This window comes from Nocardia sp. NPDC047038, assembly GCF_040644075.1.
GTDB lineage: Bacteria > Actinomycetota > Actinomycetes > Mycobacteriales > Mycobacteriaceae > Nocardia > Nocardia sichangensis.
In genome coordinates, this window is the sequence record NZ_JBEYVQ010000024.1 from 1 (window position 1) to 86,663 (window position 86,663).

91 protein-coding genes and 8 pseudogenes are annotated in these 86,663 nt (G+C 64.8%); 41 read left to right on the plus strand and 58 right to left on the minus strand.

What is annotated here, in order from left to right; all coding sequences use genetic code 11:
• Positions 1 to 262 precede the first annotated feature (262 nt).
• On the minus strand, positions 263 to 1,579 hold the full coding sequence (locus tag ABZ824_RS36490) for a site-specific integrase (RefSeq protein ID WP_356969075.1): 1,317 nt from the start codon (positions 1,577 to 1,579) through the stop codon (positions 263 to 265).
• 1,234 nt (positions 1,580 to 2,813) lie between these two features.
• On the opposite strand from ABZ824_RS36490, the gene ABZ824_RS36495 reads away from it, so the two are divergent.
• Positions 2,814 to 3,607 (plus strand): IS5 family transposase gene (locus ABZ824_RS36495; protein ID WP_356969230.1). Its coding sequence is split into 2 segments (ribosomal slippage): positions 2,814 to 3,174 and positions 3,174 to 3,607, totalling 795 coding nucleotides; the frame shifts between segments, so codons are not numbered across the junction.
• Positions 3,608 to 3,809: 202 nt separating this feature from the next.
• Here the strand turns inward: ABZ824_RS36495 and ABZ824_RS36500 are convergent.
• From ABZ824_RS36500 to ABZ824_RS36515, 4 genes and pseudogenes are all read right to left on the minus strand, one after another.
• Complete coding sequence (locus tag ABZ824_RS36500; protein ID WP_356969077.1) at positions 3,810 to 4,277, minus strand: hypothetical protein; 468 nt, start codon at positions 4,275 to 4,277, stop codon at positions 3,810 to 3,812.
• Between the two features lie 137 nt (positions 4,278 to 4,414).
• Positions 4,415 to 4,603: a hypothetical protein gene (locus ABZ824_RS36505; RefSeq protein WP_356969078.1), complete on the minus strand. Its 189-nt coding sequence runs from the start codon at positions 4,601 to 4,603 to the stop codon at positions 4,415 to 4,417.
• Positions 4,600 to 4,794, minus strand: a complete 195-nt coding sequence (locus ABZ824_RS36510; protein ID WP_356969242.1) for a hypothetical protein — start codon at positions 4,792 to 4,794, stop codon at positions 4,600 to 4,602. Before ABZ824_RS36510 ends, ABZ824_RS36505 begins: the two co-directional genes overlap by 4 nt.
• Positions 4,795 to 4,902 (minus strand): annotated as a pseudogene (locus ABZ824_RS36515) (site-specific integrase); the annotation flags it as partial.
• Between the two features lie 771 nt (positions 4,903 to 5,673).
• Here ABZ824_RS36515 and ABZ824_RS36520 point away from each other — a divergent pair.
• Positions 5,674 to 6,036: a transposase family protein gene (locus ABZ824_RS36520; RefSeq protein WP_356969080.1), complete on the plus strand. Its 363-nt coding sequence runs from the start codon at positions 5,674 to 5,676 to the stop codon at positions 6,034 to 6,036.
• An 81-nt stretch (positions 6,037 to 6,117) separates the two neighbouring features.
• Here ABZ824_RS36520 and ABZ824_RS36525 read toward each other — a convergent pair whose 3' ends face one another.
• A complete protein-coding gene (locus tag ABZ824_RS36525) occupies positions 6,118 to 9,417 on the minus strand; it encodes a protein kinase (RefSeq protein WP_356969081.1) in 3,300 nt (1,099 codons plus the stop codon).
• 841 nt (positions 9,418 to 10,258) lie between these two features.
• Positions 10,259 to 10,363 (minus strand): annotated as a pseudogene (locus ABZ824_RS36530) (IS5/IS1182 family transposase); the annotation flags it as partial.
• A 1,100-nt stretch (positions 10,364 to 11,463) separates the two neighbouring features.
• Between ABZ824_RS36530 and ABZ824_RS36535 the strand changes: the two are divergent.
• The 8 genes from ABZ824_RS36535 (at position 11,464) to ABZ824_RS36570 (ending at position 18,799) form a co-directional block, all read left to right on the plus strand.
• Positions 11,464 to 12,156: a hypothetical protein gene (locus ABZ824_RS36535; protein ID WP_356969083.1), complete on the plus strand. Its 693-nt coding sequence runs from the start codon at positions 11,464 to 11,466 to the stop codon at positions 12,154 to 12,156.
• 979 nt (positions 12,157 to 13,135) lie between these two features.
• Positions 13,136 to 14,212: an alpha/beta hydrolase gene (locus ABZ824_RS36540; protein WP_356969085.1), complete on the plus strand. Its 1,077-nt coding sequence runs from the start codon at positions 13,136 to 13,138 to the stop codon at positions 14,210 to 14,212.
• Positions 14,213 to 14,551: 339 nt separating this feature from the next.
• On the plus strand, positions 14,552 to 15,361 hold the full coding sequence (locus tag ABZ824_RS36545) for a hypothetical protein (RefSeq protein WP_356969087.1): 810 nt from the start codon (positions 14,552 to 14,554) through the stop codon (positions 15,359 to 15,361).
• Positions 15,362 to 16,037: 676 nt separating this feature from the next.
• Positions 16,038 to 16,448 (plus strand): transposase family protein, encoded by a 411-nt coding sequence (locus tag ABZ824_RS36550; RefSeq protein WP_356969089.1) that lies wholly within the window; start codon positions 16,038 to 16,040, stop codon positions 16,446 to 16,448.
• Positions 16,449 to 16,494: 46 nt separating this feature from the next.
• On the plus strand, positions 16,495 to 17,007 hold the full coding sequence (locus ABZ824_RS36555; protein ID WP_356969232.1) for a transposase: 513 nt from the start codon (positions 16,495 to 16,497) through the stop codon (positions 17,005 to 17,007).
• 395 nt (positions 17,008 to 17,402) lie between these two features.
• Entirely contained in the window at positions 17,403 to 17,873 is a 471-nt protein-coding gene (locus ABZ824_RS36560) for a reverse transcriptase N-terminal domain-containing protein (protein WP_356969091.1), read from the plus strand.
• Positions 17,870 to 18,493, plus strand: a complete 624-nt coding sequence (locus tag ABZ824_RS36565) for a group II intron maturase-specific domain-containing protein (RefSeq protein ID WP_356969093.1) — start codon at positions 17,870 to 17,872, stop codon at positions 18,491 to 18,493. The genes ABZ824_RS36560 and ABZ824_RS36565 overlap by 4 nt, the downstream gene beginning before the upstream one ends.
• A gap of 33 nt (positions 18,494 to 18,526) precedes the next feature.
• Positions 18,527 to 18,799 (plus strand): hypothetical protein, encoded by a 273-nt coding sequence (locus ABZ824_RS36570; RefSeq protein WP_356969095.1) that lies wholly within the window; start codon positions 18,527 to 18,529, stop codon positions 18,797 to 18,799.
• Positions 18,800 to 19,156: 357 nt separating this feature from the next.
• Here the strand turns inward: ABZ824_RS36570 and ABZ824_RS36575 are convergent, their stop codons facing one another.
• From ABZ824_RS36575 to ABZ824_RS36615, 9 genes are all read right to left on the minus strand, one after another.
• Positions 19,157 to 19,591, minus strand: a complete 435-nt coding sequence (locus ABZ824_RS36575) for an NUDIX domain-containing protein (RefSeq protein ID WP_356969097.1) — start codon at positions 19,589 to 19,591, stop codon at positions 19,157 to 19,159.
• A complete protein-coding gene (locus tag ABZ824_RS36580) occupies positions 19,584 to 20,492 on the minus strand; it encodes an SUMF1/EgtB/PvdO family nonheme iron enzyme (RefSeq protein ID WP_356969098.1) in 909 nt (302 codons plus the stop codon). Before ABZ824_RS36580 ends, ABZ824_RS36575 begins: the two co-directional genes overlap by 8 nt.
• A 4-nt stretch (positions 20,493 to 20,496) precedes the next feature.
• Complete coding sequence (locus ABZ824_RS36585; protein WP_356969100.1) at positions 20,497 to 20,784, minus strand: hypothetical protein; 288 nt, start codon at positions 20,782 to 20,784, stop codon at positions 20,497 to 20,499.
• Positions 20,781 to 21,734, minus strand: coding sequence for a GDP-mannose 4,6-dehydratase (locus tag ABZ824_RS36590; protein WP_356969102.1), 954 nt, complete (start codon positions 21,732 to 21,734; stop codon positions 20,781 to 20,783). Before ABZ824_RS36590 ends, ABZ824_RS36585 begins: the two co-directional genes overlap by 4 nt.
• A 94-nt stretch (positions 21,735 to 21,828) precedes the next feature.
• The gene (locus tag ABZ824_RS36595) at positions 21,829 to 22,326 is read right to left on the minus strand and encodes a hypothetical protein (protein WP_356969104.1); all 498 of its coding nucleotides are present in this window, start codon (positions 22,324 to 22,326) and stop codon (positions 21,829 to 21,831) included.
• Between the two features lie 33 nt (positions 22,327 to 22,359).
• Positions 22,360 to 23,163: an SAM-dependent methyltransferase gene (locus tag ABZ824_RS36600; protein ID WP_356969106.1), complete on the minus strand. Its 804-nt coding sequence runs from the start codon at positions 23,161 to 23,163 to the stop codon at positions 22,360 to 22,362.
• The gene (locus ABZ824_RS36605; RefSeq protein WP_356969108.1) at positions 23,153 to 23,527 is read right to left on the minus strand and encodes a hypothetical protein; all 375 of its coding nucleotides are present in this window, start codon (positions 23,525 to 23,527) and stop codon (positions 23,153 to 23,155) included. The genes ABZ824_RS36600 and ABZ824_RS36605 overlap by 11 nt, the downstream gene beginning before the upstream one ends.
• On the minus strand, positions 23,528 to 23,755 hold the full coding sequence (locus ABZ824_RS36610; protein ID WP_356969109.1) for a hypothetical protein: 228 nt from the start codon (positions 23,753 to 23,755) through the stop codon (positions 23,528 to 23,530).
• Complete coding sequence (locus ABZ824_RS36615; protein WP_356969111.1) at positions 23,745 to 23,897, minus strand: hypothetical protein; 153 nt, start codon at positions 23,895 to 23,897, stop codon at positions 23,745 to 23,747. The genes ABZ824_RS36610 and ABZ824_RS36615 overlap by 11 nt, the downstream gene beginning before the upstream one ends.
• Before the next feature lie 252 nt (positions 23,898 to 24,149).
• On the opposite strand from ABZ824_RS36615, the gene ABZ824_RS36620 reads away from it, so the two are divergent.
• Together ABZ824_RS36620 and ABZ824_RS36625 are read left to right on the plus strand one after the other, a co-directional pair.
• Positions 24,150 to 25,412, plus strand: a complete 1,263-nt coding sequence (locus tag ABZ824_RS36620) for a hypothetical protein (protein ID WP_356969113.1) — start codon at positions 24,150 to 24,152, stop codon at positions 25,410 to 25,412.
• Position 25,413: 1 nt separating this feature from the next.
• Positions 25,414 to 25,902, plus strand: coding sequence for an LOG family protein (locus ABZ824_RS36625; protein ID WP_356969115.1), 489 nt, complete (start codon positions 25,414 to 25,416; stop codon positions 25,900 to 25,902).
• Positions 25,903 to 26,027: 125 nt separating this feature from the next.
• Here ABZ824_RS36625 and ABZ824_RS36630 read toward each other — a convergent pair whose 3' ends face one another.
• From ABZ824_RS36630 to ABZ824_RS36650, 5 genes are all read right to left on the minus strand, one after another.
• A complete protein-coding gene (locus ABZ824_RS36630; protein ID WP_356969117.1) occupies positions 26,028 to 26,231 on the minus strand; it encodes a hypothetical protein in 204 nt (67 codons plus the stop codon).
• 32 nt (positions 26,232 to 26,263) lie between these two features.
• Positions 26,264 to 26,449 (minus strand): hypothetical protein, encoded by a 186-nt coding sequence (locus tag ABZ824_RS36635; RefSeq protein WP_356969119.1) that lies wholly within the window; start codon positions 26,447 to 26,449, stop codon positions 26,264 to 26,266.
• A gap of 49 nt (positions 26,450 to 26,498) precedes the next feature.
• Complete coding sequence (locus ABZ824_RS36640) at positions 26,499 to 26,840, minus strand: hypothetical protein (protein WP_356969121.1); 342 nt, start codon at positions 26,838 to 26,840, stop codon at positions 26,499 to 26,501.
• Positions 26,837 to 27,115, minus strand: coding sequence for a hypothetical protein (locus ABZ824_RS36645; protein ID WP_356969123.1), 279 nt, complete (start codon positions 27,113 to 27,115; stop codon positions 26,837 to 26,839). Before ABZ824_RS36645 ends, ABZ824_RS36640 begins: the two co-directional genes overlap by 4 nt.
• A 67-nt stretch (positions 27,116 to 27,182) precedes the next feature.
• On the minus strand, positions 27,183 to 27,872 hold the full coding sequence (locus ABZ824_RS36650) for a hypothetical protein (RefSeq protein WP_356969125.1): 690 nt from the start codon (positions 27,870 to 27,872) through the stop codon (positions 27,183 to 27,185).
• 66 nt (positions 27,873 to 27,938) lie between these two features.
• Here ABZ824_RS36650 and ABZ824_RS36655 point away from each other — a divergent pair, with 66 nt between their 5' ends.
• Positions 27,939 to 30,032, plus strand: a complete 2,094-nt coding sequence (locus ABZ824_RS36655; protein WP_356969127.1) for a hypothetical protein — start codon at positions 27,939 to 27,941, stop codon at positions 30,030 to 30,032.
• 186 nt (positions 30,033 to 30,218) lie between these two features.
• Here the strand turns inward: ABZ824_RS36655 and ABZ824_RS36660 are convergent, their stop codons facing one another.
• The gene (locus ABZ824_RS36660) at positions 30,219 to 30,650 is read right to left on the minus strand and encodes a helix-turn-helix transcriptional regulator (protein ID WP_356969128.1); all 432 of its coding nucleotides are present in this window, start codon (positions 30,648 to 30,650) and stop codon (positions 30,219 to 30,221) included.
• A 749-nt stretch (positions 30,651 to 31,399) separates the two neighbouring features.
• Here ABZ824_RS36660 and ABZ824_RS36665 point away from each other — a divergent pair.
• Complete coding sequence (locus tag ABZ824_RS36665) at positions 31,400 to 31,585, plus strand: hypothetical protein (RefSeq protein ID WP_356969130.1); 186 nt, start codon at positions 31,400 to 31,402, stop codon at positions 31,583 to 31,585.
• 309 nt (positions 31,586 to 31,894) lie between these two features.
• Here ABZ824_RS36665 and ABZ824_RS36670 read toward each other — a convergent pair whose 3' ends face one another.
• From ABZ824_RS36670 to ABZ824_RS36690, 5 genes and pseudogenes are all read right to left on the minus strand, one after another.
• Positions 31,895 to 32,437, minus strand: a complete 543-nt coding sequence (locus ABZ824_RS36670; RefSeq protein ID WP_356969131.1) for a hypothetical protein — start codon at positions 32,435 to 32,437, stop codon at positions 31,895 to 31,897.
• Positions 32,371 to 32,793 carry a hypothetical protein gene (locus ABZ824_RS36675; RefSeq protein WP_356969244.1) on the minus strand — a complete coding sequence of 141 codons (423 nt, stop codon included), beginning with the start codon at positions 32,791 to 32,793 and terminating at the stop codon, positions 32,371 to 32,373. The genes ABZ824_RS36670 and ABZ824_RS36675 overlap by 67 nt, the downstream gene beginning before the upstream one ends.
• Positions 32,794 to 33,006 (minus strand): annotated as a pseudogene (locus tag ABZ824_RS36680) (integrase core domain-containing protein); the annotation flags it as partial.
• Between the two features lie 15 nt (positions 33,007 to 33,021).
• Positions 33,022 to 33,996: a group II intron reverse transcriptase/maturase gene (locus ABZ824_RS36685; RefSeq protein ID WP_356969133.1), complete on the minus strand. Its 975-nt coding sequence runs from the start codon at positions 33,994 to 33,996 to the stop codon at positions 33,022 to 33,024.
• Positions 33,984 to 34,400, minus strand: a pseudogene (locus ABZ824_RS36690) (MBL fold metallo-hydrolase); the annotation flags it as partial. The pseudogene ABZ824_RS36690 and the gene ABZ824_RS36685, both read right to left, overlap by 13 nt.
• Before the next feature lie 194 nt (positions 34,401 to 34,594).
• On the opposite strand from ABZ824_RS36690, the gene ABZ824_RS36695 reads away from it, so the two are divergent.
• Positions 34,595 to 35,419, plus strand: a complete 825-nt coding sequence (locus ABZ824_RS36695; protein ID WP_356969135.1) for a hypothetical protein — start codon at positions 34,595 to 34,597, stop codon at positions 35,417 to 35,419.
• Here the strand turns inward: ABZ824_RS36695 and ABZ824_RS36700 are convergent.
• The 3 genes from ABZ824_RS36700 to ABZ824_RS36710 all read right to left on the minus strand — a co-directional run bounded on the left by ABZ824_RS36700 (position 35,409) and on the right by ABZ824_RS36710 (position 36,907).
• Positions 35,409 to 35,720, minus strand: coding sequence for a hypothetical protein (locus ABZ824_RS36700; RefSeq protein ID WP_356969234.1), 312 nt, complete (start codon positions 35,718 to 35,720; stop codon positions 35,409 to 35,411). The two genes, ABZ824_RS36695 and ABZ824_RS36700, sit on opposite strands and share 11 nt — an antisense overlap.
• A 106-nt stretch (positions 35,721 to 35,826) precedes the next feature.
• The gene (locus ABZ824_RS36705; protein ID WP_356969137.1) at positions 35,827 to 36,114 is read right to left on the minus strand and encodes a hypothetical protein; all 288 of its coding nucleotides are present in this window, start codon (positions 36,112 to 36,114) and stop codon (positions 35,827 to 35,829) included.
• 571 nt (positions 36,115 to 36,685) lie between these two features.
• The gene (locus tag ABZ824_RS36710) at positions 36,686 to 36,907 is read right to left on the minus strand and encodes a hypothetical protein (protein ID WP_356969139.1); all 222 of its coding nucleotides are present in this window, start codon (positions 36,905 to 36,907) and stop codon (positions 36,686 to 36,688) included.
• A 240-nt stretch (positions 36,908 to 37,147) separates the two neighbouring features.
• On the opposite strand from ABZ824_RS36710, the gene ABZ824_RS36715 reads away from it, so the two are divergent.
• Complete coding sequence (locus tag ABZ824_RS36715; protein WP_356969141.1) at positions 37,148 to 37,645, plus strand: hypothetical protein; 498 nt, start codon at positions 37,148 to 37,150, stop codon at positions 37,643 to 37,645.
• A gap of 57 nt (positions 37,646 to 37,702) precedes the next feature.
• Here ABZ824_RS36715 and istB read toward each other — a convergent pair whose 3' ends face one another.
• From istB to ABZ824_RS36740, 5 genes and pseudogenes are all read right to left on the minus strand, one after another.
• Positions 37,703 to 38,524 carry an IS21-like element helper ATPase IstB gene (gene istB, locus ABZ824_RS36720; protein WP_356969143.1) on the minus strand — a complete coding sequence of 274 codons (822 nt, stop codon included), beginning with the start codon at positions 38,522 to 38,524 and terminating at the stop codon, positions 37,703 to 37,705.
• Positions 38,521 to 40,209, minus strand: a complete 1,689-nt coding sequence (istA, locus tag ABZ824_RS36725; protein ID WP_356969145.1) for an IS21 family transposase — start codon at positions 40,207 to 40,209, stop codon at positions 38,521 to 38,523. Before istA ends, istB begins: the two co-directional genes overlap by 4 nt.
• A 132-nt stretch (positions 40,210 to 40,341) precedes the next feature.
• Positions 40,342 to 40,464 (minus strand): hypothetical protein, encoded by a 123-nt coding sequence (locus ABZ824_RS36730; protein ID WP_356969147.1) that lies wholly within the window; start codon positions 40,462 to 40,464, stop codon positions 40,342 to 40,344.
• 220 nt (positions 40,465 to 40,684) lie between these two features.
• Entirely contained in the window at positions 40,685 to 41,077 is a 393-nt protein-coding gene (locus ABZ824_RS36735; protein WP_356969148.1) for a LecA/PA-IL family lectin, read from the minus strand.
• A gap of 114 nt (positions 41,078 to 41,191) precedes the next feature.
• Positions 41,192 to 41,429 (minus strand): annotated as a pseudogene (locus ABZ824_RS36740) (recombinase family protein); the annotation flags it as partial.
• 318 nt (positions 41,430 to 41,747) lie between these two features.
• On the opposite strand from ABZ824_RS36740, the gene ABZ824_RS36745 reads away from it, so the two are divergent.
• Complete coding sequence (locus ABZ824_RS36745) at positions 41,748 to 41,966, plus strand: gas vesicle protein G (RefSeq protein ID WP_356969150.1); 219 nt, start codon at positions 41,748 to 41,750, stop codon at positions 41,964 to 41,966.
• Positions 41,967 to 42,783: 817 nt separating this feature from the next.
• Here ABZ824_RS36745 and ABZ824_RS36750 read toward each other — a convergent pair.
• Entirely contained in the window at positions 42,784 to 43,008 is a 225-nt protein-coding gene (locus ABZ824_RS36750) for a hypothetical protein (protein ID WP_356969152.1), read from the minus strand.
• 253 nt (positions 43,009 to 43,261) lie between these two features.
• Between ABZ824_RS36750 and ABZ824_RS36755 the strand changes: the two genes are divergently transcribed.
• Positions 43,262 to 43,465: a type II toxin-antitoxin system RelE/ParE family toxin gene (locus tag ABZ824_RS36755; RefSeq protein WP_356969154.1), complete on the plus strand. Its 204-nt coding sequence runs from the start codon at positions 43,262 to 43,264 to the stop codon at positions 43,463 to 43,465.
• 305 nt (positions 43,466 to 43,770) lie between these two features.
• The gene (locus tag ABZ824_RS36760) at positions 43,771 to 43,938 is read left to right on the plus strand and encodes a hypothetical protein (RefSeq protein WP_356969155.1); all 168 of its coding nucleotides are present in this window, start codon (positions 43,771 to 43,773) and stop codon (positions 43,936 to 43,938) included.
• 232 nt (positions 43,939 to 44,170) lie between these two features.
• On the opposite strand, the gene ABZ824_RS36765 is transcribed toward ABZ824_RS36760, so the two are convergent.
• From ABZ824_RS36765 to ABZ824_RS36775, 3 genes and pseudogenes are all read right to left on the minus strand, one after another.
• Entirely contained in the window at positions 44,171 to 44,299 is a 129-nt protein-coding gene (locus ABZ824_RS36765) for a helix-turn-helix domain-containing protein (RefSeq protein WP_356969157.1), read from the minus strand.
• Between the two features lie 97 nt (positions 44,300 to 44,396).
• A pseudogene (locus ABZ824_RS36770) lies at positions 44,397 to 44,525 on the minus strand (recombinase family protein); the annotation flags it as partial.
• Positions 44,522 to 44,743, minus strand: coding sequence for a recombinase family protein (locus ABZ824_RS36775; RefSeq protein WP_356969159.1), 222 nt, complete (start codon positions 44,741 to 44,743; stop codon positions 44,522 to 44,524). The gene ABZ824_RS36775 and the pseudogene ABZ824_RS36770, both read right to left, overlap by 4 nt.
• A gap of 263 nt (positions 44,744 to 45,006) precedes the next feature.
• Between ABZ824_RS36775 and ABZ824_RS36780 the strand changes: the two genes are divergently transcribed.
• Genes ABZ824_RS36780 through ABZ824_RS36795 form a run of 4 tightly spaced genes read left to right on the plus strand, consistent with a single transcriptional unit; the run spans position 45,007 to position 48,062 of the window.
• On the plus strand, positions 45,007 to 46,113 hold the full coding sequence (locus ABZ824_RS36780; protein WP_356969161.1) for a site-specific integrase: 1,107 nt from the start codon (positions 45,007 to 45,009) through the stop codon (positions 46,111 to 46,113).
• Positions 46,110 to 46,397, plus strand: coding sequence for a hypothetical protein (locus ABZ824_RS36785; RefSeq protein WP_356969163.1), 288 nt, complete (start codon positions 46,110 to 46,112; stop codon positions 46,395 to 46,397). Before ABZ824_RS36780 ends, ABZ824_RS36785 begins: the two co-directional genes overlap by 4 nt.
• 47 nt (positions 46,398 to 46,444) lie before the next feature.
• Positions 46,445 to 47,614, plus strand: a complete 1,170-nt coding sequence (locus ABZ824_RS36790) for a site-specific integrase (RefSeq protein WP_356969165.1) — start codon at positions 46,445 to 46,447, stop codon at positions 47,612 to 47,614.
• On the plus strand, positions 47,604 to 48,062 hold the full coding sequence (locus ABZ824_RS36795) for a DUF6262 family protein (protein ID WP_356969167.1): 459 nt from the start codon (positions 47,604 to 47,606) through the stop codon (positions 48,060 to 48,062). The genes ABZ824_RS36790 and ABZ824_RS36795 overlap by 11 nt, the downstream gene beginning before the upstream one ends.
• 229 nt (positions 48,063 to 48,291) lie before the next feature.
• On the opposite strand, the gene ABZ824_RS36800 is transcribed toward ABZ824_RS36795, so the two are convergent.
• From ABZ824_RS36800 to ABZ824_RS36810, 3 genes and pseudogenes are all read right to left on the minus strand, one after another.
• Entirely contained in the window at positions 48,292 to 49,929 is a 1,638-nt protein-coding gene (locus ABZ824_RS36800; protein WP_356969169.1) for a hypothetical protein, read from the minus strand.
• Positions 49,930 to 50,013: 84 nt separating this feature from the next.
• Entirely contained in the window at positions 50,014 to 50,448 is a 435-nt protein-coding gene (locus tag ABZ824_RS36805; protein WP_356969170.1) for a hypothetical protein, read from the minus strand.
• A 511-nt stretch (positions 50,449 to 50,959) separates the two neighbouring features.
• Positions 50,960 to 53,065, minus strand: a pseudogene (locus ABZ824_RS36810) (DUF4158 domain-containing protein); the annotation flags it as partial.
• A 152-nt stretch (positions 53,066 to 53,217) separates the two neighbouring features.
• On the opposite strand from ABZ824_RS36810, the gene ABZ824_RS36815 reads away from it, so the two are divergent.
• Positions 53,218 to 53,508 (plus strand): hypothetical protein, encoded by a 291-nt coding sequence (locus tag ABZ824_RS36815; RefSeq protein ID WP_356969172.1) that lies wholly within the window; start codon positions 53,218 to 53,220, stop codon positions 53,506 to 53,508.
• Between the two features lie 372 nt (positions 53,509 to 53,880).
• Here ABZ824_RS36815 and ABZ824_RS36820 read toward each other — a convergent pair whose 3' ends face one another.
• Positions 53,881 to 55,881: a hypothetical protein gene (locus ABZ824_RS36820; protein WP_356969174.1), complete on the minus strand. Its 2,001-nt coding sequence runs from the start codon at positions 55,879 to 55,881 to the stop codon at positions 53,881 to 53,883.
• Between the two features lie 249 nt (positions 55,882 to 56,130).
• Here ABZ824_RS36820 and ABZ824_RS36825 point away from each other — a divergent pair.
• The 3 genes and pseudogenes from ABZ824_RS36825 to ABZ824_RS36835 form a co-directional block, all read left to right on the plus strand.
• A pseudogene (locus tag ABZ824_RS36825) lies at positions 56,131 to 56,260 on the plus strand (IS481 family transposase); the annotation flags it as partial.
• A gap of 187 nt (positions 56,261 to 56,447) precedes the next feature.
• Complete coding sequence (locus ABZ824_RS36830) at positions 56,448 to 58,070, plus strand: SMI1/KNR4 family protein (protein WP_356969175.1); 1,623 nt, start codon at positions 56,448 to 56,450, stop codon at positions 58,068 to 58,070.
• Between the two features lie 101 nt (positions 58,071 to 58,171).
• Positions 58,172 to 58,375, plus strand: coding sequence for a hypothetical protein (locus ABZ824_RS36835; RefSeq protein WP_356969177.1), 204 nt, complete (start codon positions 58,172 to 58,174; stop codon positions 58,373 to 58,375).
• A gap of 627 nt (positions 58,376 to 59,002) precedes the next feature.
• Here the strand turns inward: ABZ824_RS36835 and ABZ824_RS36840 are convergent.
• Positions 59,003 to 59,743, minus strand: coding sequence for a group II intron maturase-specific domain-containing protein (locus tag ABZ824_RS36840; protein ID WP_356969236.1), 741 nt, complete (start codon positions 59,741 to 59,743; stop codon positions 59,003 to 59,005).
• Positions 59,737 to 60,810 carry a reverse transcriptase domain-containing protein gene (locus tag ABZ824_RS36845; protein ID WP_356969179.1) on the minus strand — a complete coding sequence of 358 codons (1,074 nt, stop codon included), beginning with the start codon at positions 60,808 to 60,810 and terminating at the stop codon, positions 59,737 to 59,739. Before ABZ824_RS36845 ends, ABZ824_RS36840 begins: the two co-directional genes overlap by 7 nt.
• Positions 60,811 to 62,143: 1,333 nt before the next feature.
• Here ABZ824_RS36845 and ABZ824_RS36850 point away from each other — a divergent pair.
• The 4 genes from ABZ824_RS36850 to ABZ824_RS36865 all read left to right on the plus strand — a co-directional run bounded on the left by ABZ824_RS36850 (position 62,144) and on the right by ABZ824_RS36865 (position 66,596).
• Complete coding sequence (locus tag ABZ824_RS36850) at positions 62,144 to 62,290, plus strand: hypothetical protein (RefSeq protein WP_356969181.1); 147 nt, start codon at positions 62,144 to 62,146, stop codon at positions 62,288 to 62,290.
• Between the two features lie 90 nt (positions 62,291 to 62,380).
• Positions 62,381 to 63,598, plus strand: coding sequence for an FxsB family cyclophane-forming radical SAM/SPASM peptide maturase (locus ABZ824_RS36855; RefSeq protein WP_356969183.1), 1,218 nt, complete (start codon positions 62,381 to 62,383; stop codon positions 63,596 to 63,598).
• Between the two features lie 44 nt (positions 63,599 to 63,642).
• Positions 63,643 to 65,397 carry an HEXXH motif domain-containing protein gene (locus ABZ824_RS36860; RefSeq protein ID WP_356969185.1) on the plus strand — a complete coding sequence of 585 codons (1,755 nt, stop codon included), beginning with the start codon at positions 63,643 to 63,645 and terminating at the stop codon, positions 65,395 to 65,397.
• A 563-nt stretch (positions 65,398 to 65,960) separates the two neighbouring features.
• Positions 65,961 to 66,596, plus strand: coding sequence for an ATP-binding protein (locus ABZ824_RS36865; protein WP_356969187.1), 636 nt, complete (start codon positions 65,961 to 65,963; stop codon positions 66,594 to 66,596).
• A gap of 16 nt (positions 66,597 to 66,612) precedes the next feature.
• Here the strand turns inward: ABZ824_RS36865 and ABZ824_RS36870 are convergent, their stop codons facing one another.
• Complete coding sequence (locus ABZ824_RS36870; RefSeq protein WP_356969189.1) at positions 66,613 to 67,524, minus strand: dihydrodipicolinate synthase family protein; 912 nt, start codon at positions 67,522 to 67,524, stop codon at positions 66,613 to 66,615.
• 685 nt (positions 67,525 to 68,209) lie between these two features.
• Here ABZ824_RS36870 and ABZ824_RS36875 point away from each other — a divergent pair.
• Positions 68,210 to 69,277, plus strand: coding sequence for a GDP-mannose 4,6-dehydratase (locus ABZ824_RS36875; RefSeq protein ID WP_356969191.1), 1,068 nt, complete (start codon positions 68,210 to 68,212; stop codon positions 69,275 to 69,277).
• 365 nt (positions 69,278 to 69,642) lie between these two features.
• Positions 69,643 to 70,656 (plus strand): hypothetical protein, encoded by a 1,014-nt coding sequence (locus ABZ824_RS36880; protein ID WP_356969193.1) that lies wholly within the window; start codon positions 69,643 to 69,645, stop codon positions 70,654 to 70,656.
• On the opposite strand, the gene ABZ824_RS36885 is transcribed toward ABZ824_RS36880, so the two are convergent.
• Complete coding sequence (locus ABZ824_RS36885; protein WP_356969195.1) at positions 70,558 to 71,181, minus strand: NUDIX hydrolase; 624 nt, start codon at positions 71,179 to 71,181, stop codon at positions 70,558 to 70,560. The genes ABZ824_RS36880 and ABZ824_RS36885 overlap by 99 nt on opposite strands.
• Positions 71,182 to 71,357: 176 nt before the next feature.
• Here ABZ824_RS36885 and ABZ824_RS36890 point away from each other — a divergent pair, with 176 nt between their 5' ends.
• The 3 genes from ABZ824_RS36890 to ABZ824_RS36900 are packed head-to-tail and all read left to right on the plus strand — an operon-like array spanning position 71,358 to position 72,777.
• Positions 71,358 to 72,347, plus strand: coding sequence for a nucleotide sugar dehydrogenase (locus ABZ824_RS36890; RefSeq protein ID WP_356969196.1), 990 nt, complete (start codon positions 71,358 to 71,360; stop codon positions 72,345 to 72,347).
• A 1-nt stretch (position 72,348) separates the two neighbouring features.
• On the plus strand, positions 72,349 to 72,603 hold the full coding sequence (locus tag ABZ824_RS36895) for a UDP binding domain-containing protein (RefSeq protein WP_356969199.1): 255 nt from the start codon (positions 72,349 to 72,351) through the stop codon (positions 72,601 to 72,603).
• 36 nt (positions 72,604 to 72,639) lie between these two features.
• A complete protein-coding gene (locus ABZ824_RS36900) occupies positions 72,640 to 72,777 on the plus strand; it encodes a hypothetical protein (RefSeq protein WP_356969201.1) in 138 nt (45 codons plus the stop codon).
• A 26-nt stretch (positions 72,778 to 72,803) separates the two neighbouring features.
• On the opposite strand, the gene ABZ824_RS36905 is transcribed toward ABZ824_RS36900, so the two are convergent.
• From ABZ824_RS36905 to ABZ824_RS36925, 5 genes are all read right to left on the minus strand, one after another.
• Entirely contained in the window at positions 72,804 to 72,926 is a 123-nt protein-coding gene (locus tag ABZ824_RS36905; RefSeq protein WP_356969203.1) for an IS3 family transposase, read from the minus strand.
• An 8-nt stretch (positions 72,927 to 72,934) separates the two neighbouring features.
• Positions 72,935 to 73,747 (minus strand): IS3 family transposase, encoded by an 813-nt coding sequence (locus ABZ824_RS36910; protein WP_356969238.1) that lies wholly within the window; start codon positions 73,745 to 73,747, stop codon positions 72,935 to 72,937.
• The gene (locus ABZ824_RS36915; protein ID WP_356969205.1) at positions 73,660 to 73,863 is read right to left on the minus strand and encodes a hypothetical protein; all 204 of its coding nucleotides are present in this window, start codon (positions 73,861 to 73,863) and stop codon (positions 73,660 to 73,662) included. Before ABZ824_RS36915 ends, ABZ824_RS36910 begins: the two co-directional genes overlap by 88 nt.
• Before the next feature lie 822 nt (positions 73,864 to 74,685).
• On the minus strand, positions 74,686 to 75,861 hold the full coding sequence (locus ABZ824_RS36920; protein ID WP_356969207.1) for a protein kinase family protein: 1,176 nt from the start codon (positions 75,859 to 75,861) through the stop codon (positions 74,686 to 74,688).
• A 597-nt stretch (positions 75,862 to 76,458) separates the two neighbouring features.
• Positions 76,459 to 76,584 (minus strand): hypothetical protein, encoded by a 126-nt coding sequence (locus tag ABZ824_RS36925; protein WP_356969209.1) that lies wholly within the window; start codon positions 76,582 to 76,584, stop codon positions 76,459 to 76,461.
• A 160-nt stretch (positions 76,585 to 76,744) separates the two neighbouring features.
• Here ABZ824_RS36925 and ABZ824_RS36930 point away from each other — a divergent pair, with 160 nt between their 5' ends.
• Complete coding sequence (locus ABZ824_RS36930) at positions 76,745 to 76,912, plus strand: hypothetical protein (RefSeq protein ID WP_356969211.1); 168 nt, start codon at positions 76,745 to 76,747, stop codon at positions 76,910 to 76,912.
• A gap of 893 nt (positions 76,913 to 77,805) precedes the next feature.
• Here the strand turns inward: ABZ824_RS36930 and ABZ824_RS36935 are convergent.
• The 4 genes from ABZ824_RS36935 to ABZ824_RS36950 form a co-directional block, all read right to left on the minus strand.
• Positions 77,806 to 78,189, minus strand: coding sequence for a hypothetical protein (locus ABZ824_RS36935; RefSeq protein WP_356969212.1), 384 nt, complete (start codon positions 78,187 to 78,189; stop codon positions 77,806 to 77,808).
• Positions 78,190 to 78,369: 180 nt separating this feature from the next.
• On the minus strand, positions 78,370 to 79,005 hold the full coding sequence (locus ABZ824_RS36940; protein ID WP_356969214.1) for an RNA polymerase sigma factor: 636 nt from the start codon (positions 79,003 to 79,005) through the stop codon (positions 78,370 to 78,372).
• Positions 79,006 to 79,269: 264 nt separating this feature from the next.
• Positions 79,270 to 79,503, minus strand: a complete 234-nt coding sequence (locus ABZ824_RS36945; protein WP_356969216.1) for a hypothetical protein — start codon at positions 79,501 to 79,503, stop codon at positions 79,270 to 79,272.
• A 115-nt stretch (positions 79,504 to 79,618) separates the two neighbouring features.
• A complete protein-coding gene (locus ABZ824_RS36950; RefSeq protein ID WP_356969218.1) occupies positions 79,619 to 80,641 on the minus strand; it encodes a tyrosine-type recombinase/integrase in 1,023 nt (340 codons plus the stop codon).
• A 926-nt stretch (positions 80,642 to 81,567) separates the two neighbouring features.
• On the opposite strand from ABZ824_RS36950, the gene ABZ824_RS36955 reads away from it, so the two are divergent.
• The gene (locus ABZ824_RS36955; RefSeq protein WP_356969220.1) at positions 81,568 to 82,191 is read left to right on the plus strand and encodes a hypothetical protein; all 624 of its coding nucleotides are present in this window, start codon (positions 81,568 to 81,570) and stop codon (positions 82,189 to 82,191) included.
• Between the two features lie 70 nt (positions 82,192 to 82,261).
• Here ABZ824_RS36955 and ABZ824_RS36960 read toward each other — a convergent pair whose 3' ends face one another.
• Together ABZ824_RS36960 and ABZ824_RS36965 are read right to left on the minus strand one after the other, a co-directional pair.
• Positions 82,262 to 83,413: a hypothetical protein gene (locus tag ABZ824_RS36960; protein ID WP_356969222.1), complete on the minus strand. Its 1,152-nt coding sequence runs from the start codon at positions 83,411 to 83,413 to the stop codon at positions 82,262 to 82,264.
• A complete protein-coding gene (locus tag ABZ824_RS36965; RefSeq protein WP_356969224.1) occupies positions 83,410 to 84,543 on the minus strand; it encodes a hypothetical protein in 1,134 nt (377 codons plus the stop codon). Before ABZ824_RS36965 ends, ABZ824_RS36960 begins: the two co-directional genes overlap by 4 nt.
• Before the next feature lie 228 nt (positions 84,544 to 84,771).
• On the opposite strand from ABZ824_RS36965, the gene ABZ824_RS36970 reads away from it, so the two are divergent.
• The 3 genes from ABZ824_RS36970 to ABZ824_RS36980 all read left to right on the plus strand — a co-directional run.
• A complete protein-coding gene (locus ABZ824_RS36970; RefSeq protein ID WP_356969226.1) occupies positions 84,772 to 85,551 on the plus strand; it encodes a histidine phosphatase family protein in 780 nt (259 codons plus the stop codon).
• Between the two features lie 25 nt (positions 85,552 to 85,576).
• The gene (locus ABZ824_RS36975) at positions 85,577 to 86,449 is read left to right on the plus strand and encodes an SAM-dependent methyltransferase (RefSeq protein ID WP_356969228.1); all 873 of its coding nucleotides are present in this window, start codon (positions 85,577 to 85,579) and stop codon (positions 86,447 to 86,449) included.
• A gap of 71 nt (positions 86,450 to 86,520) precedes the next feature.
• The coding region (locus ABZ824_RS36980) for an SAM-dependent methyltransferase (protein ID WP_356969240.1) at positions 86,521 to 86,663 on the plus strand (143 nt) is incomplete at its 3' end.

Consider the following 86,663-nt stretch of genomic DNA (forward strand, 5'->3'; position numbering starts at 1 on the left):
GAGCGACCGACCCAGGCCGTCACCCCGGCTCCCGCCGAGTCCCTTCCACGAACCCCGTAACAAGATCCGCGCAAAGGATGGTGCCCTAGTGACCGGCCACAAACGCTGGGGCATCTGCACCTGCTTGCGGGGAGGCCACCCCGTCGGCCACGGACCGCTCGTGCCGCATGGCGCGCGGTTCGAAACGGGCACAGTCTCTTCGAGGCCGGGCGAGGTGTGCGGAACCAGGCCGAGGAGGTTCCACTTGGCGATGGTCGGGATCTCACGGGGCAGACGCTCGTCCGGAGATAGACCCGAATGCAGGGATGCCGAGTTCGGTTCCTGTAGCCGTGCGCCTGCGCGTGGCGTCTATCTGGGCGAGCTTGTCCCTGACGCCGGCGTAGCTGACCTGGAGACCCTCAACTTCGCCAAGCCAACCTTCGCGTTTGGCTTCGATGATGCGGGCTTCGAGGTTGTCATGGATCTCTTCGAGCCGGGCTCGCTGGGCGGGGTCCGGCCTGAGGAGCGAGCATCTGACACAGGCATGTTCATGAACACAGGGCGAGCCGAATGCTCGGGCACAGGTTCCGACCGACACCTTCCTCTTCTCGAAGTGCGCGAGGAACGAGTCCCATTCCGCGTCGGTCGGCGTCCGGTATTCCTCGCTTGGCCGCGTGGCACGGCGGCGAGCCATGAACGCTCGATGAGCCTCGATCGTCTCGGCAGGGTATACGGCCTTGTAGCCCATCGTGGTGTCGATGGACTTGTGACCGCAGATGACCTGCGCGATGTGCGGCGGCAGGCCGTTCATGATGGCGTCGGTGACGAATATCCGCCGGAAATCGTGGGCCTGGAACATCGGCGGATCGCCGTTGGCATCGGTGAGCGCGGACGCAGCAAGCGCGTTGATCAGCAGCCTGCGGATCGCGCAATGTGTGAACGCACGCCGCTCGTTGTCGATGCCGCGCTGGAACAACACCGGCATCGGCGGGTTCCAGATCTTTTCCCTGATGTCATAGGACACGACCAGCGGGATAGATCCGTCCGGACCGCGCAGTCTCTGGACGATGGCGCTGAGAACGTCGGCCAGCTCGGGGCTGACCAGCAACATCCGCTCGGTGTCGGTCTTGGAAGGAGCGATCTGAAGCAGTGGCACCAGTTCGCCGGTGCCGGGCAGCCGGTATTCGGTGATGCTGTGGTGGGACAGCTCGAGCAGTTCTTCGCAGCGGATGCCGGTCAGACGCAGCACCTCGATGGTGGCGAACGCCCAGAAGGCTTCTTCTTCCTCATACGAAAGGTTGCGACGTTTGTCGGTCGCGACGTCCTCTGCCCATGCGAGTCGGCCGATTGCTTTGGGGACAACGGCTTTGCGCAGGGCGCCGTCGGTGCCGTCGATGACGGCGCCTGGCTCGGTGAGTTCCGCCGCGGCCAACAGGCGGGCGGCGGCCTGGCGGCGATCACAGGCGGTTCGCACGAGCGCCGGCAGTACGAGCAGCCGTTCGCGGGTGCGTTGGTCCATGCGGGCTCTGCGGCGCTTGAGGTCTTCGGCCTTCTGCACTTCGGCGTCGGTGATCGGGCAGGGCGCGACCCACGGCCCCAACGGCAGGGTCCTCGACGGCCCAGTGAGCGATGTCGAGGTAGAACGCACGGATTCGGAGCAGCTCGTCCTTGAGACTCAGGCGCGGCGCCGCTACCTTTGCCCGCTCACCAGTCGCGCTGATCCGGGTTCGTTCGACAGTGGCAATCTCTTCCTTCCAAGCACGTACCACTTCCTGAGAGGGCATCTGAGAACTCGGGTGCCCCTCGATCTGGGCGGAACCCGTCGCCTGCTGCGCAGCCCCGACGCTTGTGACGAGTCGTTTCGACGCGGGTTCCCACGTATGGCGGCTGAACTTCGTGGTACGCCCTCGGATCACCTACCGTTGTATGGGCTAGGAGGCTCGAGGTGGGTGGTGATAGTCACGGGGGGTCGAGGCGTTTTCGTGATCGCAAGGTCACGAGTTGGTCGTTTGTGCTGGATACCGACGACGTTCTCGTCCGGTGCCCACGCTGCGACGGCTGCGCGAAGGTGATCACCAAGCCAGGACAGGAACCCATCGACGATCCCTTGTGGGCTACTCGGCGAATGGTTTGCAACGGATGCGGCTTTGTCTGCGACGAGCCCGAGATCGCCGAAGCGGGCCGGTGCATCGGCCGTCAGAAGCAAGCCCTCGTACCGAACTCCGGGCACACCTTCGGTCGGCGGTTCCGTTCCGGACCCGGACATCTTGGAACGGTTCGAGACCCATTCTTCCAACGTCCGCTGTGGTTCCAAGCCGACTGCCGAGGCCATCAGCTGTGGGCCTACAACCGCCGCCACCTCGAGTACTTGAGAGCCTATGTTGCAGCGGATCTAGCGAGCGAGCGTTGCCGAACGACGGATTGTGTCGGATGACCATGACGGCCAAGCTCCCCGCCTGGCTCAAGTCGGCCAAGAACCGGGCCGAAGTGCTGCGCGTTATCGACAAACTGCGTAGCAGCTGACCCGCTCGCCGGGCCCGCGTCCTCGGCCGGCCGAGGACAACAGTGACGGTCATCGACCCGTCGTCCACAGGCGTCAGCGGCGACCCTTGGGAGGCAGGATCGTCTCGGCCTGTCAACGACCAGCATGCCTGAGAACTCGACGACCGGTCGGCGTGTGACACCGGAACGTAGAGGAACTCCCGGTACGACTGAGGTTTCCACACCAACGTTCATGCCCGAGAGTCCCTGTGCCAGTGTCGCTTACTTGCTCGTGTTCGTCGTGCCCGGCCCACGGCGAGTCGCCGAAGTGCCCGTTCTACCCGTCCTCGTCGCTGACCGACCCCGAATGGACGCTGCTCGAGCCGCTGCTACCGCCGCCGGGCAACACCACCGGCAAGGGCGGCCGCCCGGAGAAATGGTCCCGCCGACTGGTAATGGACGCGATTTTCTACCTGGTGCGCGGCGGGATCGCCTGGGCACAGCTGCCGCACGACTTCCCGCCCGCGAAAACCGTCTACGACATCTACCAGCGGTGGACCAAAGCCGGTGCATGGCAACGTATTCACGACTGTCTGCGCGACCGTGCCCGGGTGCGGGCGGGACGCAAGTCTCAGCCGACCGCGGCGGTCATCGACTCGCAGACCGTGCGCGGCGCCGACACCGTCGCCGCGGCTACGGCCGGTTACGACGCGGCAAGAAGATCAAGGGTCGCAAACGTCACATTGCCACCGACACCCTCGGGCTACTGCTAGCGGTCGTGGTGACCCCAGCCTCAATCCAGGACCGCGACGCCGCGCACCGGCTGCTGGCCGCCGTGCGTACCCGCTTCGCCACAGTCTCGCTGGTATTCGCCGACGGCGGCTACACCGGGCGACTGGTCGTTTGGGCGAAAACCGTTCTGGTCCTGACGATTCAGATTGTCAAACGCAGCGATGCCGCCACCGGATTCGAGGTCTTGCCCCGCCGATGGGTGATAGAGCGGTCCTTCGGCTGGCTGGTCAAACACCGTCGTTGTGTCCGCGACTACGAGACACGCCCCGATCATCACGAAGCAGTCGTCTACATCGCCGCCATCCACCACACACTCACCCGCCGGTTGGCCCGCGACAGCGGGCCAACCACCTGAGTTCTCAGACGCCCTCTGAGGGAGCCGCAAAGTGTCGATCCCTGGGGCGAGGAACTCGACGCGGCCCCAGAACAGCCCGGCCAGGGTCCGCGAGGCCGAGTTGAGACTGGTGAAGTCCAACGACGGCTGCCGCTCGCGAAGGTAGTCGACGAGCATATCCCGGATGGGTCGACATTCGATGCGATAACGGTCCACGAGCTGCTCAATCGTCAGCAAGTCCGAACGCGCGGATGCTGTGCGGCGCGGCCTCAGGGAATACGCCCAGGGCACGGAGCCGGAGATGGAAGTCGACCTTCTTCTGGCCCCCGCGGGTCTGGATCTGGCGCATCGTCTCCACAAGCTCCACACAGTCCCCGACCACGACGTCGGCGACTGTGCCGCCCTTGCAGGCCAAGATCGTCGCGATGCGGGTCGCCGAGATCTTCGCGTCCGCCGCCGAACTGGCCGGTTCGGCGGCCGCCAACGCTGCGAGTCGCGCGAACCCGCGTTGATCTCTGACCTCTGCCATCACAGTCGCCAGATATCGGTGTGTGCGGGTGAGCATCCAAGGCAGGCCGGGACGCAACACGTCGCCGCAGATCAACATCAGTAGGCCGGATTGCAGGTCAACCGTGTCGCCAGGCCGAGCGCTTCCGTAGGTCTCCGCCATCCATGCCGTCGGAAGCTTCACCCACTCCGCTCCTGGACATCCCTCGGCCCGCTGGCCAGCCAGCGGTCCTGCCAGGTCTCACCAGGAAACGAGGACAGCCAGCGCAGCAGCTTGGTCACCCCGCGACGACGCCCGGCCCGAGTTCCTTTGTGCTGGGCCTAGAATGGAGGGGATTCCAACCGCTGTTGCACCTGCTCGGCCGTTGCCGCGGTGTGCGGCCACCAGTCGCCGACGGAACGCGGCGGGAAGGCGTTGCGCAGCTGACCATTTCGCAGTCGCTGCTCAGCAGCGACTGCGGTGACGGCGGGCAGGCGCCTGCGGGTGGTGTGCCTGACCAGGGACGTCACAACGTCCTCCCGAACAGCACGCTCAGAACCTGTGAGTCGTAGCCCGGGGCCGGCGGTGGAGGCACCGGGTTCTCGCCCTGTTCGGCGGTCCGCTTGTGATGGGCCAGGACTCCAGCGATCACCTCGTCTTTGTCAGGGACCAGGTAGATCTCGGTGGTGGACAAGTGTGCATGCCCCAAGATCAGCTGCACGTCGCACAGCGTCAGGTGAGGATCGCGGGCCATCCTCGAGGCCGCACTGTGCCGAAGGTCGTGCAAACTCCAGTCCGATCCGAGGGTGGCGTTGGCGCGCTCGAACATACGGTGCGCCGCATGGTAATTCAGCGGTCGCCGTGGTCGCCGAAGCGTCCACCACACCGGTTGGACACGGCCCGCCGGGATTTGGCCGTGCAGTTCCTCCTGATACAGCCGCAGCCAGACGAACGCATCCGCCGACGCGGGAACATGCTGGATAGCGCGAGTGCCTCTGCGCACCTACGTGATCAATTGCTGACCCGGATCGACATCGCACTGCCGCATGCCCAGCAACTCCGAGGCCCGCACACCCCCGTTGAGATCCAGAACGCCACCAGGGCCCGGTCGCGATTCGACCTGAGCGCCGCGAACAACTCGTTGAACCGCCGATCGGGAATCGCGCGGGGCACGCGATGGGGCACCTTCGGCCGGTAGCGGCCCACACGCTCGTGAGCCCACTCATCCATCGGATTGCGATGAGCGTGAACTCGCCGCGATCGGCGGGCGGGATCGAGAGGGAACGGATTGAGGATCGGGCCGGTGCCGGCGTCCCGGTGGAAGTCGTAGAAACCCCGCAGCACCGTCTCCGAGTGCGCAGCACCGTCTCCGAGTGCACCACGGTGGCGGGCGCGTATCCGTCGCCGAGAGCGGGCTTGCCAGTGATCGGATTCGGCGGTGCCACAGCGCCATTCGCCCAAGCGGAACCGCCCGGGCTATTGGCTGGCCGTGTCGGTGCCGGCCCAATAGTGGTTCTGGCCCGCATTTCGTGATTGACCCAGCCCGGGATGCGTTGAGCTGCTTGATTGTTGACGGAGAGGTCGGTGCTCTGATCTTGGCGTGTTGACGATCTTGTTTCCGCACCTGGACGGCCTGGTGATCGGCGCCATTCGTGCTGTCGGTTCGACGGTCCGGATCGACGCGGCTACCCCGAACAAACAGGTGGAGTGTCCAGGCTGCGCGACACCGTCGCGCCGGGTCCACAGCCGGTACCGACGTCGATTGTCCGACACCGCGATCTCCGGGAGGGAAGTCGTGATCGCCCTGCGGATTCGCCGGTTGTTCTGCGATAACCCGTACTGCGGGAGAAGAACTTTCGCCGAGCAGGTCCCGAAGCTCGCCGCCCGTTACGCGCGTCGGACACTGTTGCTGGAGCAGGTCCTGCGCCCGGTCGCGCTGGCGCTGGGCGGCCGGGCCGTTTGAGACAATCAACCAGACCACACTCGCGGCCTGAACCCATCAACCCCGCGAGTCAACCAAAGCCAGGGCGGTCCCAACCATCGGTCATTGGGGCTTGTCGTGTGTCTGCTCTACCGCCCATGCCGCGATCTGTGTTCGCGAGGTAAATCCCAATTTGGCGAGGATGTGTTCCACATGTCCGTTCGCCGTGCGGAGAGAAATCACCAACCGGGCGGCGATCGCCTTGTTGGTCAGTCCTTCAACGACAAGGTTTGCCACTTCGCGCTCCCGCTTCGTGAGGCTCGATGACAAGCGATCAGCTGGTGCGCCGGCTTGAGGTTGCTCGCCCAGTACGAAACGGACCGCAGCATCAAAACTCATCGCGATGCCCGCTTGACGGGACGCCCTATATACTCCCACACCGAGCGCCTCACGAACGCCCCGCTCGCATTCCTCGTGGTAGACGAGCAAACTGCGAAACAGGATGCTTGAGCCGCCAGCCATACGGCCCAGCCCCTCAGCGGTACCCAACAACACGGCCGCGCGCCGCACATCGCGCTCCTTCGCTGCGACCCAGGCAAGCATCTCAGAACAGCCCGCTGCGACGAGCGGATCGGCCACCATTCGGGACAGCCGAACGGCCTCTTCCAACGCGTACGCAGCGCGGTCATAATCACCCCGCCGCCACATGCCAAACCCTGTCGCCCACAACGCATACGACCGAAATACAGCGTCCCCGCGAGACTCGGAGACGGCGAGGGCCTTCTCGAGGCAGGCGAGGCCCCGCGCTGTATCCCCTTGTATCTCGTGAGCCCATCCGAGGGTGATCAGCGCTCGCATGTGCATCGTGAGTCTGTGCACCGAGAGCTCGCCCCAGGTGTCGAATATTTCGACGGCCTCAGCGATACGGTTGCTCGCATGAGCCAGATCACCCCTCACAAGAGCGATGTACCCGTCGGCGTTGGCCAGCAGGGCGATGCTCATAGCGTCTGGCGTCTGCTCTACCAGGGTTCGAAGCTCTGCAACTCGGCCGGTTGCGTCTGCAAGGTCACCTTGGATCGCGGCCAGGAGGCTGGCCGCATAGAGCACCTTGGCTCTGTCCGCACTCAGCCCACCGGACGAATCGCTCAGCACACGATCGCACCAGCGGCGGCCCTCGGCGAGCCGCCCGCGCAAGATCCAGAACGAGTACAGGGCGGCGGCGATCCGCAACCCGCTTTCGTCGGCATGGGACCGGCTGAATTCTAGCGCCTTCCGGAGATTGGGCAGTTCCTGCTCGAGCCGGGCGATCCACTCGAGCTGGCGTGGGCCGATCCACTGCGCATCCGCCTCAAGCGCTAACCACTCGTACCAGTCCCGATGCCGACGACAAAGTTCCGGATACTCGCCAGCCGCCTCGAGCCGATCTCTGCCGTATTCCTGCACGGTCTCGAGCATCCGGAAGCGGGCAGCTCCGTCGGCATCCTCTCGGATCACGATCGACTTCTCCACCAGGGCGGACAACGCATCGAGCAACTCCGTCTCGGCCGTGCCATTACCGCAAATCTTCTCGGCGGCGTCGAGTTCGAACGTGCTCGCGAACACCGCTAACCGTTCCCACAACCGCTGTTCGACCGGGGTGCACAGGTCATAACTCCAGCCGATGCACCACCGCAACGTCTGCTGGCGTGTCGGTGCACCCCGACTACCACGGGTCAATAAGGCGTACCGATCGTCGAGCCGTGCCAGAATCTGCCGCACCGACATCGCCCGCAACCGCGCCGCCGCCAACTCGATCGCTAACGGCAACCCCTCCAGGCGAGCACAGATCTTGGCAACATCGAGCCAGTTGTCCTCGGTCAACTCGAAACCCGGCACCGCGGCAGCGGCCCGCTCGACGAACAACGTCACCGCGTCGTAACGGGCCAAACTCCGCAGCGACAGCTTGCTTTCGAGGTCCGGAACGTCCAGCGGCGACACTGGATATACCGACTCCCCTCCAATACCCAACGACTCCCGACTGGTCGCCAGAACTCGCAACTCCGGGCACGCCCGCAACAGCGCTTCGACCAACTGCGCTGCCGCGTCCACCACCTGTTCGCAGTTGTCCAACACCAGCAACACTTCGCGTGCGGACAAGAACTCCGTCAGTACGTCGAGCATCGGCCTGCCAGCCTGGTTACGCAGACCAAGAGTAGTGCAAACGGCATCGGCCAGCAGGGTCGGATCACGCAACTTACCCAATTCGATCAGCCATGCCCCGTCAGGGGAACCCTGCTGCAATTTACCTGCGACCTGCAATGCAAGTCGGGTCTTACCTACCCCACCGAGTCCGGTCAATGTCATTAGACGCGACCGCGCCAGCACATTTTTCACCTCCGACACCTGGGTACGCCGCCCGACGAAGCTGGTCAGATCGAGCGGCAAGTTTCCCACCGCCCTTCTACTCAGCGAACCGGAGAGCCGACTACGACCGCGGCGGCGTTCTGCCTCGACGGTCATACGATCTGCCTTCTGTTTCCCAGGACGTTCTGCTCGCAGAGCCATCTGCTCAACCCCGAACCCATGAGCGAGCTGCACCCGCTGCAATTGCTCGCCCAACACCGCCGCCGTGGGACGCTCATGCAGGTCGCGAGACATCGCCGCCTCGATCACCGCACTCAAGTCCTCGGGAAAGCCGCTCTCGCGCAGGTCCGGAACCGGCTGCGTGGTGATCCGCAAGAACTGCGCTGTCACCTGCTCTTCACTGTGGCGCTCGAACGCCGCATGCCCGGTGAGCGCACAAAACAACGTCGCACCAAGTCCGTACACGTCCGCGGCACGGCTAGCCCCATCGCCACCGAGCATTTCAGGCGCGGTGAACGCCGGTGAACCGGTGACCACGCCGGTCTCGGTCTCGAACGCATCGGCGATGCGGGCAATGCCGAAGTCGGTCAAAGCCAGCTCGTCGTAGTCGGTGAGCAGAATATTCGCTGGTTTGATATCCCGGTGCAGAACTCCAGCCCGATGCGCCACTTCCAGTGCCCCAGCCAACCTCACCCCCACACGCAGTACTTCCTCCACCGACAGCGGACCGCCCCCGCGGATCCGGGCGTCGAGGGAACCCCGCCGGTGGTACGGCATCGCCAGATACAGCCGACCGCTCTCGGTTTCGCCCACCTTGAGGACGCCAACGATATTCGGGTGCCCCGTCAACCGCATCATCGCTCGCTGCTCACGAAAGAACCGCTCCCGATTCTCCTCCAGCCCACCGGTCAGCACCTTTACCGCCACGGTGCGGTCTAACCCGATCTGGGTACACCGATATACAACACCGAGCCCACCCCGCCCGACCTCCTCGGCGTCCTCAAACCCGACCGCACTCAACTCCATGACGGCATGAATGCCGACATCGCGCTGTGTCTTGCAGGAATCGCTCTCGGCCATCAACTACTCGCGGTACACTTGTCAGTGCACAGTAACCAAAATGCAACTACCTTTCGAGTAATAGTCAAGATCTGTGGATCCAGGGTCACTCAGGTTGCTCACAGCCATTGATCAAAGCCTGTGAAGTCCTCGTAGCCGAGCCCCTCGTAATGACTCGACGCGCCGGAGGAACGTACGGCCGGGATGACATGCGTCGACCCAACTGCGGTCGGCGTTCGTGATCTCCTCGTAGACCCAGGCGAACGGGCGTCCGGCAGCCCCGTCCACCAGCATGTGGGTCATCCAGCAGAGCCCGAACCATCGGTCCTGTGCTCGTGGTCGGCGGAGGATTCCGGCCAGCTCACAACTGGCAACTGTGGCAGCCCGATCCGTGGCGCGATCTCGGCTTCGGCCTCGTCTTCCCAGATTGTGGCCCGACCACCTCGCACGGCAACGGCGCGAGTCGTTGCCCTAGCTGGGAGCTGAGCTGCGAGAAACGCGAGTCCGATTCCACATTCCGCAGTTCTCGTCGCAGGCGCTCACCGAGCGGTAGTAGAGCGGCCCATCGGACGCCGAACGCAGCAGCGACGGCATCCTTCGCCGCTATGGAGGCGGGACGGAGGTCTCCCGATCGAAATCAGGTGCCCACCCATCACGGCGGCCTCTGCGTTTGGGGTCGGCGAGTTGAGCGGATCGCTCGGGAATGACAGTGCGGATGCGTTTGCGCCGCAGCAAGGCGCGGTTGGCGGCCGAAGAGTACGGCTTGTCGTCGATCAACCACCTGCGGGTTGCGCCGCGGCGGAAGTCGAGGCGGGTATTGCGACCGCCTCCAGCAACGGCGCGAACATCGGTGCATCGCCCCGGCCTGGCCGGGCGTGAGCAGTACCGCCAGGCCACGGCCATGACCATCGGCGACCAAATGAACTTTGGTCGTCAGCCCACAGTGTGAGCGCCCGATCGCGCGATCTGCAACGACGACAAGATCGCCGCAGGCAAAGGGCACAAGGAGGCGACGGGCTGCTGTCTCAAACGACGTCTTTGCGACCACGTTCGGCGCATCATGATGGCCGATAAACAACGCCACACCGGCCAGGACGGACGCCTTCGGCATCTTGCCCACCAAGCAGCAGGGTTCCATGCCGTCTCCGTCTACAGCGCCTATCGAGGCAGCGGTTCGGCTTCGCGGTTGCGACCGACAACTACTGCCGCCAGAGTGTTCGCTGCATTGCCAACGCTGCGACTTCCTGATTGAACCTGCACCTCAAAACAGGTATGGACTCGGTAATTCGACCCTTACGAGTAGCGCATTGCACGCAGGATGCTATGGGTGACAGAGCAGGCCATGACACGGGGACGACCGGCAACGCCGGCAAGTCGCCTGGCGCGACGCCCTCGGTGGTTCACGCCGCGAACCGCCCTACGCCCCTCGCGCCGCTGGTATGTGACTGCCGATGATATCGGGAGAATACCTGGTAAGGAGATTCGAGATGGGTCCGAATAGCGAATACGAGATACGTCAAGATTTCGAGCACTGGACCGAACTTATCGACCGCGCTGCACATGCAGAAAACGAAGTCGACCGGGAATCGCCATCATTGAGGGCTGCGGAGTTGGAGCGAAAATGGCTCATTGCGAGGGGTGAATTGTGGCGATCTCTGCGTCAATTTTACTGGCAACGATTCGAGGCTCGTCGACCGCATGCGGATCGACGGTGACGCGAACGCGTGACAGATATTAGTTCAGGCGTATGGTAACCCGGAAGAATTGGACTACGCTGCGAGTGGTCACTTCTGACGTTGCATTGTACCACAGTCGGGTTGTGCCACAGGCTCGTGGCCGCCCGTGGAATTTATGGCCGAAACGTGGTGGCGCCTTACGATGTGAGAAGTTGCCCGGCGGCGGTCATACGGGCGCGATCGCGGATGACTTACGGCGACGAGGTGGCGATAGCTTCGAATATTTTGCACACGCCGGAATTCGGCCACGGACCGATCCCAGATCAGAACCGCATGTGAACTCGCGCAAACATCGTGTTTTCGATGAGCGCATCAAGAGGAAAGAAACAAGATGAGGAAAATCGTCACGGTGGCCGCTGGTCTCGCCGTCGCGGTCGGGACCGCTTCCGGCTCGGCCGGCGCCCAGCCCGCAGCGGATGACGCGGTCGATTTCACGGCCCACGCCACCGATACCCAGTCCATCATCACGACCGATGCCGGATCGATGGTCGTCGAGGACGGGGTGTTCAAGATCAAGGCCGCCAACGGCTCCGTGCTCACGGGTATTCCGCTGACCTTCCGGGTCGGCGCTTTCGAGTTCCCGATCGCTGCCGAGATCTCCGACCACACCGCCACCCTGACCCCGCAGTTCGACCTGGCGCACGCGGCCTACAAGCCGGTGGCCCTGCCGTTCGAGGACAAGGCGCCGTGGAAGAACGACTACGACCGTGAGCAGGCCGCCTGGTCGCGCATGACCAGCACCATCACCATCGGCGCCACCCTCGGCACCCTGATCGGCGGCATCGGCGGCGGCGCCGCCGGCTGCATCCTGGGCGGGATCGCGGGCGCGACGGTCGCGGCCGCCACGATCGTCGGCCTGTTCGGTCCGTTCATCCCGGCCGCGGCCATCGGCTGCCTGGGCGGCATCATCGCCGTCGGCGCGCTCGGCACCCTCGCCGGTCAGATTCTGGTCACCGCTCCGGTGGCATTGGGCGCCGCCATCCAGTACTTCACCAGCATCAACTCCCCATACGGGTGGAAATGACTTGACCTGCAAAACGCCTGTTCGATCTAGTCTGACCTGGAGGTTGCATTTTGGAAATTTTTGTAGCACTCGTATGAACGCGGGGAACGTGCCCGAGGGATCTGTTTGCGCCCTCGGGCACAGCCGGTTGTCCTGAATAGTAGAACATTGAGTTGGGCGGCAAGCCCTGGAGGGGGCCCGGCGGCACATGGAGTGTCCCTGTGGCGAAACGGGAGTAAGCACGCCTCACCGGTGCTCGGCCAGAGCCCACCCGTTCTTCCGTTCGGCAGCGGCAGCACTTCGCTGATCTGCGGTTACTTTCGGCAAGCTCACGACGACTTGACACAGAGAGGAGCCGTTGTATTTACAGTCCCCGGCGACGTCGTAGAGGCCCTTCGACGCTTTGACCTTGACAACCGTCGCCGACGATTCCACCGTTTCGAACCCAGGTGTGTCAGCGCAGAGCTGGTTCGACACAGCGCCGTTCATTCTGGAGTCAGCGAAGAACGCCATCAGTGGGAGGCGAGAGTGTGGCAGTTCGGTGCAACCCTGGCCTCGGCGGCTGCGGTACTTGTCGCGGCGACGAGTCTGTGGGGATGCTTCAGTGCTGGTCTGGCTCTGCTCGGCTCCGGTCGGGCAGGCCCGCTCGTGGCGCTCGGCGCCGCGATCCCACTGCTCTTGACTGCCTCCATCGGCGGTGCAAGCCCATGGCGTGAGCTGTGCTTACACTCCCGAACCTTCCTACAGTTGGGTCCTGTTCCAGGGCGTCAACAAATCGACTCTAACTTGACGCAATTCACCTTGGTCACCGCCGTGGCGCTGGCATGTGCCCCAGATGCCCACGAGTGCGACTCATCTGAACGCCGATCGCCAGCTGTGAATAGGTAGTCGCATGACCGTAGATAGGTAAATACCCCGTGTCGGCCCGGTACCGATTCGATGAGGATGGTTGTCGCGCAGCGACCAGAACACCCTCCCCGCCAGCGAACCGGAGCCACTCATGTGCATCAGCACCACCATCCCCACCGTGGCGGAACGGCGTGTCACGGTCTCGACCGGAGACGGCGTCGCTCTCGCCGTTCGCGAGTACGGTCCGCGCGATGCCGACCTCACCGTCGTCCTCCTGCACGGCCATTGCCTGCGCAGCGAGTCCTGGACCTACGTCCGCGACGCGCTGCTGCGCCGATACCCGGACGCCCAGGTGGTCTGCTACGACCACCGCGGACACGGCGACTCCGCCGCGGCGTCCCGCAAGACCTACAACCTCGCCCAGCTCGGCCGCGACCTGCAGGACGTTCTCGACGCGGTCGCCCCCACCGGACCGGTCGTCCTCGTCGGCCACTCGATGGGCGGCATGACCGTGCTGACCTACGCCGCACAGCACCCGCACGAGATCGGCACTCGTATCGTGGGCGTCGCGCTCCTGGCGACCGCGGCGAGCGGGCTCGCCGACGCGGGCCTCGGCCGACTCCTGCGCAACCCGGTCGTTTTCGCGTTCCAGGAGGCAGTCCGCCGCGCCCCGGGCCTGATGCACCACGCGAAACCTGTGGCCTGCACACTCTTCGCCCCCGTCATCCGTGCCGCCGAGTTCGGCGATTGCAAGGTCAGCCCGCGGGTGCTGGCGCTGGCCAACGCGATGCGCAACGAGACGCCGATCGTCACGATCGCGAGTTTCCTGAGCGAATTCATGGTCTACGACCGAACCGACGCGCTCACGGTCCTCTCGCAAATCCCCACGCTGGTGCTGTGCGGCTGCGGCGACCTGATGACGCCACCGTCGCATTCGGTCGCGATGGCCGCGGCCGTCGAGTACTCCGACCTCGTGATAGTCGAGGGCGCCGGGCACTCGGTGATTCTCGAGCAGCCCGACCGAGTGGCCGACGCCATCGCCCGCCTCATGACCCGAGCAGGCGATCCCGGCCAGGGTCGCGGCCGCTCATCTCACCCTCGTCACCTAATGGGAATTGATCGGCGAGCCTACGACTGGGGCGGGACTGGTAAGGACCCGTACTGGCGACTCCGGCAAATCTGCGGTAGCGCTCGCGGTGCCGCTCGGATTGATAGCCAAACCGCTTAGCGCCACTTTTCGCGAATCTGGTCCCCGCACCCGTGTATCCCAATCTCACATATCGAAGGCGCGCAGCCACGGGTAGCCGCCACCAGGTTGTGCATACCCAAGGTTTGAAATACAGACCGACCGGTTTCATTCTTCAGCTCTGCTCAAGTGGCGGCGAATCGGATGGTCGGTCATGTTGTGATTGAGAAAGCGATCGCGAAAGCGTATGCGGATCTCCGTGACGAGTTGATCCCCCTCGCGAAGAGAGCTGCGAAAGCGCGGGAAGCTCCCCCACGCGGTGCTGCAGAGTACGTACGGTCCGCGAATTCTGCACTACGTGCAGCCGATGAGTCGAATGCGATGAGTATCGCTGCCGCATCTCCCGGCGAGCAGGGTTCACATCCTCGTCTCGGTTCATCGGGAGCAGAATCTTCACAGACCACCAACGCCGGACAACTACCTGTTCGTCGGCGCCCCGGACAACTCGAACGGCTCAACGAGCAGATCGCGAACGGGCTCACCGAACGCCACGGTATCCAGGTGTACGGCTTCGGTAGACCGGGCGTCGATACGGGCACGGTCCGCGACATCGTCAGGGCCGTGGACGACATGCTTGCGAAGTACCCGCATGCCAGAGTTTTCTCGATGGAGATCGGTGACGTCGAGGGAGATATCGCTCGGGCATTCGAGGACAGATTACCGAATACCGATCGCATCGGTACCAGAATTGCTTTCTCAGAAAAGTACGTCACAGACCCGGAGCTATTGGCGAAAGACGTGGCGAAGGCGATTCAGAGGGGGCATTTCTCCCCGAGAGCCGAGCGTCCGGCGTACGGCACAATAGTTCACGAATTCGGTCACGCGCTAACTTTTGAAGGACGGTCTGCCGCCGTTGAGAGAGCTGATACTCATTTGTTTGATCATTATCACCGGACGTTCGGCCACGACAATCCCGGAGGCGAACTCACCGAGTCTTACAAAAATTGGCGTGGACAGCTGAGTGGATACAGTTTCTGGAAAGAGGGGGATTTCCATCCAACCGAGGCCTTGGCCGAGGCGTTCGCCGACGTGGAGCTGAATGGAGCCCGAGCTAGCGAACCCGCACAAGTGCTGCACAAGATGCTGGTGGACACCGCAGAGCCGAAGTGGCGGAAAGAAGGGCTGCTTTGAGGGGTAGAGACTTGTCCGTCGATCAGGTTCGTCGTAACTTTGATACGAGCTTGGCCCGCGCGTTGGACGGGCTGGCTCCAGGATCTCACACGGGTCTAGGGCCTCATGTGGAGGGCGCGTTGATCGCGATAGCCTCGGCATACCCGACAGCCAGTGATGAGCTCATCGCGAAAGCCCGGCGAGAGTTCGCTCGGGAATTGGCCAGACCCGACCATCAGAACGAATAGGCGGCGCGTCCGGCCCGCCTACGACAGCGCGCGCCCGGCACGAATCGCCGCCCCTCGACGAGCATGCCCGACCCGCAGCTGACGTGGCCCGGACCTCGCCGGGGTACGTGGATCCGATGCTGTGGTTGGTGGCGGGGACGTGTGACGCCCAGCGCGGGACACAAGAGGATGTCCGGTCGAAAGTCGCCAACCTGTCCCCCGTGCACACGACTTCGGAAATCACTGCAACTGACTTCGAACATCGACACCGGAAGCCCACATCGACCGAACCGAGCATGTGTCTGTCAACGGACATTGGGACTTGGCTCAGGCACAAAGTTGGTGGCGTGCTGATGTTTTGGAGCCTGGCGGGAGGTAATCGATCATGACCAGGGGGTGCTGATCTTGATCTGAAGGTCCTGCTTCCGCATCTCGCCGACCTGAACATCGAGCAGGTCACCCGCCGCGGAATGGCTTTATGGATCCATGCCGACATCACTGCGCAGGGCGCGTCGTGTCCGGGCTGCACGTGCTGGTCGGTTCGGGTGCACAGTCGCTATCAGCGGCGTCTGTCCGATGCCGCGGTCGGCGGGACAGAGACATTGATCTGCCTGCGGGTGCGCCGGTTCTACTGCGACAACCCGGATTGCGCCCGCGCCACATTCGCCGAGCAGGTACCCGGCCTGACCACGGCGCATGCCCGACGGACCCCATTGCTACGCAGCATGCTCGAGCGGATCGCGTTGGCGGTGGGTGGCCGCCCCGGGCCAGCGGTTGACCCGCCACTTGTCGGTGACGGTATCCAGGATGGCTCTGCTGCGGTTGATCCGGGCACTGCCGATGCCCGAACCCGGCCCGGTGACCGCGCTCGGCGTCGATGACTTCGCCTTCCGCAGAGGCGCGAACTATGGCGCCATCGTGGTCGACATGCGCACTCACCGGCCGGTGGACCTGCTGCCGGACCGATTGAACGACACCTTCGCCGAATGGTTGCGTGCTCACCCCGGTGCCGCCGTGATCTGCCGCGACCGGGCGAGCGGGTTCGCCGAGGGTGCTCGGCGGGGAGCGCCGGACGCCATCCAGGTCGCTGACCGCTTCCACCTGCTTTACGTGCGCCATGAGGCGCTGGTGCGCCGTGAGGCGCCAGGAATCGCACGAAGTCGCATGAGTAACAGTGGAACTCGTAGAAGGAGGGATCGGCTGATGCCGGTAACGCAGTTCCCGATCCCGTGCGCGTGGATCGTCCCCGCCTCGGCGTGCGTCTGGGTGACCATGGGGTGCGAAGCCCGAGGGCGCGGCCCAAGGACCGTTGTTCCATCCAGGGGTTACAGGCTGGGGAAGACCGGGCGGGTGAATCGCGTGAACCCTCGTCGACGCCTCGTCATCAGCACTTCCGCCGGTGGGAAGTTCCAGCGGGAGAATAGGGGCCGGTCGTTGTGAGACGACAGGTGCCGTCCGGGCGAATTTGGCCGGGCGGGTGCGCACCACCGTCCCCGGGTACAGAGGGCACCCAATCCGGTCGTGTCTGTCTCATGTGGAACGTGACGATCCCGATGCGGTCCAACCGCTTTCGAGTTTGGTAGGCCGACGGTGAGGAAGGCTGAACTTCCGCAGCGGGGCAGGATGGCTCGAGAAGCGAATGCTGGTGGGCCGAAAGGCCGCAGGAAACCAGGTGCCGCACTACCAGTTCCTCCGCTGGTGGCATCTGCATAACTGGCCGGATAGAGGCGGTTGCCTCGACCTGAAAGGGTGCTGACGCGAGCCGGGTGAGCCTGCGAACGACTCGATGACCGAATCGTCGGAACTCGAGGGGCAAGTTGGACACCACAATGCTGGTGAACGGACCCGGAGACCCGGTCTTGGATTGGGATGCTGTGCGATGGCGCACGGTCGAGGATCAGGTACGGCGGTTGCGGCAGCGGATCTTCGCGGCATCACAGGCAGGGGATCTGAAGAAGGTCCGGAATGCACAGAAGCTGATGCTTCGTTGCCGCGTCAACGCACTGATGTCGGTGCGGCGGGTGACGGAGATCAACGCGGGCCGCAAGACCGCCGGGATCGATGGCGAGGTGGTGACGGACGCGGAGCAGAAGACCGACATGGTCGGCTGGTTGCAGCACGGCACTGCCGCTTGGTCGCCTCGGCCGGTCAAGCGGGTGTTCATACCGAAGGGCAGTGGACGCCGCCGCGGATTAGGAATACCCGTGATCGCTGATCGGGCATTGCAAGCGCTGATGGTCAACGCGCTGGAACCCGAGCCGGCGTCCGGTACTACACCAACGGCACCCTTGCCGGGAAAACGGTGAAGGGCTGCCCGGCGGTTATCCGCTACGCCGATGACCTTCTTGCACTGTGCTATTCACGCGAGCAGGCCGAACAGGTCAAAACGCGGCTGGCGAACTGGCTGGCTCCCAGAGGGCTCGTTTTCAACGAAGACAAGACCCGCGTCACGATCCTGGATCAGGGCGTGGATTTTCTGGGGTTCAACATTCGCCGCTACCCGAACGGGAAGCTGCTGACCAAGCCGAGCAACGCCGCGCTGCGGCGCATCCGGCTGCAGCTGTCCATCGAGATGAAGCGGCTGCGCGGCTCCAACGCCGACGCAGTGACCGCCCCTCTCAATCCGATCATCACCGGATGGGCGGCCTACTACCGGATCGGGGTTTCAAAACGGGCGTTCGCTGCTTTGGACGCCCACGTCTGGCGGCTGGTTTACAAGTGGGCCAGATTCCGTCACTCGAACAAACCGATGTATTGGGTCAAGGCCCGCTACTTCGGTGCCTTCAACCCCGCCCGAGCGGACACGTGGGTGTTCGGGAGCCGCGACAGCGGTTTCTACCTGCGCAAGTTCGCTTGGACACCAATCGTCCGGCACCGGATGGTCGCAGGCACGGCGTCTCCGGACAATCCCGCGCTGAGCGACTAATGGACCGAGCGGCGTCGCCGCCGCACACCCCCGGTGGGCAAGGACACCCTGCGCCGCTTGCGCGCGCAGAACGGCCGATGCCCACTCTGCCGGGGGTTGCTGCTGCACACCGATCGTGAACCACAAACGCCGCACCAGTGGCAGCAGTGGCTCACGGCTGCCCGCACCGCGATCCGCCGACCGGCGATCACCATCGCGAGCGCTCACCAGCCGGACGGCTACACCGCAACGCGTCTCGTCCACGCCCACTGCCACCGCAATCACACCAAAAGCGTTGGCGGGCACCGCACTTCTGACGACCTGTGAGCCTTCGGGGCTTGCTTGAGCCGGTTGCCTGGAAAGCGGGCACCGCCGGTTCTCAGGGGGCGAGGGCGTGGTAACACGCCCTCGCTACCCGCCGAGTCCGAATTCGCGGCCCTACGCTACTTCGCCTTGAACGGCACCGATCACCGCAGCCACGGCGAACAGGACGACGCGATCGGCTCCTACATCCGCTGGTACAACCAGCACGCCCGTCCCAAACGCGACTTCGCCGTCAACTCCAACGAAACTGCCCACCGGGTACCGGCGGGGCAGCTCGATGCACAACTTCGAACTGAGCCGAAATGTCTTCGACTCACGCGCAATCGTACGTGCAGCGCCCGACACCACGTTCCGCAAGGCTCAGTTCGAGTGTTGCTGCCCCTCGAGCTGGGCGAAGTACTCGGCCATCATCTCGTTCTCCTCGAAACCCAGCACGGTTGCCTCGATCTCGGCCCTTGTGAACCACTTCAGCCGCTGCCCCTCGGTGAGGACAACGTCGTCGATGTCGAGATCGAGTTCGGTGGCGAAGGTGTGCTCCAGCAGCCCCCAGTGCCGCACCCGCGTGCAGTGATGGGTGACGGTCTCGGGGTCGAGCACCACCCCGATCTCTTCCTTGATCTCGCGGATGACGCCTTCCCTCTCTGTCTCCCCGTCCTCGCGGTAGCCGCCGAGCAGAGCCCACATCCCCGGACACGGAATGTCGGGCTTCTCGTCCCGCAGGAACAGCAGCACTTCGTCGCGCGAGTTGCGGATGATGATGTTCGAGCCCTCGGCAGTGATGGGTATTTCAGCCATGTGGCCGCTCCTCCTGATTGTCGGATGTAGTGCGCTGCGGGGCGGGACTGTCCGCGGCGCAGCGGAATCCGAGATCGAACGCGGAATAGTCCGGCACCCCGCAGATCCGCTCGGACGTTCTTGTCTGCCAACGCATCATCTTCCACGAGCCACCCCGCGCGGACCGGAAGCCCAGGCCCGCGGCGGCCGCGAACCCGGCGTCCAACGACGCGCCGCCGTAGGGGCCGTACAGCGACGACGTCCACTCGGTCACCTGGCCGGCCATATCCAACACCCCGAACGGTGACGCCGACTCGAACAACGCACCGACCGGCACGGTGCCGGGCGCGGGCCCGTTCTCACGCCAATACACGGTGTACCACGACTTCCAGTCGGCAAGGTTGCGCAGCTCGGTCCCGGCCCAGAGCTCCGCGGTGTTCGCCACCTCCGGCAGCCACGTCGATCCCCACGGCCAGGCCCGCCACTGCGGGCCGTGCGCCGCGTACTCCCACTCGATCTCCGTGGGCAGCCGCTTCTTGGCCCAGCGGGCGTAGGCGCTGGCGTCGTCGTGGTCGACGTGCACCACCGGGTGATTCGGGCGGTCGGCGACGGCGTCGATGTCCGGATGCGGACGCCGCCAGCAGATCCCCGGCATCTGCCGCCAGTAGTCCGGGCCGTATACCAGGCCACCGGCCTGCTCGGCGTAGGTCATCCACCCGGTGGCGTCGACGAACTCAGCGAACTCGATGTTCGTGACGGGCGTGCGGTCCAACCAGAACCCGGGCACCTGCACGACGCGTTGCGGTGCCTCGTCCTCGAACCAGGCCCGGTCGTAATGCTGCTCGCCGCCGAGGCTCGCGAGATGATGTTCCGGGGAGCCGATCGCGCTCGCCCCGCCCGGGATCCACACCATGTCGATCATCTGCTCACCCGCCCATGAACGCCGACAGAACAACCACCTCATGGCTGGGCCCCGGCAACGGCAGGCCGAGGCGGTCGCTGCTGCTGATGCGTTCCCCGTCGAGGGCGACGGTCGCGTACCGAGGGATCTGCCCGGTGTCGGTGAGGATCCGGTTCGCCAGCGTCGGATACTGCTTCGCGAACCAGCGCAACGCATCCTCGAGCGTATCGGCGGTGCACGTCAGCTCCGACAGATCCCCACCGACGATCGTCTTCCAGTTCGTCGGCACCTGGAAGGTCACCTGGGCGGTCATGCCGTCGCCCCGACGGTGGTCCGGGTGGAGTGGGCACGCATCCACTCCACCGTGCGCGCGATTCCCTCGGCCAACGGCACCTTCGCCTGCCACCCCAAAAGCTCCTGCGCGCGATGCATGTCCGGGCAACGTGACGGCGCATCCTGCTGGCGGCCTTCGGCGACCTCTACCTCACCGGCGCCCACGATGCCGACGACCATCTCCGCCAGCTCCTGGATACTGACCTCTTCGGTCGCGCCGACGTTGACCGGCCCGAACGCATCGCAGGCGAGCATCGCGCTAATCGCGGCCACCGCGTCGTCGACATACAGCAGGCTGCGAGTCTGCTGCCCGCCGTGAAGGAACAGCGTCTCCCCGGCGAGCGCCGCCGCGCAGAACGCCGGAACAACTCGACTGTCACCCGGCCACATATGCGGCCCATAAACATTGAACGGCCGGATCACTCCGGCCTCCACACCCTTGCGGTGGTAGGTGACCGCAGCGGCCTCGGTGAACATCTTGGTCACCTCGTAGGCGCTGCGCGGCCCCAACGGGTCGATCGCACCACGGCACGTCTCAGCCTGCGGGTGCTCGCGGGTGTCGCCGTACACGTCGCTACTGGACGCGACCACGATCCGCGCCCCAAAGGTCGCGGCGGCATCGAGCGCGTTCATCGTGCCCGCCGAGCCCGCGCGCAACGTCTGGACGGGCATCTGCTGGTACATCGCGGGCGCGGCCGGGCACGCCAAGTGCACGATCGAGGTCACATCCGCCAGACCCGAGAACGCGCCGCGATGGGTCACGTCCGCGTGGCGCAACCAGAAGGCTGGATTGCCCTCCACGGCGGCCAGATTCTCCCGGCGGCCGGTGGACATGTTGTCGATCACGGTCACCCGGTGGCCCTGCTCGAGCAGCGTGAGTGCGAGATGGCTGCCGATCAAACCGGCACCACCCGTAATCACCGTGTGCATGGTCTAACTCCTGTTCGTGCTGAATTTGTCGATATTCGGGAAGATCGAGAGAAAGCCGGGGGCTGGAAACGAGGTCGCGGACGCTGCAACACCCTCATGGCTGGACTGTTTTCGGCGGCCACACGTCCGTTGCTTGCCGCGGCAAACGCACCCGCCCGGCCCGGACGTCAGCAACCAGTTGGTCGAAAGCCTCGATGTGGTTCACGCACAGGGCATCGTCTCTCGCTCGCTGTTCAGGCTGGTCTTGACGCAGCGCGAGCAGGAGGTACTTCCACGCCAGCCAGGAGACCATCTGCCCGTAGGACGAGGGATTCTCCGGTGCGTCGGCCGCAGGCGGGATCGCGCGGACGTGGGCTGCGGCCTCGTTGTCGATTCCGAGCGTCATCAGCGCCAACAGCTCATGCACTTCGTCACGGACCTGCCGCCTGTCGTCGAAGACCTCCCGCCACAAGCCGATGAGTTGCACGGCGGCGCGCTGCATCGCGGTGGTGGGCTCCTCGGTGCCGGAGAACGCTCGTAGGAACGGTCCCGCGTCCGGCAACGGTTGATCCGGAGTCGCCTCGGGAGGCGGGAAGACGTAGACGCCGCGCATGATCGTTTTGCCATAGCCTTTCGACGAAGGGATTCAGGGTTTGCGGGCAACGCCGCCGTAGGCCGAGACCGGCCGGACCTCGCCGATCTCGGTTTCGTGCGGGTGCCACTGGGTGATGGAGACGAAGCCGGGCTCGACCATCTCCAGGCCGTCGAATACGGCTTCGACCTCGCTGCGGAGGCGCGGGGTGAACGGCACACCCCCGTGGCGGGCGTAGGCGTGGCACATGTCGACGTACATGCGGCTGTCGTCGGTGCCGTGCCACATCACCAGGAAGCTGCCCGACGGTGCCGCCTTCATCAGCGTGTCGACGATCCGCCGTACCTCGTCGTAGTCCTCGACCAGGCCGAGCACGCCCATGAACATCACCGCGATCGGCTCCCGGAAGTTCAGAACATTCTCGGCATCAGCAATGATCCGTTCCGGGTCGCGGAAATCGGAGTCGATGCAGGCGACCACGCCCTCCGCTGTCGTGCTGTGCAGCAGCGCCCGCGCATGCGTGAGCACAAGCGGGTCGTTGTCCACGTAGACGACGCGGGCGTCGGGCGCGACAGATTCAGCGACCTCGTGGGTGTTCAACATCGACGGCAGACCGCACCCGATGTCGAGGAACTGGCGAACACCTTGCTCCGCGGCGAGGTAACGCACTGCCCGGATGAGGAACTGCCGCGACTGCACCGCCACGGTGGTGATGTCCGGATTGATCTCGATACAGCGGTCGCCCACGATCCTGTCGATCTCGTAGTGGTCTTTGCCGCCCGTCCAGTAGTTCCAGATCCGAGCGCAGTGCGGAATATCGGTGCGGACCAGCACAAAACTGTGGTTGTCAGCGCTCATGCACGCACCTCACGGAGCCGGCCGAAACCGCGGTCGCCAGGGCCAGGCCGAACCTCGGGTAGACGTTGCCGGTGTCTGCGGCGAGCACGGTGCACTCCGCTCGGATGGTGTCCAGCCGCCGGGCGCAGCCATCATCGCGGGATGGCTCCACCTGGGGGATGATGACCATCGCGACGCGGTGGCTGCGAACGTCGTTCATCAGATCCTGGAAGGCGTTCGGTCGCATGGGGCCGACGACGTAGCAGCGCAGCACATGCACCTGTAATTCGTCGGCGAGCGCGAGCGTCTGCTCCAGGTCCACGGAAGGGTCGGGGCTGCCGACCCGGTGGATGAAGATCAGCGCGGTGGGCTTCTGCTTCGGCATCTACTCCCCTCGCCCTCGGTGGACGCCGAGCTGGTCGCCGTCGTAGACGAAGCGACGCCAGCCGGTGTGACGTGGTTGTGGAGCCCGGCCCGCGCCGCGGAGCGGATCACGCGGCGCGGGCGGACGATTGCGGCCGCCGCGCACATGGGGGCGTGCAGCGGGGCCGACCAGCACCAGGATCGACGGGGCCAGGGGCAGAAGAATCGCCCACGGGTGTTCAAGTGCCATCGGCATCCCCCTCACTGTCTTCGCCGTCCCAGTCGCCGAGCGCATCGAGAAACCGCCCCAGCAGTTCGGGCGGCACATCGCACGACACCGGGCGCAGCGGCCCGACCAGCGCAGGCCGCTGCGGTAGCACGTGGTTTGGCATTGCGGACTCCCAGGCAGGTCGATTCCATTGCCGCCAGGAAACTTTCGACATCGACCCGACGACGCGTGCTGCTGTGATCAGCCTCACCGCCGCTGCCCGGACTTAACAATGTCCGCGCCCGGCCTTCTCGCGGACTTTTCCCGGCCTTCTCGCGGACTTTTCCCGGACTTAGCGTGTTCCCTTGCTGGTAGAGGCATTTCACCGGGCTAGCGTTGATTCACCCGCAATTGTGTGAGGTGAACAATGGACGCGATGCCAAGAACCGTGCTCGAACAACTGGTCCGCCAGAGCGAGCGCAGCCTGCCGGAGTGGTGCGCACACTTCAACGCCACCGCAACGCAACTACGCGAAGACGCCACGCTGTCCGAGCGGCAGTTGCGCCGCTGGATGGCCGGAAACGTGCCCTACGCACGAGCGTCGTCACAGCGCGTCGCGCGGCAGGTGTGGAAACTGGCATTCGACGTCCTTGTGTCTCCGCCCTCATCGGTGGATTCCTTGGAGCCGGTCTTATCCACGCACGACAGATTGACTCAGGAGATCGCCATGTCCACCGAAGACTCCGCGCGCTGGATAAAGCGCGGCGCCGGAGGGGTCGACAAGAACGTCCTCGACCAACTACACGCCGACGTGGCGAACCTCGCAGGCCAGTACCTCGTCAAAGCCCCACTCGAACTGATCCCCGACCTCACATCCCTGCGCCGCGACGTGTTCGACATGCTCGACGCCCGACAGCGACCCCGCTACCTCCCAGACCTCTACCTCATCGCCGGACAGGTCTGCGCCCTGATGGCGCACGCCTGCGCCGACCTCGGCCGCGCCTACGACGCCGACACCCACGCCCGAACCGCATGGTTCGCAGCCGACTACGCCGAAGACCAGCACCTGCGCGCCTACGTGCGCTGGGTGCAAGCCAACGTGGCCTACTGGAGCAGCGACTACGGCCGAGCCGCCCAGTACGCGAAGTCCGGGCTCGCCGACATGACCGACGATTCGACCCGGCTGCGGCTGGCAAGCCAGCTCGCGCGAGCAGAAGCCGCACGCGGCGACGAACGCGCCGCCCTGGCCGCACTCGATGTCGCCATGGACGCGCTCGGCCGAGTCCGGCCCGCCTCATCCGAACCCGGCGTCATGTACTTCGACCCGGGCAAAGCCCGGTACTACGCCGCTGAAGTACATCTGGCACTCGGCGGCCGACACCACAGTCAGCTTGCCCTCGAACAGGCCGAAGCTGCGCTCGACGTCTTCACCGACAGCTCGCCGAAGGAGTTCTTGGCCGCCGCCGAACTCGATGCCGCGCAGGCACATCTCGCCCTGGGAGATGCCGAGGCTGCGGCAAGCCGCGTCGACCAGGTGCTCGCGCTTCCCGTGGAGCTGCGTACGACACCGATCATCGAGCGGGTCTCCAAGGCCGCCGAGGAGTTCACGGCGGTCGCCGGTCGCGCGCGAATCACCCGCGAACTCACCGATCGCATTAGCCTGTTCACCGCCTACACCGCCGAACGCAGTAAGGAGTGACGTGCCACCTATCCAGGTCGCCGTATGCGGCCCCCGCAACTGCACCGACACCGACACCACCAACGCCAAGGAAGTGGGCAGGCTCCTGGCCGAGGCAGGCGCAACAGTCCTGTGCGGCGGCGGATCCGGCGTCATGGCCGCAGTCGCCGCAGGCGCATCGAGCGCTGGCGGCCTGGTGATCGGTGTGCGCCCTGATACGGACCCGGCCAAGACCTGCGAAGGCTTGTCCGCGGTGCTCTACACCAACATGGGAGAAGCTCGGAACGCCATCCTCGTCTGGTCGGCCGATGCCGTGATCGTCGTCGGCGGCTCCTGGGGCACCTTGTCAGAACTCGCGCTCGCCAACCGGCGCGGCGGCGTCCCCGTCGTCACTCTCGGCGGGTGGAAAATCCTCGACGAGACCGGCGAACCCGTGTCGGCCGCCATCGAAGCCGAGTCACCGGACGCGGCCGTCGACGCAGCCCTGTCCGCAGCACTGAAACACGCATAAACGGGCGACTAGTACCGATCGTCCACTCCCGGCGGCAGCGGCCGGTGTTCCTCCTCACCCGCCGTCGCGGCCTCCAACGCATCCAGGACCCGCGCAAGCACGACGCCGCTCGCCTCGCCCCGCTCCTACGCCACGCTCGGCAGCTCCAGAATGTGCGTGATCGCGGTGACGTCGTCGACGTCCGGCGCCGGGCTAAGCTGGTCGGCGAGGTAGCGGGCGAGCTGGTCGGGGGTGACCGGTCGGCGGGCGTCGTTGATCGCATCGATGACAGCGAGCAGCAAGGCTTGCTGCTCGCGGGTCATCAGAGCCTCGTCGGAGGGGTCGGGCATGGCCGAACCATACTGCCAATCGAATGCCTGTTCTATCCCGACTCGGTTGAAACGACGGCGGAGTCATAGACCGCGGCCGCGTCCCGGACCTTTCTCGCCAGGCGGCTCATCATCTCGGCGGTGAGGTAGCCGCCCCCCAACGCGGTGCGGTCGAGTTCGGCCGCTACCTGCTCCAACGCCAGCCGCGCATGCCGGACCGTCGGTGTCTGCTGTGACATAAGCGGGTTCTACCAGCAGGCACCGACAAGTTCGGAACGACGTGCTGACCTAGGCCGTACGCGGCAGCGGCGGAAGCGAGGCCATCGCACGCTTCAGGTCGGCGTAGGACACCATGTAGTCGGTCTCGGTCTCGGCCAAGCCCACGTCGATGTAGCCCCGGAGCAGCTTCGTCACCTCGATGCCGCGCTGCTTCGCGATCTGCTCGGCCCGCTGCTTCTGGCTCTGCCTCAACCGCACCGTGGTCACCACGTACGGGTCCTCGTCAGCGCTGGACGGCAGCACCGCGTCGGCGTCCACCGTCTCGCCGAACACCAGCTCGCCCGCCTCGGCGGCGGCGGCCAGCTCCTCGCCCTCGACTAGGGCCTGAATGTCCTTGTCCTGTGCGCTCATCGGTTGTTCTCCCACTCCTCGAACGCGGCTACTTGCTGCGGAGTCATTGGCGCGGCGAAAGTGATCTGGTGATCGAAGTTGCCCAGCGGACGCAGGACGACCAGGATCGGCGTGCCCGCCGGTGTGCGGGTCCAGACCGCGAGCCCGCGAGCACCGGACTTCGCCTCGACCCGCTGTACCCATCGGCGGCGGGCGTCCAGCAGCGCCGCGATCACCTCATCGGTGCCGAGACCCTGTAGACGACTGATCGCCGATGGCAGCCACTCATAACCCACCTATAGAGAATACACCGAGCATCTCTACAGATCAGGGGTGCGAAAGAACCGATTCACAGAAGCTGGGTCACCATTCCTCGTCAGCAGGGTCCGACACGACCCCGAGAACCTGGACAGGGCACACGACGAACCCGCGCACGACCTTGTACCTGAGTCGCTGCACGGACCGCACGAGATTCGGGGTGAGCAGCATCGCCAGGTCGGCCGTGCGCGAGTTCCCGGCCGGGGCATGGCTGGCGGGCACCACCGCGATGCCGTGCCCGCAGTCGTTGGGGTAGACGTACCACGGGGCCAGCTCGGGCGGCAGCTGCACCGGATACCGTTTCCCCTCGACGTGGTTCTGTGTGGCGGCGGCGAGGATCGCGGCGGTGTCGGTCTCGCTGCGCTGGAAGTCAGCTTGCACCATCCCGGTGTCGTTGATCCCGGCCGCGAATTCCCGGGCGAGCGCCAGCGCGGAGGCAGAGCAATCGCCGGTACACGAATACACCGACACCGTGACCGCGCCGTCGGCGACGGCCAGCCATTGGAGCGGTTGGCGGTTCATCCACCAGTCCGCGGGCTCCCACACCGTGCCGCTGTCGTCTTTGTAGCGGACGTTGCCCTGAAACTCGCGGATCAGCGGGACGAGTTCGCGCTTGGCGCGGGTGCGGTCCCCATCGGTGTGCGGAGTTACCTGCTGGAATATGGCGATGGCGACAGGTGCGACAGCGTGGGGATTTCCCCCATACCGGCCCGCGTTTCGAAGTGAGATTCTCACATAGGGTTGCCCGCCGCCGCCCGGATCAACGATCCATCCTCTTTCATGTCGAATAGGTGGAAGTACATGGGCTTGCTCTTTCTCGAATGGAAAGACATCGCTTCCGGTGTGGCGAGTGGCGCCGGATTCGCGTTCGGCGGCCCCCTTGGCGCGGCGATACTTGGTGGTGCCGTAAGCGGTATATGGACTGGCATCGAAAGAGGTAGCTGGGAAGAAGGTTTCAAAGCCGGGCTGGTCGGTGCAGCCTTCGGCGCGATACCCGGAGGCATGGTTGGCGGAGCAGCAAAAGGACTGGCTGGCGGCGGACTGAAGTCATTGGCCGGCGGCGGGCTGAAGGGATTGAGAACGAGCTTCGCGGACAGCTGGCAGCTCGCGACCAAGAAGGGTTACGGCAATCTCCTGGAAAGAGCGGACCTCGCGCGGCACGGTTTGCCCCACTTGGGCGCCGGTGCGCTGACAGCAGGTGCCGGCACGGCGCTGGGCAGCCTGTGGTACGACGATCAACGACCCACAGGCATGCCGTTCATACCAACGAAGATGCTTGTCAACAATTCGAGCACTGAAATGGAAATCATGCAGATGCCCGACATGAAGCATCCCGATTTTCCAAATCAATATAGATTCCTCCCAGCAACCGAGTCGTTTCACACCGAACTTCCGACAAACCTGGGCAAGTATTACAACAGTTTCGCAAAGGACTCCCAGGAACCAATTCCTCCAAAGGGTTCACTGATACCCCGGATCGAAGGCCCGGACCGCGCGAATTTCACCAATTACACAGAAACGGTGATGTTACTTGAGCGGGCATTCAAAGTATTGAACGAATCCGCCGAGAGTCTGGCGCCGCTGACCCACAAGTCGCTGGAGATCTCTGCCAAGGGTAGGCAAGCGATCGACGATATCGTTGTCATTGTCAACAGCGCGGCCGGAGCTATACCGCAGGGCGGAATGACCGAGGACGACCACATTTTCGCGTATGTCACACAGGCGCTTCAAGAGGGCGACCGGATGTTCAAGGAGGCGATGATGCAGCAGGAAGACCTCAGCAAGAGAGTGGACGGCGAGTCCGAAAAGTTGAAGACACTGGAGGATCGGCTTTCGCAGCTTCAGCAGGGAAGCAAGGACTTGCAGCAGCGATCGACCAGCCCTGCCGATATTACGCTCCCATCCTGGGTGCCGCCGGGCGGTGCGGCCCCCTCGTACGTCGACCCGAGCGCATTCCCCACCGGTTCGGATGGAATCGACGGTTTGGGCGGCACGGATGGAGCGGATACCCCTGGCCTCGACGGTCAGGCGCCCGGCGAGCCCTACAACGCAGGCAATATGCCGAGTGCCACCGCCCCGGCCGCGCCCACTGTGCAATCTCCTGCGGCGACCTCGCCGATGGGTTCGGGCCTCGGGGACATGATGGGTTCAATGCTGCCGATGATGATGCAGCAGGCGATGATGCGGAGTCTCGCCGACCAGGACTTGAACAATCGCCGCGCGGAACTGAGTCGCCGCGACGTCAAAGACGAATTCGCCCCCGCAGTCCCGCCGCCGGTCGGCACGCCCGCAACGCCGGTCACGGGGCGGCCCGCAACCGCACTGCCTTCCACGATCGCCCCGACGACGCAGCAGCACGGGCATCCCTCCGTAACAGCACCTGCCGCACAGACTGTCAGAGCGCCCGGCCGCACGCCCGAGGCGGATGGTAGCGTAATCTACGCATTCCCCGACGGGCGCACGCAGAAGGTGTCCGTCACCGTCGCTCAGGCGTTGGACGCGGCATTCGGCAATGCCAGCAGCACCGACGCTCAGAAGGCCTACGAGAAGACGACCGCAAAATGGTCGGACAAGAAGCAGATCGGCGATCGCGCCGATCCGTATCAGTTGATGACCGGCGACGTCGCCACATGGGACCAGCGGTCCGCGATCCTGGTGGTGTTCGGCTCCGAAGAAGGCGGCACATTGGAGGCCATCATCAACGGCGAGATGAAGCCATTTACTTCAGAGATGTCCGACAGTGCAGGAGAATTCGGCCAGTTCACCGGATTCGCACACCCGAAGGGAATCGAGTTGACCGCGCCGACGAACGGTAACGCGCTCCCGACGGAGTCCGGCGCGGTCGATCACCCAGGGAACGCGGCAATATCGGCCACGGCGTCACCCGTGAGCTGACCGGGAGAAGTTTTCTCGACGAGAGTGGGATCTCGACAGTGACCACCGCTCCGAAAACCCAGATGACCGAGGCCGAGTACGGCTCTGTACCGGCACCGTCCCTCTGACGGGCGACACCGTTCCCGTCAGTCTCTACTCGCTGCGCCATGGCCGCCGCCACACCGGCACGAGAGGATACTTCGAGCTTCATGAAGACCCGCGCGAGATGCTTTTTTTGACGGTCTTCGGACTCAGGAACAGATCTGCTGCGATCTCACGGTTGGTGTATCCCTGTGCGACTCGCTCGGCGACCTCGCGCTCACGCCGCGTCAAACCCTCCTGGTCGAAGAGCCGGTCGCAGGGCCGACCCAATTGCGCTTTCCCAGCGTCCGAAGTTCTTCGCATCCTCGTCGGCCAAGCGTATGGAGCCGGCGTCCCGCCCAACAGCATGCGCAAGTTCGAGTTCTTGGATAGCCCTGCAGGGATCGCCTGCCCGGTCCAGAGCACGCCCGATATCCAGCCGTGCACGAGCGGATGCCACCCGAGTTTCCACGATGTCGCAACATTCCCGCGCCCCATGGGCCGAATCTGCGGCAGCACGGTATTCCCCTTGAGATGCCTCGACACCTGCTCGAGCATGAAGAAAGCTTCCTTCACGGTGCGGCAAGCCGCGCGCGACGTCCGCCATGTTCCGGACTATTGCCTCGGCCGCCTCGATCCGGCCAACCGCCACCTCAGCAGCGACCAATGCCGCAAGTCCCCGCTGAGCGTTTGGCCCCGGCACCGAACGCTTTCCGCGGCCACGCGAAGTCGATCGTTGTCCAACAGCAGCGCGGCTTCGAGTGCGGCTTCGGCATCCTGCGGGCTTCGCGGAGCTGACCGAGAGTTGACGACCAGACCCGGCTGCACCACCGGGCCCGCGGCGTTTCGACCAGTGCCCGAGCGGCGACGGCCAAGCTGGTCCAGCCACCGAATACCGCGGTGTAGGCTCGTAGGGGGTTCGCGCCGGGGGAGGCGACCAGCGCCACGTTCCCCCCGACGCGGAAGGCGTCTATCGACAGCACCGAAACGTCATCCAGGCTGGACCACAATCCGGTGAAGGCGCTGGACGGCGCTGCAGGCGCGCAGGTTGTTGATGCCTGTTGCACCGGCAACCGCAACGTTGGTGCCGCTCCGAGCGACATCGCCGGTATCGACGCCCACGCTCAGGCTCGACCACTTCCCAGTAGCCGCACTGAATCGTCCGGTTCCTCTACATCGCTGGCCTGGACCGACCACTGCATGGACAGCCGCACTCGGAAGTGTCCGCAATCGTGCCGAAAGCGGCAGCTGGCCAAAATCTTTCACCGACCCCCTTTCCATACATCTGCGTCTGGTCGGCTGCTGGCGTGGACACCGCCGTCTGCATGGGTGAGACAGCTTTCGACGATCTCGAGTTCGCGCGTCAGCAGCTGCATTTCGCTGCGCAGGAGTTGACCGGCAGCGACATGACGCCGCAGGTGCAGGTTCAGCTGGGCCTGCTGGTCGCGCAGGTCGCCGTCGCCGATCGCCTTTCTGCACTGCTCCTCCGGTAGCGGGACCGCTGAGTTCGATCCCGCCGGGTACCCGCGCTGGACATCGGGCAGAAGGCCGAGCGTGTCGAATGGACCGCCGCACGGGGCGAGCGATCCTTCGGAACTCGACACCGCAGGTTCGGCCGGGACGCCAGGGCCGAGCCTGCGGCGTCACGCGCCCAAAGGCGGGCGTGACACGCGTGAACTGTGGTACCGGGTACCCGGACGGGTGCGACCGTAGTGTCGGGTGTCGTGTGCGGTCTCAGGAGCTGTTTGGCTCGGGTGGCTCAGGACCTGATTGAAGGTCTCGAGAGGTGTTGGACGCCCGGCTCAGATTCGGGGAGCGTGGATTTTGGATTTCCAGCGTCGGACGGGGTGCTGGGTCTTGCGGGCGTGGATGGACAGTTCGGCGCCGTTAAGGGCGACGCGGAAGTGGGTGTCTTCGACGTGGATGGTGACGATCTGACCGGCGTAGGTGCGGCCGATGCGGATGTTTTGGCGGGCGACCATCACGACACCGTCGGCGGGGACTTTGCGCTGGACGCTGATGGGTCCGGCAGCCGGTGGCGGCAGCTGGGTGGTGGCGATGCGGGCTCCGCGGAGCTTGCCGCGCTCGTCGGCGGGAATCGGTGAGGGCAGTGTCTTGACGAGCACGCCGTTGTGCACCACGTGGATGAGGTGACCGTCCAGGCGTAGGGTGACGCGTTTGCCCGACAGTTCGGCACCGACCTTGAGGCGGTGCTTCAGCAGGATGAGTGCTCCGTTGTTGCCGACAGCACGGTCGATTTCGATTGCCGCGTCGGCGGTTAACGCGCCCGCCTTCTGGCTGGACCGTCCGGCGGGTGGTGGGCCTGCCGGGCGCGCGCCGCGCATTCTGAGCTGGTGGAGGTCTTCGGCGTCGAGGTTGGACGGCATGGCTTGACGAGCTGTCCGTCGAGGAGGATGTGGATGCTGTGTTCGTCGACCCACACATGCGCGAGCCGCCCCGCCCGCTGGGCGCCCATCTTGATTCTGTGGACTGCGACCGAAAGCTGGCCGCTGGCGGAGATCACCGTGTCGAACTCGACCGCCCCGGCCGAGGACGCCAGCACCAGGCCGGGCACCGGGTCTGGTTCGACCGTCGGGCTGCCAGGAATGGCGGCGACATCGGACCTGGCAGGCAGATCGGTGGTGACCTTGAGCGGTTCGGGCTGGGCGTTGGGGCGGAACAGGCTGGCCGGGGTCGCCATGTCGAGTGCCTGATGCGGACGGGAATGGTAGTAGGTGTGAACCCATTCGCCGATCGCGGCCTGGGCGGTCGGCAGATCCGTGAACGGGCCAGACGCATCCAGCAGCTCTCGGCGTAGCGTCTGGGTAGGCTCGGCCGAGCGGCGAGGTGTCAGCGTTGCTGGTCCTTTTCCGCTCGGCCTGCCCCCGAACCGGACGTGCCCGTTTCCGAGCATCCGGCTCTCCAGTGACTACTGCGTGATTGTTTCCCGGTGAGCGTGGATTTGGTCGTGGCAGTCGCGGCAGACCACCAGGGTCTTGCGCCGTTTATTGGCCATCGCCTTCGCCCAGGGTGGCGGTGATCCGGTCGCCTCGAGGTCGGCCAACCTGCGGATGTGATGGACCTCGATGTCCTCCGTCTGCTTGCAGAGCTCGCATATCCCTTTGAGCAGCCGTTGGATCAGCTTCTTGCGAGGATATAGCGGCCGGTGGGGTTGGCGGTCGGTGAGGACCGCGGTCTTTTTCCGCCGCAACGGGATGCCGCCGAACCGTGCGACCAGTGGATTCCTGCTGCCGCGAGCGACACTGGCTTCGAAACACACCCGTAGCCCGTGCGGTGTCGCGGTCTTGGCCTTGTAGCGGGCCGCTGTCTTCGACACCGTCGAGCGATGCTTGCGCGCAAGTGTTTTGAGCATGGAGGTCTCCATGACCCAGCGCAGCCGGTGCAGCCGCTGAACATCGTAGGCGAGCAGGTAGTACTGGACGATGCCCCGATACTCGGCCCCGAACTTGCCGACGATGGTGTAGTCGTCTTCGTTGACAATCCGGTTCCGGCACGCGGGTTTTCCGCGCGACAAGTAGAGGGCGGCTTTGGATTTGACCACGTCCGCGGGAACGTGCAGGACCACCGTCCCGTTCACCGACCGGCGGTTGCGCCAGTCGGAAGCATCCGGGCGTCGGGTCCTGCGGTCGCTGCCCGCGACCGCGATCTCGTAGCCGAGGAACCTCGCTCGCTGGCTGCGAGCGTGGGTGATCAGCGTCCTCTCCGGCGACAGTTCCAGCTTGAGATCATCATGTAGGAACTCCGCCAGCCGGTCTCTGATCTGTTCGGCTTCGGCCTTTGGCGTAGATGCGGCCGTAGGCCAGCAGATACAACTGCGGATTGAACATCTGTCGATACAATTGCTCGAGCGGCAGGCCGCGCCTGCCGCGTTCACGCAGGACATCCAGCACCGTTATCAGACCGACCATCTGGCATGGCCAGCAAGCATGGCCGCACGAACCGATCTTGTATTTCTCGTAGAAACGCAGGGCGGAGGGGGCGAGGCCGGTTTGTTTCAGGCTTTTTCGGCCATGCGGGCGCGGAGTTCGGCGTCGGAGGGGGAGGCGCGTAGGAAGCGGGCGATTTCGGTGAGGGTGAAGCCGGCGCCGCGTAGCGGAAGCTCGGCGCTTCGGCCTGCGCCGCTGCCAGTTCGGCGGCGAGGACGTGGACCTGTGCGTGCGGGAAGTCGGGCAATCCGCCGCAGTGGTCCACGTCGAGGTGGGTGAGGATGATGTGCCGGACGTCGGCGGGCTCGTAGCCGAGCCGTTCGACCTGCCGGATCGCGGTTTCGTCTTCGGAAAGGATGGGCTCACGCGGACTCATCGCCCCGTCCGGCCGCAACGGCCTACGCCGCACCCGAGAACATCGAGTCAACCAGGTCCTGAGCCTTCACACGACACCGGGCGCTGTCACGAGCAATGTCCCTGCGGTCATCGTGACAGCGCCCGGAGGGCGAGACACCCCGGAGGCCCGCTCGCTCCTTTGCCGGGCGAGTCCCCAGGGTGTCGCCCTCCGGGTATCTCCCGACACCGGGCACCGGGTCCTGCCCATTTTCGAATAGAGGACATCATGCGCGAAAGGAATGGCATTGCCGTTTCGAGGTCGGGGAAGACCACCCGGATCATCCGGCGTTTCGCGATCTGCGCAGCATCTCGCTAGGTGACGTCCGGTTCCCATTCGGCTTTTTCATCGTCGACGAGGACGGCCAACGATACGTTCGGCCCGCAACAGAAGCAGAGCGCGAAGAACTCCTTTTCAAAGTGTTACCCGACGGTCCGAGCGAATCTGTTCTCGACTCGGACCGCTGCTATCTCCACGACACCCAGCTCGATCCGGTTGGAGGCCAGTTCATCCGGGCTGAACACCCTCAGCCCGTAGACGGTGTTCAGTTCGCGCAAGGTGGCGGTGATCGCGGCACCGAAGTCTCCTCCGGCGACCTGGTCGGCGACTGCGCTGGCGGCGGCAATGCAGCCGCGCGGTGCGCGGACTTCGACCCGGCTGGTTGCGGCCGGTGCGAGAACGCGGCGCACCGTCGCGGTCGGCGCACCGCCGGTGAACAGCTCCTGCGGGCGGTAGCCCGACAGCCAGCGCTCCAGCGCAGCGAATTCCGCATCGTCGGCGCGCGGGTTGCGCAGGGGAACCTTGTGTACTCAGATATTTGTGTAATCTGTGGCCCGGCAACAGTTTTCGGTACGCCGTGGCCCTTGTCGACGGTGACGACGACAACGGTGGACGGCCCGCACTGCAAGGGCCGCAGCCCGGTCAGGGCGCGGGCCATGGCGGCGGTGATCTCGCCGGTGACCGGTCCGGCGGTGATCACCTGGTAGCCCAGGCCGCTGAGGTGGCGTGCGAGATCGGAGGGGTCCAGGCCGGCCAGCAGCGAGGCCGAGCCCGTGCGCAGGCCGTTGGCGAGGATGACCGGCAGCACGCGGCCGTGGGTGCCGGTGCGATCATGGCGCGGGCGCCCAGCCAAGCTGCTGCGGTGGCGGCACCGGTTTCGCACTCTCCGTCGCCGATCAACGCGACAACGAGCCGGTCGGGGGCGTCCAACCCCATGCCGTGGGCGATCGCCAGAGCGGGCCCGAGTTGGCCGCCGAGGTGGTCGTGGCCGGGGATGAGCGGGGTGATTTCCCCACCGAACCAGGTGCGTGGGAACTGACCATCAGCGCCTGGTGCAACACCGGGTGCGCCGGGACCTCGCGATACTTCCCTCCCTTGCCCGAGTGCACCGTGATCACCGCCTTGCGCGCCGACAGCGCCACATCACCCACGTCCAGCCCGACCCGTTCGGAATCCGCAGCCCGGCATACCGGCCCAGAGACGCCAGCACCCGATCCCGAGCCGAGGACTGCTGCTCCACCACCCGCAGCCACCGCACGTTCTCCGCGCCGGTGAACGCCCGCGGCGCGGCCTGCGGCAGATCCAGCCGCGCGGCGTTCGGAGCGCCCAGGCCCGACCGGACGAAGAAATCCGAGACCGCCGCCAAGGCAAGATTGATCGTCGCCGGACGGCGCCGCAGCACCGTCTACAAGTAGCCGCGGTAGTCGCGTACCGCGCCGTCGCGGAACCGCGTATCCGCCAGCGGATCACCGGGCAGCTCGGCGTCGGCCAGCCACGCCAGGAAGCCCCGGACCTGACTGGCGTAGATCCGGGGCGTCTCGCCCTCCCCTGCCAGTCCCTCAGCCAGAGCCGCGCGAACGCCAGGCCCCGTAAACGCTCATCGCTGCCGGGCTGTGGTCCTGGACACACCCAACTCGGCGACAAGACCACTGGTCAAGCCATTGTCGTCGTTTTCCGCGCGATTACTACCCGGACCCCGACATCACTGTTGATGTCAAGGCCAATTTAAGGCATTCGCCCTGCGTGCTTGACGGTTTGTCGGCGTGTCATTAGGTGACCGAGGTCAAAGGTGTCGGCGCGAAAGGCTCCCCATTCGATGACTGCCGAGAATCAGGCGGATGGTGCGTCACGAACGTGGAGAGGAGTTGGTGGCGACGCGGGTAAGTAGGAAGGAGTTGGCGCGGCTGCGGGAGTTGCGGAGATCAGCCGCTATAGCCGTGGCTGCTGGCCGTCGCCACGTTCGATGAGCATGGTCAACATGGTAAGGATCCGGGATTGTCCGGACGCTGCGGCGGCCAGTTTCCCTGTATCTCGGCGAACCCGTTGTGTACCTCGGTGAACTGGCTGTTCATCAGGTTACGCAGGTCGGTCAGACCTTCATGCACGGCAGTGAATTCGGCCAGGGCGGCTTGGCGGAAGTCGCGGATCTCCGAACAGATCGCGGTCACATCCCGGTCCGCGCCACCGGCCAGCACCCGCGTGGCTATGTCAACGTGAAGTGGCCCCGGTGTGACGGGTTGAGTTGGCCCCGGGCTGCGTTTCAGGAAGATGGAGACATTTCTGGCTGGGAACGGTGCAGCGACGGCGGTCGTTGGCCGCCTTCCCCACTGCTGAGCAGGCCGATAAGCTTCCGGTCATTGGTCACTGGTGGGCAAGGATAGGAAGTCTCGTTGGCGTGGATGAGTGCGTCGGCTGCCGAGATCGCTGGAGCGGACTTGTTCGCCACCGTGTCCCGGGAGGATTTGTTGCCTGGTCTGGCCAAGGTAGCCAGGACAGGTTGGCGCGTGATGGACGACGCGGTGCTGCTCAAACGCTGGTACAAGAGCTATCACGGGAATCGGGCGGCGTTCGCCGGCTTGCTCGATTACGAGATCGCGGTCAATGGTCGTGGTATTTACGACCTCGATCTGGAGGTGTCGGGGGTGGAGCGTGTGCCAGCGTTGCTGCGGCGCGGAGCGGCCTTTGCGTGGGCGGCGTTGCACACCGCATGCCGGGACGTGCCGCGGTCGCGCCTTGCGGCCTATATCTCTGCTGCGCCCGTGTATGCGACGCCCGAGGTCTACACCGGGAACGTGACGTTCTGCGCGCTGCGGCCCGGGCTGCCGCCGTATGTCGGCCAGGATGCCGACCACATCGTCGTCGCGTTGTTCAGCGAAGATTGTGCACAGCCGCTGCCGGGAACGCCCCGGGGCTGGTTTCACTTCGCCAGATAGCGTCGCAACTGTGTGCGGTGCACTGTCCGAACTCGAGGAGTCGACCGCCCCACAGGCTCATGTGGGTTTTGTGTGTTGCGTTTTGGAGTGGGCGAGTCGGTAGCTGTCGGTGCCGGTTTGGATGATGGCTCCGCCGTAGGTGAGCCTGTCTACTATTGCGGCGCACAGGCGCGGGTCGGTGAAGGTTTTCGTCCATCCGGAGAAGGCTTCATTGGAGGCGATGGCGACGCTGTTCTTTTCTTCACGTTCGGTCAATACTTGGAACAGCAGTTCGGCGCCGCGTTTATCCAATTCCATATATCCGAGTTCGTCTATGCATAAAAGGTCGACGCGGCCGTAGCGGGCGATGGTTTTGGCGAGTTGTTTCTCGTCGGCGGCTTCGACGAGTTCGTTGACCAGCTTCGTGGCCAGGGTGTAGCGGACTCGGTAGCCTTTTTCGGCGGCGGCGGTGCCGAGCGCGATGAGTAGGTGTGATTTGCCGGTGCCGGAGTCGCCGATGAGGCACAGCGGTTCGCCTTTGCGGATCCAGTCCCCGGCGGCGAGAGTGTGGATGGTGGCGGCGTTGATGGCGGGGTTGGCGTCGAAGTCGAAGTCGCAGAGCCATTTCTGGCGGGGGAACCCGGCGGCTTTGACCCGGCGCAGGGTGGAGCGCCGGTCGCGGTCGTCGCATTCGGCCAGCAGCAACTCGGCCAGGAATCCTTGGTAGGTGAGTTGGTCGCGGCCCGCGGCGGTCAACGCTTCGTCCAGGACGGCGCGGACCGTGGGCAGCCGCAGCCGCCGGCAGGCTTGGTCAACGGCCGCTGCGGCGGCTTGTTCGGTGAGCCCGCGCCGCCGTCGCAGGGTGGTGGTGATCTGGGAGGGCGGGGTGGCTGGGCTCATGATGCGGTGCTCTTTTCGGTGTCGTCCGGATCGGTGGGTGCCGCGACGGGGGTGCGGCGGACCAGGAGATCGTCGTAGGCGGTGACGGTCGGCAGTGGTCTGGGGTCTGGGGGCAAACCGGCAATGATGGCGGCCGGATCCATCAGCCGCCGTTGGGTGAGGCTGACAACCCGCTGCTCACGCCGAACACCGTGACCGATGCGATGACGGCCGGTTGCGGCCCCACCGACGCTGCCGACAGCGCCGTGGCGGCGGGCTTCGACCGCGACGACGTCGGCGTTGACCGCGCCGACCTCGAGAGCGGCGATGATTCCGGCGACGACATCGGTTTCGGCAAGGCTGCGGTGCAGCAGCAGCACCTCGATCAGCTCGCGGGTGCCCTCGGCGTCGCCGTTGACGCGGCGGGCTGCCGCCCAGAACGCCTCGTGCGCCGCAGTGAACACTCCTGTGTCGCGGGCCTGGGCGAGTGCGGTCGAGCCGGGGAATGCGCCCGGCTTGATCTTCAGCACCTCGAGGTAGTGATCGAGTTGGACCGAGCAGCCGGTGCGGGCAGCGATGCGGCGATGGCGGGCAACGATTTTCGCGCCGTCGTAGATCACCAGCTGGGATGCCTGCAACGACACCCGCACCTTGCGGCCGATCAACCGGGCCGGGACCGAGTACTTCACCATCCGCACCGTCACCAGCGCCGAACGATCCACCCGCGGATGCAGGACCAATCCCGGATCGAACTCCTCGACCGGCAACGGCGCCAAAAGCGGCGCCTCGACCGCGAAGTCCTCGGCGATCGTGTTCACCCGCCCATCGATGCGCCGCTGCTGGTCGGCGATCTCCCACTCCCGGATCAGGTCGTTGAGCTCATCGAGGGAATCGACCACTGGCATCGGGGTCAATCGGTTACGGCGGAATCGGCCGACCTCGCCCTCGACGCCACCTTTCTCATGCGAACCGGCCAAACCCGGCTGGCAATAGAAAGGATCGATTCCGAAATACGAGCAGAACAACACCCAGCGCGGATTCTCCGCCCGCCTCCGGTCACTGCCATGCAATACCAGACGCACCGCGCTGGTCAGGTTGTCATAACGGATATGACGGGTCGGGACACCCCCGATCACGTTGAACGCTTCGATATGCCCTTCCAGGAACGCTTCCTGCCCCGCGGTCGGATACACACGATGAACCGCCCGCCCGGAATAGGCGAGCCAGAACACGAACATCTGGCAGCGGGTTTTCACCCCATTCAGCATCACCCAGACCTCACCGAAATCGACCTCGGCTTCCTGCCCGGGTAGTCGCTGCTGCGGAACGAACGCCTCGATCCGGCGCCCGGCCTCAAGGTCGATCTGCGCGCGCCGGATCCGCACATAGTCACGCACCGTCGAGTACGACAACTGCCTGGCACCGTGTTCCTCAACCAACCTGGCCAGAACCCGCCGGGCGGTATGGCGCTGTTTGCGCGGAGCGGTGGTGTCGGCAATGAGCATCGCGTCGATCGCGGGTTTGAACGCATCCAGCTTCGGCGCCCGCCTCGCCGGCACCTTCCGTGGCGGCGGCGCCGCGCCCGCCAATGCTTGACGCACCGTCCGCCGATGCACCTGATATCGACGAGCCAGCTCACGAATAGAAAGACCCTCGACACGAGCATCACGCCGAATGGCAGCAAACAACTCCACCCGACACTCCATCCCGGGCCCCTTCCACCAGCTCGAAAACGACCATGTCGAAATCGAGACTGAGGTGGGGCCAGATCAAACCGTCACAACCATGCCCGGCGCGTCGCAAGTGGGGCCAACTCAGACCGTCACACCGGGGCCAGATCAGGCTGCCACAGCCACCCGCGCCGCCGCGGCGTCCTGTTCGGCGATGTGCAACCGCCCAGTTAGATCACGGACCTGCGCTTCCAGCACGGCCACGTGCGCCTGCAGATCCTCTGATGCCATAGCCCGCCAGCCTACGCGGGAAGAGGTGATGTCTTCTTGCACTTCCCGGACAGCGCTCGCCAGTGCGTGTCGCCTCCGAGAAGAGAGAGAGAGAAGAGTCGGTGCCCGACGGGTGCGGCGGCAATCACCATCCAGGGAAGCCGACTGACGAAGTACCCCACCTAGGCGGAGTTGGTGGGGTACCGTCTACTTCTTTTCGTCGCCTTTGCTCGGCGGCAGGCTAGATGCTGCCGTGGTTCTCCACTGTCGCGACGTACTCGCCGGAGTTGTCGCCGTACTTGCCGGGCCAGTCGTTGTAGGCGACGATCACCTCGCCGTCCTCGAGTGCGCGGAAGGTCTGGGCGGAGCCCGCGGCAAACCATGGGCCCGAACCCACGCGCACGATCAACGTCCCGATCGGCGCTCCCGGCACCACACCTTCGGCCTTCATGTATGCCCCGGCGTACTTGCCGTCGATGTACCGGGTCCCATCAGGGTAGGTCGTGCTGCCTCGGCCGTAGGCCGCCCGCCCGCTGCCGGAGACGGTGAAGACATCGTCGCGGCTGACCGTCACGCCGGACTTCACCCCGTCCTCGGCCTTCGCGGGCACCGTGACAACGCTCGAGTTACTCATGGTGGCACCTCTCGATCGTTCCAGTATGTGACCCCGGAACTATAGCTACCTTTCGGCAAATAGAAGAGGTATCGGTGGACGGCGCGCTACAGGACCCGGCGCAGAGAAGGGGGTTGCCGTCGGCGAATCCTCCCCGGTGAAGGTCAGCGACTCTTTCACCAACTCCCCCACACTCCCTTGACGGTCAGAGGGCACACCAACCGGCGAAGGTCGCCGAGGTTGCGGGCGAGGCGGTCCATGGAGTGCACGATCGCAGGGTGGCTCCGTCGCGCGCGAGCAGCTGCTCCAGCTGCAGGCGTGCGGTGTCCTTCCCGGAGGCCTTGCCGACGAAGGTGCGCTCAAGATCGATCCGTCATCGAGCTGCCGCACTGCCTCCCGGCTCGGCTGGGCTGCTCGAGCGCCAGGGCGGTTGTCGGCGGGCCTCGCGGTCGTCGACGCCCGCAGGGCGTTCGAGGGGTTGCGGGACCCGTGTTTGCGGTCACCGCGATTACCGCCGCTGGTGGGTAACCGTTGGCTGTCGGATCGGTCGCCTCTGATGGGGCGGTCGTTACCGACGATCCACACCACTGGATGGGATGTAAGCCGATGATTGAACCGATCGACGATTTGCCTCGGCGCTGGTCAGCTGCCGAGGCGGGCACCCCAGCCGCGACAGGGCCCGGCTGTGGGGGTGATCGGCGCGGTCGTCACCTCGCCGTTGAGGGTGGTCATCGGGGTGATCCGGTGCGCTCAGACCCTCCGGGACCAGGCCGAGCAGAAGACCGGACCGGACCCCGCGGTCATGCGCGGGCGACTCGAGCAGATCGCCGAAGCCGCCGCCGTGGGCGAGTTGTCGCAGCAGCAAAAGCTCGCCGCTCAGCAACAAGTGTTCCTCCGGATGCAGCACTAACCGTTGTGAGGCCGAGGACTAAAATCTGATGCGTTCGAGTTCGGGCACTGGCCGTAACGTTGCAGGTTCGGTCGTGACGGCAGGGCCGGGCCTGCGGTGTCGTGAACCATCCCGTGTTCAGCGCACCCACGGGTGCATCCGGCGTCGCCGAGACTAGGACAGACGATCCACGACCTTCCGCCCGTTTCTCGCACACCCAAACCGACTGTATGACAGCGTTTTTCATGCATGCACGATGGAACGTGTTTCAAATAGTTTGGTGCGAAATAGTTTTCGTGCGCGAATGGGTTTCGCCGCGCCCGAGTCCTCACAACACCGGGGTGCGGCAACCGCGGATAGACAGCGGCCCCGACACCCTCATCAGCCGACTGGGAAGTGGCCGGGGTCGTTTCGCGTGGAGGCGGCTTCGCACTCGGTTTCGTGCTCGGAACCGAAATCTTCGCAGGTCGACAGGCATCGGATCACGGAGGGCGGTCGAGAGCTCTCCAGGATGTGACTTCGGCCCCGGTGCAAGCTTGGGTTCCGGGGGCCGAAGCGGTAGTGAGGCGAACTTCCTCGACGGGGTATCGAGGCCCCGACGACGTTACCCCCGCTCACCTGGGGTGACGGGCAGTTCGGGCGGGGGCTGTCGCGGCCGGTGGTAGATGCTTGACATGTTGGGGTCAAGTGGCAGGCTTCTGGGTGAGGTCGGGGTCTGAGCCGCCGCTCGGGCACTGGCCGTAACGCCGCAGGTTCGGCCGGGACGACAGGGCTGAGCCTGCGGTGTCGTGTTCACTGGTGAAGGTCAGCGACTCCGCTTCTTCGGTCGTCGGCCTGGTTACCGGTCGCTGTCGCGGCTGGTCAGTGACGTCAGCAGGGTCGCGATCTGGGTGCGCAGCTCTGCCAGGGACGCATCGCGGCGAAGTTCTCCCCGGTGGCCCGGCGGAAGTCGCTGCGTCTGCGCGCTGATCTCGGCCACGTCCCGATCCGCGTCACCGGCGAGCATCCGCGCGGCAGCGGCGTCCCGCTCCACGCTGCGCATCCGCCAGGTCAAGTCCGCCACTACCGCTCCAGCGCGATCAGACGCTCTTGCAGATCCTCGGTCATAGTTGCGCAGCCTACGTTCGCCGAACCCCCGCGAACGTGGTCGCCACCTGCCGCGTTCTGCCGTGTTCCGGTAGGATCGAAGGCGTCGCCCGGGTTAACTCGGCAGCCCCCCAATCGGGTGACCGGCAACGGCCCGGAACATCTCTCTCGGCTTCCAGGCCGTTGTCCTAGCAGTTCTTATCGGCCCCTCAGCGGCTACCCGAACTTCGTTGCTTCTTACGCAATGCAGAACCCCACTCACACTGCCGGATGCCAGTCGTCTGGCCAGCACCTCGGGCGCGCCTGATATCCGCCCCGGCTACCGCAACCTCGCCGCCAAATCGCACACCCTCTACTACCGCCCCACCGATGAGGGCGTCATCGACATCATCCGCATCCTGCATCAGCGCATGGACCTCGACCACCACCTCTGACCGGTCTGCGGTAGCGCGAACTGATCTCGAATCCGGCCGCGTGTGTGGTGCCCGCCGTCTCGGTGTGGTGAACGTAGCGGCTCCCCCGACCGGAACCCGGCGAGTTGGTGCGAGGTCTGTCAGTCGGGCAGCACCCACTCGTTGCCGCGGGTACGGTCCGCCAGCCGGGCACCCCGACCCGCACGGGTCTCCGCGACGATCTCACCCAAGCGATCGGTGCCCGCCGTAAGCTGTAATGGCCTGCCTTCTCTCCCAACGTTTCCCCGCACAGCTGCCTGTCGTGTGGTGGGTGTCAGGAGGCAGTGATGAGCGGATGGATCGGACGGGTCGCGGTGTGGGCCGCGCTCGGGCTGATGGGGTTGTCCTCGGCCGCGTCGTTTCTGTTCGGCCGCGAACTCGCCGAACTGGCGGGGATGCCGCTGTATCTGGGGGTCGCCGTAGTATCGGCCGAATTTCGGGCGGATATGGCGTAGCTGCCGGTCAGCGGGTGCGGGAAGCGCCGGGTCCGATCAGGCTGGTCAGTCGCGCATAGCCTGGAGTGAGGGTTTGAAGTAGGGGTTCCGGACTGACTGACTGGTGAAATCGCGCGAAAAGCAACGACAATGGCTTGACCAGCAGTGATGTCGGGTTTCCGGTTCGAGGTCCCCGACTGGCCGGAGAATCGGGCGGATTTGCCGTAGTCGCTGGTGTGGGCGGGTCTGGGGTTCAGGTTGTGGGCAGGTGGCGGTAGATGGTTTTGCGGGAGACGCTGAAGGTGTCGGCGATCTGGGTGACGGTGTATTTGCGGCTGCCGTGGTGGTCGAGTTCGTCGTACATCTCGCGGGCCTTGAGCACCTGCAGCTCTGTGAGCGCCGGGGGGTCGACCGCCGATACGGCCGCGGGCTTGTGCGGATTGCAGGCATTCGAGGGTTCCTTCGCTGATGAGGTCGGCGGTCATCTCGTCCATGGCGGCGATGACGTGGAACAGGAACCGCCCGGCGGGGGTGGTGGTGTCGATGCCTTGTTTGAGCACGATGAGGTCGATGCCGCGTTCGTCGAGTGCGGCGGCGAGTTCGGTCATGTGGGTACCGACCGGAATGGCCGTGACAGGCGGGTGATGACCAGTTCGTCACCGCGTCGTAGGTGTTCGAAGCATTTGTCCCATTCCGGGCGGCGGGCGAGTTTGCCGGAGGCCTTGTCCACCCAGATCCGTTCGCACCCGGCGGCGGTGAGGGCGTCGATCTGGGAGTCGTCTTTCTGTCCGCGGGTGGAGACTCGCGCGTATCCGAACCGTGCCATGCCCGCAACTGTCCCATAAAGGGCTGACATGCCAGGTTTTCGTCCCGTAGATTCCGCACACGAGTTATGACCCACCGGGGAGGTTCGCCGACCTGCGGATTCGTGGGTCGCTGCGGGTGAGGGTTCGTGTGGGTCGGAAACGTTCGTAGAGGCTTCAGGGCTGTGTCGTTGATGTTGAGCACGAGGGTTTCTGCTCCTGGGATTCGTGTGGTGGACGTGGTTACCTACAGCCCGTTCATCTCGCGGATTGGTTTGGAGGAGCTATGCATGTGGTGCGTGTGCTGTCCCCGATCTCACGGCGTGAGTCGTGGACGGTCCTCGGCGACGACGGGCCGGTGGCGCCGGTCGAGCGGTATCTGGCGTATCTGACCGATATCGAGCGATCACCGAATACGGTCAAGGCGTATGCGCATGATCTGAAGGACTGGTTCGTCTTCCTCGGTCGACGTGGCCTGGATTGGCGCGCGGTGCATTTGGAGGACGTCGCGGAATTTGTGTCCTGGCTGCGTCGCCCGCCGCTGGCCCGGAACGGGGCAGTAACCGTGCTACCGTCGGTGGAGCATCACTGCGCGGAATCGACGGTGAACAGAAAGCTTTCGGCGGTTAGCGCCTTCTACCAGCATGCCGCGCGCAGCGGCGTGGACCTGGCCGAATTGATGGTGACATGGCAGCCGGGCGGGCGGCGCGGAACCGGCTGGAAACCGTTTCTGCACCACATCACCAAAGGCGGGCCGCACGCACGGCGGGCGATCGCGCTGAACGCCCCGCGGAACCTTCCGCGAGTGCTGACCGCTAACGAGGTTCAGGCGATTCTCGACGCGTGTGGCCGGTTGCGGGACCGGTTTCTGTTCGCTCTGCTACACGAGACCGGGATGCGGGTCGGCGAGGCGCTGGGCCTGCGCCATGAGGACCTGGCCGCCGCGGAACGGGAGGTCGTGGTGGTGCCGCGTGACAACGACAACGGCGCACGAACGAAATCGCAACGGCGACGGTCTATTCCGGTCAGCGCCGAGCTGATCCGGCTCTACGCTGATTACCTGCACACCGAGTACGGGGACCTGGACTCGGACTATGTGTTCGTCAATCTCTGGGCCTCACCGCACGGACGGCCTTGGTCTTATCCGGCGGTCTATGACCTGGTTTGTCGACTGCGGCGGCGGACTGGCATCGACTTCGATCCGCATTGGTGTCGGCACACCGCCGCCACTCGGATGCTGCGCGATGGAGTGCCGATCGAGGTCGTGTCCAAGATCCTCGGGCACGCCGATCTGACCGTCACCTCGACTGTTTACGGGCATCTCACCGTTGAAGACGCTCGGCGGGTCCTGGAAAAGGCCGGCTGGTTCACCGGAAACGAGGTGACGCTGTGAATCCGACCGCCGAGGTCACCAGCATTACCGCGGCAAGCGGGGCACCGCGGCGCGGCTCGTCGACCAGCACCCGTCGGCACGACGACCCGTGGGCGGAGGAATACGGCCGCGACATCTGGGATCTGCGCCGCCTCGGAGCGCGCCGCCAACCCAGCCATCAGGCTTACCTCCGCTTCGACGTGATTCCCCAGCCTTGGCTGAAGAGCTGGCGAAGCGCTGGGCTCGGTGGCGGATATCGACCGGAAAAACCGCAGCAACAGCAGTACTGGGAACCAACGCCGTAACACAATTCGCCGTGTTCCTCGCCTCGCAACCGACTCCGGTCGCCCACTTGGAGAATATCGACAGGCTCCTGCTGGAACGCTATCTGGCCTTTCTGCACGCCACCTTCGGCGGGCGCGTCATGCATCGGCACCTGATCGGTCAGCTCAACCAGTTCCTGACCGCGATCCGTCAACATGACTGGGACACAACACTCCCGGTCAACGCCATGTTCTTCCCCGAGGACTACCCCAAAGAAGGTGAATGGCTGCCCCGCGCGCTGAGCGACCACGTCATGGCACAGCTCGAACACACCGACAACCTCGACCGCTGGACCATCCCCGCCTATCGGCTGGTGACCGTGATTCTCATGCGCGGCGGACTCCGGGTCATCGACGCACTCGGGCTAGCGGTCGACTGCGTGGTCCGCGACAGTAACGGCGCACCCTACCTGAGGTATTTCAACCACAAGATGCGCCGCGAAGCGCTCGTCCCGATCGACGACGAACTGGAACAGTCCATCGCACAACACCTGAAACAGTTGAAAGTCCAATGGCCGCAGGGTGTTCCCAGACTGTTCCCGAAACCTCGGAACAATGCCGACGGTCGGCTGCCTATGAGCGGATCGGCATACCGCCGCGCCCTGCAACGCTGGCTGGCCAGCTGCGCGATCCAGGACGAGCACGGTCAGCAAATCCGGATCACACCCCACCAATGGCGACACACCCTCGGGACGCAGCTGATCAACCGCGACGTCCCGCAAGAAGTCGTCCGGCGCATCCTCGATCACGACTCCCACATGATGACCGCCCGCTACGCGCGACTGTCCGACACGACCATCCGCCGGCACTGGGAATCGGCCCGCAAGGTCGGAAACGCCGGCCAGACAGTCACTCTCGATCCCGACGGCCCACTCGCCGAAGCGGCCTGGGCCAAGCAACGCGTCAGCCGAGCAACCCAAGCTCTTCCCAACGGATATTGCTCATTGCCACTGGTGAAGACCTGCCCGCACGCCAACGCTTGTTTGACGTGTCCGATGTTCGTCACGACCGCCGAATTCCTTCCCCAGCACCGACACCAACAGAAGCAGGTCATCGAGCTGATCTCATCAGCTGAGGCACGCGGTCAACAGAGGCTCGCCGAGATGAACCGGCAGGTGCTGGGCAACCTGACCAGCATCATCACCGCGCTCGAAACCGATCCTGACACAGCAGCGGAGGAAGCACCGAATGCGAGCTGATAACTCCAAGTATCTTCTCGCCACCGCCCGCCACCGGCACGAACTGGCCCGCAGCAAGGCAATCCGAGCCATCCGTGAACTCGATGCCGCTGGAGCGGCGGTGACGTTTCGGATCGTTGCCACCACGGCCGAGGTCTCGCGGTCCTGGCTCTACTCCCAGCCCGATATCCGAGACGAAGTCCAGCGACTTCGTGAGCTGAATCGCCGCGCACCGACCACATCACTGCCAGCACATCACCGCAGCAGCGATTCCTCCCTGGCCCGCCGCTTGGAACTCGCCAACGCCCGAAACCGCGAACTGACCGAGGACAACCATCGGCTACGTCAACAACTCGCCCAAGCTCTGGGGCAACTACGACATGCCGGCATTCGCCCCAGTTCAGAAGCCGCCGAACCGCCACCAGCCCACGGTCGGCATCGCAACTCCGCAACGATTGGCCCCTGCTAACCAACGCTTTTCACCTCAGTACTTGTTCGCCGGGGACACCGTCTCCGACGAACAAGGCCAGGTCAGAAGTCCACGACCACAGATAGCTCAAGATAACGATCGTTTCCGCCCACTCCGGCTGCGGTCGACTCCTCACCGTCCGGCACTCCAAACGTGGGATCAAGCGGGCAGCGACGCTTCACGTACCGGGTGACACGATTCTTACCTGCATCGTCGATGCGCGCTGCTTTCAACGCACGCTGTGTGGTTCCGTCAGCTCACGGATCCGGTGTCCTGCCTTGCGAGCCAAACCACTGGATGAGCTCGCGGCGATGGCACGCAGACAGGTGACTGCCTCATCACCACCGATAGCTGTGATCGCGTCGAGTGCAGCGCGCGAAGACTCTCCGACCCGCCACCCGCCCTCGAGGATCTGCTGACATAGTCGGCGCGCCGTGTCTGCATTCCCGACAAGGCCTTGCGCATGCAACACCCAGTTGTCACGGTGGGGGCAACCGGCCAACATCCAAGCCTCGTATAGGCCCCATGTGAACTCCGCGAGCGCCGTCGGATCCACCGTTTCCGCGACAACACGAACCCCGGCGTATTGCCATTCGGGGCGGCACATCGCCAGCATCGTGCAGAAGTCTTCCACCGCGGATTCCGGCAGCGCTGCGCTGCCGTCTGGTAGCAAGATGGCAGGAAGCAGGGCAGGGACGAGCCACGTCGGCAGTCGAGGAATCCGATGGGGCAGCGCAGACTGTATCGCATCGTCGCCTACCATCGCGGAGATGGCTGTGCGGCTCTGCTCGCCGTAATCTACTGCGGCGCTGTCGATTGCGCTGCGGTGACCAATTTGGGCAATAGTGTGGAGCGCGTGCTGTGCAAGCATGCGATCGCTGCCGTGCCGACTCAGCGCAATCGGAATCAGGTCTTCGACGGCCGTGTCGGCATGCCGTTGCCACCAAGCGACCGCGGCACGATTGGTCCGGCGGAACCCAAGGCAGCGCATCATCAGCACGGCTACACGACTGCCGTCGACGGGTTCCATGACCGGAGCCATCCGCAACGGATGTTGCGCCATCGTCGCAACGACCGCATCGAGGGTATCGGCACCGAACCTTCCCAAAATGCGTTGAAAAATCACCTGCGAGTGGACTGCTCGCGGGACTTTGAACTCTCGCAGGATCGGATGCGCGATGTCGTCGGATATCAGTGCGAGGACGAAGGGCTCCTGGTCGACGTCCTGCACTGAGCGACGGTAATCCTCGATGCTCCGGGCGCTGCTGACCACCTCGAGCATGTCGTGTTCATACCACCACCCCGTTGTTATCGGCATCGCAGCCCACCGCTCCCGTTCACCTGGCCGCCAGTCCAGCCGCAGCGGGCGGTCGGGGCGTTCTTCGAGGGAAAGGTGCTGTGCCCGCGAAGGTGCGCGACGCCAGGGCGGCGACGCCAGGACATCCGGCAGTTCGTGTGATTCGGCGTTGCGTAGATGTACGGATTGACCACACTGGTGAGCCGACGCATCGCTGATGAATTGCTGTACTCGACGTTCGAGCGCCCGAACGATATGAGCCGGCGCCCTCCGGGTGGGATCGGCTGACAGCAACCTCCTCGCACGGCGCGGGAACCGGCCTGCGGATCTGGACAGCGCACCGTACACCAACCCGTTGTCGGTGCGAGCCTGGAGCAGCTTTATCGCGACGTCGGTCGGAAACCGGGACAGCATGTCGGCGAGCTCGCGAGTGGACTGTAGGTCAGCGCCCCAACTGTAGGGTGCGTGAAGCCTGGCATCCAGCATCGCCGCGATGACGTCGGCGGCGGCGGGACCCACCTGGGTCGCGATGTTGTACCCATGACGAAAAAGGCGTGCTGGCTCGACCACTTCGGTGAGGCGAGTGAGTTGCTCAGCGGTGGTGGCGGAAGCGGCTAGAAGGGCAAGCGAATCCGAGGAATCAGACGGAACCGACTAAGCGCCGAAATCGTTGCTGTACCAGCGCAGCTGCTGCTCGGGCGGTGAGCTGCGCGACTTGTCGATCGGCATCTTGTCAAGATTTGCATCGATCCAGACCTGTTCGGTCGGAAGCAGGTACGACGTGGCGACCCGGACCCACAGGTCACCGATATGACCGGAAGCCCCTCGACCGCCGGCATCGCCGCGCAGCGTACCGAGGCGTTGGACGGCGGTCCGGTAATGCTCTTCGGATGCAGTCGCCAGGTGCGCCCGAACCCGCCGCAGCACGTTGTAGGCACGTAATGGTCCTGGTTCGTTCGGCTCGGGCGCGGTCAGATGGATAGGATTCCACGTACCGCCCTGGGATCCCGATACGACCGAACTCGACATTAGCACCCCGGACATCCACACAGCTGCTTCCGCCGCGAATTCGAGCCCGTACTCGGCCACCCACGTGTCAGCTAGACTGCGCGGCTCCGAGTGCACGAGTGCGCATACAACTGCTGCGCCTTTCGCGGATACGCGTGAATCGAGAAACCTGGCCCCCGCCTCGGAAAGCCAATACGCACCACGGCGGGGCGGGCACGCCAGAGCACCCTCGATCACCTGGCGATACCGGGCGAGCTCGGTGGGTGTAACAGGCGTTCGCGGCCGAGACGTCAACTGTCGTGCCGGGCCCAGCCCCCGAAAAGGCGCTGCCCTGGGCCACCATTTCGCCGGAACCGCCCACGAGTCCTCATCCAGCCGATCATGAGGTTCGGCCACACATCCTCCGATTTCGCCTACCAGGCACGACCATAATTGGCTCGGACACCACGACCTCCCAGCAATGGGAACCGATAGAGGTCTTGCGAGTTCTCTGCAACGCCCACCGTGGCTATGAGCCGGACGTGCCCGATTTCAACGCGAAGGGGTCCCGGGCAGTCGAAGTAAGCACCCGGCCACCGTGGATAACCATCTCCCGCGCCGTAGTCGACTTACCGCGCACCGGGAACCGCTGCCCGTCGCTCAAGGACAATGTGCCCGCACCGAACACCGTGGTCAGCGGAAGCCGCTGGTGGTAGTCGATAATCGCCAGGTTCGCCGCGCGCAGGGTCTCCTCCCGCACATACCATTCCGCCGTCCACGCCAGAATGTCGTAGGAGATGCCGCAGGCCTCCGCCATCCGGGTCAACCCCAGGTTCGTCGAGTGGGCCAGCACCACCGCGATGAGGTTGCGCTTCAGCTCCGGGTGCGGGTCTGTTTGCCGGAGGCGTGGGTGAAGCAGTCCAGGTCGCCGGTGCGTTTGTCCAGCTCGATCAACAGTGACACGATCGGCGCGAACGGCAGCATCTCGGTCAGCTCTGCCTTGAGTGAACCGCCTCCGCGGGAACGTCTTCGGCGGTCAGCGGCGAGATCACCAGATCCCCGCCCTCGTCCACGCGCACCGGGCCGTCCCCGCCGGCGAGCACCGCCTCCAGCTCTCCGACCGCCTCACACAGCTCGTCGGTCGCCGCGGCCAGGGCTTCGCCGGGGTCGGCGGGTTTGCCGACCAGGCGGCAGAACTCACTGCGCTGCGGCGTCCATTGCTCGGCGGTGAGTAGATACGCGGCCGGATCGGCGTAGCGGCGCGAGCCTGGCACGTACACGTCCCCGCTGCGCAGCCCATCCCGCAACCCCAGCAGCACGCACAACTCCCAGTAGTGCCGGTACGCGGTGACACTGCCCGATTCCGGGCCTGCTCGAGATAGCCGCGCCACTTCGTCGGCACGAACCCGGCCGGGGCCTCGTCGAACACCTTGCGGCGGCCAGTCGCATTCATCTCACGCAGCATGTCCACCGCAATCAGTGGCTCGGTGGCCGCGGTGCCGCCGGCGAACCGTACCGCGGACAACACCGCCGGGGTGAACTGCCGCAGATAGTTGTACGACGAATCCAGCGCGGCCAGATGCCCGTGATCACGCGGAAGACGGGGCTTGGCCTGCGCGATCGCCGCCCGCAACCGATCCCACCCGATCGCATCGCCCCGGATCAGACCGCCGATCTCCTCGTCGGTGATCTGCGGATCGGTGACGATTTCGAGGAGCTCGTCCAGCAGGGCTTGGCGGTCCTCGCCGGATTTGCCGCGCTCGGCCAGCTCGTGGCGCATGCGCCGCTCGGCCTGGCCGAACTTCGCCGAGATCGCCTGGTCGAACAGTGTCACCACCTCGTCGAGTACGTCGGTGGCCGATTGCGCCAGCACCGTCAACAGGATCGGATACCGGCGCTGCGGCTCTCGCCGTTCCAGGGCCTGCGGGGTCAGGCGGCGGCCCATCGTGGCCAGGAACCGGCGACGTTCGGCGGGCAGCACCGACATATCCAGCCGGTCCGCACCCAGACCGCGCAGAAACCCCAGCTTCTCGACCTCGGCCTTCACCGCCTGCGCGGAGGCCTCCACCGGGCCGGTCGACAGCCACCGCAACCGCGATACCCCGAGGGAGGGATCGGTGACCAGCAGCGTGTCCAGCTCCGTACAGCGCTCGGGTGTGAACTCGTGCGCGAGCCGGTCGTAGGTTTCGGTCTGGGCCTGGTGGCGGGCGTGTGCGACTCGTTCCACCACCGTGACCGGGCCCGGCCGGATCACCCGTGCCGAGATCAGGTACTCGCAAGCGAGCCGGAACAGCAGCGTTGGGGAATCGTGCTCCATCGCCCGCGCCAGCAGGAACTCGTCCAGCTCCTTCGACTCCAGCGGCCCGGCCGACAGCCAACCCAGATACTGAGCGGCCAGCCGCACATGCTCGGTGCGGGTCTTGGCACGCTTGCCGTACGAGCCGATCAGGACCGGATCCACCCGAAGCTGCTCGCCGAGCCGGGCCACCGCCACCGGCGGTGCCGTGGTCAACCGGTCCGGCACGAACCCCAGCCACGGCAGCGTGCACAACGCGATCGCCAGCCCCAACCGATCCGCCGGACCCCGGCCACGGCCCGGATCCACGAACGCCAGATCAGCCGGGGTCAGCGTGAAATACCGGAACAACTCCTCGCGGCTGATCTCCGGGAACCCCCGCAGACGCTCCAACTCCTCGTCCGCGAACACCCTCGTCGCCACGAACCCCGACCTCCAACACGCCGATCAATCCTCATCGGCAGCCAAGCCAAGCACCAACCACCCGGCCGCGCACCCCGAACGCGAAAACCCTGCTCTACCAGCCCACTACGCCGTATCCGCCCGAAATTCGGCCAATACTACGGCGACCCCTGGTGGACGCGGCCCTGGTGTTCCAGGAAACCCGCCCCAAACCGAGCGCGCTGCTGCTGGCCGGAGGGATCGGCGCGAACGGTCAACGACTGCGCGACACGATCACCGCCTCTGGCCTGACCACCCCGGCCCGGCACTACTGGAACCACGGCTGGATCTGGCATACCGGGATACTGTGGCGCGGCTACCGCCCCGTCCCTCCGAAGAAGAAGCCGCCGCGGCGCCGCAACCAGCCGACCTTCCGACGCTTCTCCTCGGCCGGGGGTCCGGTCGAGATCGAAGACTGGTCCTGACAACGGACTTGCCGGGGTGCAAGCCAAGGTAACCCAGAAGCCGCCAAAGCGTGAGTTTTCGCAGGTAGGGAACCAATTCCGGCGTCGTGGCCTGGACAGCGTCCCGGTGGCATGGTGAACGGCAGCGAGTCGGGTTCGACGTAGCGCTGTACCGACCGTAGGGATTTGTGGCCGGTCCTGGCCATGATGATGTTGGCGGAGACGTTGGCCTCGCCGAGATAGGTGGCGGAGTTGCGCCGGTTACCGTGGTGGGCGAGCAGGATGCGGGCGCGGCCGGTTTGTGGGCAGATGTCGCGCGGGTCGGTGGTTGGACATGAACAGAGGCCCCGCGTTCGCGGCCGGCGATAAGCCTCGGGAGCGGGAGGGCGGTGTCTATACCTGGGTGATCCACATGGTGTGGCCGCCTTTGGCGGTGATCTTGGCCTGTTTGTTGGCTACGTCCAGGTCTTCGATGTTCAACGTGAGCACGGCGGCAGCGCGGCTGGCGGACTTGTACAGCATGAGAACACAGTGACCTGATTCAGGCTCATGTGAAGTCCAATCTGAGCGGTTGACAGCCGCGAGGTTCTCGTTCGAATGCCTCCCATCCGGGGTGCGCCGCTCCGGATATTCCGGGTCGTCGGATACCGCTACGAATCGAGCTTCTTCGGCGTCGCTGACCGGCAAGCCCTGCGCGGCATGTTCTGATCCCAGTCCGCGCAATGTGCTCGGGTCGATCTCCAGTCCTTGCTTGCGCGCCGAGGACACCAGCGGAATCGGTATATCCACTAGCGGAAGAAGCGTCTCGGCAAGCGCGATCGCGTCGAGAGTCACACCCGTCGCCGACACCTGATTCTGCAGCAATTCGGTCCACGATGCCGACTCGATTCCTGGCGATTCGGGATCGACCCGCCGCCACTGCACAGCGACCTTCCAGGATGGATCGCCGCAGGCCCATTCCCAGATGACGTCACGGACCACGCTGTACAGCACCGTATAGAAGCGGAAGTTCTCCGTGGCGGACCCGGCTCGGTATTCCATTTCATACATCCACTCGTGCCGCCGCATCCGAATGTAGGTCTCGTCGGCGCGGGCGACCAACAGAAACGGATCGTCCGGGTCGGCGGTAGCGACCATGAAGTCCTCGAGAAGGGGGGCAGTGAGATAGGGCAGCCTCCGCCCATCGCCGACGGTGACGCGGACATCGGCATGCCCGCGGGGGTCGTACAGCTGCCCGTTCTCCACGTCGAGCACGGCGAGATCGCGGTCCTTGGTCAGATCCAACACCGTATACAACTGTTGGCCTCGGCCCGGCCCCCAGGTGCGCAAGACGGCACCGCGCGAATCCGCCACGACCGCATCGAATCCTACAGCGGCACCGCCACGTTCGATCTCGGCCACGAGATCGCGGATAGTAGGCGGCGCCGAAGTATCGTCAGGACCGGTACACATCTGCTGATGCCATTCGGACGCGGCGAAGGCCGTGCCGATGTCGCCCACCGGTATCACCCCGAACTCGCACGTCACCGCCAGGCTGGTCAGCAGCGCATCGAATTCCGGAGTCTGGTGTACGTCGACAGCGCCGTCTTCATCGATCTCGGTGGTGGCGGCCAGGATGATTTTCGAGTCTTTCCACCAATAGACCCTCGGGCTGATGGGCCGCGGTTCGTTGCGAAAGGTGGTGGCAGCCGTCTTGCCGAGCATGGTTATGGCAGTCAGTGCATCCGGACCGATGATCGGGTGGGTGTATACGCATCCCTCGTGCGACGTGACAAAAAGTGCGCCGTGGGTTCCGATTACCGGGTAGTCGCCGAGCCACCGCGCATGGGCGCTGGCGAAACTCGAATTGCTCAGTATGGCGAAGTGGGCATCGTCACAGTTCCACCATTCGATATCGAGGCTGCCCTCGGCGCGGGTGTTGGCCTCGGCGAGGTCGAAGAGTTCGGTATGGTCGATTTCCCAGTTCGTGAACACGTCTGTAGTGACCACTACGACCGCGAGAGGTTGACTTATCACCACGATCTGAATGATCCCCGGCGCGATGTCGCGGCGGACGATCCCGGTGCCCAACTCGCTATCGTCCGGAGCGAACCGTGTCCTTAGCCGGCCACGGACCGTGGCCAAATCGTTGATGTCGAGTGGATATGTGTATTCCAGATCCACCTGCGCGAGGAACAGGCCGACATGATCGGCGACGAGTGTGAGCCACTGGTCGAGTGGCGCCTTCTCAAGGATACGGCACAGGGTGTCCAGCCGCAGGATGTGCGGGCCGTCGCCGCACGGACCGATGAACTCGACCTGCGTGCGGTCTTCGGTCGCCGTGCACAAGTATCCCTTGTGTTCAGCCACCGCGGCTATCAACGAAATCAGCTCGTCCGAACGCGGAATGGGCACTGTGCCTCCTGCAGGCCGACGTCGCCCACGACCCTACATAACACATCCGCACCTATCGGCACCGCTGTTGCCGCCTGTGGGAGCCGCTCGACACCGACGTAGCCGAGGCCGATCCCGACCCCACCGCAGAGGGAGACGTGCACCGTGCTGAGAGGCCAACCAATCCCGCAATACGGGGTCCCGGAGTGGCGAGGTAGGCCGTCGGGCGAGGTGCCAGCAGAAGCTGGTCTTTTCCCGACGACCCCCCGGCGGGCGCTCACAGACAACGGATCGTGCTGCCGGTCCCCCCGCTGGGCACAGGCTCTCGAATGTACTGGGACCGTACACAAGCGGACCGCCCTACACGCCGCGGACGAACGGAAAGGCGGAGCGCTTCAACGACCCTCTCCGACATCACCAAATCGACACGTTGATTTCTTACGAGCACACTTGCCGCGTCTCCATATCCCGGTAAACGACGCGCCGAGCCGAATTCATCGCAGCGAGTTCCCATCGCTGGGAGTCCGGTCTTGTCGGTGTGGGTGGCTAGGGTAATCCGCGACACGATAGGGCAATGGGTGAGCTAAATGACTGAATTGATCGAGCAGGTCGAGAAGCTGGCGCGCGAGTTTGCGGCGAGCGGCGCGACAGCGGGAACATTGCAGCTGCACGACGGTATGGGCGGCAGCGGCATGCAGTTTCGCGACTTGGTTGGCACGCCGGCGCCGGTGTGGCCGGATACCGCGGTCATATCGGCGGCGGTGCGTGCTGAATTGGGCGTGGACGCGGACGATATGGTGCAGATGCGGCTGCGGCTGTTTGGCGACAGCTATGAGTTCCAGTACCGCTGCGACCGGCGGAATAGCTACAACGTGTTCGGGTGGGAGTCTGTCCGACAGGTGATCCGCGACCCTGCTTACCGCTATCCCGGCCATGCTATTCCGGTCCCGCTCACCGACGCCGCCCCCGACGACCGGCCCACCGATCCGGAGTTGGTCGCGACCGTGGCCGATCTGGTCCGCGAGTACGTGGAGCTGCGCACTCGGCAAGAGGGCCACGCACCGCAGTTGGGCGCGGGGAACACCGAAGCCGAGATTGTCGCTGCCGAGACGCGGATCGGTTTCCGGCTGCCGGAGGAGCTGCGTGCGTTGTATCGGGTGGTGGGCTATGAGGACGACGACCGGGGTCTGCTGGCGTTCACCGCGCTGCTGCCTTTGGCTACCGTCGCCGCGGCCCACCTCAACGACGACACCGAGACGGCGGACCTGGAATACGGCCACGGCACCGTCGGAGCCTGGAAGGACTCGCTGTTCGCCGGCATCGATCGCATCGTGTTCGAATCCTGGCCCCACGGCGTGGTGCGCCGAATCTCGCGCAGCCCGAAGTGGGTGATTATCGGCAGCAGCGACCGCAATGTGACCGCCGTCGACCTCGACCCTGGTCCGATCGGCTTGTCCGGGCAGGTGATCGACTTCGAACCCGATGGGTGGTACGCCGCCTTCCGGCAGGACGACTCCGTTCTCGCAGTGGTGCGGCGGACAGTCGCGTCGCTGCGCGTGGGCGAGTCGGTGCTGGAGTACTACGACGCCCAAATCGCCGACCATCCGCAGCATCAGGCGTTCCTGCGCGGCATGGGCGAATCGGTCGCGGAGCTGCCCGATGCGATCGCCGTGCAGGAGCTCACGGTCGACGGCTGTGACTCGTTCGCCGCCGCGGAACTGGCGGCGCTGCCGCTGCTGCGGGCGCTGCGAGTGCGCGGTGTCGAATCGGTGCAGCTGTCCGTGCCGCACACGGTTCCGCTGGAACAGCTGCACCTCACCGCGCCGCGCATAGAGCTGGAGCCGCTGGCGGGCCACCCGACCCTGTGGGACCTCACCCTCTCCAGAGCGACCGAGCCGGTGCACATCGGCCCGTTGGCCGCACTGCCGTCGCTGCAACGCCTGGACATCTCCGAGATCGAGGTCTCGGACCTCGAGGCGGTCGCCGCTCTGCCGACCTTGCGTGTGTTGGTGGCCACCATGCAGCAGTGGCGGTTGCTGCATGACCGGGACGCGGTGCCAGCCGGACTGGCTGCCGCGGAACTGGCGGGCGACGCCGCCTTCGACGACGAAATCACCTGGGCTGCAAGCTTCGGCCTCGCCCCCATCACCGCGTCGCTGCCGGTCGTGCGCGGCACGCTGACGAATGTGCAGCGGCGCACCGAGCGCTAACGACAATCGGGCGCACATGCGCGAGCTGATGTAGCGCCGCGTGAGCACACCAGACCATCCAAGCAGCAGAGGTAGGGTGCGTCGACCAACCGCCAACGGGTTTGGGCATCGCCAGGCCGGCGGCGCGAGACCCGATCCTGGCGCCCGCCACAACCGAAGGGCAGTCACTACGCGAAATCGCCCGCGGCGTCGGCGTCAGCCTGGCCCTGGTGCACGGTGAGGTGAAAGCCGCGCAGCAGGGAGTCTGGGAAGGTATGACGACGGCGAGCCCGTCCCAGATCACGCCGGATGTGGCGCGTACATGATGACTGCGACTCCGATGAGGCAGATACCGGCGCGCCGATCACGTCCCTAAGGTCGGGGCGGAAGCCGTCGAGCCCCATGCCCCCGCAGGGATCCGCGCGGCGAAGATCGCAGCCGACCAACAGCGGTGGAATCACCACGAACACACTGACATCCGGCGGAACTCTCAGATAGCTCTCCGGGCGCTGTCATTCGCGCGGCCTACCGCTGACCTGCGACGCTGTATCCGCAGGTCATGCGCTGACAATTTCACGCGGCCTCTCATTGCTCGCTGCCGCGCCGTCGGCAGTCGTCGGAACACCATCGGCGGCGGCGGCCGTGGTCGGGTTGCACGATCGTCGACCCGCACCGCGGGCAGTACTCGCGCGGCTCGTCGATGTCCATATCGACCACGCTACCGACGTTTCGTCGGACGAAACTCGCGACTGGGATCTACGGAGGTGCAGGAGGTGTGACCCGGATCCGAGGAAATTTCGCCGGACGAAACTCCCCGGTTGCGCACTGCTTGTGGAAGTAGTAGGGCTGCTTCCCACCCTCACCGGCGCTCCCCGGATCAGTCGGGTAAGGACGGCGCATTGCTGCGCCGTCCTCCCCTCAGAACTGCCCGTGCGGCTTTCACCGCAAGCAGCTCAAGCAAGCTGCTGGAGCGAATCGAGTTGAAGTGCGATGCTTCTGCGTTGCCGAGCGGTGCGCTCGTTTCGGCAGGAGCGGTGGACCAGGCGAGTTCGTTCACCGTCCGCTTGGGCGGGTCGTCCGTCATGGACCAGGTAGTCTGCGACTATTGCCTGACGGATGACCAGCAGCCACCATCGCTCCCATTCCTGCGGAGATTCCGGTGGCTGATCCGGTGACAGCAGTTCGTTCCGGCAGAGTGGGCAACGACCGTGCTGCTCGATGAGCAGCCGTCGCGTGTAGCCGTCGACCGGAGGCTTGATTCTGCGTCGCCGTTGTTCCCAGTACTCGGCCAACACCGGGTCATCGGGAGATGCCCGGGCCTTGACCAGAGTGTGTCGGACGATGTCGGTCCAGGAGAACCGGGCCAGGTGAGCGCCGGTGGCGGCGTCGCCGAATACCCAGCGGTTGTTCCTGAACTTGTTGAATTTGCCGAAGTAGCGGGCCGAGACCCACCACTTCGACTTCGTGGGGTGGCTGAAGGTCGCCCACTTGTAGGTCAGCGCCCACAGATAGTCGTCGAGGACGTTGAACGTCCGCTTCGACACCACGCCTCGGTAATAGGTCGCCCAGCCCTTGATGATCGGGTTGAGCCTGGCGATAACCGCCCGAGTGTTGGAGCCACGCAGATCGCGGATCTCCGTGCGCAGCCGTTCCCGTATTCGCCGGACCGCAGCCTTGGATGGTTTGATCAGCAGCTTGCCGTGGTAGCGGCGGACATTGAACCCGAGGAAATCGAATCGGTCTCACCGAGGTGGACGATGCGCGTCTTGTCCTCGTTGAAGGCCAGGCCCCTCGGTGTCAGCCACTCGGCCAGCCGCGCCTTGATCTGCTCGGCCTGCCGCTGGGTGTGGCAGAGCGCGACGAGATCGTCGGCATACCCGATCACCACCGGTGAGTCCGTTCGCGTCGACTCGGCATTACTGCCGGACTCCACATATCGAACTCCCGCTGCCTGTTCCAGCCCGTGCAAGGCGATATTCAGTAGCAACGGACTGATCACTCCGCCTTGGGGCGTGCCCTCATCGGTCGGAGCAAATCCCTTGCCCGCCTCGATGACTCCCGCTTTCAGCCAATCCCGGACCATGTCCCTGGCAGGAAAAGATCCGATGGCATCGAGAAGCCGGGAATGATCGATCCTGTCGAACGCCGCCGCCAGATCGGCGTCCAGTGCCCACACCCGTTTGGCTCGTTGGCCTCGGCAGACGGTGTAGATCGCCTGAATCGCATCGTGGCAGCTGCGACCCGGCCGGAACCCATAGGATTTGGGCTCGAACCGGGCCTCCCATTCAGGTTCCAGCGCGTTGCGGACCCTGCCTTGATGGCAACGGTCCGCGATCACCGGAATCCCGAGCGGGCGCAACTTCGCACGGTTACCCGCCTTGGGTATATACACCCGCTTGACCGGCCTGGGCTGCCAGGATGCCGCGTCACGGTGCACCTGCACCGCCAGCCGCATCCGGTCGTGCGAGGTCAGCGCGACCTCGCCATCGATCCCGGCGGTCTCGCGTCCCGCGTTGCGCTGCGTCGCCTGCCGCACGCTGGTCAGTGTGTTGCTCCAGCTGCGCAGCATCATCTTCTGCAAGTTCCTGACTCTCGCCAAGTTCCCGCTCCGAGTCGCTGTGAAGATCCGCTGCCGCAGCCGCCGTACGTTGTCCTCGTGGTGCCGCCAATCGACGACATCCCACGAAAGGGCCACGCCCTCAGGTCCGTTCACCATTCGGTGTCCAACTTGTCCCTCGGTTCCGGCGGTTCGAGACCGCATTGCTTCACCAGCTCACCTGTCCACGTCAGCGCCCCTTTCGAGGCCCGAGCACACGGCCCGGTATCCGGCCAGTTATCCAGCGACGACGACATGGAGGTGCCGCCACAGCGCGCTGGTTTCCTGCCGGCTTTCGCCCGCCGGCCTTCGCTTCTTGGACATCCTGTGCCCGCCAGAGGCTTCCGCTTTCCTCACGGTCGGCCTACCGGGAACATCGCCACGATGTTCCGGACTCTGTCGGGGTTTCCGTGTTCCGCACGCATGAGATACGACCGGGTTGGGTGCCTTCTTTACCCCGGGGCGGCGGTGTCCTCCCGACCAGCACAGCCTCTCTGGTCGGCGCCTGCCGCTTCTCAACGGCCAGCCCTGTACCCCGCTGGAACATCCCATCGGCGGAGCTGCTGATAACGAGGCATACGAAGATTCACTTCCGTTCACCCGTCCGGTCTTCCCCTCGCCCGTCGCCCCTGGATGGAACAGGGACGCTTCGGCTTTCACCCCAGGCTTCGCACCCCACGGTCACCCACGACGCACGCCAGGGCGGGGACGGTCCCACAGACACTGGACCGAATCACGTTCTCGTCAAACGACCTCCAATCAAACGCGATCACTCATAACGTGCGACCTCACGTCGCACGGCTGCCCCCAGCTCCTACCGGGCCGCTGCGACGACCCGACGGCAAAGGTCTCTCACCTCCACTCAAACCACAGCGCCTCACGGCGCACGAAGCCCGCCCTCAACGCCTTCGCCATCACCTTCGAAGGCCGGATCACCCTGACCGGAAACTAACCAACACCGGGGTCAGATCCGCCGTTTACCCGACAGTACACCGGCGATGGGAGGGACTTCCCCCATATCGTTCGGGTTGGCGACAAGCCATCATGAGTAGATGCTCCACCTGGCAACGGTTCAGTCTCGTGCCCCAGCGGTAATCAGCGATTCCCAGATCGGATCGTGCCACCTCTTCGGTCACGGCCTTCGCCCGACGGGTCAATAACGTCAGCAGCGCTGGTCGCGGGCGAGTCTTGAGTAACAACTGGTGTCGATGTGCCAGTGATTCTCCGCAAGCCTGTCGCCGATATGGTCGAGAGGAGGCTAATCGGGGGTTTCTAAATACTGTTTTTGACGAAGGTCGGGGAACGTTTGACTTGCCGTGTTTTCCTGGCGCCCCCGACTCGGGACACAATCACAGCAGTTATATCGAATTCTCATACGAAACCAATCTACCTGCCGCCACCTCGAGGTAGCTGTGGGTGGCGTAGGTTACCGTGCAGATGGCTGCGCCGGCTGGCATTGAAGACCGGCAATGTATTGGTTCAAAACATGGAGGTTGTTATGGAAAATCTCGCCGATTTCGCGGACCGGAATGCGGAGCAGATAATGGCGGCAGCCAGTCCAGCGCTGCGCGCGGCGCTGGAGCAGCACCTGCATCGGTCGAGTCGGACTGCTATGTTCGGTTCGTTTATCGACCCCGGTAAATAGCGGGCAGCAACGGGTTCGGCTCAGTGTGCCACCTGGCGTACTGAGCCAAATCCAGCTTCAGATCAATCGGCTGGAGGGAATTCGGTATCGATGGCTATAAATCGATCGGCGCTGCCGTGGCCCACGGTCGGCCTGGACACCGCGGCATTGCGGTGTCGCTCCTGGCAACCGCTGCCTTTCGCTGAATTTATCATCAAGATCCACAGTCGCTGCAATCTGGCATGTGACTATTGTTACATATATGAGATGGCTGATCAAAGCTGGCGCGCCCAGCCAAGAACAATGAGTCGGCTGATCTTCGAAAAGACCTGTCGAATGATCGGTAGTCATGCCCGCCGGTTCTCCGTCCCGGCGGTAGATCTCGTATTCCATGGTGGTGAGCCACTACTGGTTGGGCATCGAGATCTGGAGTATTTCGCTCGAACAGCTCGTGAGATATTAGAGCCGATCACGGAGGTGCGACTGGGAATGCAGACCAACGGTGTGCTGATCGACGAGGAGTTCTTGCGTATCTGCGATAGATGGGATCTCCGAATCGGCGTCAGTCTCGACGGCAGCCGCAGGGGGCACGATCGGCATCGGCTCGATCGACGTGGTATGGGCAGTCACACGCGGACCGTCGTCGGCTTGCGACGACTGCTGGCCCCAGAGCGGGCGCACCTATTCTCCGGCCTTCTGGCCACCATTGACCTGCAAAACGATCCAGTGGAAACCTATGAAGCGCTGGCGCAGTTCCGGCCACCGTCTATCGATTTCCTACTGCCGCATGGCAATTGGACATCGCCGCCGCCGGGACGCCCGGCCAGCCGCGCACTGACACCGTATGCCGACTGGCTTATCAAAGTATTCGATCGCTGGTACGGCGCGCCGGACCTCGAAACGAAGGTCCGGCTGTTCGGCAACATCATCGAACTTCTGCTGGGAGGGCATGTGGGCTCGGAAGCGATAGGCCTTGAGCCTGTGCGGTTGGCCGTCATCGAGACCGATGGGAGCCTGGAACAGGTCGACGAACTAAAGTCCGCATTTGCAGGCGCAACCAAAATTTCGATCGAGGGCAAGGACAACCCGCTCGATTCGGCACTCTGGGATCCCTCGATCGTGGCCCGCCAGATTGGGGTCGACGCACTCAGCGAGACCTGTCGATCCTGCCCTGTTCACACCGTATGTGGCGGCGGGCACTATGTGCATCGCTATCGGGAGGACACCGGCTTTCGTAACCCGTCGGTCTACTGCGCTGACCTGAAGAAGCTCATCCACCACATCGAGTCGCGCGTCCGAGCCGACATTGGCGCTGCACTCAGGCAATAACGACGGGAGACAGCATGTTTGCGAGCTCCACAGGGATCGAGGATGTGACCGTCGACGTGGGATCCGGCCACGCGACGGCGCCGAGCATTGCTAAGTTGAGGGGCGGACTTCTGACAGCGCGGATGATCCTAGTACGTACTGTCGTCGCAACTGTTACCGAATCGGCACCAGACACCGCAGCCGCAGCGGGGCTGTCCGATGCATACCAGTTTCTCGCCGCACTGCAGGGTCGGCATCCGATCGAGGTGGCCACGGCATTGTCCTACCCCCACGTTGGCGCATGGATTTCCCGGGTGCTTCAACGGGTACGGGAGCCAGCTAACGATGCCGAGCCCCCGGTTTGGGCGGACTGTGCCTATCTGGGCTGGATCGCCGCAGCCGCTGGCATTGCATGCCAACCAAATGGTTCTATGAGATTGGTGGTGCGCAATGGTGTGGTGATGCTGCCCGGTATCGGCATGGTCCGGCTCGGCCCTACCAACCACAATGGATATTGCGAACTGCGCTGGACCGACACCGGCGCACTCCACTTCATGGGTGGCAGTGCAGTGGTCCACGTTTCGGCAGCCCGAATCGAATCCCATCCCCGGTGGCTGCCACTGCGTCGTGTGCAGGGAGCCGACACAGAGTCACCGGTGCTCCTCGATGACCTCGATCCATTCCGCGAACTAGCATCCGACGGACCCACACCAGTCCGGCTTACCATCGAGCAGTCGGCACGGTGGCAGCAGGATTTCGCTGCGGCATGGGAACTGCTCAGCCACGAACTCGCCCATTATCTAGAGCCGATGCGCGGGTGTCTAGATATGCTAGCGCCGTTGAGCAGCGAGGCGCTGGTCCACAGCACCAGTTACACCGCATACAGCGGGGTCGGCTGCGTCTATACCACCGCCGCCGTCGATCCGTGCCAATTGGCGCTGACACTGATACACGAGGTGCAGCACACGAAACTCAACATGCTGGCCGACCAGGTTCTGCTGCTAACACCGGATCACACGGCTCGGTTCTACGCGCCGTGGAGAGACGACCCGCGGCCGATATTCGGTCTGCTGCACGGGATCTATGCATTCTTCGGTGTGTGCGATTTCTGGCGGGTGCACCGCAACTCTCCCTGCCACGGATCTCTCATCGCGCATATCGATTTTCAACTAGGGTGGGCCCAAGTGGAGTCAGCTATGACACAGGTAGTCGAGTCTGGGCTACTCACCACCGCTGGGCATCAGCTCTGTGACGCCCTCGCCCGCAATATGCGGTCTTGGGCCAGCGAATATATCCCTGAGAAAGCCCGGCTCGTAGCTTCCGAAGTGGCAACCGCGCACCGGCCGTACTGGCGGCTACGGAATCTGATGCCCGCAGCCGACGGTATCACTGACCTGGCCGCGAGATGGACAGCGGGACACCCACGACCTGACGTTTTGCCACCTGCCGCGCTGATCGATCAGCAGCGCATCCCCGATCGATACAGCGGCCTGCATCTTGCGGCCCAATTGAAGGCATCCGATACTGCTGCGGCAAAAGCGATGTCCAGCCCCGACCAGCCCGACGGCGACCGATCATATCTTGCAGGCCATCCGCTTGAGTCGTTCGCTCGCTACACGCAAGACCTGCAGCACGACCCGCTGCGGCCCCAAGTGTGGGCGGGGCTGGCACTAACACTGCCGAAGCTATTTAAAAATATAGACTTTGGAATCCTTCAGGAGCGCGCCGAGGTTGCCGCGCACCTATATAGTGCCCTCGGACCGCAGACCCCGATCGTGGATCTTCTGCGGTGGCTGTCGAATTCTAGAGTCGATGACTAGGACAGGGGCACATCGCCACGGAAGTGTGCCGCCGTTGTCATGCGATAATGTCTTGTTGCTCAGGTTTTTTCAAGCAGACGGGATGGCCTATCCCTTCGTGGTGTCCACTGGGGCCGACTCGCCGACCGCAGTCTGCTCGCACCGGGGCTCACAACTGAATCCAGCATCCCGCGCGGTGCGCGCGCCCGGCCACGACTCGTATAGGCCGCCGCGCATGCTGCGCGCAACCGCTACGTCGCCGTGCACGACCGCGCACACAAATCAGCGCTCCGCCGCGTGCACCAGCCACTAATGCAGGGGCGGAGGAGTATCGCGTCGAGCGCAGCGGCGAGCGAGTAGCGGACGTGATCAACCACCGGGACGAACCCGTTCTGCACGTCGATCACCATCGACAGTGGTAGCCGCGGACTCCGCGGGCCGCTCTCAGTTACTGCGCTCATCCCCACAACCCCCTGCCTGTCCACGACGCAGAAAGCGCTAAAGAGGCGGCCTTGCAGCCTATTCCACAAGAATCGACCATCCAGCTGCGCGACTTCGCCAATCCATCGTGATGGACTGACCACATGACAGATGATCACCGAGCACTCAGCAGCGCCCTGCCCCAGCCGGTGGCAGGAGTGCTGCGCGCCGCGGTCACCGGACTGCACGACTGTGGGGCTGTCGTCGTCGCAGGATTCCCGGCGTCCGGGAAGTCGACGGCCGCGGCGTATCTCGCGGAGGTGTTGGGTGCTCCGGTGTTGGACAAGGATCGTTTCGCGCCGTTGCTGGAGGAATCGGTCATGCAGACGTTGACCGGCGACCCCCACGATCGCGACTCCCAGACCTACCGCGCCCTCGTAGGTCCCGGCATCTACGACGGGCTCATCCGGACCGGACTCACCGTCGCCGCTACACACCCGGTCGTGCTCGACGCGCCGTTCCTGTCCACTATCCGCCGAGCCGCCGCGCGTGAGATGTCGCTGAGTGATCACCTCCGCGACTACACCGGCCTTGCTGAATCGGTTCCGCTGGTGACGATCTGGCTCGATGTGACCGCGCCGCTGATCCGCGCGCGAATGATCGCGCGCGGCGCCGAACGCGACGCACCCAAGCTGGCAGACTGGGAAACCTACCGCACAGAAGTTCTCGACAGCGGAGTCCGCGACCTCGCCCACACCTTCTGCGACCACGTCATCACCACCTCCCCCACTCCGGAATAGCAGTCGAGGCAGGCGGTCAGTGAGGAGTGCCGACGCGTAGCGCGTCGATCGCGGGCAGCGTCTGCGTGCGGAGGAAACGTTCGATGCGGCTGCACTGCTGCTCGTCGACACCAGCCAGTGGCGCACGTACCCGTCGGGGGAAGCCGGGCAGCCGTGTGGCTACTGCGGCCTTCGCGAACGCGATATCCGACAACTCCATCTCCTTGCGGGTGTCGCTGTAGGTGTCGAATACCCGCTGCCAGCTACTCGCCGAGGCTTCATCACCAGCCCTGGCGGCTGCGGTGATCGCGACCGGCAGCTCGGCGACCGGGCCACCCGCGCCGGTGACGACCCCGTCCAGGCCGAGTTCAACCAGCCGCGCCCCGGCGCGGTCATCGCCGACCAGCACCGCCAGCCGCGGGCAGCCTGTCTTGTATGCCCGGGTGACCGCGAGATCCTTACCCGAGTCCTTGACGCCCACCAGCTGCGGGAACTCCCCCGCCAACCGTGCCACCACAGCCGGGGTGACCGGGTTACCGGTGTGGCGTGGGAAGTTGTACACCAGCCACGGCAGCGCGATGCCGGTCACGGCTTGGCGGAAGAACTGCTCGACGCCGGACTCGGGTGCCTCGGCGAAGAAGTACGGGGCGATCACCGCCGCCGCGTCGGCGTGCCCTTCGGCATGCCGCGCCGCCGCGCGAACATCCGCCACCGCCGTGGCCCCGACATGCGCGATCACCGTCCCCGCCCACTCGCTGCGGCAGTGCTCGAGAACGCAACGCCGCTCACCGGCGGTGAGACCGGCGAACTCCCCGCTGGTTCCGTTCACCAAAATCGTGCCCACTCCGGCGGACGCGAGCAATTGCAGGTAGTCGGTCAACGCCGGGAGGTCGATCCGCCCGGAACGCTGAAACGGTGTGAGAACGGCTACGACTGCGGAATCCACCATTCCCTGATTCAACCGTGAGTAGCAGCCGCGGCGAATAGCGGTGCTCCGGCGAGTGCGGGCGACTGCACGCGCGTGGATTGGGGAAGCGGCAGGACTGTCGCGTGATGAGGGAGCTGGCCGTACACAGACGCGGTCACCCCGAGCATGATCGAAGTACTTCTCGTCTGCGCTGTTGCTGGTGAGGTGCATAGAGATGACCAGGCTACCGGCCCTGCTGCCTGCACGACCCTCTGTTTCAAGCACCTAGCACGCCCCGGACTCGGTGGAGAGAAGGTGATCCTGGCGCCTGTGGTCGTGAACTGGTCTCGTGCAGCGATGGCGGTCGACTAGCACCGCTAGGGCTACTTCTGAGGCGATCGCGCGCAGTGCGCATGCACCATGCGCGGTGCGCGCGCCCGTGCAGGAAGAGCGGGTCAAGACCGTCGACCGTCCGCGCGCGCCGCCATATACGTGCACGCGAGGGCTCTCAGTTCGGCGTGAGGAGCAGATGGCAGCCTGATAGGCACCCGCCAGTGCGCGGATCCAATTTCACCGGTGCGTGCCGTCGTCTACACCCACCCCTCGTCTGGACCGTCCCCGCGTAGGCGGTGGGTTGGCGCAGAGCCTCATGAGAATCACCGGCGCCGCCCCCGAGGATCAGTCCCCGCAGTTGGTATATGCGTGCTCGCGGCTAGGCTCGGCAGGCATGTCCGTCTACCTCGTGACCGGCGCCGCGGGTTTCATCGGCGCGAACTATGTGCACCACCTGCTGGAGTGGGAGCCGGACGCCGAGGTGGTGGCGGTGGATTACTTGGGCTTCGCCGGCAATCTGGCGAACCTCGATGCGGTGATCGATCGCATCGTCTTCGAGAAGGCCGATATCGCTGACCTCGAGGTGATGGAAGCTCTCTATCGTCGGCATCGGCCGGATTTCGTGGTGAATTTCGCGGCGGAATCGCATAACGATCGCGCGATTCTGGGTCCGTCGTCGTTCATGCGCAGCAATGCGCTCGGTGCGCAGGTGATGGCGGAGTGCAGTCGTCTGGTGCCGGTTCGTTCGCATGTGCATGTGTCGACGATCGAGGTGTACGGGGAGCTGGCGGCCGGGGACCAGTGGTTCACCGAGCGGTCGGCGTTGAACGCGAAAACGCCGTACTCGGCGGCGAAGGCGGCCGGTGATCAGATGGTGCGCGCCTACATGCAGACCTATCCGGAGATGAATATCCGGATGACGCACTGCGCCAACAACTACGGTCCGTTCCAGCTGCCGGAGAAGCTGATTCCGCTGGCTGTGACGAACGTGCTGCGCGGGAAGAAGGTGCCGGTTTATGGCGACGGGTTGCAGAGCCGGGACTGGCTGCACGTGGCCGACCACTGTGCCGCGGTGCACCGGGTGCTGCATGCCGAGCTGGAGCCCGTCCCGGCCGCGGCGGCGACCGACCCGGGGTTGCTGCCGATCTTCGACGTTTCCGCTCGGTTCGAGGTCACCAATATCGACATCGCCGCCATGGTGGTCACCACTCTCGGTCTGAACCCGGAGCAGTGGATCGAGCACATCCCGGATCGGCCGAACCACGATCGCCGCTATCTGATCAACCCCGACAAGATCGAATCGCAGCTGGGCTGGGCACCGGCCCATGACTTCGCCAGCGGGATCGCCGAGACCGTCGTCTGGTATGTCGAGCACCGCGCCTGGTGGGAACAGATCATCGCCGACAAGGGCGAGCTCGGCTTCGACTGGAGCCAGGTCGGCCCGGCGGCGACCCCACGCTAGGTGTCGGTGATCAACACGGTGTAGCCCTTCGGGTCGCGCCACGGTCCACCGTGGCCGGCGAACCAGTCGCGGACCCCCACACCGAGGCTGTGCGCGATCTGCTGACGCTGAGGTGAGTCCTCGGGGACACCGCAGGCGAAACGGGAGGGCCTGTCCCAACCCCATGTTCGGCCGGGAACGGCTTTCGGTGCGGCCTGCGGATCGATGTGAGACTCTGAGATTCGTTGCCCGTGCCGGATTCGGCGCCCGCCGCCGCTGCTCGCTCGACAGGATGACCGCGGATGGACGGACACCTCATCCGCTCAGCTCGCCAGGCCCGCGGATGGTCCCAAACCCAGCTCTCGGCTGCCCTGCGGAGTCAGGCCGTGCCCGAGCACGTCACGCTGATGAGCCCGGCCTCGCTGCGAGTGGCGTTGTCGCGGTGGGAGAACGGGCACACCGCGCCTGACCTGGTCCACACCCGGCTGTTGTGTAGCGTTCTGGAACTCTCCTCGGCCGATGCTCCTGGACCGCTCGACGAGCAGGATGAGCCCGGCGACGATTCGCTGTTCGGGGTCTTGGCTCACCACACCAACAGCCTGCGGTTGCTGGACCGGCGCCTCGGTGCGCCGTTCGTGCGGGCGCACACCGCCGACCACGTGCAGGCGCTGGAGGCGATGTGGGAGAGCCGCTCAGGTGCCGATCGGCGCAGCGTCGCGCTGGTCCAAGCCGACACCGCGGCGCTGGCGGCGTGGGAAGACCTCGACGTCGGTGACCACACCGCGGCGGACCGGCACTTCGGGCTGGCCCGGCAGGCGGCGTCACGGTCGGGTGATTCGACATTGCTGGCGCACGCGCTCGGCGAGCACGCGGTGATGCTGTCGGAAACCGGTCACGCCCGCCGGGCATTGGCCCAGGTCCGCCGCGCGGAAGCCCTACCCGGTCTGCCGATGCGGTTGCGGGCCTGGCTCGCGGCGACCCGCGCCCAGGTCGCGACCTGGTGTCCCGGCGAAGCGGTGACCGTACGGCAGGCGATGACCGAGGCGGAAACCGCGCTCGCCCACGCCTGTCCCGACGATGAGGCCGCGTTACCCTTCCTCGCTCTCAACGAGATCCATCTTCAACGCTGGAACGGGCACCTGCTGGTGCGGCTCGGTGACCCAGTGGCCGGTCCGATCGCTGAGCAGGCGCTGGCGGGGCTGCCCGCCGAATTCGTGCGGGCTCGCGCTGGCCAGGTGCTCGACCTGGCCGAGTACGCCGCACGCGCCGGTGAACTGGACCAGGCGACGGCGCGGCTGGCATCAGCGGCCAAGGCCATCACCGAGGTGGGGTCGCGGCGTCTGCGTTACCGCCACGACCTGCTCGCGCGGCGCGTGCGGGAGCTGGCCGGCCGCCGGTAGCGCGGCGAGCATCCCGACGGCGGTCGCGGTGCCCAGCAGTTGTCCTGCCGCGAGCAGTTCGTAGGTTTCGGTCAGCGGTACCCACACCAGGTCAGCGGCCTCCTCACCGTCGCTCGGGGCGGCGACTTGGCGCGGTGTGCGGCCGATGAAGATGTGGTGGGGGGTTTGCACCAGACCCGGCATCGGCTCGAGGACGGCGACCAGTTCCAGGGAGCCAACCTCGAACCCGGTCTCCTCCAGCAGTTCTCGGCGCGCGCACACCTCCGGCGGTTCGCCCGGTTCCACGATGCCGCCCGGGGCTTCGAACCCGAGCGCGCCGACGATCCACCGGTGCCGATGCAGCAGCAATGCTCGACCGTGGTCGTCGACGACCACGGTGCAGGCCACGGTGTTGAGCCGGACCGCGTGATGGGTGCGCGCTACGCCATCGGGGGTGGTGATGTCGTGCAGGCTCACCCGCAGCCAGGGCGGTGCGGCGTAGACGGTGCGTTCGGAATGCACGTCCGTGCGGGGCGGGGAAGCCATGTCCTCACGGTACCGGCCGAAGCGTCGGTTTCGGGCCGTCGTGCTACGGGTTGCTACGTTCCGGGGCCCCCGCCAGGCGTCGACTCTTGAAGTTACGACGTTGTCCGGCAGGGGATTCGAGGGCAGCCATGATAATTCCACCGACTCGGCAGGAACCGGTACCAGCTCGGACGGGGGTGGGGCGTCGGGTCGCGGTGATCGGCCAAGGCCACATCGGGCTGGTGGTGTCGGTCCTGGCGACCGAAGCCGGGCACAGTGTCCTCGGCTACGACACCGACCCCATACGGATCTCCCGGATAACCAGCGGCGGCGAAGATCTCGGGGACGTGCCCCGCGACCGGCTCGCCGCAGCGCTGGCGACGAGCCGGTTCGCCGCGACCACCGACGCGGCGGCGCTGCACGGGTTCGAGGTCGCGGTCATCAGCGTCTCGACACCCCTTTCCGCGGGCCGACCCGACCTGCGGTGCCTCGAGGCCGCGGCCAAGACCGTCGCCGCGCACGCGCACTCCGGGTGCGTGGTGATCGTAGAATCCACGACGTGGCCGGGCACCACCGAGGAGATCGTGGTCCCGGCCCTGGAGTCCTCGGGCCTGCGGGCCGGGGTGAACCTGCACGTCGGGTACACGCCGGAGCGGATCAACCCCGGTGACGGGATCGACGCGATGGTCAAGATCCCCAAGATCGTCTCCGGTGTGGACGCGGCGTCGCTGGCGATGGTGGCCGAGTTCTGGGAAACCATTGTCGACACCGTGGTCCTGGCCCCGGATATGCGGACCGCGGAACTGGCGAAACTCATCGAGAACACCTTCCGGCTGGTCAACATCTCCCTGGTCAACGAGATCGCCCACCACGCTCGCGACCTCGGAGCCGATGTATGGTCCGCGATCGGTTTGGCGGGCAGCAAACCGTATGGGTACATGCCGTTCACCCCGGGCATCGGTGCGGGCGGGCATTGCATCCCGGTCGCACCCCGCTACCTGGCTTGGCGGATCGGTGAAACCGGCGGTGCGGCGGCGGGTCTGATCGAGATGGCGCTGGCGGTCAACGACGCCGCACCGGTGTGGGTGTCCGAGCGGATTCCTCACCGGCCTGGCGCAGCGCGGCATCGGCGCCGGACAGGCGGTGGTGCTCGCGGCGGGGATCACCTACAAGCCCAACATCGGTGACGTGCGGGGGTCGGCGGCCGCCGCGGTGATCGCGCACCTGCGCGGCTGCGGGGTACAGGTGCTCGTCTACGACCCGGTCGCCCAGTCTGCTGCCGAGGTTTTGCGGGTGGTGACACCCGAACTGGTCGCGGCGGTGTCCGCGGTGGCGGTGCTGGTCGCCCACGACCACCTCGACACCGAGACCCTCGCCGCCGCCGACTACGTCTTCGACGCCTGCGCCGTCCTGCCCCGCACCCCGAACATCGAATTGCTTTGAGTAGCAGGGGATCACGTGAATTCGGAGACCAACAGCATGATTGGTCGGCGGCGCATGTTGCGGTCGGCGATCCTGGCCCACGACAACGACTACGGGTTCGATCCACGAACCCCGCACTGGCCGGCGCCGTCGCTGCGGGTGTCGTGCGTGGTCCCGTACTACGAGACCGGTTGATCTGGCCCCTGCTCGTCGGTCCGCGCTTACGAGAGTTGAGGGCTTGGTTGGATGTCGAGCCACAGCGTCTCATACTCGGTGGGGCTGAGGTGGCCGAGGTAGGAGTGACGGCGCTCGGTGTTGTAGAAGTTGTCGATCCAGTCGGACATCGCGATGGTCAGCTCGAGGGTTGTCGACCACTCCTGGTGTTGAGGAGTTCGGTTTGCATCCGTCCCCAGAATGACTCCATCGCTGCGTTGTCGAAGCAATCACCGACGGTTCCGAACGAGGGCAGAAGCCGGTGCCGGCGGAGGTTCTCACCGAACGACCACGAGGTGAACTGTGTTCCGTGATCGGCATGCACGATCAACCCCTCGGCGGTGACGCGTTCTGTCATTGCCATGTTGACCGCGTTGTTGACCAACAGCGTGTCGGCGATGGTGGAAAAGGCTCGGCCGACGATCTTCTTGCTGAAGCAGTCCAAAATGGCGCAGCAATAGACTTTTCCGTCTCTTGCGGGATGTTCGGTGATGTCGATGCACCACAGCTCGTTGGGGCGAGCAGCGGTGAAAGCCCGGTTCACCAGGTCCGCGGGAGTGCTCACTGCGAGCATCGGGTGGCCACGTCGTTTGCGTCTGGGCAGGCCGAACAGCCCCCGCTCGGCCATGATCGAGGCAACCAACTTGTGGTTGACGATCATCTCGCACTCGGCCAGCAACGCGGCCTTGATGCGGCGTTTGCCGTAGGTTCCACGGGACTGGGCATGAATCCGGGATACCTCGTCGGCGACCACGATCCTGCGAATCATTCTGGTGGACAGAGGCTGTCGCCGTTGCCGCAGAAAGGTGGATCTGTGCACTCCAGCGATTCGACAGGCCGACCGTCCCGAATGTTCCAGCGCGATCAGCCCTTCGACGACCGCGATCCGCCTTTTGGGGACACCACCGCCTGCGCATCGAACAATTCGCAGGCGTCTCGAGTGAGCTTCAATTCGGCTTCCAACGCGGCGATCCGCTTCTCCGCCGAGGCCAGCTCATCAGCTTCCACGCTCGGAATGCCCTCGCGGACTCCCGCATCGATGAGGACCTGCGCCTTCCACCGGAACAACGTGGCAGGCGAGATCCCTGTCTCGGCCCCTATCTCGGCGACAGGCTCGCCGGCTCGCAGCCGAGCACCTGCCGTCGCATCGCCAGCGGAAAGGATTTCGGCATCGTGACCTCCTACAGGTCAGTCTGCCTCAACTCTCGTAACCGCGGCCCCCTGAGCAGGGGCCAGATCACCTGGACCGATCGACGGGGTCCCATCAGCTTCAGGTTGACATCCGATAATGGCTCCATTAACGCACGTCTAGCGCCTGCATGCCGCAGGCGCAGTGAGATTCGTAGGAAGAGTCGGTGCATGATCCCACCTGAGACCTCTCCGGTGGTCGGAGGGTGGGATCGTCAAGCTCGTGGCACATCGGCTCTCCTCGGAGCAAAGCGCTGCGTTGGTATGTCGAAACGCAGTGCCGCGAGGACCCGGATCGTGTGCACCCTGTGATGGTTACGCTCGTCCGGACGGCCGGAGGTCACCCATGGATGAGCGCCTGATCTAGCCGGTCACGTGCCTTGCGGCGATGTCGGGATCCGCGCCGACGACCTAGTGGTAGTTGGGGCGGACGGAATCCGCGGTCACGGTCGGTGTTGCGATCAGCCGCCCCGGCGGCAGGGTTCCGTAGCGACGTTGTCGATATTCAAGCCGGTCGCGGCCGACGGGGGACTCTCCCGGTGAGATGAATCAGCTCCTCTCGTTCGCGATGCGGCAACCCAGTCGTACAGTCCTGTTCTCGAATCCCGTCTAGCTTTCTGAAGGTCGGGCACAATAGCCGTCGCACGCAGGTGACAATGTCGCTGTGGAGTTCACAGCGTTGCATCGCCAATTCCGCCGGAGCTAGTTAGTCGGTGTCGCCGCGGGGTCCTTGAGGCGTTCGACGTCGGTGATGATTTCGCGGATATTTCGGGGTCGGCGGTCGAGGTCTAGGGTGGTGCATCGCAGGATGAGCTGGTGTAGGTCAGTGTCGGCCGCGCGTGGCAACGACTGCTTGCCGGTGAAGATGTAGCCGAGGATGTGGCCGATGGCGAACACCTCGTTGTCGATGTTGTAGTCCCGGAAGCTGGTGAGCATGGGATCGAGGATCGTGCCTCGGATTTCTGTATGGGTGCGGGTGAACTCCGAGGTCCGATCCTTGACTAGTCCGAAGTCGGACAACTTCACCTGGACTGCTTTGCTCTTATAGACCTTGAGCAGGACGTTCTGGAGGCTGAGGTCTCGGTGCAGCAGGTCTTGGTCGTGGATGTAGCCGATGCCGTAGAGGAACTGCAAAGCGATCCGTTTGCGGGTCGCGAAGCACAGGTTCTGGTTACGTCGGCCGATGTAGGTGCGCAGCGTTTGGTCGCAGTATTCCATCGTGTACTCATCGCGGCTGTCGTGGTAGCGGTAGACCTGCACGATGTATGGAAAGTCCAGGCCCTGTAGAACCTTGAACTCTTCGCGGAAGCGCTGCAGATCACGCGGATCCTTGGTCGTCGCCCGCTTGAGCGCGACCTTGATCCCATAGTCGGGATCGACGAACGAGAAGACCTTCGCATACGATCCCTCGCCGATCAGCTGAAGCTGCACCGGCACGCCACCGCCCTTGCGGAGTCGGTGTTCGTTGTCGGCGCGGGTGAAGACAGGCTCGAAGCGGGCGAGCTCGATGGTTTCGAAGTCCTCTGGGACCGTGCTGCCCTGACTGGTCGACAGCCAGGGTCGGCAACGCTCGACGGCCGCAGCGTACCCCTTCCGCAGTGCAACCTCGACGCCGGCGCGGCGCAGGGTCGCCAACGTTTCGTCCAGATCATCGAGCAGCGCGATCAGCTCGCGGCTGTTTTCGGCCCAATAGTGCCGTGTGGAACGTGCGCGGTCGTTGATCGCAGTGAAATGACGGTTCAGCTGCTCGTGCAGGTGAGCGAAGACCACACCGAAACGCATGTCCTCGGCGTAGAGGCGGCTGTAGGCCGGCGACGGCGGCGTGCTCGCATACTTCTCCGGCAGGTCAGCGAGCATCAGCTCCACGGGATCGGTCACGTGCGGTCGGGTCTCTCTGATCGGGCTTGGTGAAGCGAGCCAATATGAGCAGCAGCGCATCTCATCCTAGGAAGTGATCAGCAGCCGGGATCTCGTGAGATTGAACGACACACCGGGATGAGGATGCGAACTGCGCGTAGCGGGTGGCAGCCCCCACTGCCGCGGCCGGAGAGTTCAAGGCACTAGATTCATCACGGCGTTGATGCGTAGCGCGCGTTCTCGAAGCGAGTTGTCCTCAGCTGGCGGGTAGAGCACTCCGAGCGACACCTCGATGTACGATGCGCACCAACTCACGGTACCTGGGCTGCGGTGGAGATCTCCACTGCCGCAACCCCCGAGCACGGCGATGCAGGACCGCTTCAGCGGCGGCGATTTCACGGGCTACTTGCCTTCGGCTCACAACCCCCCACAGCGACAAAATTGCTACGCGATCGCTAGGACGCAAGCCGCGACTGCCCGAGCCCTTTGCGGGCAGGCGGGTTCTGCCGAGTGCGGCAACCGCGTCGGCGACAGGGATGGGCTCGAGGTCGGTGCGGTAGCGCAGGTAGTGTCCGACTGCCCCGCGCCCGTGGGGAATCCGATGTTCGGGTGTGGTGACTACGTGCGGCGCGAAATGTATTCGACGCCATCGACCTCGTGCACGGGCAGCAGCACATCGTCGATGCGATAGTGGCCGGCGCTGTCCACGCGCCACCACTGCAGACCGTAGGTGGCAGCGGGCACCGTCCGGTTTACCGTGCGCCTTACCCGCTTCTGCAGGGCGGTTTCGCGGCGGAAGCTTCGTAGTCGTGGCTGTGTTCGATGAACATCCGGCCACCGGTGTGGGCAAGAATCCGTCGCTGGACGCTATGCCGCCTACTCCGACCAGCGGTACCGGGTTGCCTTGCTGCCATTCGGTGTGGGCTCGGTCGATGAATGCCTGGTCTATTTCGATGGTTTCGGTTTCGGCGAGTTGGGCGACCAGGGCATGGACCTGTTCGACGATGGCGGAGTCATCGGTGATGACGACAGCTTCGGCCACGGTCGCGGAGTGGTGAGAGGCGTTGGCTGATCCGATCACAGCCCATGTTGCTGTCGCGAGCATCTTGGCGTGCAGCGATGACGACGAATACATCAGTACACCTCGGTCGAGGAAGTGTTGCAGCGCGTCCGGAGACGTGGCGTGTGCGCGTAACGCGTTGCGCCCGGCGTTCACGACGAGGATGTCGTTGCTACGCAGCGGCAACAACTCGGGCGCGGTGGCGCCCAGGTAGGCGATCGCTACCGACCGCGGCCCGCGTGTGCGTGCCGCCCGCACGATTTCAGGCCATGGGTTCGGTCCCCGCACTGTGGTGCCCATGGCATCGAGTCTGCCCGACCACTTGCGCTCGTTGGGGTGGTTGGCTCTCATCTCCCCGATCTCGCCGCCACCCGCGATCCGGTTCTGGGTGAGGCGCGGCGAGGTGGTGGTCTGCGGGTTAGGCTCGAGCCGGTGATGCAGGCGAGGACAGTTCTGGTGACCTGCGGTGACGCAGTTACCGTGGCGTGCCGGTTCTCGGTAGGTTCTCGTCCTCGGCCTGCCCTGTTCAGCAGTGCGCGAGCCTCACACCGGGTCTACGGCCACCTGCCGATGAGTCTGCAGGTGTCGAGCTTAAATCGGCTCGAGCCCTGGCGCACGTCCCGGTCGAGAGGAACGACGCAGTCCTCGAATGCGGTGTGCAAGTCCTCGCTGCTCTCGACGCCCGCAGTGACGCGTCGCTAGGAATCACGCGTCTGGTTTTCCAACCAATCGAGCCCCGGACCGGTGCGTCGGTACGGGGCTCGTTCGGGGGTATTCGCGCCTATTCACCGATCGCTCGGTAGTTTGACGGAACCGAATGTACCTTGGCGCTTAGGTTTTCTCCAAATCGAACCGTCATCGTCTCAATCGTGGGTGTTCAGCCTGAGAATCGTGACTGGGCGGATCTATTCGGCTTTCGGCATTCTCGGCAATTCGGTGTCGATACCGCGGTATCCGGGTTGCGGCGCGTATCGGCTCCACCGGTAGTGCGGGTAGTGGTCGTCCTTTTTGATGTAGGATAGCCGCAGCAGGGCCTGCTCCAGTGACATCGACAGTTCGGCGGCGAGTTCGGCCATGACCAGCATCATGGTGGCGCTGTCGAGTTCGTGCGGGTCGGTGAGGATTTCATCGAGCACCATGCCGCTGAAGGCTTGTTGTCGGGTCAGGACCCGTCCGGGCAGCCAGCTCAACGCCCACCGCTGTCCACGGATCCCGTCGGCCAGGCGGATCGCTACCTCCGGGGAGATAGCACTGGCGATCCGTAAGGGCCCGATGATCAGATCGTTCATCCGCGCGGCCACGATCGGTTTCGGCGGTGGTGAGCTGGTCGAGGGTGCGTTGCAGCTGTTGCAGACCTGTTTCGACGTCGTAGCGGTAGTCGTCGTCGGATGCCAGGTAGTCGTCGAGTTCGGTGAATACCTCGTAGATGCTGACTGTCGTGGTGGTGATGTCCCTTTCGGTGTCCTCGGTCATGCTGTTACTTCACCTCCGTTATCGGCCCCCGTGCGCGGGGTTTGCGGGAAGCGGCCGTGAGGATCGAACTCGATCCGGTAGCTCCCGCTGTTCTCGATCGCCCGGATCCTTCTGCGGGCTCGGCTCTTGTGTGAATGCACCGTCGACACACTCACGCCGATCACTTCCGCGATCTCCGCATCCGGCAGCCACAGATCCCCCGCCATCACCGCCACCCGGTATTCCGTGGTGGTCAGGTTCTGCCGCAGCATTTGCCAGACGTATTTAACGGTGTCGTTGTCGAGGACGCGGTCGGCGGGGTTCTTGGTCACCACCGACGGCCCGAGCATCGGTACTGCGGTGTCTGTGTAGTCGGGCACCGACACCACGCCGTCGCTGCGCCGCCACGAATCGATGACCCGGCGTTTGGCGATTGTCATGATCAACGCTGCCGCCTCGGGCGCTTCGGCGTTGAGGAAGTCGCGGTCGCATTGTTCCCACACGGCGAGAAACACTTCCTGCACGATGTCGTTGGCCCGGTCACGATCACCCCCGAATGCTTTGATCGCGAGCCGGAACACCGCAGGAGCGTGCGAGCGAAACAGGTTGTTGAACCGGCGTTGCGGACCAGCAGGATGCTGCTGATCTGTCATCGTGCCGAAAACTCCCCGCCGATCAGACCCGAGTACTCCGATCCGATGCGCCGCGCGACGCCTTCGGCAAGGATCGACCGTGGCCCCGTGCCGTCAGTGCGGCGGCGGATGCCGGCGAGCACGGTCGTGGCGGACACGTGACGACGCGCGGCCGTGACATTGGCCGGCAGCCGCCGGGGCTTCGGTAGCTGCGATAGGGGCCGCGGGACCGCCGGTACCAACGCAGAACACCACGCAAGCGGGCCCGCCATCGACAGCCGACCCTCACCAACCCACAACAGCGTCATGCCACCTACTTCGTAGCGCGAGCATGAATTCTTGAACCCGCCAGGGCCAGTCGCGCCGCCACGCCGAAGAATCTGTCCAGCTCGTGAGCGATGCCGCCGCTGGCGTCACGGCATCGCCTCGGGCTGCAACATCCTCGGCGAGTGCGGCATCACCGGTCGCGGCCGCCATGGTCCGCAGGAACAGCTCGAGATCGATCGCTTCGCCAGCCACCAACCACAGTCATCTCCGCCCGTGGGCAACATCGGCAACTCCTGACCAACGCGGTGCAGATACGCGCGCGGCCCGGCGCGAGGGCTGCTCGTTCTTACGGCCCGGTAGGTCAGCGTCACAGGTCGAAGGCCAACTGGTGGTCGGTCACGCGGGCTGCGTCCGCCGGAATCTGGTGGCGGCCGGGCGGAACAGTGTCCGGTACGGCCATTGCTTCGGCGATCTTGCGGGCGAGGCGGGGCTCGAGGGGCAGTTGCAGGGTGTGCAGGCGCTGTGGGTTGGGGCGGGTCAGTCCCATGGTCTGCGCGACGATCCATGGTTCGATGCCGGATTCCAGCATGCGGGTATCGAAGGTGTAGCGCAGGGTGCCTGGTGAGAGTTCGAGCCCGGCTTCGCGACCGATGGTGCGAACGATGCGGTCGATCGAGCTCGAGGAGATGCGCCGCCGCCGCTCGGAAACGAACAGTGCGCGCGGACGCAGCGCGCCGAGCATGGCGCGCCGTTCGGCCAGCCACAGCTCCAGCAGCCGTCGAGTGCTCGCCGCCAGCACAACTGTCCGGGTGGTCCCGGAAAGTCCATGGACCTCGAGGCAACCGGACTCGGCGCGAAGGGTCAGCCCGTCCACATCCAACAGCCGAACTTCCGACAGCGACAGGCCGTTGTTGAGCAGCAGCCCGACGATCGCGTGGTCACGGTGGCTGCGCGCGGCGGCGGCGCGCAGTAGCGCACTCTGCTCGCCGGCGGTGAGAGTGCGCGGGGTGCGTGCGGGGTGTTTGATCCGCGCGAGCGCGGTCGGCCCCACACCGCGCCACTGATAGAAGGTGTTGATCGCCGCACGGGCGAGGTTGACCGTCGACGGCAGCACCCTCCGCTCACCGGTCAGATGATCGTGGTACGCCAACACGACCCGATCCCGAACGGCCGGATCATGAAGCGCCTCTCGACGATCTGACCGAGTCTCCAGCCACCGCAACAGATCCGCGACGCGCTCGCAGTAGGTCTCCCGGGTCCGCGGCGACAGATCGTCTCGACCTGCCAGATACGTCTCGAACCGGTCCAGCTCTTCCCGCGCCCACAACGACCGCGGCGCCGACTTCCGCATCGACGCTTTCTGCACCACCGCGGTGACAGCGCTTCCCATACTCACCTCCCGGCACGATCCGCCCGTCGAGGATCTCACTCACCACCGACAATCCGCCACTTAATACGATTAGTGCCCAACCGGACCCGCACGATGGGCACTAATCGGCAATAGATCGGAACCTGAGAAACAATGACGCTCCGCGAGATCACTGCACCGCCGATAATCGAAAAGACCACTGGCAGCCGACTTCTACCGAAGGGAAGCCATCGGAATCGTCGCCATGGACCCGTTCCGGCCCGATATTAACGTCGATCTTTCTTGTTACGCATTGGGGCGGAGGGAATAACTCGACGAAAGAGCCCGCTCAAGCAACCGACACGCCGCTGTGCCGGCGATGATACAACGAGCGGTTCCATGGCATTACGCGGCGAGACACATTCAGCTCGAACACAGTTCGGCCACCCGGTGTGGGTGACAGCATGCAATCACTTGTACAAATTGGGTTGGCTACTGCTATTGACGGAAGAGGCTGGGGCTGCCAATTCTGGTATGGAGATACATAGTTTCGGTGGCCGACTTCGCGCCACGATTCGTGCGATTCTCGCATACTGTTGATTCAAGGAAGTCGAGGTGTGTCATGGCACCGCCCCAGGGGTTCGATTGGAACTGGGCTGTCACCAGCGGAGGCAATTTGACTCGTTGTCAGATGAATCAATCGCTCGGGCTTCTGCTCATTACGATGCCCGGCTTACTGGGTGGTCGCATCGCGTCGTTCTTCGGCGCTCGAACAGCGGCCACCCGACTCGACCTCACAGCGCTGCAGCCACCCGATACACCCATGGCGCTGGCCGCCGGACGAGAAGCGCGTGGCGTGCTGAGCGCCAGCATGCTCAACCACTCCTACCGCGTCTGGGCCTTCGGCAAAACACTCGCCCACGCACACGGCGCCCAACTGGACGACGAACTGTTTCTACACCGCGGCCATGCTTCACGACATCGAACTGGAAAACCCCCAGCCGAACCGCTGTTTCGCCGTCCGCGGCGCAGAGCACGCCGCCCAGCTGCTCGGCCAACTTGACGTGCCCGCCGATCGGGTCGCCCTCATCCGAGACGGCATCGCCGGCCACATGACCCTCGGCGCCGACTCCGACCTTTCCGACCTCGCCGGAGCACTCGCCGCAGGCGCCGGGGTCGATCTCTTCGGCAACCGCATACAAGAACTCGACCCGCAGTGGATCGCCGAGATCATCTCCCGCCATCCACGCTTGGACTTCAAGCGCCTCGTGATCGCAGCCGTGCGCGCGAGGCCGAAGCCGTCCCCGACGGACGAACCGCGCTCCTACGCAGGTTCGGATTCGATCTCATGGTCAATGCGTCGCCGTTCGCTGAGTAACCACTCTGTCCCGGCAGTTCGCGCTCGGTGCGCAGGGCAGTGGCCGGTCCGGATGTATCGCGCTCTCCGCTCATCTACTCGGCTTGATGTGGCGATGCGAGATGGCAGGTCTCTAGGGGTTTCGGCGATCAGAACTTCGATCGCGAAACTGATTTCAGGGGTGAGGCTAGCGCTTGCCGCGGCAGACAGGCATCAAGATGTATGGCGCCACTAATCCGCTCACGACGACGTTTGAGGCAAGCAAGCGCAGGCGGTCATGTGCCGACCCTGACAACTTACACGGCTTATACGTGGCCGCCGACACTGGGCCCGCCGGGCCAAAGTCGTTCGAGATCGGCAGGTGTGAGTGGGGCGAGGTAGGCGTTGTTAAGGACGGACCGGATGACGCTTGTCTGGGCCTCGGCGAGGCTGGCGAAATAGTCGATTCCTGCGGAATATGCCCACATGTAGGTTCTGAGTAGTGGGTTTGTGCTGCGGTCGGCCAGCAAGCCGCCGATGAGGTTGTCGTTCCACCAGGGGACGCGGGAGCGGGCGTGGTCGGCGCAGGCCTCGATGGAGGTCCCGGCGTTGATAGCCAGGTGGAGTTCGGCCCGAACCAGTTGGGTGTAGTGCACGAGTCTGGTGCTGGCCACCAATGCTTTGTCGTCGGGTGTGATGAACAGCGGCATGGCCTGGGCCCAGCCTTCGAGCAGAACTTGCTGGGGTCCGTGCACGGAGAGCAGGCGAACCCATGGGACGTCTTCGACGGCGCAGCGAGCGGAGATGCTGGCGCTCTGCAGGCCATGTCCGAGAACTTCGTGCAGGGCCATTTGCCGGGCCCGGACTTTGGTGAAGTTGGCGTTGCGCATGTTGATGCGCAACCGCACGCGCTGTCCTCCGCCGTCGAGCCAGAATGCCCAGTAGGCATCGACGTCCGCGGATTCGATGGTGAGCTCGTAGGCTGCTTCGGAGCCTGTCGCGCGGCGGACGATCGGCTCATACTCTGTGGCTGCTTGGCGTATCGCGTCAGCCACGTCGGCGGCGTCGAGCGGGCCCTCGGCTTCGGCGAGTTCGGTGGCGGTGTCTTCGCCCCAGCTCACACCGAGAGCTTCAAGAGCCTTGCGCGCCGTTTCTCCCTTGCTCGTGACGTAGTCTGCGGGCCATCCGGCTGCTGGGCATCCCTGGGTGGCGCGGACGTATTCGTCGAGAGATGGGCGCTCCCCCATGAGCGCGCGCAAGTAGGTCAGGTCGGCGGTGAGTCGCTGGGCGACCGCGGGTTCATCGGTTTCATCGAGCAATCGGCTCAACCGCCGGAATGTGGTGAGCCGGTCGGCGGGCGCGGGTGCCTCGTCGGTGGAAGGGCAGAAATCGAAGTCGATCACCGCGGCCGCGCCTCGGTCGATCTCGTGCTGGTGCCATGCTCGGATGGCATGTTCGACAGCGTCACGAGTTCTCACGGGGCAACCTTCCAGTGCAGTGTGATCGACTGATTCGGGCGTAGGTACTCCCGGGTGAGACTGATGAGGACGTCGTTTCCTTCGGTATCCCAGATCAGGGCTTCGGTCGCGGAGTTTTCCGCACCGTCGGGATGTTCCTCGACGGCTGAGCAACTGGACAGTTCCCCAGCATTCACGTGACGCAGGCTGAGGGTGAACCGGCGGGTGTAGCGGTAGAACGATCGTCGCCAGTAATGCGCGCCGACGAACTTCCCGCCTGTGCACACATAGCCGACCACGGCGGACTCCCCCGGTTGGACTGGCGGTGAAAGCTGACACGCGAATTTCGCCAGGTGCGCGGTGTCGTGGATGCGTTGGATGGCGATGCGGCGTTCGGCCTCCCGCAACGGCTTGATGTCCAGCCGCCCATCGGTGGACTCGAACCACAGCTCCCGAGACAGGCGTGTCAGCGGCCGGTCGGTCAGGTTGAGCACCAGGTATTGGAAGGTCAAGGACGCGGAACCGTCACTGCCGATCTGGATGTCTGTGCTGCTGTCGAGATCGATGACGTTGCCGGCCAGGTGAGCGAGTTGGCCGACTTCCCGGTCGGTGAGCCGCCGAGTTCGCTTGAGCTGCAAGAGCCGTTGTGCGATTACTGCGGTCGTCTCGTTGGCGTCGGATGGGCTGTGCGTGGAGGAGACAGTGTGGGCGCGGCCGGCGTCGCTCGGCAGTTCGGGGCCCCACTCGATCGCACCGAATGCCGGGCGTTTGATTCTGTCGCCGATGACCTCCACCACGTCTCGTGCCGCGCTGTCCGACTTGATGGGGATGGTGGGCGCGGGGCGCAGGTCGGGGGTCCACGGTTGGAATAACTCGGCCGCGGTAAGGCCCGGGAACATCTTCTCCAGGACTTGGCAATGGTGGGGATAAGGCAGCGTCTTCACGTCACCGCGAAGCCAACGGTGAAACTGCGCGGGGCCCGGACCTTCGCCCACCAGCTCCGGATCGATGGTCTCAGCGACCCTGTCGTACTCACGGCAGAAGGCTGCGTGCGTCTGGCAATGCCTCTGTTGCAGTTCAACTTTGAGTCGAATGAGCTGAGCAGTCACCCTCCCACCCTTCGTCGTCCAACTGCGCGCCGAACCTAGCACAGATGATCACTAGACGATCAACAGATCAAAGGCGCGATAGCGAGAAGCTCCACATGATCGAAAGACGGTATCGCGATGCGATAGCGCCCGGCGGCAAGGTCATGCATGCCCCAGTACGGCACACAACCGGATCCGAGCAATGCGCACGCGCAAGGGCGACCACGGCGGAACGTCACATCCAGCCCCAGAAGTCGACTGCTTGCGATACGACGAAGAGGAGCGATCCCGATGACCAGCAGTGCACCAGCCTTGGGCACGCGGATGCTCCTCATCCGTCCTGGACATTCGCTCGCCGATGCCCGCAATGAGTTCATGGGGTCCCGCCGATGCCGCGGCTTGGATCGCACCGGTCACGATCAGGTGCGATTACTCGGTCGAGCGCTGGCGCAACTGCCGCTTCAAGTGGCGCGGATCTACCACACCGACGTGGCCCGAGCTGAGGACACCGCGAACCTCTTGGCGGTTGCTTTGGGTGGTGCTGCCGTCGAAGCGGCACTCGGATGCCGCGCGTACGGCGCCGCAGATGGCAAGCTCGTAGACGAGGTCTTGGCGACCTTCGATCCGCCTCTCGAGCTGTCCCCCGATACGCCGCTGGCTCAGGGTGCGGAGTCTTGGGCCGATGTGGTTGATCGAACGCGGCGCGAATTCGAGCAGCTCTCGGACCGGCACCCTGGCCAGACCCTGCTCATTGTTTGCGACAAGGACACGATCGCAGCGTCGTTCCAGCTATACCTCGATGTTCCTCCCACGAGATCCCAGAGCATCCACACCGACAACAGCGCAATCACCGAGTGGATCTCAGTTCCTGCTCCAGACTCCAAGGACGGCGCGCTGGAGCGCCGATGGATACTGACCCGCCACAACGATCGAACGCACCTCGTTCCCCTGGCAACGCCCGCATCTGGCGCGTGCAGTGGTCGCAACTTCTCGCCTGTCCCTCACGACTCGAGCACGGCATCCATCACAGCTTCTGCTGGCGCATCCGCTTTCTCCCCGAAAACTCCGTAGACCGACACTCTCGCTGGAGTCCCCCATGAAGCTCCTTCCTCAAACTGGCGTCCGCGCTCCCGTGGGTGTGGACACGACGCGCGCGAGCATTGCCCGCGTCTACGACGCCACCCTCGGTGGCAAGGACAACTACGAAGTCGACCGGTTCGTGCGCGACAAAGTCGCTGAAGTCGCGCCGCGGCAGAGCGATGTTGCCTGGATGAATCGCCGCTGGCTGCACCGGGTGGTGCGCTACCTTGTCGGCACCGCCGGCATCGGTCAGCTGCTGGATGTCGGCGCGGGTCTGCCGACCGTCGGCAACACACACGAGATCGCGCAGCAGCAGAACCCCGCGGCGCGCGTGGTGTACGTCGACAACGATCCGGTGTGCAACATCCACGGCCGGGTGCTGCTCGAGCGCAACGAGTTCACGCATTTCGTGCCCGCGGATCTGACCGCGCCGGAAACCTTGCTCGCGAACTCCGAGGTGACCCAGCACCTCGGCCTCACCCGACCGCTGGCGCTGATCCTGTGCGGCATCCTGCACCACGTCGACGACGATCTCGATCCGGCGGGGATCATGCGTCAGTACATCGATGCGCTGCCCGCCGGCTCCTACGTCGCGATCACGCATTTCTACGATCCCGCCGACGGCGGCGAGGCGCACGAGATGGCCATCGAGCTGCAACGGCGTTTCACCGAGATGGGCCTGGGCTCCGGGTGGTACCGCACCCGGGAGCAGATCGCCTCGTACTTCGGCGATCTGGAACTGATCGAGCCCGGTCTGGTCGAGCTCGACGACTGGTGGCCGATGGGGCCCGCGCTGCGGCCGCGGCTGACGGAGCAACGTCTGCTGCTCGGCGGCGTCGGTTTCAAACCCCACGAGCGCGGCAACGTGACGCATCTTCCGCGCCGCTGACTCCGCTTCAGCGAGAGCCGCCGCCTCGTGCGGTCACTCGAACCCTCACCCCGTGTAGGAGCGCACACTCTATGCCCGAAGATCACAGCCCCCTCATCCGAACCGACATCCCCCACTCCGCGCGCATCTGGAACTACTGGATGGGCGGCAAGGACTATTACGAGATCGACCGCATCGCAGGCGATGCCGGGATCGAGGTGGATCCGGACATCAC

Coding starts and splice junctions, on each gene's coding strand:
- istB (WP_356969143.1), bottom strand. CDS start 38,524: ATGAGCCCAGCCACCCCGCCCTCCCAGATCACCACCACCCTGCGACGG.
- ABZ824_RS36540 (WP_356969085.1), top strand. CDS start 13,136: ATGTGCATCAGCACCACCATCCCCACCGTGGCGGAACGGCGTGTCACG.
- ABZ824_RS36905 (WP_356969203.1), bottom strand. CDS start 72,926: ATGTCCGACTGGATCGACAACTTCTACAACACCGAGCGCCGTCACTCC.
- ABZ824_RS36970 (WP_356969226.1), top strand. CDS start 84,772: ATGACCAGCAGTGCACCAGCCTTGGGCACGCGGATGCTCCTCATCCGT.
- ABZ824_RS36900 (WP_356969201.1), top strand. CDS start 72,640: ATGATTGGTCGGCGGCGCATGTTGCGGTCGGCGATCCTGGCCCACGAC.
- ABZ824_RS36585 (WP_356969100.1), bottom strand. CDS start 20,784: ATGACCGCCCAGGTGACCTTCCAGGTGCCGACGAACTGGAAGACGATC.
- ABZ824_RS36575 (WP_356969097.1), bottom strand. CDS start 19,591: ATGGCTGAAATACCCATCACTGCCGAGGGCTCGAACATCATCATCCGC.
- ABZ824_RS36855 (WP_356969183.1), top strand. CDS start 62,381: ATGGCTATAAATCGATCGGCGCTGCCGTGGCCCACGGTCGGCCTGGAC.
- ABZ824_RS36525 (WP_356969081.1), bottom strand. CDS start 9,417: ATGGCCGAGAGCGATTCCTGCAAGACACAGCGCGATGTCGGCATTCAT.
- ABZ824_RS36670 (WP_356969131.1), bottom strand. CDS start 32,437: ATGCGCGGCGCGCGCCCGGCAGGCCCACCACCCGCCGGACGGTCCAGC.
- ABZ824_RS36660 (WP_356969128.1), bottom strand. CDS start 30,650: ATGCTCGAGCAGGTGTCGAGGCATCTCAAGGGGAATACCGTGCTGCCG.
- ABZ824_RS36595 (WP_356969104.1), bottom strand. CDS start 22,326: ATGCGCGGCGTCTACGTCTTCCCGCCTCCCGAGGCGACTCCGGATCAA.
- ABZ824_RS36775 (WP_356969159.1), bottom strand. CDS start 44,743: ATGGCACGGTTCGGATACGCGCGAGTCTCCACCCGCGGACAGAAAGAC.
- ABZ824_RS36735 (WP_356969148.1), bottom strand. CDS start 41,077: ATGAGTAACTCGAGCGTTGTCACGGTGCCCGCGAAGGCCGAGGACGGG.
- ABZ824_RS36730 (WP_356969147.1), bottom strand. CDS start 40,464: ATGGCATCAGAGGATCTGCAGGCGCACGTGGCCGTGCTGGAAGCGCAG.
- ABZ824_RS36795 (WP_356969167.1), top strand. CDS start 47,604: ATGCGAGCTGATAACTCCAAGTATCTTCTCGCCACCGCCCGCCACCGG.
- istA (WP_356969145.1), bottom strand. CDS start 40,209: ATGGAGTGTCGGGTGGAGTTGTTTGCTGCCATTCGGCGTGATGCTCGT.
- ABZ824_RS36640 (WP_356969121.1), bottom strand. CDS start 26,840: ATGAGCGCACAGGACAAGGACATTCAGGCCCTAGTCGAGGGCGAGGAG.
- ABZ824_RS36885 (WP_356969195.1), bottom strand. CDS start 71,181: ATGGCTTCCCCGCCCCGCACGGACGTGCATTCCGAACGCACCGTCTAC.
- ABZ824_RS36615 (WP_356969111.1), bottom strand. CDS start 23,897: ATGCCAAACCACGTGCTACCGCAGCGGCCTGCGCTGGTCGGGCCGCTG.
- ABZ824_RS36950 (WP_356969218.1), bottom strand. CDS start 80,641: ATGGGAAGCGCTGTCACCGCGGTGGTGCAGAAAGCGTCGATGCGGAAG.
- ABZ824_RS36610 (WP_356969109.1), bottom strand. CDS start 23,755: ATGGCACTTGAACACCCGTGGGCGATTCTTCTGCCCCTGGCCCCGTCG.
- ABZ824_RS36655 (WP_356969127.1), top strand. CDS start 27,939: ATGGGCTTGCTCTTTCTCGAATGGAAAGACATCGCTTCCGGTGTGGCG.
- ABZ824_RS36760 (WP_356969155.1), top strand. CDS start 43,771: ATGAGCGGATGGATCGGACGGGTCGCGGTGTGGGCCGCGCTCGGGCTG.
- ABZ824_RS36780 (WP_356969161.1), top strand. CDS start 45,007: ATGCATGTGGTGCGTGTGCTGTCCCCGATCTCACGGCGTGAGTCGTGG.
- ABZ824_RS36635 (WP_356969119.1), bottom strand. CDS start 26,449: ATGTCACAGCAGACACCGACGGTCCGGCATGCGCGGCTGGCGTTGGAG.
- ABZ824_RS36555 (WP_356969232.1), top strand. CDS start 16,495: ATGCGCACTCACCGGCCGGTGGACCTGCTGCCGGACCGATTGAACGAC.
- ABZ824_RS36620 (WP_356969113.1), top strand. CDS start 24,150: ATGCCAAGAACCGTGCTCGAACAACTGGTCCGCCAGAGCGAGCGCAGC.
- ABZ824_RS36975 (WP_356969228.1), top strand. CDS start 85,577: ATGAAGCTCCTTCCTCAAACTGGCGTCCGCGCTCCCGTGGGTGTGGAC.
- ABZ824_RS36590 (WP_356969102.1), bottom strand. CDS start 21,734: ATGCACACGGTGATTACGGGTGGTGCCGGTTTGATCGGCAGCCATCTC.
- ABZ824_RS36870 (WP_356969189.1), bottom strand. CDS start 67,524: ATGGTGGATTCCGCAGTCGTAGCCGTTCTCACACCGTTTCAGCGTTCC.
- ABZ824_RS36940 (WP_356969214.1), bottom strand. CDS start 79,005: ATGACAGATCAGCAGCATCCTGCTGGTCCGCAACGCCGGTTCAACAAC.
- ABZ824_RS36685 (WP_356969133.1), bottom strand. CDS start 33,996: ATGTCCTGCGTGAACGCGGCAGGCGCGGCCTGCCGCTCGAGCAATTGT.
- ABZ824_RS36845 (WP_356969179.1), bottom strand. CDS start 60,810: ATGCGGTCTCGAACCGCCGGAACCGAGGGACAAGTTGGACACCGAATG.
- ABZ824_RS36600 (WP_356969106.1), bottom strand. CDS start 23,163: ATGAGCGCTGACAACCACAGTTTTGTGCTGGTCCGCACCGATATTCCG.
- ABZ824_RS36535 (WP_356969083.1), top strand. CDS start 11,464: ATGAGGAAAATCGTCACGGTGGCCGCTGGTCTCGCCGTCGCGGTCGGG.
- ABZ824_RS36850 (WP_356969181.1), top strand. CDS start 62,144: ATGGAAAATCTCGCCGATTTCGCGGACCGGAATGCGGAGCAGATAATG.
- ABZ824_RS36550 (WP_356969089.1), top strand. CDS start 16,038: ATGGCTTTATGGATCCATGCCGACATCACTGCGCAGGGCGCGTCGTGT.
- ABZ824_RS36935 (WP_356969212.1), bottom strand. CDS start 78,189: ATGAACGATCTGATCATCGGGCCCTTACGGATCGCCAGTGCTATCTCC.
- ABZ824_RS36545 (WP_356969087.1), top strand. CDS start 14,552: ATGAGTATCGCTGCCGCATCTCCCGGCGAGCAGGGTTCACATCCTCGT.
- ABZ824_RS36605 (WP_356969108.1), bottom strand. CDS start 23,527: ATGCCGAAGCAGAAGCCCACCGCGCTGATCTTCATCCACCGGGTCGGC.
- ABZ824_RS36630 (WP_356969117.1), bottom strand. CDS start 26,231: ATGCCCGACCCCTCCGACGAGGCTCTGATGACCCGCGAGCAGCAAGCC.
- ABZ824_RS36675 (WP_356969244.1), bottom strand. CDS start 32,793: ATGGCGACCCCGGCCAGCCTGTTCCGCCCCAACGCCCAGCCCGAACCG.
- ABZ824_RS36830 (WP_356969175.1), top strand. CDS start 56,448: ATGACTGAATTGATCGAGCAGGTCGAGAAGCTGGCGCGCGAGTTTGCG.
- ABZ824_RS36865 (WP_356969187.1), top strand. CDS start 65,961: ATGACAGATGATCACCGAGCACTCAGCAGCGCCCTGCCCCAGCCGGTG.
- ABZ824_RS36875 (WP_356969191.1), top strand. CDS start 68,210: ATGTCCGTCTACCTCGTGACCGGCGCCGCGGGTTTCATCGGCGCGAAC.
- ABZ824_RS36955 (WP_356969220.1), top strand. CDS start 81,568: ATGCTTCACGACATCGAACTGGAAAACCCCCAGCCGAACCGCTGTTTC.
- ABZ824_RS36580 (WP_356969098.1), bottom strand. CDS start 20,492: ATGATCGACATGGTGTGGATCCCGGGCGGGGCGAGCGCGATCGGCTCC.